The sequence below is a fragment of the Mesorhizobium dulcispinae genome (assembly GCF_033977345.1).
Classification (GTDB): domain Bacteria; phylum Pseudomonadota; class Alphaproteobacteria; order Rhizobiales; family Rhizobiaceae; genus Mesorhizobium; species Mesorhizobium dulcispinae.
On the sequence record NZ_JAVIIY010000006.1, the window covers coordinates 55,941 to 169,929 of the forward strand.

A 113,989-nucleotide genomic window follows, 5' to 3' on the forward strand; every position below is an offset into this window, starting at 1 on the left:
GAACCGTGGATGCGGTAGCCGGTGTCCTTGCCGTTCTGGTAGATGTAGAGCGCGCGCGCTCCCAGCGGGTTGGTGAGGCCGCCGGGTTGGCCGCCCTGCCATTTCACCAGCTCCGGCTTGCGCTGGATCATCTCAGGCGGCGGCGTCCAGACCGGCCACTCGCGGCCATACTGGATGTTGGCGCGGCCCGACCAGCGGAAGCCGTCCTTGCCGATGCCGACGCCGTAGCGGATGGCGTCGCCGCCGGGCTGAACCAGATAGAGCATGCGTTCCTGCAGATGGACGACGATGGTGCCGGGCGCCTCGCCGGTCTTGTCGACGACGATCTGGCGGCGGAATTGCGACTTGACCTTCTGCCAGGGCACGGCTGGCACCTGGAATCCGCCGTCGGTCAGCGAAGCATACATCACGTCCGGACCGGTGATGTTCTTGTCGACGCTGATCGCCGGGCGGATCGGATGCACTGAGCCGGTCGTGGTATCGTCGAGCTGCAATTGCGGCAGATCGAGCGTCTCGGTGGTGCTGCAGCCGGCCATGCCGAGCAGCGCCATGGCGCCCATGCCGGAAAGCATGGCGCGGCGGGAGAGCGGAATTTCGGTTTCGACAGTTTCGCCGTTCGAAGGCGGCGGCAGACTTTGCGGCAACTCGCGCATACACCAAACCCTACACTGTCGGCGGGAAGCACGGTCCGGCCGAATGGCAGGCATTTTCGGCAGTCATGGTTGAAAAAGCGTGAAAGCCGCCGGGCGGGGCTTAACCCTAACGGCCCGTTACCCCCGCTGACGGACGCTGCGAGATTTTCTGCACGCCCTCTTTACAATCGCGACGACCCCAGGATTTATCCTGTTCTTTGCGCTCAAGGAGTAAGGAAATGTCCTTCGAAAACTGGGCTGCCTTCGCCGCCGCCTCCACCATCCTTCTCGTCATCCCGGGCCCGACAATCCTGCTGGTCGTCTCCTATGCGCTGGGCCAGGGCTGGCGCACCGCGCTGCCGATGGCGGTCGGCGTCGCGCTCGGCGACTTCACCGCCATGACGCTGTCGATGCTGGGCATCGGCGCGCTGCTTGCGGCTTCGGCCACCGTGTTCACCGTGCTCAAGGTGATCGGCGCCGGCTATCTGATCTATCTCGGCATAAAGCTGTTCCGCGCCGGCGGCGCGCTGAAGGCCGAGCCGCGCACCGACGCGGTGTCGGCGGCGAGGATGATGGCGCATGCCTGGCTGGTGACGGCGCTCAACCCGAAGAGCATCACCTTCTTCGTCGCCTTCCTGCCGCAGTTCCTCGACCGGCACGCCGATTTCTGGACGCAGATGCTGATCTTCGAAACGACCTTCCTGGCGCTCGCCTTCAGCAATGCCTTCGGCTATGCGCTGGTGGCATCTAGGGCCCGCGCCATCGTGCGCAACCCGAGGGCGATCCGCATCTTCAACCGCACCGGCGGGACATTGCTGGTCGGCGCCGGCATCGCAACGGTGGCGATGCGCTCGGGGAATTGAAGCGGCGCATAGCGCGGTGGGCCGAAGCACTGTCGGCCACGGGTTGGCGGCTTGGATGGCGATGCTCTAGGATCGGGCTCCGAACAGCCGATTACTGGCATCGAAGGACACTCAATGGCGCTGAAGGACGTATTCGGCCTGGCTTACTCAGGCGCGACCGAAGCCGGGCTTTCGTCCTACGCCAGAGCCGTCCGTGAGCTGCAGTGCTTCATCGGCGACCCGGTCGCCGCAATCGACCGCGCCATCGCCGACGACCCCGGCTTCGTGATGGCGCATGTGTTCAAGGGCTATCTGTTCGGACTGGCCACCGAGCGGGAGGCCATGGCGGCCGCGCGATCCTGCCATGAAGCAGCGCTGCCGCTTGCCGGCACCACGCGTGAACAGGCGCATGTCGCGGCGCTTGGCCATCTCGCCAATGGACGCTGGCATGAGGCCGCCCGCGTCCTCGAGGACATCGCGATCGACAATCCGCTCGACGCGGTGGCGCTGCAGGTCGGACACCAGATGGACTTCTTCACCGGCAATGCCCGCATGCTGCGCGACCGCATCGGCCGAGCGCTGCCGGCCTGGCAGAAGGGCATGCCGGGCTATCACGCCGTTCTCGGCATGCAGGCCTTCGGGCTGGAGGAAATGGGCGACTATGCGCGCGCCGAAAGCTTCGGCCGGCAGGCGATCGCGATCGAGCCGCGCGACGGCTGGGCGCAGCACGCGGTCGCGCATGTCATGGAAATGCAGGGCCGGCAAAGAGACGGCATCGCCTGGATGCGCGCCAACCCGGATGCTTGGACGAAGGACAGCTTCCTCAAGATCCACAATTGGTGGCATCTGGCGCTGTTCCACTACGACCTCGGCGAGACCGACGAGGTGCTCAAGCTCTATGACGGACCGATCTACGGCGACCGCTCGACGCTGGCGCTCAACATGGTCGATGCCTCTGCCATCCTGTGGCGTCTCAATCTCGGCGGCGTCGATGTCGGCGACCGCTGGGCAGCACTCGCCGCGAACTGGATGCCGAAGGCTGCCGCCGGCAACTATGCCTTCAATGACGCGCATGCGATGATGGCCTTTGTCGGAGCCGGGCTGGAGGGGCCGGCTAAAACGCTGATCGAGGCGCAGCGTGAGGCGATGCGCGGCCATGACGACAACGCCGCCTTCACACGCGATGTCGGTCAGCCGCTGACGCTTGCCATCAAGGCATTCGGCGCGGGCAACTATAAGGAAGCCGTGCGCCTGATCAGACCGATCCGGTCGATCGCGCACCGCTTCGGCGGCAGCCATGCGCAGCGCGATGTGATCGACCTGACGCTGATCGAGGCCGCGCTCCGCGCCGGCGACGGCGCGCTGGCGCGGGCGTTGACCGCCGAGCGCCGGCTGGCGCGGCCGGACAGCCCGCTGTTGGCGCTGTTCTCGCGACGCGCTGCCGATTTGTCAGAGAATTGACCCGAGGCGGATCTTGGCATAAGAACTGGCCAAGCCAGATTTTTTCGAGATCCGAAAAAATTAATGGCAGTGGGAGGAAATCATGTATCTCGGCCTCGACCTGGGCACCTCGGGCGTCAAGGCGCTGCTGATCGATGATCGTCAGAACGTCGTCGGCTCCGGCCATGGCTCGCTCGACGTGTCGCGCCCGCATCCCGGCTGGTCCGAGCAAGATCCGGCGCATTGGATCGAGGCCAGCGATGCGGCGATTGCCGAGCTCAAGGCTTCCCATCCGAAGGAGCTCGCGGCTGTCAAAGGCATCGGCCTTTCCGGCCAGATGCATGGCGCCACCTTGCTCGACGCCTCGGACAAGGTGCTGCGCCCCTGCATCCTGTGGAACGACACGCGCAGCCATGTCGAGGCGGCGGTGCTCGACGCCGACCCGCGTTTCCGCAAGATCACCGGCAACATCGTCTTCCCGGGCTTCACCGCGCCGAAGCTCGCCTGGGTGAAGAACAACGAGCCGGCAATCTTCGCCAGGGTCGCCACGGTGCTGCTGCCCAAGGACTATCTGCGGCTCTGGCTGACCGGCGAGCACATTTCGGAAATGTCGGATTCGGCCGGCACGTCCTGGCTCGATGTCGGCGAGCGCCGCTGGTCGGGCGAATTGCTCGCCGCGACATCGCTCGACGAAAAGCACATGCCGTCGCTGGTCGAAGGCACGGCGAAGGCCGGCGCCTTGCGCGCCGAGCTCGCCTCGAAATGGGGCGTTGCGGCCGGCATCCCGGTTGCCGGCGGCGCCGGCGACAATGCGGCGTCGGCCTGCGGCATGGGCACCGTCGGCGCCGGGCACGCTTTCGTGTCGCTCGGCACGTCGGGCGTGCTCTTCGCGGCCAATGCGACCTACCTGCCCAATCCGGAAAGCGCGGTGCACACCTTCTGCCATGCGCTACCCAACACCTGGCACCAGATGGGCGTCATCCTGTCGGCCACCGATTCGCTGAACTGGCTCTCAGAAATCACCGGCAAAGGCGCCGGCGAGCTGACCGGCGAGCTCGGTGAAACACTCAAGGCGCCGACGGGCGTCTCTTTCCTGCCCTATCTCTCCGGCGAGCGCACGCCGCACAATGATTCCGCCATCCGCGGCTCCTTCACGGGGCTTGCGCATCAATCGAGCCGCGCCGTGCTGACGCAGGCCGTGCTGGAAGGCGTCGCCTTTGCCTTCCGCGACAGTCTCGAAGCGCTGAAGACGGCCGGCACGACGCTGACCCGGGTGACCGCGATCGGCGGCGGCTCGCGTTCGCGCTACTGGCTGAAGGCGATCGCTACTGCGCTTCAGGTGCCGGTCGACATCCCGGCCGACGGCGATTTCGGCGCCGCCTTCGGCGCGGCGCGGCTCGGCCTGATCGCCGCGACCGGGGCAGATCCGCTTGCCGTCTGCAGCGCGCCGGCGACCGATGCCACGATCGAGCCGGAAGCCGGGCTTGGTGGGGCCTATGCTGATGCCTACCAGCGCTATCGGGCGCTCTATCCGGCGATCCGGGCCGTAACCGCGTGAGTATGCGCGAGGCACCCCCCTCTGCCCTGCCGGGCATCTCCCCCGCAAGGGGGGAGATTGGCAGCTTCGGCGCCGCCAAAACCTCACTGCGCCGGCACCTTGTCGAGGAAGCCGGTGACGCTCTTCAGGCGGCCGTTCTCGATGACGCCGATATCAGTGCCTTCGATGACGGACTCCGCGCCTTCGGGTCCGAGATTCCACGAAAAGCGGATGCGGTCGGCGAAACCATCGGGCTCGCCCTTCAGCGAGAAACGGAAGCCGGCAAAGCGCTGCTGCAAGCCGTCGATAAGCGCTGCGATGCCTTCATGGCCATCGCCCTGCATGACCGGGTCGCGGTAGCTGACGTCGCTGGTGAAGGCTGCCTCGAGCAAAGCCTTACGGCGCACCGAGTCGCTCTCGTTCCAGGCGGTGATGTAGTTGCGGGCGATCTTGTTGAGGTCGGTCATGGTCTTCATCCTTGGTTGGATCGTTTCGACATGACCCTTTTCGCCCGGCGAAAGAGCGAAACCAATTACGCCTGAGGTAATCGGGTGAAGCATTCGGAGAGGAAGGAAACCATGAGCAGCGGATTTTTCGGCGACATCAAGAAGATTAAATATGAGGGGCCGGATTCGACCAATCCGCTGGCCTACCGGTACTACAATCCCGACGAGGTCGTCGCCGGCAAGCGCCTGGAAGACCACCTGCGCTTCGCCGTCGCCTATTGGCATTCCTTTGCCTGGCAAGGTGGCGATCCGTTCGGCGGGCAGACCTTCGACCGCCCCTGGTTCGCCAAGGCCGGCGGCATCGACACGATGGAGCTGGCCAGGCTCAAGGCCGACGTCGCCTTCGAAATGTTCTCGCTGCTCGGCGTTCCCTATTTCTGCTTCCACGACGCCGACGTGCGCCCGGAAGGCAAGGATTTCTCCGACAGTGCCGCGCGTCTCGACGAGATCGCGGATTACTTTGCCGACAAGATGAAAAAGACCGGCGTCAAGCTGCTGTGGGGCACGGCGAACCTCTTCTCGCATCGACGCTTCATGTCGGGCGCCGCCACCAATCCTGATCCGGACGTGTTCGCCTATGCGGCGGCGACCGTGAAGAAGTGCATCGACGTCACCAAGAAGCTGAAGGGCGAGAACTACGTGCTGTGGGGCGGGCGCGAAGGCTATGAGACGCTGCTCAACACCGACCTGGCCCGCGAGCAGGAACAGGCCGGCCGCTTCCTCAACCTGGTCGTCGACTACAAGCACAAAATAGGCTTCAAGGGCACGATCCTGATCGAGCCGAAGCCGCAGGAGCCGACCAAGCACCAGTACGATTACGATGTCGCTACCGTTTACGGCTTCCTGAAGCGCTTCGGGCTGGAGAAGGAGGTCAAGCTCAACATCGAGCAGGGCCACGCGATCCTTGCCGGCCATTCCTTCGAGCACGAGCTGGCTTTGGCCAATGCTTTGGGCATCTTCGGCTCGATCGACATGAACCGCAACGACTACCAGTCGGGCTGGGACACCGACCAGTTCCCCAACAACGTGCCAGAAATGGCTTTGGCCTATTACCAGATCCTGCAGGGCGGCGGCTTCAAGACCGGCGGCACCAATTTCGACGCCAAGCTCAGGCGCCAGTCGCTCGACCCGGAGGATCTCGTGATCGGCCATATCGGCGGCATGGATTCTTGCGCGCGCGGCCTCAAGGCGGCGGCGAAAATGATCGAGGACAAGGCGCTGTCCGCTCCGCTCGCCGAACGCTATGCCGGCTGGAATACCGCCGAGGGCAAGGCGATGCTTGCCGGCAAGCGCACGCTGGAAGAGATCGCCGAGCGCGTGGTGAAGAAGAAGATCGAGCCGCAGCCGCGTTCCGGCCGCCAGGAGCTGCTCGAAAACATCGTCAATCGTTATGTGTGAGGCGTCCAGCGTACCCGAACCGGGCGCCGCTGACCTGAAATCGCTTTCCGCGCGGGGTGAAACTGCACGACAAGGTTTTGCCCCGCCCTGCCCCTCAATCGCCTCGCTCTTGCCTTCAAACAGCCGTCACGGATCTCCTATATTGTGGACATGCGGCGGGAAGGAAAGAAGGAGGCGAAACGTATGCAGCACGAACGCGAAATCGACGCCCTGCTCTCGCCCGGCGAGGCTGGTTCGATCATCGATCGGCTGATGGCGCTGCCGCATTCGAAAGACGGCGCCCGCAAGACAAATGAGTGGGATCGCGCGGTCGCCGCGCGGCTCGAAACGGCGCTTGCCAGGAGCATGCGCTCGCGCATCGTCGGCGAAGGCCGCGACGCTGCCTGATTCTTCGGTCACTGATTCTTCCGTGACCTGATTCTCCCTTGGTTTGACGAACGGAGACTGTTTCTCCATCCTGCATCGATGATACGCGCGGTGCTGCTCGATCTTCTGGGTGTCGTCTATGATGGCGACACCCCGATAGCGGGCGCCGTCGCGGCCATCGAGCGCCTGCGCGACGCAGACTTGCCGCTCCGTTTCGTCAGCAACACGACACGCTCGCCCCGCAGCGCAATCATCGCGCAGCTTGCGTCCATGGGTATCGAGGTTGCCGAGGAAGAATTGCTGACGCCGGCGCGTGCCGCGGTCGAATGGCTGCGCAGGCATGGCCGCCAGCCGCATCTGCTCGTCCATCCCGACCTCGAGGTCGAGTTTTCCGGGCTGGAAGGCGGGAGCGGGCGCGCCGTCGTCGTCGGCGATGCCGGCGAGGCGTTCGATCATGCCAGCCTCAACCGCGCATTCCGCGAACTGATTGCGGGCGCCGATTTCGTGGCTTTAGCAATCAACCGTACCTTCAAAGACACCGACGGCCAGCTCAGCCTCGACGCGGGAGCCTTTGTCGCGGCCCTCGAATTCGCCAGCGGGCGAAGCCCCGTCGTGCTCGGCAAGCCGTCACGGGATTTCTTCCTGACGGCGCTTGCCGGTTTGAACTGCGCGGCAGCCGACGCGGTCATGGTCGGCGACGACGCGGAAAGCGATGTCGCCGGCGCCCTCAGGGCTGGGCTTGGCGCTGCGCTGCTTGTGCGGTCGGGGAAGTACCGTCCGAATGACGAGGCTCGTTTCGATCCGCCTCCAACGACGCTGGTCGACGATCTCAGCGCGGCGGTGGACTGGATACTTAAGGCGCGCCGCGCTGAAACGGACATAGGCGACGCGCTTTAAGTCTTTGCTTGATGCATGTCGTGATCCCAAAACCGCTGCCCCCAGGACGGGGCCCGAGGGCATGCTCCTGGGCGACATGCATCAGCCGCGCCGCAGCCTGACCGGCGCCTCGCCGAAAGCCCGGGAAAAAGCTCGGGAAAACGCGGCTGCGGAGGAAAAGCCGGTGCGCCCGGCAATGTCGGTCATGGCGATGCGCGTGTCGACCACAAGGCGCCGGGCGGCGCTGAGGCGCAGCCTCAGATAGTAGGCTCCAGGCGTCTCGCCGATCGACTTGCGAAAAATGCTTTCCAGCGTTCGCGCCGTCACGCCGGCGCGCTTCGCCACCGCGTCGATGGTGAGCGGCTGGTCGACATGCGCCTCCATCAGCCGGATCGCCTGGGCGAGCCTCGGGTCATAGCCGTCGAGCCGACCGAGCGAGACCAGCGGCTGCGCGTCGGTCGCGGCGCGCGCCTGGTCGTAGATGAAGACGCTCGCCACATCGAGCGCGGCGGCCATGCCGAGCCGGGTGCGGACCAGATGCAGCATCAGGTCGAAAGTCGGCGAGGCGCCGCCCGAGGTGAAGACCGGCCCGTCGATGACGTAGCGGTCCGGCCGCACGTCGACGCCCGGAAAAGCGGCGGAGAAATCCTCCATGTCTTCCCAGTGGGTGGTGGCGCTGCGGCCTTCGAGCAGGCCGGCGCGCGCCACCAGCCATGTGCCGGCCTCGACGCCGCCGCAGGCGCGGGCCGCACGCGCCGCCCTCCGCAGGCCCGCAAGCAACGCCGATGTGGCATAGTTCTGCGTGCCGAAGCCGGCGACGACGACCAGCATATCGGTCGGCTCGGCGGCATCGAAGCGGCCGCTGACCGCGACCGGCAGGCCGCAAGTGGTCACCGGCGACTCGCCGGTGACCGAGACCAGCTTGAAATCGAACAAAGTCTCGCCGGAAATGCGGTTGGCGGCGCGCAGCGGGTCGACCGCCGAGGCCACGCACATGATCGACGATCCCGAGAACACCAGGAACGTCACCTTGAGCGTTTCGCGCTCGGCACGAAAGATGCTCGGCTTTTCGCTTTTGATCATGAGAACTTCGTAAAACGCAAAACAGTTTCCGGCAAGTCGGTCATTCTTGGCCAGCTTCGGCGTGTCGTCATACCAAAGCCGGTTTCCGACTTTTTGCTCGACATGGATGGCCGATCGAATCTGGGAGGAAAGACGATGCCACTCGCGATGAACCGTGAGGTCTTCATTACCTGTGCCGTGACCGGTTCCGGCGGCACGCAGGACCGCAGCCCGAATGTGCCGCGCTCGCCCAAGCAGATCGCCGATTCGGCGATCGAGGCCGCAAAGGCCGGCGCCGCCATCGTCCATTGCCATGTGCGCGACCCCGAGACCGGCAAGCCAAGGCGCGACGTGCATCTCTACCGCGAAGTGACCGAGCGCATCCGCGAGGCAAATGTCGACGTGGTGCTCAACCTCACCGCCGGCATGGGCGGCGACATGGTGTTCGGCTCGCCGGAGGCGCCGCTGCCGCTCAACGAGAAGGGCACCGACATGGGCGGCGCCACCAACCGCATGGAACATGTGCGCCAGTGCCTGCCGGAAATCTGCACGCTCGACTGCGGCACGATGAATTTCAACGAGGCCGATTATGTCATGACCAACACGCCCGGCATGCTGCGCGCCATGGGCGGCATGATGACGGCGCTGGGCGTGAAGCCGGAGATCGAGGCCTTCGATACCGGACACCTTTGGTTCGCCAAGCAGCTGGTCGAGGAAAAGGTGCTGAACCCCGACGCGCTGGTGCAGCTCTGCATGGGTGTGCCGTGGGGCGCGCCGGATGACCTCAACACCTTCATGGCGATGGTCAACAACGTGCCTTCGACCTGGAACTGGTCGGCCTTCTCGATCGGCCGCAACCAGATGGCCTATGTCGCGGCGGCCGTGCTTGCCGGCGGCAATGTCCGCGTCGGACTGGAAGACAATCTCTGGCTCGACAAGGGCGTTCTCGCCACCAATGCGCAGCTCGTCGAGCGCGCGGCCAGCATCGTTTCCCATCTCGGCGCGAGGGTGCTCGGGCCGGAGGAAGTGCGCAAGAAGCTCAACCTCACCAAGCGGGCGCCGATCGCGGCATAAGGCGGGAGCTGACCATGGCTACCGTCAAATTCACCGCGATGAAGGACGGCGACAAGGAAGACTATGAATTCCTGACCGCCCATGAGATCGATTATGCCGCCAGGACCGGCGATAGGCTGCTCGACGCGCTCGTGCAGCTCGACGAGGGTCTGTCCGGCTACAAGATCACCCGGCTCGGCCACTCGCTGCAGGCTGCAACCAGAGCCTGGCGCGACGGCGCCGACACCGACTGGCTGGTCTCGGCGCTGCTGCACGACATCGGCGACATCTACGCGCCCTACAATCACGACGAATATGCCGCGACGATCCTGAAACCCTTCGTGCGCGAGCAATGCACCTGGGTGGTGGAAAAGCACGGCGACTTCCAGCGCCTCTATTACGCGCATCACCTGGGCGGCAACCGGCATGCCCGCGACCGCTTCGCCGGTCACCTTTATTTCGACGATTGCGACCAGTTCTGCGAGCGCTGGGACCAGTCGAGCTTCGATCCCGACTACGACACCTTGCCGATCGAGTTCTTCCGGCCCTTCGTGCTCGAAGTCTTCGCGCGCAAGGCCTACGACCCGGCGGTGATCCGCGCCGGCGAGCGCGTGCCGCTTACCGATCCCGAAACAGCCAAGACAAGAACCGGAGCCTGACCATGAGCATCATCAACAAGGCGGCCGCCATCGGCGGCGGCGTCATCGGCGCCGGCTGGGTGGCGCGGCTGCTCCTGAACGGCATCGACGTGTCGATCTTCGATCCCGATCCAGAGGCTTCGCGCAAGGTCAGCGAGGTGATGAAGGGCGCGCGCCGCGCCTATAAGCAGATGCTGCCCGGCGGCCTGCCCAAGGAAGGCAAGCTCACCTTCGTCAAGACGATCGCCGAGGCGGTTGCCGATGCCGACTTCATCCAGGAGAGCGTGCCGGAGCGGCTCGACCTCAAGCACAAGGTGCTGGCCGAGATCGACCTGCATGCGCCGGCCAACGCCATCGTCGGCTCCTCGACCTCGGGCATCAAGCCGACCGACATGCAGGTGGCGATGAAGAAGCATCCGGAGCGGCTGGTCGTCGGCCATCCGTTCAACCCGGTTTATCTCCTGCCGCTGGTCGAAATCGTCGGCGGCCAGCAGACCTTCCCGGAGGCGATCGAGGTTGCCAAGGAACTTTACGCCTCGATCGGCATGAAGCCGGTGGTGGTGCGCAAGGAGATCGAAGCGTTCGTCGGCGACCGCCTCCTGGAAGCGGCCTGGCGCGAGGCGCTGTGGCTGGTCAAGGACGGCATCTGCACCGTCGAGGAACTCGACGACATCATGCGCTATTCCTTCGGCCTGCGCTGGGCGCAGATGGGCATGTTCCAGGTCTATCGCGTTGCCGGCGGAGAGGCCGGCATGCGCCACTTCATGGCGCAGTTCGGGCCGTGCCTGAAATGGCCGTGGACCAAGCTGATGGACGTGCCGGAATTCAACGACGAGCTGGTCGACCTGATCGCCACGCAGTCGGACGAGCAGGCCAATGGCCTGTCGATCCGGGAGCTGGAAAAGATCCGCGACGACAATCTGGTCGCGATCATGGAGGCCCTGTCGAAGCAGAACAAGGGCAAGGGCTGGGGCGCCGGCGCGCTGCACAAGGACTATACCAGGCAGCTCGCCAAGCTGGCGGCGAAGAAGCCTACCCCCGCCAAGACAGCCGACAAGGCAAAAGCCGCCAAGCCGGCGAAGAAGGCAGCGAAGCCGGCAAAGGCGGAGAAGCCCGCAAAGGCTGACAAGTCGAAAAAGAACAAGAAGAAGGGCTGAGGCGATGCAGTTCGGTCTTTCGGAAGAACAAAAGCTCATCGTCGAGACGACGCGCGCTTTCGTCGAGAACGAGCTTTACCCGCATGAGCGCGAGGTGGAGCGCACCGGCGAACTGCGCCGCGAGCTGATCGACGAACTGAAGGCCAAGGCGATCGCGGCCGGGCTCTACGCCGCCAACATGCCGGCCGATGTCGGCGGCGCAGGCCTCGATACGGTGAGCTGGCTGCTTTACGAGAAGGAGCTCGGCCGCGCCAATTACGCGCTGCACTGGACCTGCGTGGCGCGTCCATCCAACATCCTGCTCGCCGGCACCCCGGAGCAGCGCGAAAAGTATCTCTTCCCCTGCATCCGCGGCGAGAAGTGGGACTGCCTGGCGATGACCGAGCCCGGCGCCGGCTCCGACCTGCGCGGCATGAAGGCGACCGCCGTGCAGGACGGCTCGGACTGGGTGCTCAACGGCACCAAGCACTTCATCAGCCATGCCGACATTGCAGATTTTGCCATCGTTTTCATGGCTTCGGGCGAAGAGGATTCGCCGCGCGGCAAGCGCAAGAAGATCACCGCCTTCTTCGTCGACAAGGGCACCAAAGGCTTCACGGTGCGCGATGGCTATCGCAACGTCTCGCATCGCGGCTACACCAATTCGATCCTCGAATTCGATGACTGCCGCCTGCCGGCCTCCCAGGTGCTCGGCGAAGTGCACAAGGGCTTCGAGGTGGCGAACTCGTGGCTCGGCGCCACGCGGCTCCAGGTCGGCGCCACCTGCCTCGGCCGCGCCGAGCGCGCGCTCTCGCATGCCATCGAATATGCCGCGCAGCGCCAGCAGTTCGGCCAGCAAATCGGCAAGTTCCAGGGCGTGTCGTTCAAGCTTGCCGACATGGCGACGGAGCTGAAGGCCGCCGATCTGATGGTGTTCGAAGCCGGCTGGAAGTACGATCAGGGCACCGTCACCGATCAGGACATGGCGATGGCCAAGCTGAAGGCCACCGAGATGCTCGCCTTCGTTGCCGACGAGGCGATCCAGATCCATGGCGGCATGGGGCTGATGGACGACCTGCCGCTGGAACGCATCTGGCGCGACGCGCGCGTCGAGCGCATCTGGGAAGGCACTTCGGAGATTCAGCGACATATTATTTCGCGGGCGTTGCTGCGCCCGTTCGGTGGTTAGAGCATAACCCTCCAAAGCCGGGACCCGGTTTTGGAAAAAGTTCATGCTCAAACGAAAAGATGACCATGCATAAACTCGAACGTCTCCTGCGCCCGAAATCGATCGCCGTGTTCGGCGGGGCGCAGGCCGCCGCCGTCGTGGCGCAATCGATCAAGATGGGCTTTGCCGGCGAGATCTGGCCGGTGCACCCGACAAAGGACGAAGTCGCCGGCCGCAAGGCCTATCGCTCCGTCGCCGACCTGCCCGGCGCGCCGGACGCCGCCTTTGTCGGCGTCAACCGGCATCTCACCATCGAGGTCGTCAAGGCGCTGGCCGAGCGCGGCGCCGGCGGCGCCGTCTGCTTTGCCGCCGGCTTTCTCGAGACCGAGGCCTATGACGAGGACGGCGAGCGGCTGCAGGCCGAGCTCGTCGCCGCCGCGGGCCAGATGCCGATCATCGGCCCGAACTGCTATGGCCTGATCAACTATGCCGACGGCGCGCTTTTGTGGCCCGACCAGCATGGCGGCATCAGGCTGCCGGAAGGCGGCAAGGGCGTCGCCATCATCACGCAATCTTCCAACATCGCCATCAACATGACGATGCAGAAGCGCGGCCTGCCGATCGCCTTCCTGATGACGGCCGGCAACCAGGCGCAGACCGGCCTCTCGGAAATGGCGCTCGGGCTGATCGAGGACGAGCGCGTCACTTCCCTTGGCCTGCATATCGAGGCTTTCGACTCGGTCGCCGGCTTCGAGCGGTTGGCAGCGCGGGCGCGCGAGCTGAAGAAGCCGATCATCGCCATGAAGGTCGGCCGCTCCGAACAGGCCAGGCAGGCGACCGTGTCGCACACCGCCTCGTTGGCCGGCTCCGACGCCGCCTCGGGCGCCTTCTTGAAGCGTCTGGGCATCGCGCGCGTCGATTCCATTCCGGCCTTCATCGAAGCGCTGAAGCTCTTGCACATCACCGGGCCGCTGCCGGGCCATAAGCTTTCATCGATGAGCTGCTCCGGCGGCGAGGCTTCCGTGATGGCCGACAGCGCCGAAGGCCGCTGGGTGCATTTCCCGACGCTGTCGGCCGAGCATCGTGCCCATGTCAAATCGACGCTCGGGCCGCTGGTCGCGGTCGCCAATCCGCTCGACTACCACACCTTCATCTGGAACAACGAGCCGGCGATGACCGCCACCTTCACCGCCATGGTGTCGGGCGGCTTCGACCTCAACATGCTGGTGCTCGACTTCCCGCGCCCCGACCGCTGCTCCGACACCGACTGGTGGGCGACGCTGCGCGCCTTCGAGGCGGCGCTGAAGACCAACAGGGCGCAAGGCGCGATCGTCTCCTCACTGCCGGAGAACCTGCCGGAGGAGTACACCGCCGGGCTGATGGCGCGCGGCATGGTGCCCTTGTTCGGCATCTCGGAAGCGATGGACGCCGCCCAGGCCGCCGCCTTCATCGGCTGGGCCTGGCGCGAGCCAGAGGCGCAGCCGGTCGACACTACCGCTGCCGGCGTGACCGATGGCAGCCATGTCACGCCCGACGAAGCCGAGGCCAAGGCGCGTCTGATCGAGGCCGGCCTGCCGGTGCCGAAGGGCGAGCGCGCTTCCAACGCGGTCGAGGCGGTGATCTCGTCCATGGCGCTCGGCTTCCCGGTGGCGCTGAAGACGCTGGGCGTGACCCACAAATCGGAAGTCGGCGCTGTGCGGCTGAACCTCAAGGACGCCGAATCCGTCAGCAACGCGGCGCATGATCTCCTGCCGCTCGGAACCGGACTTTATGCCGAGCGGATGGTGCGCGACGGCATCGCCGAGTTGATCGTCGGCTTCACCCGCGACCCGATGTTCGGCGCCGTGATGACGCTCGGCACCGGCGGCGTGCTGGTCGAGCTGTTGCGCGACAGCGTGACGTTGATGCTGCCGGCGACGCGCGACGACATCGAGGCGGCGCTGCGTGGACTGAAGCTCTATCCGCTGCTCGAAGGCTATCGCGGCCGGCCGAAGGCCGACGTCCAGGCCGCCATCGACGCGATCGCTGGCATTGCCGACTTCGTGCAGAAGAATGAAGGCGAGATCGAGGAACTCGACATCAACCCGCTGATCGTCTGTGCCGAAGGCAAGGGCGCCTGGATCGCCGACACCCTGCTGGTGCTTGGAGAAAAGAAGGATGGCTGACGTTATCACCACACGCCGCGAAGGCACGATCCTCGAGGTCACGCTCGACCGGCCGAAGGCCAATGCCATCGACCTCAAGACGTCGCGACTGATGGGCGAGACTTTCAAGGCGTTCCGCGACGATCCGGGCTTGCGCGTCGCCATCGTCAAGACCGCCGGCGACAAGTTCTTCAGCGCCGGCTGGGACCTGAAGGCGGCGGCCGCCGGCGATGCGGTCGACGGCGACTACGGCGTCGGCGGCTTTGCCGGGCTGCAGGAATTGCGCGACCTCAACAAGCCGGTGATCGCCTGCGTCAACGGCATGGCGGTGGGCGGCGGCTTCGAGCTGGCGCTCTCCTGCGACCTGATATACGCCTCGGACCACTCCTCCTTCGCGCTGCCCGAGATCCGCGCCGGCACGCTGGCCGACGCCGCCACGATCAAGCTGCCGAAGCGCATTCCCTACCATATCGCCATGGACCTTTTGTTCACCGGCCGCTGGATGGATGTGGCCGAGGCGCATCGTTGGGGCCTGGTCAACGAGGTGCTGCCCAAGGAAAAGCTCGAGGACCGCGTCTGGGAGATCGCCAGGCTTTTAGCCAGCGGCCCACCGCTGGTCTTCGCGTCGATCAAGGAGACGGCGCGCGTAGCCGAGGCGCTGACCTTCCAGGACGCGATGAACAAGGTGACGCGTCGCCAGCTGCCGACGGTCGATATCCTCTACGGCTCGGAGGACAATATGGAAGGTTTTCGCGCGTTTGCGGAAAAGCGCGATCCGGTTTGGAAGGGACGATAACGTCGGAGATGATGGCGCGTCCCACCCCCCTCTGGCCTGCCGGCCATCTCCCCCGCAAGGGGGGAGATTGGCGGTTGCCCCGCCGGCGCCTCCTTAGCAACGTCGAAAATTGGCGAAAGCCGAAAAGACATCCAATCTCCCCCCTTGTGGGGGAGATGGCCGGCAGGGCAGAGGGGGGTGCCCGGGCGCCATCATCGAAAGTTGGTCGTCTCTCATGACCAACTACAAAACCCTGATCGACGCCGAAACCTGGGCCTTCATCGAGAAGACCAATTCCTACTATCCGCCTGATACGATCGACTACACGATTGGCGAGCAGCGGGCGATCTACGACCGGATGTGCCGCGAGTTCTTTGCCGGCTACCCGCAAGGCGTGACGGCGGAAACGACCGCAATCGCCACGCCGACAAACAGCATCCCGATACGCATCTATCGCAATGCAGAGCCGGACAAGGCCGCCATGGTGCTCTATGTCCATGGCGGCGGCTTCATCCTCGGCGGGCTGGATAGCCATGACGATGTCTGCGCCGAGCTTTGCGCCCGCACAGGCTACGAGGTGGTCTCCGTCGACTACCGGCTGGCGCCGGAGCATCTGCATCCCGCCGCCTTTGACGATGTGCTGAGCGCCTTCGAGTGGGCGACCTCCACCTATGATTGCCCGGTCCTGCTCTGCGGCGACAGCGCCGGCGGCAATCTCTGCGCGGCGATCGCCCATGCGACGCGCGGCCATGTGAAGAAGCCGGTCGGCCAGGTGCTGATCTATCCCAGCCTTGGCGGCGACCGCTCGCGCGGCTCCTATGTCACGCATGCCGAGGCGCCGATGCTGACCGTGCGCGACATCGAATTCTATTCGAACATCCGCACCGGCGGTGTCGACCGGACCGGCGATATCACCTTGTCGCCGCTCGCCGATGCCAACTTCGCCTATCTGCCGCCGACCGTGCTGATCACCGCGCAATGCGATCCGTTGTCCTCGGACGGCGAAGCCTATCGCGACCGAGTCGTCGCGGCCGGCGGCAGTGCCTACTGGTTCGAGGAGCCTGGGCTGGTGCACGGCTATTTGAGAGCCCGGCACACGGTCGGCCGAGCACGGTCGAGCTTCACCTGCATCGTCGAGGCGGTGTCCACGCTCGGCAAGGGCGACCGGACCTGGTGATCCTCCCAAGCGGGAAAGATAGCTCTTCCGCCGCAACGTATCCATCGCATTGAACCTTTCCGCCTCGGCCAGCGACTGACGACCAGGCGCCGCAATCGCGGGGGCCCGGAAAGGAACGCCCAAATGACCAGAAACCCAGAGGCCCGGCGGTCTCCGGGAACAACAGGAGCCCAGCGCGACCATCGTTTTCGGAAGCGGGTCGATGCGCCGGGCTTTCGGCTGATTCCGTTGACCCTTCCAGGCAGCCGTCGTATCGTGACCAGGCGGAAAAAAGACAATTCGATCAGGGACGAACGAGCCGGAACGCCGCGCCTTGCCCTGATTTGCGCGGCGAAAACGGATGGTTCTTCCGAAGACTTCGGGGGGAGTTCAATGTTTTGCGACCGCGGCTCGTTCGTGGCTTCTCGCGCCTGCAGTGTGCGCCGCGCGATAACGGCAGCCGGCGGAATTCTCGCCCTGGCGCTTTCCACCGGTCTCTTGCTAGGCGGCACGGCAAGGGCACAGGAAACGCAGATCATCTATCCCGGCTCGATGGCGGTGACCGGCTTTCCCGGCACCGTCATCCCCGACTTTGAGCCTCCCGATTCTGAAAAGGGGGGCCTGCCGCCCGGCGTCGACCCGGCCGACGAAACCTTCATCGACACCTCGCAGGCCTCATTGCGCATTTTCGACGTCTCGCGGCTCGGCGGCCCGGCCTCGGGGCAGCTCGTCTACACGCCGCCGCCTTTCGAGGTGACGGCCGGCCAGATCGGCGAGGTGTTCGGCCTCACCTATGACGACGGCATCCGCGACGGCGTGCCGTCGGGCATTCCGAACCTCTATGCGGCGGCGACCTCGCTGCACGGCATCGAGATCGTCACGCCGGATGCCGACGATGACGGCCGCCCCGAGCGGCAGCGCCGCGGCACCGCGGGCGCGACCTTCATGGACGGCCAGTTCGGCACCGAAAACGGCGGCGGCCCGGGCACGATCTGGAAGATCGACGGCATCACCGGCGCCATGTCGAAATTTGCCGACATCGACACCAACAGCGGTCCCGGCATCGGCAACCTCGCCTTCGATCCGACCCATCGCGAGTTCTTCGCTTCGGATCTCGACACCGGCGTGATCCACCGCATCGATATCGAGGGTAATTTGATCGATACGTTCGACCATGGCATTGCCGGACGCCCGGCGCATGGGCTCGCCCCGGTCGCCGACGACGGCGCCGTCATGGACATCCAGGCCGCCGCCTTCGATAGCGAAGACCCCGAGACCTGGGGCTATACGCAGGATGAGCGCCGCATCTGGGCGGTCGCCTATCACGGCGGCCGTCTCTACTATTCCGTCGGCGAGAAGGCCGAAATCTGGTCGGTCGGCATTGCGAGCGACGGAAGCTTTGGCGGCGATCCCCGCTGGGAACTGACGGTCAAGGCGGATCAGGACTACGCCGTCACCGACATCTCCTTCGACAATAAGGGCTTCATGTATCTCGCCCAGCGCGGCCCGGTCGAGAACCGCTACGACTACAGCCGCTTCGCCGATTCCGGCAAAGGCGAGATCATCCGCTACCAGCGCGAGGATCCCGCCGATCCGGCAACGGAATCGGTCTGGGTCGAGGTGCCGCAGGAATATGCGATCGGCTTCCCGGAGGGCAATCGCCAGTCGGCCGGCGGCGTCGACCTGCAGTATCGCTACGATGCCGAGGGCAATCTCGACAGCTCGGTGTGCACCGATACGGTCGTCAACACCGGCGACAAATTGCGCGACAATCCCGAGCTTGCCGAGCGGCTCGCCGCCGGCGGGCCTTTTGCCGTGCACGGCGTTCAGCTGACGCCGAGCGCGCTGGTCAAGCCGGCGAACGTGCCGCCCTTCGGCTCATGGTTCGTCGACTTCGACGGCTATTTCGAAGACCCGGACGTCCAGGGCCATGTCGGCGACGTCAGGGTGTGGCGCCCCTGCGAGGGCCGCGCCGGCTATTATGAGGAAATCCCCGGCGGCTTCCTGCCTCCCTTCTATCCGCCGGACTTCCCACCGCCCGGCAATTTGCCTCCCTGTCTCGATGTCGAGGACGTGCAGTATTTCTGCACGCCCCACGGGCTTCAGGCCGACCTTTACCTCAATGACCATGCCGGCTTCGGCGGCGATTCGGTCAAGGTGAAGTCCAAGACGCCAGGGGTCGCGATGACCTCACCCATGTCGCACGCGCCGGGCAAGCCCTACACGATCGACATCACCGGCCATACTCCGGGCGACACCGTCAATGTCGGGCTCTGCTTCTACAGGAAGTCCGATCAGGACAAGGGTGGCTACTACCCTTGCTGCAAGATGACGCTGCCGCTCAGAACGCCGGCCGTCAGTTGCGAAGGGAGGGACAGATGAACAATCCCGCCCCTTCCCGCCTTGCTTCGCGCAAAACCCTCATGGAGACGATCATGAAACCCCTGTCATACGCCAGGCGCGGCGCGCGCTGGCTGATGGCGGCCGGTGTCGCGGTCGCCATGATGCCGGCATTGCCGGCGCTTGCCCAAGACAAGGCTCCGGCCGGCCAGGCCGCCAACCCAGAATCCACCCTAGCACAGCGCGGCATCAATCCGGAGCTTGGGCGGATCATACCCTTTTTCTCCAAGAAGGGCGGCCAGAGAGGCTGCGATTCCGTCGAATATGTCCTGAGCTTCGGCATCCATGGCGACCCGCAGGACTTCGACCGGCCAAGCGTGGCGGCGCTGCTGAAGGCGACAAGGCTCGACTTCAAGGACCAGCTTCCGCACGGCCTGCAGATCGTCAGCGTCGATGTCGTCGGCGACGGCACCAGCGCCTCCGGCGGGCCGCTGCCCGCCGCCTCGATCAGCACATCGGCTGGCCCGAACGATACGACCAGCGTCTCCAACTTCCGCATCAGCGCTTCCAACCTCGACGGCGTCGGCGCGGCGGACGAACGCGTCATCACCTTCCGGATCACGGCCAAGATAGACCATGCGGCCTTTCCGGCACCGGCGACGGTCGACAATCAGGGTCTGATGGAAGTGGCCTTCAGGGGCGGTCCGGCAACCACGATCCCCTCGCAGGATCCGGATAAGCCGGACGACGGCGATTTCCTCACCGGCGTGAAGACGTCGATCAAGATCGACCTGACCAAGTGCAACCCGCCGCCTCCGCCGCCCGGCAAGGAGTGCTTCAAGGTCGAACGCGGCACCGTCGACTGCGTGCCTGGCGGTGGCGCCTTCATCTATCACATGCCGGTCGGCCCGGAGATGGGCGGCAAATGGGTGCAGGTGTCGACGACGACGCCGGGCATCACCATCGTTCCCGACACGCAGCAGGTGCCCGCCGGCGGCGGCGTGCTGAACTGGAAGATCATCGGCGCCTCGCCGGGCGAGACCATCCATCTCGTCGTCGTCACCGGCATCGAGACCTATGCAGGGCCGAAGGAAGGCTGGAGCCTTTGCTGCACGCAGACGATCGACATCGTCATCCCGCGCGACTTGAGGTGTCCGCCCGAAAAGCAGCCCGACCTCAAGGTGGAGAAGTGGGCAGAGGTGCCGCGCTGTACGATGGCCGGCGGCTGCGATTTCACCATCACGGTCACCAATGTCGGCGATGCGCCCTACAACGGCAAGATCGTGCTCGACGAGGTGACGTTGCCGGCAGGCTCGGTGCTTTCATCGGGACCGAACCCGCCCTGGGTCTGCGCGCCCGGGACGACGCCGATGACCTGCACCCATCCGGCGACGACGCTCAATCCGGGCGCCTCCGTCGTCCTCAAGCTCGGCTTCAAGCCGGCCGGCGGATGGCAGGGCAGCGTGCTGCGCAACTGCGCCGCCTATGACTACCGGGCCAGCGGCAAGCCGCTGTTCGGCAGCCAGCAGAACGACCGCGGCTGCGCCTCGATCCCGATCTGCCGCCGCGGCGACCGTGATCCGCAGTGCCGGCCTCCGGTCGAGAAGAAGGTCGACCTGATCCTGAAGAAGCGCGCCCGGATCCCGGTCTGCACGCCGGACGGCGCCTGCACCTTCGTGATCGACATCATCAACAACGGCACCAGCACCTATAACGGGCCGCTGACGGTGATCGACACCTATCCCGGCGGCGCGCCGACCTCGTCCACCTTCGGGCCGAGCCCGCCCTGGACCTGCGGACCGAACGGCCCCGGCCAGTTCCGCTGCGACAATGCCGGCATCGCGCTGCCTCCGGGCGCCTCGACGCCGATCGTCGTCAAGGCGGTGATGCCGGCAAACTACCGGCCGGATCGTGTCGAGAACTGCGCCGAGGTGAAGGCTGTTCCCGGCGAAGCCGACCTCGCCAACAACAAGGCCTGCGCGAGCGAACGCATCCGCCACCCGAATGGCGGCCAGCCCGGCCTGCGCATCACCAAGGTCTGCGAGGGCTCGCTTGCCGGCGCGGCTTCGGTTTCCTGCCGCATCACGGTCAGCAACGCCGGCACCGCCGCCCCAACCGGTCCGGTGCGGGTCAACGATGCCGCGACGCTGGTGTCGGGCGGCGCGCCGGTCGCTATCCAGAGCGTGACCCCGGACGGCGCCGACTGGAGCTGCGGGCCGGTGCCCGCCAACACGCTGTCGTGCCAGATTCCCGGCGCCGCGATGACGCCCGGAACCAGCCGGCACCTGGACGTGACGGTTAGTTCCAACGGCGCGTTCGAGAACTGCGCGCGCGGCTCCTATGGGCCGGCGCCGGGAGACGACATCGTCTATCCGATCGGCCAGGCTTGCGCCAAGGGCGGTGGCGGCCCGACCGTCCGTGTCGAGAAGACCGGCGATGCCGAATGCCAACCCGGAGAACCCTGCTCGTTCGAGATCACCATCACCAATGACGGGCCGAACGCCTTCGCCGGTCCGGTCCGCATCGGTGATGCGGTCGGCATCGACGGCATTGGCCGCCTGGAAGGCGTTCGGATCACCGCGATCGACCCGCCCTTCGGCTGCTCGCCGGAGCCGACGACACTGCCAGCATCCTGCATCGCCAACCTGACGCTAGGCGCCGGCGAAAGCCACAGGCACCATGTCACCGTGGTCCTGCCCGACGATGGGCGGCTTGCCAGTCTGCAAGGCACGGTCAGCGGACAAAACTGTGTCGGCGTGCTTTCGCCGAACACACCGGTGCAGGGCGGCGGCGACGTGCTGTCGCGCGCCCCGACCAACGCTGAGGGCGATCGCGGCAAGGCCTATGCCTGCCACCCCTTCACCATCAAACGTGAGGTGAAGAACCAGTGCTCCAACGGCATGGTGCTCAACTCGGCCGGCCGCTGCGCCTGCCCGGACGGCACCACCTTCCGCAACGGCCAGTGCAGTTCCGGCGGCGGCAAGCTGCAGCCTCTGCCTGTGCCGCCGCGCTGTGTCCTGCTCCAAGGCCAGATCCGGACCGCCGATGGACGTTGCGTCTGTCCGCGCGGCACAGAGCTGGAGAACGGCAGGTGCGTCAAGAGCGAGCAGCCCGAACCGCAATGCACGCTGCGTCCCGGCCAGTACCGCGACCAAGACGGCAATTGCGTGTGCCGGCGCGGCGAGCTGGTGAACGGCGTCTGCCAGGTCATCCCGCCGAAATGCACGATCCGCGGCGCCGTGCCGACACAGGCCGGCTGCGTCTGCCCCCAGGGCACGCATCTAGACCGGGTAGCCAAGGCCTGCGTGCCCGACAGGCAGCCGCCGAGCCAGTGCCGCATTCGCGGCCAGGTGCGCAATGCCGATGGCGATTGCGTCTGTCCGAAGGGGACGGAGGTGAGAGGCAAGGTCTGCGCGCCGATCAAGAGGCCGCAAGCATGCTCCATCCGCGGCCAGGTCCTCAACAAACGCGGCGCCTGTGTGTGTCCGCGCGGGACGGAAGTGATCGACGGCGCGTGCCGCAGGGTTGACGCCGAATGCGCCCCGGGCTCGCAGATGATCGACGGCATTTGCCAGCCGATCATCAGGCGGCGCTGCCCGGTCGGGACGACCGGACGGTATCCGGATTGCTTCCCGATCCGCCGGCAGCCAGGTTTGGAGATCAATCCGAACCTGCTGCTCAATCCGAACATCCTGCAGCAGTTGGTCCCGCAGCGCCAGCCGAAGCGGATGCTGCAGGACCCGGCAGGCGCAAACATCCAGAACTTCAAGCCGTAAACTTCCGACGGCTCAGGACGAAGGCCCGCCGGAACAATCCGGCGGGTTTTTCTTGTCCGCTGCTTCCCCTTTCCGGCATCTTCCTCTAGTCAGTCCTGACATTTGCGTCTGGAACAAAAGAGCAAGGCCGTGAGCAAAAAGACCCTGATCGCGCCGTCGGTGCTGGCGTCGGATTTCTCCAAGCTCGGTGACGAGGTCGAAGCGGTCGCGGCCGCCGGCGCCGACTGGATCCATCTCGACGTGATGGACGGTCATTTCGTGCCCAACATCACTTTCGGCCCGCCGGTGATCAAGGCGATCCGCAACCGGACAAAAATCTTCTTCGACTGTCATCTGATGATCGCGCCGGCCGATCCCTACCTGGCGGCCTTTGCCGAGGCCGGTTGCGACGGCATGACCGTGCATGCCGAGGCCGGGCCGCATCTCGACCGCTCGCTGCAGACGATCAAGGGCCTCGGCAAAAAGGCAGGTGTCTCGCTCAACCCGGCGACACCGGAAACGGCGATCGAATATGTGCTCGACCGGCTCGACCTCATCCTGATCATGACCGTCAATCCCGGCTTCGGCGGCCAGGCGTTCATCCCGGCGGTCGTCGACAAGGTGCGAAGGGTGAAGGCGTTGATCGGCAACCGCCCGATCCGCATCGAGATCGACGGCGGCGTCTCGCCGGAAACCGCGCCGCTGGTGACGGCCGCCGGCGCCGACGTGCTGGTGGCTGGCGCGGCCATCTTCAAGGGCGGCACGGTCGAAGCCTATCGGGCAAATATCGAGGCGATCCGCTCGGCGGCCGACGAGGCCGCCAACTAAACACATACATGACGCGTTTGTGGCAAAATCCACCTCGCTATTGAACAACTGTTCAATATACCCGTTTATATCAAGTTGCCCGCCAACATCAGCTTTTTTCAAAGCGGATTTTACTATAATCGATAATAGGCCTCGCCTTGTCTTAAAGTCGAATATCGCCATCTTCCGCTTTGAGGCAGCGGTGCCCGGCTGTATAATACATGTACGGGAATTGCTTCGCCGAGGGGCCCTGCAAACGGGGGCAAGCAATGGGAGTGCGATTGACATACGGGAACGTCGATACGGGCGAAGGCAAGGGTGCCAAGAGCACGCTGGCCAGTTCGGTCTACCAGCAGCTCCGCGACGACCTGCTGCGCGGAGCTTTGGAAGCCGAGGGCAAGCTGCGCGTCGAATGGGTCGTTTCCCGCTATGGCGCCGGGGCCTCACCGGTGCGCGAGGCGCTCAACCGTCTTGCCGCCGAGGGCCTGCTCGGTCGCCATGACCAGCGCGGCTTCTTCCTGATGCCGGTGAGCGCGGCCGAATTGGAGGAGCTCACCCGCACGCGCTGCTGGCTGGAGGAACGCGCATTGCGCGAATCCATGGCGCACCGCACAGCGGAATGGGAAGAGCAGCTGGTGCTCGCCCTTCACCGCCTGGCGCGCGCCGAGCGGCGCCAGCCCAACGACCCGGCAACCAACAATCCGGAATGGGAGACGCTGCACCGCGCCTTCCATCGCGCGCTGATCTCGGCCTGCCGTTCGCATTGGCTGATCGGCTTTTGCGACCAGCTTTCCGACCAGGCCTCCCGCTACCGGCTGATCTCGCAGCGCGGCCCGGGCTCCGAACGCGACGATCTCGGCGAGCACCGGACGATTGCCGAGCGGACACTGGACGGCGACGCCGACGGCGCCGTCGAAGCCTTGCTCAGTCACTACCGGCTGACAGCGGAGAGGTGCATGGCGCGGCTCAACCAGGACTACGATCCGACGGCTCGCGCAGGCAAGGCCGCGCGCGGCCGCAAATAGCTCCCCCTATCTCTTTGTTTTTACGCAATTCCGGACGGAAAACCGCCAGGCACTTTTCCTGGAATTGCTCTGGCTGGCAAATCTGATATTCGCTCTGGCCGAACCGACGAAATGCCGTCAGCGATGAGGCCATAGGACGATCATGACCAACCACCTGTTCGGCGCCTTTCGGGCCGGCATGCCGGCGCCCGGTCGGCTGCTGATGGAAACGGATGACGGGCGTTCGATCTCCTATGGCGACATGCTGGAACGGTCCGGGCAATTTGCGCACGCGCTGACGCAAGCGGGCGTCCGGCCCGGCGATCGCATCGCCGTGCAGGTGGAGAAGACCCCGGAAGCTTTGCTCCTCTATCTCGCGTCCTTACGCGCCGGCGCCATCTTCCTGCCGCTCAACACCGCCTACACGCTGCCGGAGCTCGACTATTTCTTCCGCGACGCCGAACCGCGGCTGGTCGTCTGCGATCCGGAAAAGGCAATGGACATCCAATCGCTTGCCGCATCGGTGGGGGCCGCGACGCTGACGCTTGGCCGCGACGGACGGGGCGCGCTTGCGGATCGCGCGGCGCTGCAGCCGGGGGATTTCGCGGACGTAGCGCGCGGTCCGGACGATCTCGCCGCCATCCTCTACACCTCAGGCACGACCGGCCGTTCCAAGGGCGCCATGCTTAGCCACGAGAACCTGGCCTCCAACGCGCGCGTGCTGGTCGAGCACTGGCGTTTTGGCGCCGACGACGTGCTGATCCACGCGCTGCCGATCTTCCACACGCACGGCCTGTTCGTCGCGACCAACGTCATCCTGATGGCCGGCGCCAGGATGTTCTTCGAGCAAAAATTCGATCCCGCCCGTGTCATCTCGCTTCTGCCGCGCGCGACCGCGCTGATGGGCGTGCCGACCTTCTATGTGCGGCTCCTACAGCAGGACGGCCTGACGAAGGAAGCGGCCAAGACCATGCGGCTGTTCATCTCCGGCTCGGCGCCGCTGCTTGCCGAGACGCACAATGCCTGGCGCGAGCGCACCGGCCACGCCATCCTCGAACGCTACGGCATGACCGAAACCAACATGAACACGTCCAACCCCTATGACGGCGAGCGGCGCGCCGGCACAGTCGGCTTTCCACTGCCGGGCGTCTCGCTGCGCATCGCCGACCCCGAGGACGGCAAACCGCTTGCCCAGGGCGAGATCGGCATGATCGAGGTCAAGGGGCCGAACGTCTTTGCCGGCTATTGGCGGATGCCGGAGAAGACCAAGGCCGAGTTCCGCGACGACGGTTTCTTCATCACCGGCGATCTCGGCCTGATCGACGCCGACGGCTATGTCCATATCGTCGGCCGAGGCAAGGACCTGATCATCTCGGGCGGCTACAACGTCTATCCGAAGGAGATCGAAAGCGAGATCGATGCGCTGGCCGGCGTCAGCGAAAGCGCCGTGATCGGCGTCGCGCATCCCGACTTCGGCGAAGGCGTCACGGCGGTGGTGGTGCGGAAGCCCGGCTCGACGATCAGCGCCGCCGACGTCGCCGCCGCCATCGCCGGGCGGCTGGCGAAATACAAGCATCCGAAGCAGGTTATCTTCGTCGACGAATTGCCGCGCAACACGATGGGCAAGGTGCAGAAGAACGTTCTGCGCGAAGCGTATAAGGATATCTACGCCACGGGCAAAGCCGGCTAGTTGCCGGTTGAGGCGGCAAACACCTTCTCGCCGCCGATCCAGACATTTTTGATATCCAGATCCGCCGACAAGCCAACAATGTCGGCGACGGTGCCGTTGGCGAAGCGGCCGAGGCGGTGCGCCTGGCCGATCGCCTCGGCAGGGTAGAGCGAGGCCATGCGCAGCGCCTCGCCGAGCTCCAGCCCAACCACGCGGTGCATGAAGCGAACGGCCGAGATCATGTCCAGGTCGGCGCCGGCAAGGGTGCCGTCGGCGAGCCTGAGGCTGCCGTCCTTGCGGTAGATGGTGCGGCCGTTGAGCGTGAAAGACGTCATGTCAGTGCCGATCGTCGCCATGGCGTCGGTGACCAAGAGGATCTTGCCCGGGCCTTTTTTGGCGTTGAGCGCAAGCGTCATGGTGCCGGGATGGACATGGATGCCGTCGGCGATGATGCCGGCGTAGAACTTGCCGGTGTCGATGGTCGCGCCGGCCAGTCCCGGCTCGCGATTGCCGATCTGGCTCATGGCGTTGAAGAGGTGCGTGACGACCGTCGCGCCTGCCTCGGCGAAGGCCGTTGCCGTGGCGTAGTCGGTGTCGGAATGGCCGAGGCTGACGACGATGCCGGCCTTGGCCAATGCCGCGACACGGGCCGGCTCGACCGATTCCGGCGCGATCGTGGTGAGCAGCACCGGGAGACCCCGGCGGGCGGCGATCAGTGCCGCCTGGTCGGCCTCGGTCATCGGCCGGATGAGTGCCGGGTCATGCGCGCCCTTGCGGGCGATCGACAGATGCGGACCTTCGAGATGCAGGCCGAGAAAGCCCGGCACTTTCTTTCGTGCGGCCTCGGCGCCGGCGGCGACGGCTGCGGCAGTGATCGCCGGCGTGTCGGTGATCAGCGTCGGCAGGAGCGCGGTGGTGCCGAAGGGCGCGTGCGCCCGGCAGATGGTCTCGATCGAGGCGACATCGGGATGGTCGTTGAGCATGACGCCGCCGCCGCCATTGACCTGGATGTCGACGAAGCCGGGAACGAGCAGGCCGCCGCCCGTTTCGACCCGGGAGACGCCGGGCGGAATGGCGCCAGCGGGCGGAATGGCCTCGACCATGCCGTCCTTGACGACGAGAGCCGCATCGTCATGCCAGTCGGCGCCGTCGAAGATGCGGGCGCCGGTGAGGGCGAAACGGTCGCTCATATGGTTTCCGTCACCTTGCGCAGATTGCGCGGCGCATCCGGATCGAGGCCTCGATGGCGGGCGAAGGCCTCGACGAAGCCGTAGAAGGACACGATCAGCGGCAGCGGGTCGGTCAGCGGATGGCCGGTCGCGACATGCGGCAGCAGCCTGGCGCTCTTTGCCTTGTCGGAAGTGGCGAAAGCGGCCGCGCCCTTGGCCGCCAGACTGTCGGCGGCCTCGGCCACCGAAGGTTCCGACGCATCGCGGGCGGCGAGCGCCAGGACCGGGAAACCCGGCCCGACCAGCGCCAGCGGCCCGTGCATGACTTCCGCTGCGCTATAGGCCTCGGCATGCATGGCGCAGGTCTCCTTGAACTTCAGCGCCGCCTCGCTGGCGATCGCGAAGGAAGGGCCGCGGCCGAGGATGAACAGCGACCGCGGCGTCTCGAGCACTGCTGCCAGCGCCATCCAGTCGCAGGCGATGGCCTTCTCGAAATGCTCGGGCAGGCGGGCAAGCGCGGCAAGCAGCGCCTCATCGCCGGTGCTGTGCGCCATCAGCGCCAGGGCGGCGACGGCCGAATTGACGAAGGTCTTGGTGGCCGCGACGCTGCGCTCGGGGCCGGCTAGAATGTCGATGGCGTAATCCGAGGCGCGCGCCAGGGGAGAGTCGGCCGTGTTGGTGATGGCAACTGTCAGCGCCCCGCCGGCCCGCGCCGTTTCGGCCATGGCGACGATGTCGGGGCTCTTGCCCGATTGCGAGATGGCGAGACAAGCCGAGCCGCGCAGCCTCAGCTTCGCGCCGTAGATGGAGGCGATCGACGGGCCGACGGAAGCGACCGCGAGGCCGGCGGTCAATTCCACGGCATATTTCATGAAGGTGGCAGCGTGGTCGGACGAGCCGCGCGCCACGGTGACGACGAAATTCGGATCGCGCTCGCGAAGGCCGCGGCCGGCTTCGGCCAGCACCGTGGCGGAGCCTTTGAGCAGGCGGGCGGTGGCCTCAGGGATCTCCTCGATCTCGCGCCGCATATGGGTGGTGGTTGCGCTCATGGCCGGATCTCCTCTCCCGGCCCGGTCAGCCGGAGTTCCGCGACGAAGTCATAGGCGTCGCCCCTGTAGATCGAACGGGTGAATTCGATGACCTTGCCGCTCGCCAGATAGGAAATACGTTCGATGTGCAGGCCGGCAACCCCCGGCGGCACTTCCAGGAGCCGCGCGTCGGCTTCGCCGAGATTGGCGGCCGAGATGCGCTGCACCGCCCGCACCGGGCGGTTGCCGGTTAGTTCGAGCGCGGCGTAGAGCGAGGAGCCGATCGCCTCGGGGTCGGGCAGCACGCTCGCAGAAATCGCGGCGCGCTCGATCGCCAGCGGCGTGTCGTTGGCGATGCGCAGGCGCGCCACACGCGCCACCAGCTCGCTCGACGACAGGCCGAGCACCATCATCTCGTCCGGCGAGGGCGCATAGAGGCCGCGATCGAGCCAGGACGAGCGCACGGCCATGCCGCGGCGCGCCATATCCTCGGTGAAGGAAGTGAGCCTCGACAGCGACTGCTCGACGCGCTCCATGCGCGGGGCGACGAAGGTGCCGGAGCCATGGCGCTGGACGAGGATGCCGCCCTTGACCAGGTCCTGCACGGCCTTGCGCACGGTGACGCGCGAGATGTCGGCCTTGCTCGCGATATCGCGCTCCGACGGCAGCGCGTCGCCCGGCCCGATCAGGCCGCGACTGACCGCTTCCTCGATGCTTTTCCTGAGCTGCAGGTAAAGCGGCGCGCCGCTTTGCGAGGATTCTTTCAGCATGGCGAAGATCTGGTCGGCGGCGCTCATTGCGACGCCTCCGGCAGCATGGCGAAGATCTGGTCGGCGGCGCTCATCGGCCAGTCCCCGATTTGCCGGCGAAGATGCGCGCGGCCATCTGCACCGCGCCGCCGAGCGCGTCGTCGAGCGGGGCTTTCAGCAGCGCCTGGTAGCGCGCCGACAGACGCGGCGCATAAAGTGGCGCAAGGCCGCCGAGCAGGCACAGCGGAGCGTCGTCGGCGAGATCGAGCGCGCCGAGCGAGGCTTCGACATCGGCAACCGCCTTGTCGAGGATCCAGTTGGCGACGAGATCGCCCTTGGCGGCATGCTCGAAGACTTTCGGCGCGAAACCGCCGAAATCGCCCGGCTTGGCATTGGTGGTGAACTCGACCACGTCTTCGGGATTGTTGCGGAACACGCCGAGCATCGCCTCCGTCAGCGGCGAGCCCGGACGGATGCCATCATAGGCAAGCAGCGTCTGCTCCAGCAGATCGCGGCCGATGCGGGCGCCGCTGCCCTGGTCGCCGACCTGGAAGCCCCAGCCGCCGATGGCGCGTGACTTGCCATTCTTGCGCGCCATATAGGCGGTGCCGGTGCCGAGAATGGCCATGGCGCCGTCGCCGGAGCCGACCGCGCCCTCGAGCGCGATCTCGGCATCGGTTTCGACGCGGCTCTTGCTGAAAGGCAGGATCGCCTCGAGCTGCTGCCTGTAGGTGCCGACATTGGCGCCGGCGAGACCGAGGACGGCGGGCGTCGCAGGGATCAGCTCCGGATCCTGGCCGGCGGCCAGAAAAGCCTGCCTCGCCGCCTCGACGATGTTGGCGCGCGCGCCGGTAAGATCGGTACGGATGTTGGCCGCGCCGCTTTTGGCGCGGCCGACGACGTTGCCGTCGACGGTCGCAAGGGCCGCTCTGCAGCTGGTGCCGCCGCCATCGATGCCAAGCACGAATTTCACGCGATTTCTCCTCGGGCACGATAATACCAATAAAATACCAATAGCCAAGCGTTAATTTCGGTTCAAAAAAGATTAAGGCGCATTTTATTGAAAAATCACAGAAATTTGCCGGCAAGCCAATTTCGAGCGACGAAATCCGTTAATGGATGTGGACAAGTGGTATTTTTTTGGTATTGTTCGCTCAGTTGGAGGAAAGCGGATGGCCGAGACGCGCACGGAAGCGCTTCATCAGAACGCCGAGGGGCTGGATGTCCAGACCCCGGATGCCATCCTTTCGTTCCTCGCCAACGCCCAGATCGAGGCCGCCAAGGCCGTGCATGGCGCCATTCCGGCAATCGCCGAGGCAGCCGAACTCATCGCAAGACAATTGAAGGCGGGCGGCCGGCTCGCCTACGCGGCAGCCGGCAGCTCCGGCCTGATGGCTGTTGCCGACGCGCTGGAGCTTCCAGGCACATTCGGCATCGCGCGTGACCGCATCGCCATCCTGATCGCCGGCGGCGACGAGGCCTTCCGCACGCTCGCAGGCGGACCGGAAGACGACACCGAGGAAGCAGCCGCGGCCGTCGCGAAGGCCAATATCGGCAAGGGCGACTGCCTGATCGCCATCTCTGCCAGCGGCTCGACGCCCTATGCCGTCCAGGCGATCGACGATGCGCGGCGCCGGGGTGCCGCAACCATCGCCATCGCCAACAACAGGGGCGCGCCGGTGTTCGGCGAGGCCGATGTCGCCATCCTGCTCGAGACGCCGCCGGAGCTGATCGCCGGCTCGACCCGCATGGGTGCCGGCACCGCGCAGAAGATCGCGCTCAACATGCTGTCGACGCTCGCGGCCATCCATCTCGGCCATGTGTACGACGGCTACATGGTCAACCTCACCGCTGACAACGTCAAGCTGCGCGACCGCGCGGTCCGCATGGTCGCCGCCATCACCGGGCGCAGCCGCGACGACGCGGCGCGGCTGCTCGAAGAGAGCGGCGGTGTCGTCAAGACTGCCATTCTGCTCGCCGCAGGCGCTGCCAACACCGACGCGGCCGAGAAGATACTGGAAGGAGCCGGCCAGAAACTCAGACCGGCGCTTTCCGCGATCGAGGGGAGCAAGGGGCGCTAGCCCCTGTTCTCATCAGAACCGAACCTGAAAAAGGTCAACAGGGAGACTGAACATGACGACCAAACTACTGACGGCCCTTCTGCTCGGCACAAGCATCCTCGGCACGACCGGGATGGCTCTCGCCGAGGACGTGACGCTCAACATCGAAAGCTGGCGCGGCGACGACCTGACCATCTGGAAGGACAAGCTGATCCCGGCTTTCGAGGCCAAGAACCCCGGTATCAAGGTGGTGTTCGCGCCCTCGGCGCCGACCGAGTACAACGCCGCGCTCGGCGCCAAGCTCGCCGCCGGCTCGGCGGGCGACCTGATCACCTGCCGCCCCTTCGACAACTCGCTGGAGCTGTTCAAGAAGGGCAACCTCGCCGACCTCAGCTCGCTGCCCGGCATGGAGAACTTCTCGCCGGTCGCCAAGTCTGCCTGGCAGACCGACGACGGCAAGTCGAGCTTCTGCGTGCCGATGGCCTCGGTCATCCACGGCTTCATCTACAACAAGGACGCCTTCGACAAGCTCGGCCTCAAGGTGCCGACCACGATGGACGAGTTCTACGCCGTGCTCGACAAGATCAAGGCCGACGGCACCTATATCCCGATGGCGATGGGCACCAAGGACCTCTGGGAAGCCGCGACCATGGGCTACCAGAACATCGGCCCGAACTACTGGAAGGGCGAGGAAGGCCGCCTGGCGCTGATCAAGGGCGAGCAGAAGCTGACCGATCCGCAATGGGTTGCGCCCTACAAGGAACTGGCCAAGTGGAAGCCCTATCTCGGCGACGGCTTCGAGGCGCAGACCTATCCGGACAGCCAGAACCTGTTCACGCTCGGCCGCGCCGCTATCTATCCGGCAGGCTCGTGGGAAATCGGCCTGTTCAACACGCAGGCGCAGTTCAAGATGGGCGCCTTCCCGCCGCCGGTGCAGAAGGCCGGCGACACCTGCTACATTTCCGACCATACCGACATCGGCATGGGCCTGAATGCGGCATCGAAGCATCCGGAAGAGGCGAAGAAGTTCCTGGCCTGGGTCGCCTCGCCGGACTTCGCCACCATCTACGCCAACGCGCTGCCGGGCTTCTTCAGCCTGAACAGCACCCCGGTGAAGATGGAAGACCCGCTGGCGCAGGAATTCGTCTCCTGGCGCGGCAAGTGCAAGTCGACGATCCGGTCAACCTACCAGATCCTGTCGCGCGGCACGCCGAACCTCGAGAACGAGACCTGGGTGGAATCGGCCAACGTGATCAACGGCACCGACACGCCGGAAGCCGCGGCCAAGAAGCTTCAGGACGGTCTCGACAGCTGGTACAAGCCGGCGAAGTAAGCTGAAAGCCAATCGAGCCGGCCGGGCGCCCAGCCCGGCCGGTTCCCCGGAATACGCTCATTTGAGATAGCGATTGTCGGCGCCGCCTCTCGGTCCTACCCTCATCTTGCGGGGAAGACGAAGCCGCACCGTCGCTGGCCTTGTCCACCCGCGAATGGGACAATCAGGCCGTGCATCGAGGCATCCGCTAAGCATTCATCGACCTTGAACCGAGAGACGGCGGGGACCGAACTCATGGCCGCACAAACACGACCCAAGAAACCGATCCGTTGGCATATCGCCGTCTTCCTGGCACCGGCGGTGCTCGTCTACACGGCGATCATGATCCTGCCGCTGTTCGGCACGCTGCAGCTTTCCTTGTTCCGCAACATCGAGCAGTCCCAGGTCTTCGTCGGGCTGGGCAATTTCCGCACGCTGTTCGGCGACCCCAACTGGTCGGTGAATTTCTGGAATGCGCTCAGGAACAACGTCTGGTTCTTCATCATCCACATGCTGGTGCAGAACCCGATCGGCATCCTGCTGGCGGCGCTTCTGTCGAGCCCCCGGCTGCGCTTCGCCGCCTTCTACCGCACGGCGATCTTCGTGCCGACGATCCTGTCCTTCGTCATCGTCGGCTTCGCCTGGAAGCTGATCCTGTCGCCGATCTGGGGCGTGGCGCCGCATCTGCTCGACTTCGTCGGGCTGAAGAGCCTGTTCACCCCGTGGCTCGGCAAGGAGCAGTATGCGCTGACCGCGCTTAGCCTGGTCTCGGTCTGGCAGTTCGTCGGCATCCCGATGATGCTGATCTATGCAGCGCTTCTGTCGATCCCCGATGAGGTTATCGAGGCGGCCGAATGCGACGGCGTCACCGGGATGGCGCAGTTCTGGAAGATCAAGCTGCCGCTGATCCTGCCGTCTATCGGCATCATCTCGATCCTGACCTTCGTCGGCAATTTCAACGCCTTCGACCTGATCTACACGGCGCAAGGGGCGCTCGCCGGTCCGAACTATTCGACCGACATCCTCGGCACCTTCCTCTACCGTGCCTTCTTCGGCTTCCAACTGCAGGTCGGCGACCCGAACATGGGTGCAACGATCGCCACGATGATGTTCCTGATCATCCTTGCCGGCGTCTGCGTCTACCTGTTCCTCGTCCAGACGCGTTTGCGTCGCTACCAGTTCTGAGGGCGCTATGAGCACCGCAACCCACTCTCTTCCCCGCACCATCGGCGCCCACGCGGTCCTTTTGACCTATACGGCGATCGCGCTATTCCCGGTGATCCTGGTCATTGTGAACTCGTTCAAGTCGCGCGCCGGCATCTTTGGCGCGCCGCTGACGCCGCCGACGCCGAGCACCTTCGACCTGGTCGGCTACACCACCGTCTTCGGACAGGGCGACTTCCTGCACTATTTCCAGAACAGCCTCATCGTCACCGTCGCCTCGCTGTTCTTCGTGCTTCTGTTCGGCGCGATGGCCGCCTTCGCGCTGTCGGAATACCGCTTCCGCGGTAACGCGCTGATGGGGCTCTATCTCGCGCTCGGCATCATGATCCCGATCCGCCTCGGCACCGTCGCCATCCTGCAGCTGATGGTGGCGACCGGGCTGGTCAACACGCTGACGGCGCTGATCCTGGTTTACACCGCGCAAGGCCTGCCGCTCGCCATCTTCATCCTGTCGGAGTTCATGAAACAGGTGTCCGACGACCTGAAGAACGCCGGCCGCATCGACGGGCTGTCGGAATATACGATCTTCTTCCGGCTAGTGCTGCCGCTGGTGCGCCCGTCGATGGCGACGGTCGCCGTCTTCACCATGATCCCGATCTGGAACGACCTGTGGTTCCCGCTGATCCTGGCGCCGTCGGAAGAGACCAAGACCGTGACGCTCGGCGCGCAGCTCTTCCTCGGCCAGTTCGTCACCAACTGGAACGCGATCCTGGCGGCGCTCTCGCTGGCGATCCTGCCGGTGCTGATCCTCTACGTCATCTTCTCGCGGCAGCTGATCCGCGGCATCACGTCGGGAGCCGTCAAGTGAGTTCAGAAAAACCCCTACGCGTCGTCATCGCCGGCCTCGGCAATATGGGCCGCAGCCACGCGCTCGCCTACCACACCAATCCGGGCTTCGAGATCGCGGCGCTCGTCAACCGGTCTGACGTGCCGCTGCCGGACGGGCTCGCGGGCTATGGCATCAGGCGCTCATTCGAGGACGCGCTGCGCGACGAGAAACCCGACGTCGCCGCGATCGCCACCTATTCGGACAGCCATGCCGACTATGCGGTGCGCGCATTCGAGGCGGGCTGCCATGTCTTCGTCGAGAAGCCGCTGGCAACGACAGTGGCGGATGCCAGGCGCGTCGTCGATGCCGCCAAGGCCAACGGCAAGAAGCTGGTGATCGGCTATATCCTGCGACATCATCCGTCCTGGATGAGGCTGATCGCCGAAGCGCGCAAGCTCGGCGGTCCGTATGTCTTTCGCATGAACCTCAACCAGCAGTCCTCAGGCCACACCTGGGGGACGCACAAGCAGTTGATGCAGACGACATCGCCGATCGTCGACTGCGGCGTGCACTATCTCGACGTGATGCTGCAGATCACCGACGCGAGACCGGTCGAGGTGCGCGGCATGGGCGTGCGGCTCAGCGATGAAGTGGCGCCTTCGATGTACAATTACGGCCACCTCCAGGTGCTGTTCGAGGACGGCTCGGTCGGCTGGTACGAAGCCGGCTGGGGTCCGATGATTTCGGAGACCGCCTTCTTCGTGAAGGACGTGATGTCGCCCAAAGGCTGCGTGTCGATCGTGATGAAGGAGGGCGTGAAGTCCGACGACATCGACACCCACACAAAAACCTCGACCATCCGCCTGCATAGCGCCGCGACCGGGCCGGACGGCAGGTTCGCCAAGGAGGACGAGCTGCTGTCGATGGAGGGCGAGCCGGGACACCAGGAGCTCTGCGACCTCGAACAGGCCTTCCTGCTGAAGGCCATCCGCGAGGACATCGACCTCACCCGCCACATGGACGACGCCGTGAAATCTCTCGCCGTCTGCCTTGCCGCCGACGAGAGCGTGCGCAGCGGCGCCCCGATCAAACTCTAGAACAAGGACGAAGCCGTGGGCTCGCTGAACATCGAGAATGTGAAGAAGGCATTCGGGCCGGTCGAGGTGCTGAAGGGCATCGACCTCGAGGTCAATGACGGCGAGTTCGTCGTCTTCGTCGGCCCGTCCGGCTGCGGGAAGTCGACGCTGCTGCGCGTCATCGCCGGGCTGGAGGATTCGACCTCGGGACGGGTGCTGATCGACGGCGACGACGTCTCGGTCACGCCGCCGGCAAAACGCGGCATCGCCATGGTGTTCCAGACCTATGCGCTTTACCCGCATCTGACGGTGAAGAACAATATGGGCCTCGGCCTGAAGCAGGCCGGCACGCCGACGGCCGAGATCGACCGCCGCATCAAGATCGCTTCCACCATGTTGTCGCTGGAGCCCTATCTCGAGCGGCGCCCGGCGGAGCTTTCTGGCGGCCAGCGCCAGCGCGTCGCCATCGGCCGCGCCGTGGTGCGCGAACCAAAACTCTTCCTGTTCGACGAGCCGCTGTCGAACCTCGATGCCGCCTTGCGTGTCAACACAAGGCTGGAAATCGCGCAGCTGCACCGGCGGCTGAAGGCGACGATGATCTATGTCACCCACGACCAGGTCGAGGCGATGACGCTGGCCGACAAGATCGTGGTGCTCAACGCCGGGCGGATCGAACAGATCGGCAGCCCGATGGAGCTCTATAATTCGCCGGCCAACGATTTCGTCGCCGGCTTCATCGGCTCGCCGAAGATGAATTTCATCGACGGCGCCAAACTGGGCGAGACGGCGAAGACCGTCGGCGTGCGGCCGGAACATCTGACCGTCGATCCGAGCTCCGGCGCCTGGAAGGGCACGGTGGTGCATGCCGAGCATCTCGGCGCCGACACCAATCTCTATCTCGACTGCGAGAAGGCCGGGCTGCTGACGGTGCGCATCTTCGGCGTCTACAACGCCGAGCCGGGTTCGACGCTGTATGCCACGCCGGATCCTGCGAAAACGTACCGATTTGGGGCGGATGGAAGAGTGTTGAAATAAGCGCCAGCCTCCCCTTCTCCCCTTGTGGGGTGAGCAGCCGGTTCGCGAAGCGAATTCATCGTGCCAGTGGCACGATGAAAGGCCGGCGAACGCCGGGACGCTGCGAAGCAGCGGGGACCCGGCCGGGGGGTGGATCGGCCACCACCCGGCCCTTCGCAGGCTCAGGGCGTTCGAAGCTCGAAAAGCCAGGCAATTGGCTTTTCGCCCGCTAAAGCGGACCGCACCTCACCCCACAAGGGGAGAAGGGGAAGTCCGCTCTTACTCGTCCGCCCTGAACGTCTGCATCTGCTGGCCCATGCCTTCGATGCCGAGCTCGACGACGTCGCCGGGCTTCAGGAACACCGGCGGCTTCATGCCCAGCCCGACGCCGGGCGGCGTGCCGGTGGAGATGATGTCGCCGGCATGCAGCGACATGAACTGGCTGAGATAGGCGACCAGATATTTGACGCCGTAGATCATGGTCCTGGTCGAGCCGTTCTGCATCGTCTTGCCGTTGACGGTCAGCCACATCTTCAAATTCTGCGGGTCGGCGATCTCGTCCTTGGTCACCAGCCACGGGCCGATCGGACCGAAGGTGTCGCAGGACTTGCCCTTGGTCCACTGGCCCTGGCGCTCGGCCTGGAAGGCGCGCTCGGAAACGTCGTGCGCGACGCAATAGCCGGCAACATAGTCGAGCGCGTCGTCCTCGCTGACATACTTCGCCGTCTTGCCGATGACGACGCCGAGCTCGACCTCCCAGTCGGTCTTGACCGAACCGCGCGGGATAAGCACGTCGTCGTCCGGCCCGACGATGGCCGAGCTCGCCTTCATGAAAATGATCGGCTCCGGCGGCACGGTGGCGCCGGTTTCGGCGGCATGGTCGGAATAGTTGAGGCCGATGCAGATGAATTTTCCCGTGCCGGCAACGCAGGCGCCGATGCGTGGGCTACCGGAAACCGCCGGCAGCGATTTCGGATCGAGCTTCGAGAGCATCTCCAGCGAAGCCGGATGGAGCGCGGTGCCGGCGATGTCGGCGACATGGGCCGAAAGGTCGCGGATCGTGCCATCCTGATCGAGCAGGCCGGGACGCTCGCTCCCCACCTCGCCATAGCGCAGCAACTTCATCTTTGTTCTCCTACTTGCGGCCGAAGGCCGTTTTGCAAAATTCTTCGCCCGGGCGACGGCTTTGATTGCGAAGGCCGGCGGACCGTATCCATCAAGCCAATCTCCGACAAGCGCGCAGCGCGCCTGGGGCGGTCGCGGACAGGATTTTCAGACTTTCCGATCCTCTGCAGATAAACGCGGCGTTGGGCGCGATCTTCCTGTTCGCCAATGATCTTTTCCCGGCGGCAATCAGATCGACCAGCCACCGTCGATATTGTAGGCCTGCCCGCTCGTATAGGTCGCTCCCGCCAGATAGACGGCGAGATCGGCGATCTCCTCGGGCGTGCCCAGCCTTCCCATGGGCTGGCGAGCGATGAAGGCGGCGCGCGCCGCTTCATAATCGCCCTGCGCATGCATGCGGTCCTGCAGCGACGGGCTCTCGACCGTACCGGGGCAAATGGCGTTGCAGCGGATGCCCTTGGCCACATAATCAGCGGCGACCGCTTTGGTGAGGCCGACGACCGCCGCCTTGGTCAAGCCATAAACGAAGCGGTTCGGCACGCCCTTCTGCGAGCTCGCCAGCGAGGCCATGTTGATGATCGAGCCATCGCCGCGCTCCAGCATGCCGGGCAGCACCGCGCGGATGGTACGGATCATCGAGCGGACATTGAGGTTGAGCGCGAATTCGAGGTCGGCATCGGTCATTTCGAGGATGGAGCCGGAATGGACGAAGCCGGCGCAGTTGAACAGCACATCGACCCGGCCGATCTCGGCGAAGGCTGTAGCGACGGCCGCGTCGTCGAGCACATCGAGCTTGCGGGTCTTGATGCCGGATGTCTTGGCGAGCTCGGCCAAAAGCTGCTCGTTGATGTCGGTGGCATGAACCGTGGCACCTGCCTTGGCGAAGGCCAGCGCGCTCGCCCGCCCGATGCCTTGCGCCGCCGCGGTGACGACGACCACCTTGCCTGCCAGATCCGCCATTCTTCCCTCCAGGTCTCGCGAGCTTTTCTTACCGGCGGCCAGACGGGACGCAATGTGCCAGGCGAGCCTGCCGCCTGACCGGCTGCTTGCCGCAGGCCAATTGTTTTTTCTGGTTAAAGAACATGTGACGATGCGTCAAGCCGGCAAGACTGCGGCAAACGCGCCTCAATCTCCAAGGCCCGCTGCCGTTCGATCGGGGCGCTTAGAGTGGTTTACCATTTCACGGAAATGGTGAACCACTCTATCTCTTTGTTTTTACGCAATTCCGGACGGAAAACCGTTGCCACTTTTCCTGGAATTGCTCTAATCGCCGTAAGGCACCCAGACGTTCTTGACCTCGATGGCGCGGCGCAGGAAGGCCTCGCCGGCGGCTTCGCTCGAAGCCCAGTCGAGACTGCGGCCATTGCCGGTCCAGACGCGCTTGAGATTGCCGATGGAGTCGGCCTCCGCCTCGGCGCAGGTGTCGGCATCGGCGAACACCCAGAGCCCGTCGACATCGTCATGCTTGGCCAGCACGCCGGCCAGTTCGGCGCTGCGGCCGGTGACGATGTTGATGGCGCCGGCCGGAACGTCGGAATATTCGATCACCTGGTAGAGGTCGGTGGCTAAAAGCGGGTGACGCTCGGAGGGGACGGCCACCACGGTGTTGCCCATGGCGAGCGCCGGCGCCACCAGCGAGATGAAATTGAGCAGCGGCTGGTTGTCCGGCGCGACGATGCCGACGACGCCGACCGGCTCATGCAGCGCAAGCGTCACGACGCGGGCCGGCGGCTGGTGGACGCGGCCCTCGAACTTGTCGGCGAGGCCAGCATAAAGGAACAGCCGCTCGATCGACTGCTCGACCTCTTCCCGCGCCGCCTTGGGAGTGACACCCGTGAGCTGTACGAGGCGCGCCGCAAATTCGTCCGCGCGGCCGGAGAGGTTCTCGGCGAAATAGTAGAGCACCTGGCTGCGGTTGAAGGTCGTCGCTTCCGGCCAGGCCTTGCACGCGCGGGCAGCGGCGACCGCGTCGCGGATATCCTTGCGGTTGCCGAGGCCAACCTCGCCGGCAAGCTTGCCCTTCGCGGTCGCGACAGCCAGAGAGTAATTCCCGTCCGGCCGCACCTGCTTGCCGCCGATGAACAGCTTTGCCGTGCGGTCGATGGCCGTGCCGTCGGCCTGCTCGACGGGCTGGGCAGAGCCAGCGGCGACCGGCTTGATGGCTGGGCCGACAGGCAACTTGGCGGCGAGATATTCGAACATGCCCTCGCGCCCGCCTTCGCGACCGAAGCCGCTTTCGCGGTAGCCACCGAAGCCGCAGGAGGCGTCGAACATGTTGGTGCCATTGACCCAGACCACGCCGGCCTTCAACTGCGGCGCGACATGCAAAGCGAGATTGATATTCTCGCTCCACACCGAAGCGGCAAGGCCGTAGCGCGTGTTGTTGGCAAGCTCGATCGCTTCCTCGGTGTTGCGGAAGCTCATCGTCGCCAGCACCGGCCCGAAGACCTCCTCCTGTGCCAGGATGTTAGCCGGCGAAACAGATGTCGCGAGCGTCGGCAGATGATAGTAGCCTGTCGCCGGCAAGGCAGCGTCCGGCTGCCAGCAGACGGCGCCCTGCCTGGCGCCCTCGGCGATCAGGCCCTTGACGCGGTCGAGCTGCGTGCGGTCGACCAGCGGGCCGACATCGGTGTTCTTGTCGAGCGGGCTGCCTACGCGCAGCCGACTCATCCTGACCTTGACCTTGGCGATGAAGGCTTCCGCGATGCCCTCCTGCACGAGCAGGCGCGAGCCGGCGCAGCAGACCTGGCCCTGGTTGAACCAGATACCATCGACCAGACCCTCGACGGCGCTGTCGAGATCGGCATCCTCGAAGACAATGAAGGCCGACTTGCCGCCAAGCTCCAGTGAGAGCTTCTTGCCCGATCCCGCCGTCGCCTTGCGGATGATCTTGCCGACTTCCGAAGAGCCGGTGAAGGCGATCTTCTGGATGCCGGGATGATTGACGATCGCCGCACCCGCCTCGGGCCCGCCCTGGACGATGTTGACGACGCCCTTCGGCACGCCTGCCCGCTCGCAGATCTCGGCGAACAGGATCGCGGTGAGCGGCGTAAACTCGGCGGGCTTCAGCACCACCGTGCAGCCGGCGGCAAGTGCGGGCGCAATCTTCCAGGCCAACATCAGCAGCGGAAAATTCCACGGGATGACCTGGCCGACGACGCCGACTGGCTTGTGATCGGGGAAATCCTTTTCCAGCGTCTGCGCCCAGCCGGCATGATGGATGAAATGGCGGATCGCCAGCGGTACGTCGATGTCGCGGCTCTCGCGGATCGGCTTGCCGTTGTCGATCGATTCCAGCACCGCGAACAGGCGCTGGTGGCGCTGCATGGCGCGGCCGATGGCATAGAGCACCTTGGCCCTGGCGTAGCCTGAGCTGGCGCTCCATTTCGGCAGCGCCTTGGCAGCCGCCGCTACCGCGGCGTCGATGTCGGCGGTGCCCGCATCGGAAACCTTGGCGAGCAGCTTGCCGGAGGACGGCTCGCTGGTGTCGAAGGTGTTGCCGTTCGCCGCCGCTTTCCAGGCACCGTCGATGAACAACGCCTTGGAAAAATCGCGCGAGGCCAGCCAGGCATCGGCCTCGTTGCGGGCTTCCGGCGCCGGGCCGTATTCCATGGCGTGATAGCGTTCGAGGATGTTCATGGGGCGCCTCCTTTACCCTCCCCCTTGTGGGGAGGGTCGATCGGCATCGCCGATCGGGGTGGGGGTAAATGGCTGATGGTTTGATGCATTTGACAGGCTGATCTGATTCTTCGACCCCCACCCCGCCGCTGCGCGGCGACCCTCCCCACAAGGGGGAGGGTGGATGCTACGCCATCGCGTGGCGATGGTTGGCCGAATAATGGCCGGTCAAATGGTGCTCGAGCTGGCGTTCGATGTCGGTGAGCAGGCTGGAGGCGCCGAAGCGGAACAGGTCCGGTTCCAGCCACGGCCGGCCAAGCTCTTCCTTCATCAGCACCAGCCAGTCGAGCGAGACTTTTGCAGTGGAAATGCCGCCTGCCGGCTTGAAGCCGATCAGATAGCCGGTCTCCTCGAAATAGGCGCGGATGGCGCGCACCATGGCGAGGCCGACGGGAAGTGTGGCGTTGACGCTTTCCTTGCCGGTCGAGGTTTTTATGAAATCGGCGCCCGCCATCATCGCCACCATCGAAGCGAGCATGACATTGCGCAGCGTGGCGAGATCGCCGGTGCCGAGGATGACCTTGAGATGCGCCTCACCGCAGGCGGCGCGCATGGCAACGATCTCGTTGAACAGCTCGCGCCATTTGGCGCCGTACACCAGGCCGCGCGGGATGACGACGTCGATCTCGTCGGCCCCGTCACGCACCGAAGCCTCGATCTCCTGCAGGCGGGTCGAGAGCGGTGCAAGGCCATGCGGGAAAGCTGTCGAGACGGCGGCAACATGGATGCCGGTGCCGCGCAGTGCATCAACCGCGGTGGCGACGAAGGGATGGTAGACACAGACCGCCGCCGGACGGATAGTCTCGCCGGCGATGCCGAGACCATCGACGATATCCCGGCGTAGCGGGTTGACCGCCTTGGCGCAGAGCCGGCGCACGCGCTCGTCGGTGTCGTTGGAGTTCAGCGTCGTCAGGTCCATGCAGGCAATCACCCGCAGCAGCCAGGCCGCCTGGTTGTCGGCCTTGATCGAGCGCCGCTTGGTGAGCGTGGCGACGCGGCGCTCCAGCGCCGAGCGGTTGACGCTGCGCACCGATTCCAGGAAGCCGAGATCGAGCTTCATGCCGGGGTTCCGGGCAATGCCATGCTCCAGCGGCATCGGCGTGTTGGCCGCGGCGCGCGCCTGCAGCGACATCACCTTGGACGCGCCTGCGCCTGCGCCCGCTTCGCGGATCGTGCTGCTCATCTCCTGCCCTTTCCCAGCGACCACGCGCTTTTTGGTCTTGGTGCGTGTCGTATTCCCAAAACCGCTCAACACTTTTGGGCGACACGCACGAAGATAGCCCGTGAAGCGATGCTTCACGAGTCCTTCAGTGGCTCATAGCGGAAAAAGGCGGCAAAAGCAGCTGATTTTTGACCGTATGGTCAAAACGCTGGAAGAGCCTCAGCCGACGAAGGCGCGCTCGACCACGAAGCTGGCCGGATGGCTGAGCGAGCCCTCCTGGAAGCCGAGGCTCTCGGCGAGTTCCTTGACGTCCTTCAGCATGTGCATCGAGCCGCAGATCATGATGCGATCGGTCTCGGGATTGAGCTTGTCGATGCCGAGGTCGGAATAGAACTTGCCGGAGCCGATCAACGCCGTGATGCGGCCCATGCGCGCCGACTCCTCGCGGGTCGTCGAATTGTAGAGCGTGACGCGACCGCCGGTCAGTTCGCCGATCAGCGGATCGCTCTCGAGCGCGGCCACCAGCTCCTGGCCGTAGGTGAGCTCGGCATTGTCGCGGCAGGTGTGGGTGAGGATGACCTGGTCGAATTTTTCGTAGGTGTCGGGATCGCGCAGCAGGCTGGCGAAGGGCGCGATGCCGGTGCCGGTCGAGATCATGAACACGCGCTTGGCAGGCGTCAGCGCGTCGAGCACCAGCGTGCCGGTCGACTTCTGGCGCATGATGACGGTATCGCCGACCTGGATCTTCTGCAGCTCGGAAGTCAGCGGACCATCCGGCACCTTGATCGAGAAGAATTCCAACTCGTCGTCCCAGGCGGGGCTGGCGACGGAATAGGCGCGGAAGATCGGCTTCTCGGCATTGGGCAGACCGATCATGACGAACTCGCCGGAACGGAAGCGCAGCGACTGCGGCCGGGTGATGCGGAACGAGAACAGCCGGTCGGTGTAATGCTTCACCGATACCACAGTCTCGGCATAGACATTGGCCGGGATCGGGAACTGCAGCGGCTTTGCGCCGGCGACGTTCAACGCGGATGTCGTGTTCATTCCAACCCAACTTTCCGGCGCGGACGCGAGGCGCTGGCGCCAAACTTTCTCCTGCGCGTCCGAACGGTCAGGTTCCGACGTGCTCCTCACACACTGCCAAGCGGTAAGCTCTTGTGTCCCGAATTTATTAGTATACAAATGATCTTCAGGTCAAGATGGCAGCGTAAAACGCCTTTCCAAACCGAGGCATATCCGTAGTCCTGGCATTTCGGGTTTCGGCAATGAATGAGAAATTTTCGGCGTCGGCGGGAAGCGTGGTTGCCGGCATCGATGTCGGCGGAACCTTCACCGACCTGCTTCTGATCGACGGCAAGTCAGGCGGCAAGGTGCATATCGCCAAGACCCCGACGACGGTGGAGAATCAAGCCTTTGGCGTGGTCGCCGCGCTTGGCGCCACTGGCTTTCCGGTCGACGGCATCGACCTCATCGTGCACGGCACGACGACCACGACAAACGCCGTGCTGGAGCGCCGGCTGGCGAAAACCGGCATGATCACCACGCACGGCTTCCGCGACGTGATCGAGCTCGGACGGCGCACAAGACCGCAAGCCTATGGCATGACGGGCACTTTCGTGCCGGTCATTTCGCGAGACCTCCGGCTCGAAGTGTCGGAGCGTGTCGAGGCTTCCGGCGCCGTCCGCGTCCGGCTCGACGAGGCCGAAATGCGCGACGCGGTGACGCGGCTGCTCGACGCGGGCTGCGAGTCGCTCGTCATCCATTTCCTGCACTCCTACGCCAACCCGGCGCATGAACGCCGCGCCGCCGAGATCGCGGCGGAGCTCTGGCCGAACGGCCACATCACCACCGGCCACGCGCTGCTTTCGGAAGCGCGCGAGTTCGAGCGCGGCGTGACGGCCGCGGTCAACGCTTCGGTGCAGCCGATTCTCGAGCGCTATGTCGAGCGGCTGCGCAAGGAGCTCGCCGCAAAAGGCTATGCGCGCGACTTCCTGATCATGAACGGCAATGGCGGCATGATCTCGGCCCGTTTCGTCACGCTGGAATCGGCAAAGACGGTGATGTCCGGCCCGGCCTCCGGCGTGATTGCCGCCGCCTATACCGGAAAACGTGCCGGCTTCGGCAATCTCGTTACCTACGACATGGGCGGCACCTCAACCGACGTGGCGCTGATCCGCAATGCCGAACCCGCCGTCTCCAACGAGATCGAGATCGAATATGCGATGCCGATCCATGTGCCGATGGTGGCGGTGCACACGGTGGGCGCCGGCGGCGGCTCGATCGCCCGCGTCGATGCGGCCGGACTGATCCAGATCGGCCCGGAAAGCGCCGGCGCCAATCCAGGCCCGATCTGCTATGGGCGCGGCGGCACGGAACCCACCATCACCGACGCCAATTTGGTGCTCGGCCGGCTGGCGCCGAAGAAGCTGCTGGCCGTCGACAATCCGGTCACCGTCGAGCGCGTGACGGCAATCTTCGAGGACAGGATCGGCAAGCACACCGGCCTTTCCGGCGTCGAAGCGGCGGGTGCAATCCTGAGGCTTGGCAACATGAAGATGGCGGGCGCCATCCGCATGGTTTCCGTCTCGCGCGGCCACGATCCGCGCGATTTTGCGCTGTTCGCCTTCGGCGGCGCCGGGCCGCTGCATGCGACCGCTCTCGCCCGCGAACTCGGCCTGCCGAGAGTGTTGGTGCCGGCGCGCCCCGGCATCACCAACGCGCTCGGCTGCGTCGTCGCGGATATGCGGCATGACTTCGTCAACACAATCAACATGCCCGTAGCGAGCCTCGACGAAGCGAAGCTTCGCGAGGTGCTGGAACGGCACCGGGACGAAGGCGAGGGGCTGATCGCCAAGGAAGCGGTGAAGCCCGATGCGATCCGCGTTACCCATTCGGCCGACATGCAGTTCGTCGGCCAGACGCACATCATCAATGTGCCGCTGCCGTCATCCTCGGTTTCACGAGAAACGCTGCAGCAATTGTTCGAGAAGGCCTATTTCGCCCGCTTCAAGGTCGAGTTGCCGGAAATCCGCGCCAATCTCGTCAACCTCAACACCTCGGTCACCGGCGTGCGCCCGCAGATCGACCTGTCGCGGCTGATCGACCCGGCGGGCCGCGCGGCGACGCTCGAGGAGGCGCGGCGCGAGATCCGGCCGGTCTGGTACCACGGCACCTGGCACGACACGCCGGTCTACGCCCGCGAAAAGCTGCCGCTCGACGCCGTGATCCAGGGGCCGGCGATCCTGGAGCAGATGGACGCCACCACCGTGCTGGAACCCGGCGACCATGCGCGCTCGGACGCCGACGGCAACATCATCATCGACATCGGCGAGGCCTGACTATGTCCGCGTTCGAAGGGGCAAAGCTCGACACGATCACGCTTTCGGTGCTGCAGGCAGCCTTGCAGCAGGTCTGCGACGAGATGGACCTGACGTTCTCCCGTGCGGCCTTCTCGCCGGTCATCGCCGAGGCCAACGACCGTTCGGACGGCATCTATTCGGCGGTCGACGGCTCGCTGATCGCGCAGGGCAGCCAGGGCCTGCCGGTGTTCGTCGGCGTCATGCAATATTCGACCAGGACGGTGATCGAGATGATCGCCGACGGCCGTTGCCTGGCCCCCGAACCCGGCGACATCTATATCGTCAACGATCCCTATCTCGGCGGCACGCATCTGATGGATGTGCGCTTCGTCATGCCGGTCTACCGGGGCGGCAAGATCTTCTGCTGGCTTTCCAACACCGGCCATTGGCCGGATATCGGTGGCTCGGTGCCGGGCGGCTTCTCGGCGTCGGCCACCGCCGTCGAGCAGGAAGGCTTGCGGCTACCACCGGTAAAACTGTTCAAGAAAGGCGTGCTCGATCCGGAGATCTACGCCATCATCTGCTCGAACATCCGCGTTGCCGACCAGCGCATCGGCGACATCCGCGCGCAGGCGGCGGCCTTGCTGATCGGCCAGGACAGGCTCAATGAAATCCTCGATCGTTACGGAGACGAAACCGTCGTCGAAGCGATCGCGGAGTTGCGCCGCCGCGCCGCCGAGCAGATGCGCGCCTCGATCGCGGTGATACCGGACGGCGTCTATCGCTCGCAGGCCTTCGTCGATTCCGACGGCGTGGTGAACGAACCGCTGACCATCAATCTCGCCGTCGAGAAGAGGGGCGATACGCTCACCTTCGATTTCGCCGGCTCGTCAAAGCCCTGCGCCGGGCCGATGAACAGCGTGCTGGCGACGACCTTGTCGTCGGTCTATCTCGCCATGCGGCATATCTTTCCGGAGGTGCCGATCAGCGCCGGCGCCTTCGAACCGCTGAACGTCAAGCGGCCGGAGGGCACCTTTCTCGACGCCAAATATCCGCGCCCCGTGTCGGGCTGCGCGGCGGAAGTCTCGCAGCGCATCGCCGAGGCGGTGTTCGCCGCCATGGTGCAGGCGTTGCCGGAGAAGGTGACGGCGGCGCCCGCCGGCTCCAGCGGCAATTTCGCGCTCGGCGGCAACGATCCGGCGCGCGGACGCGACTACGTCATGTACCAGATCTCGGGCGGCGGCTATGGCGGCAATGCCGGCCATGACGGGTTGAGCAACGGTTGCTCGACCATCGGCATTTCGAAATCGCCGCCGGTCGAGATCATGGAGCAGGCCTTTCCGGTGCTCTACCGGCACTACGCGCTGCGCGAAGGCTCGGGCGGCGCCGGCAAGCATCGCGGCGGCTTCGGCCTTGCCTATGAGGTCGAGATATTGCGAGGTGAAGCCCGCGCCTCCTTCGTGATGGACCACGGCCGTTTCGGCCCGCAAGGCGCGCTCGGCGGCAAGGACGGGGCGCCGAACAGCGTGACCGTCTTCCGGGGCGGCGAAGCGCATGTGCCGCCGCATCTTTCCAAGGAGCAGGACATCGCGCTCAAGGCCGGTGACCGCGTGCGGGTCGGCACGCCGGGCGGAGGCGGCTATGGCGATCCGCGCGAGCGCGACCCGAAGCAGGTCGCCGAGGATGTTCGGCTCGGCTACTATACGGCGGAGCAGGCGAGGGAGATGTTTGGCGTGGGCCTGTAGGCGGACGGGCGTGGTGGATAGGCCGCGACCCAATCCAAACGCCTAGGTCGAGTTCCCGCCAACCCCCCTCTGGCCTGCCGGCCATCTCCCCCTCAAGGGGGAGATTGGCAGCTCGGTCGCTGGTGCTCTTCCTGCAGCGTTGGCGATTGGCGAAAGCGAAGGTGACGGCTGATCTCCCCCCTGAGGGGGAGATGGCCGGCAGGCCAGAGGGGGGTGCTGTCCCTCCGGCGCCTAAGGGTGTTACACTGTCGAAATCAACGTTTCAGGCCAGCTTCGCCAGCAGCCGCAGGAACGTCGCGGCCTCCTTGGCCGTCAGCGGCGCCAGCGTCTCCTCGGTGATGGTTCGGGCAAGCGGGATCAGCCGCTCGATCGCCTCGCGGCCTTCCGGCGTCAGGTTGACCAGCAGCCGCCTTTTGTCGACCTCGTGCTTGGAAAGCTCGACCAGGCCGCGCGCCTTCAGCCGGTCGATCACGCCTTTCACCGTGGCGGCATCCATGGCGATCAGCGTGCCGAGCTGGTTCTGCGAGGTCTCGCCGATATCGTAGAGCTTGGCTAAAGCGGCGAATTGCGGCGGCGTCAGATCGGCGATGTGGGAGGCAAAAATCGCGACATGGCGCTGATGCGCCTTGCGCAGGATGAAGCCGACCTGGTTCTGCAGGTGATAGTTGTTTTCGTCCGGCTCGTCGGCCTCGACCAGCCGCAGCAGATTGTCCTCGCCGCTCATCGCAAGCCGTCCCATGCCTTGATATCCTCGGCCGCCAGCCCGCCCATGCGATTGTGGACACGCGGGCCGCAGGTCATGGCGAGGCAGAACAGGATCTCGTCGGGGCGCGGGCCATCGCTGACACCGACTTCCATGGCATCGAAATGGCTGCGCACATAGGCAGCGTTGATGTGGCCGAGCGGCACGTCGAGCCGCGCCCCGAAGGCGCCGACCTTCTTGGCCGACGGCACGATCGCCTTGGCATCGCCGAGCCGCTCGCGCATGGCATAGCCGCCCGGCACGTGCCACAACGCGCCGTGCTCCAGCTCACCCGCCGCGCCGACGATGGCGCCCTTGCCGTAGCCGTCGATCTTCTTCACGTCGCCGCCAAGCGCTGCGATCAGTCTGTCGGACAGCAAAAGCCCGAGCGGCTTCAGGTCCTCCATCGCGCCCTGCAGGTCCTCGACATAGCGGCCGGCGAACGGATTCTTGACCACGGCGAGAGCGGCCGCGCGGCGGCGCGGCTCCTTCGCCACGGGGCCGCCATCGTGAAAAATCTCTTCGGTCAGAACCGCGACTTTGCGGATCGGGAATTCAGGCATGGGCAGTTTCCTTCGCTTTACGCTTGTTGGGCGAGGCGAGCGCCACGGAACCACTGATGCGGGATTGGCCCGCCAGGAACAACGCCGAGGCGGCGATCAGGCCGCGCCGACGAAAATCTTCGGCGACGGCAAGGCCGTTGTCCAGCGCCCGCGCCACCTCGCCCGGCGAGAGCGCGCCGACGCCCTGCGTCACCGGCCGGTCGCCGAGATCGCTGTCGGGCGCCAGATCGCGCGCGGGCACGCGATGGATCGCGGGATGTCCAGGCAGATCGACGGCATTGGCGATGAGCGTTGCCGCGGCATCCGCCTCGGCGCCGGTCCGCGCCAGCACCGTGACCGCGTCGGCGATGCCCAGCGAAAAGGATCGGCCGCGCCAGCCGCTGGTGGCAACGCCACGCACGCCATCTTCGGCCCGGATGGTGATACGGTCGGCGAGGCCGTGCCCGGTGCCGGCGATCGCCAGCGTCATCGACTGGCCCTTGCCGAGATGGATGGCGCTGTCGCCGCCATTGTTGACATAGGCGCGATCGAGCCGGCGCCCGGCCAGCGCTGCGGCCAGAATTTCGTCGGCTACCGAACCGGCAACCGCAGCCATGGGCGTGATGAAGCTTTCCGCCAGCGGCACGACGGCAGCCTCCATGCGGCGCGCCGTCGCGCCGTCAAAAGCGCGCGGCTTCAAGGATGCCGGGCGACGCAGTTCGGGAAGCTCATCGACCAGCTCGTTCAAAATCGTCTGGAAGCGCGCGACGGCCTGCGCATAGGCGGCACGGCATTCAGCCACCTCGCCAAAGACCTCGACGATGAGGTCGATCGGCCCATGGTTGAGATGAAGCCGCCTGCCGTCGGCGAGCCAATGCGCCTGCGGGCCGTTCATCATTCGGCTCCGTTGGCCCGTGCTCGACGCAATTGCGCCAGCGGCGGCCAGGGGTTGTTGACCGGCGCGCCGGAGCCACGGCGCGGATTGAGGTACTCGCCGCCCTTGGCAAGGATGTCCTCGACGCTGCGGATCTCGCTCGCGTAGCCGCCGAGCCGGACATAGTCGTCGCGGCGCATGGTGAACTCGATCGGCGCGACCAGGGCCGGCGTCGGCACATAGCCGAAGGCGCCTTCCGGCACGCGGGTGACGTCGACCATAAGCGTGATGCCGCCGCCCGGCCAGACATAGACCGGCGCGCCGCCGACGGTGACGTAGGTCTTCAGGCCCTGCACCGAACGCGTGAGATTGACAGGGTTTTCGGTGACGCCGGCGCGCAGCGAGCCGCCGGCGCCGCCGATGAACAGCACGGTGCACAGCGCCGGCTCGCAATTGTCCTCGATCAGGCCGACGGATTTCTGCAGCCGTTGCGGGAACGGCTTTTCAACCGGCTTCAATTGATCGTCGAGCTCGTAATAGGCGAACTGCTCGCCGGTGGTTGAAACCATCAGCATCGACAGGCCGGGACGCGCGCCCTTCTTGGCGTTCCAATCGCCAAGGATCGACAGCGGATCGGAGATCGTGGTGCCGCCCCAGCCGAGGCCGGGCTCCGACACCTTGAAATAGCGGCCCGGCGTCGATCGGCGGCCGATGATCTTTATCCCGGTCTCCTCCCAGCCCAGCACCTTGCCGGCCTGATGCTCGGAGACGACACCGGTGATGTGATCGTCGACCACCACCACCTCGTCCACCAGGCCGCGCCATTGCGTGGCGAACATGCCAATGGTGGCCGAGCCGCAGCCGACGCGCATGCGGTGCTCGACCTTGCCGTCGATGACCGGCGCCTTTCCGGCCTCGACGATGATCGTCGCGCCGCCATCGATGGTGAGCTCGACGGGCTTCCTATTGCAGAGATTGAGCAGCGCGTCGCAGGTCGCCCGTCCCTCCGCCTTCGAGCCGCCGGTCAGGTGATGGACGCCACCAAGCGACAGCATCTGCGAGCCGTATTCGCCTGTGGTGACGTGGCCGATCGCCTCGCCTTCGGAGCGCACGGTCGCCGTTTCGTCGCCGATGTGGCGGTCGGTGTCGATCTTCACCTTGACGCCGCAATAGGAGAAGATGCCTTCGGTGACGACGGTGACGAGATCGACGCCCTCGACCTCCTGGCTGACGATGAAGGGCGCCGGCTTATAATCCGGATAGGTGGTGCCGGCGCCTATTGCCGTGACAAAGCGGCGGCCGGTGTTGACCAGCTCGCCGTTCCAGGCCTCGCCCTCGGCGACGAAAGGCACGACCGCGCCACCGGTTTCGGCCGCGTGGTCGAGGATGGTCAGCGGGTCCATGCGCACGATGCGGCCGCCGACATTGCCGTAGCGATCGCAGGCGCCGGTGCGGCCGTCCGCGATGTAGCACATGACCGGACAGGCATCGCAGCGGATCTTCTCCGCCACCTGCTTCTCGCCGGGATCGTGGGTTTCGAAACGTTCGGCAAGCTCGCTCATTGGCGCGCCTCCTTCTCGCGGATCGCCGCCAGGATGCGGCTCGGCGTCGCCGGCACCTTTGTGACCAGTACGCCGGTGGCATGGCGGATGGCGTTGAGGATCGCCGGCGCGGTGGGGATCAGCACATGCTCGCCCAGGCCCTTGGCGCCGAACGGTCCTTCCGGATCCGGAACCTCTACCAATATGTGCTCGATCGGCGGCACGTCGCCGATAGTCGGGATGAGATAGTCGTGCAGGTTCTCGGTGCGGCCGGGGATGTATTCTTCCATCAGCGCCATGCCGATGCCCTGGGCGATGCCGCCCTCGATCTGGCCCTCGACCAGCACCGGGTTGATCGCCTTGCCGACGTCATGCGCGGCGGTGATCTTGACCAGCTTCACGGTGCCCAGCGTGAGATCGACCTCGAGCTCGGCGACCTGCGCGCCATAGCCATAGACGGCATACGGCTTGCCCTGGCCCTTGGCGTCGAGCGGCAGCGTCGGCGGGTCGTAGGTTTCTTCCGCGACGAACACTAGGCCGTCGGCGTCGACCTTCAGGGTCGCGAGGTCGACACGCCGCGCCGCGTCGCCCTCCTGGATGGAGATGCTCGCGCCGTCGAGCGCGATCGTCGCGTGACCCGAGACGTTGGCAAAGCGCAGGATCTTGTCACGCAGGGCGCGTCCGGCCTTCTCAGCGGCCTTGCCGGTGACAAACGTCTGGCGCGAAGCGGATGTCTTGCCGGCGTCGGGCGTGATGGCGGTGTCGGCGCTCCTCAACCGGAATTTGTCCAACGGCAGGCCGAGCGCGTCGGCGCAGATCTGGGTGATAACCGTGTTCGAGCCCTGGCCGATGTCGACGGCGCCCTGATGCAGGACGACGTCGCCCGAGGCCGAGATGCCGACCTTGATGGTCGAGGGATTGGGCAGCGAGGTGTTGCCGCAACCATACCAGCAGGAGGCGACGCCGACGCCGCGTTTGCTTGCCGTATGGGTCGCGTTGAAGGCTTCGGCCTCGGCAAGCGCGCGCGACCAGTGCTGGCGAAGCGCTTCCAGGCAGTCGCCGATGCCGACGCCGGTTTCGAGGCGCTGACCGGTGACCGTTTCGGAGCCGTTCCGAAGGCAGTTCTTCAAGCGAAAATCGAGGCTGTCCATGCCGAGCTTGCCGGCGAGCTCGTCATAGAGCGTCTCCTGCATGACGGTGGCCTGCGGCACGCCGAAGCCGCGAAAGGCGCCTGAGATCGGGCCGTTGGTGTGGATGGCGTAGCCGGTCGCGCGGTAGTTCGGCGTAACATAAGGGCCGGAGGCATGCACCGGCACGCGGTTGGCCACCGTCGGACCCCAGCTGGCATAGGCGCCGGTGTTGAAATCGCCGGAAAAAACCATGCCGGTGATGCGGCCCTCGGCATTGGCGCCGATGGTCGCCTGCATTTCGGCGGGATGGCGCTTGGTGGTCGAGATCATCGATTCATGGCGCGTGTAGGCAAGCGCCGCCGGCCGACCCGTCTTCATCGCCACCAGGCCGATCAGCGGCTGCAGCGAAACATCGAGTTTCGAGCCGAAGCCGCCACCAGTAGCGGTCGGCACGATGCGCACCTTGTCGACGGAAAGACCAAGCACCTTCGCCGTGTCGTCGCGGTCCATATAGGGCGCCTGGGTGCAGGCAACGATCACCAGCGTGTCGCCATCCATGCAGGCGTAGCCGGCTTCCGGTTCGATATAAGCGTGCTCGACATACGAGGTCTCGATGGCGCCGGACACGGTGACGGCGGCGCCGACGAGAGCGGCGTCGGGATCGCCGCGTTCGACGAAGCCGGAGGTGAGCAGGTTCGCCGGCCGGTGCTGATGGATCAGCGAGGCGCCGTTAGCTTTCGCCTCGGCGGGCTGCAGCACATGCGGCAGCTCCGTCCAGGTAATCGGAAAATCCGTCAGGTCGAGTTCGAGGACTGCTTCGCGCTCGCCCGCCACCAGCGCCACCGCCTCGCCGCGGAAGCGGACAAAACCTTCGGCCAGCACTGGCTGGTCGGCAAAGGGACCGATGACGCCAAAGCAGTTCTTGCCCGGAACATCGGCGGCGGTGAAGACGCCGGCGACGCCGGGATGCGCGTCCGCCCATGCCTGCAGGTCACCGAAGCTGAAGCGGGCATGATAGTGCGGTGAGCGAACCACGAGCACGGCAAGCGCATCGGCCGGGAAGCTGTCGCCGCCGAACTTCTCGTCGCCGGTGACCTTAGGCAGCCCGTCGAGGCGGATCGGCGAAGCGCCGACGGCATGGCCAACCTCCGGCATGCGATGGTCGAGCCCCTCGCCACGACGCGAGGCGTCCATCACTGCGGCGATGATCTTCCTGTATCCCGTGCAACGGCAGAGCACGCCGCCGAGCGCATCCTGCGTTTCGGCCTCGCTCGGCTGCGGGTTGCGTTCGAGAAGCGCTGTCGCCGCCACCAGCAGGCCCGGCGTGCAGATGCCGCACTGCGCGGCGCCGTGCTCGAGGAACGAAGCCTGCAAGGCGGAGAGCCTGCCATTGGCGAGACCCTCGACCGTGGTAATGGACGCGCCGGACGCGGAGGCTGCCGGCATCAGGCAGGCGCAGACAGGATTGCCGTCGACCAGCACGGTGCAAGCGCCGCAGTCGCCGGCATCGCAGCCGACCTTGGTGCCGGTGAGTCGAAGCTCGTCGCGCAAAACCTGTGATAGCCGTCGCACTGGCGGCACCGAGACGCTGACGGCGGCGCCATTGACCTCGAAGGCGATGTCGGTGCGTTGCATAGTGGGTTTGGCCATGCCGGGCTGAGCCATGTTCATGCCGCCACCTTGCCTTCGCCCAGGCCGACAGCGGCGCACACCGCGCGGGCGACGATCTCGCGTGCGGCATCCTGCCTGTATTTGGCGCTGCCGCGCACATCGGCGATCGGCGACAGTTCATCGATCGGCGCGGACAACACTGCGTCGACGAGCGCGGCCGTGACTGGCTGGCCGCGTAATGCCGCCTCGACGCCGACAAGACGGCGGGCGACAGCGGAGCAGGCGCCGACGGCAACAGCGGCATCTGCAACCACGCCGTCCTCGACCACCAGGTGAGCCGCCGCCATGGCTATCGAAATGACCAGATAGCGCCGGGCGCCGAGCTTGACGAAGGCCGACGTGCCGACCGCCGAGCGCTTCGGAACCCTGATCGCAGTAAGCATCTCGTCCGGCTGCAGCGCCGTGCGGCGGTTGCCGAGGATGAACTCGCCGAGCGGCAGATGGCGCGTGGCTTTCGCCGACCGCAATTCGACATCGGCGTCGAGCACCAGCAGAGCCGGCACGCCGTCGGCCGCCGGCGAGGCGTTGCAGAGATTGCCCGCGACGGAGGCGACGTTTTGGATCTGGACCGAACCGACCTCGCGCGCGGCCGCCTTCAACGCGTCGAACGCCACGGGGAGCGGGTGGCGGAGGATGTCGGTCCAGGTGGTGCGGGCGCCGATCCGCCAATGCTCGTCCGTCTCGTCAATGCCGCACAGCGCTGCGAGACCGTTGATGTCCAGGATATGGTCGCGGAAAGGCTTTGCGCCCTGCGCCGGATAGAAATCCGTGCCGCCGGCAAGAATGCGCCAGCGATCCTCGCCGAGCAGAGCGAGAGCCTCGTCGACCGTGGTGGGTTTCGCGTAACGGATCACGCTTTGCCTTCCCAGAAAGGGGCCTTTCCGAGGGAATCTGCCGGCGTCCCAGTCAGGCAAATTCATTCGTATGCAAATGATATCAGCTTCGCCGCGATTGTCAAAGCGAAGTGGTCGGTCACGCCTGTCACAAACAGGCCGCCACGGCTTTGTTATGCCTCTGGAGGTTGACGCCGCCGGCCATCTGGTCAAGGTTCCGTGTCCGGTCGCGTCAACTGGAGCCCAAGCTGAGACAGAAGGGAGGCCGCATGGCCGACGAAGCGCTCATCGTCATCGATCTGCAGAACGATTTTTGCCCGGGCGGCGCGCTGGCCGTTGCCGGCGGCGACGAGATCGTGCCGCTGGTCAACGACCTGATCCGGCGGACCGATCACGTGATCCTGACGCAGGACTGGCATCCCGCCGGCCATTCGAGCTTCGCTTCCAGCCACCCCGGCAAACAGCCCTTCGAGACCATCGAGATGCCCTACGGGCCGCAGACGCTTTGGCCGGACCACTGCATCCAGGGCAGCCTCGGTTCCGATTTCCATTCGGGGCTCGCCTGGACCAAGGCCGAGCTGGTGATCCGCAAGGGTTTTCGGACCGCGATCGACAGCTATTCTGCCTTCTTCGAGAACGATCATGCGACGCCGACCGGCCTCGCCGGCTATCTGAAGGAACGAGGCATCGACACCGTCACCCTGGCCGGGCTCGCCACCGATTATTGCGTCGCCTATTCGGCGCTCGACGCGGTCAAGCAGGGCTTCAAGGCGACCGTGCGGCTCGACGCCTGCCGCGGCATCGACCTCAACAACTCGCTTGACACGATGATTGCGCTCATGCGCGAGGCCGGCGTGACGCTCGAAGACCATTCGGCGGACTGACCGAGCCGTGGGGAAGGGCCCCCTCACCCGGATTGCCAGCCGAATTGCGAAGGGCAATTCGGGGCAATCCGACCTCTCCCCGAGGGGAGAGGAGGTAGCCGACGCCAACGCTAGCCTCTTCTCCCCGCCGGGGAGAAGGTGGCCGCGAAGCGGCCGGATGAGGGGGCTTTTCCCATTTGCCGCGCTTGCCATGTCGGTGCTGCTTCCTGCACAGGCGCTAGCCACCGAAATCCACGAGTTGCCCGGCACGGCAATGTCGCTCTGGTGGGCGCTGCCCTTTGCCGGGCTGCTGCTCTCCATCGCAACCGGCCCGCTGCTGTTCCATCATGTCTGGGAGCATCACTACGGTAAGATCGCCGCCGCCTGGGCGGCGCTGGTGGTGGTGCCGCTGGCGATCGCCTTCGGCGTGCCCATGGCGGGCGAAGCGGTGCTGCACACGCTGCTCACCGAATATCTCTCCTTCATCATCCTGCTGTTCGCGCTTTACACGATTTCGGGCGGCATCCTGGTTGCCGGCAACATCCACGGCACGCCGCTGGTCAATGCCGGCCTGCTGCTGGTCGGCGGGATCCTGGCCTCGGTCATCGGCACCACCGGCGCCTCGATGATCCTGATCCGGCCGATGCTGCGCGCTAACGACAACCGGCCGTTCAACGCCCATGTGGTGATCTTCTTCATCTTCCTGGTCTCCAACATCGGCGGCTCGCTGACGCCGCTCGGCGACCCGCCGCTGTTTGTCGGCTTCCTGCGCGGCGTCGACTTCTTCTGGACGACAGCCAACCTTTGGCGCGAGACGCTGTTCACCGGCGGGCTGGTGCTCATCGTCTTCCTGGTGCTCGACATCGTCCTGCACCGGCGCGAAGGCGGCGCGCCCAAGATCAAGGATCCGACGCCGGATACGAAGGTGCGCCTGCGGGGCCTCGCCAACTTGCCGCTGCTGGCCGGGGTGATCGGAGCGATCCTGCTTTCCGCGAGCTGGAAGCCGGGCATCAGCGTCCCGATCCTCGGCATCGGCCTCGAACTGCAGAACCTTGTGCGCGACGCCATCATCCTGGCGCTGGTCTGGCTGTCGCTTCGCGTGTCCTACAAGAGCCACCGCGAGGCCAACGGCTTCAGCTGGGGGCCGATCGCCGAAGTGGCGAAATTGTTTGCCGGCATTTTCATCTGCATCGTGCCGGTCATCGCGATCCTGAGAGCCGGCCACGACGGCGCGCTGGCGCCGCTGGTGTCGCTCGTCACCTCCGCAGACGGCCAGCCGAACAATCTGGCCTATTTCTGGCTGACGGGCGCGCTGTCATCCTTCCTCGACAACGCGCCGACCTATCTGGTGTTCTTCGAGCTTGCCGGCGGCGATGCCCATCACCTGATGACCGAGGCCGCCTCGACGCTCGCCGCGATCTCGGCGGGCGCCGTGTTCATGGGCGCCAACACCTATATCGGCAACGCGCCGAACTTCATGGTCTTCGCGATCGCCCGGCATCGCGGCTTCAAGATGCCCGGTTTCTTCGGCTACATGGCGTGGTCGGGAGTGGTGCTGATCCCGAGTTTTCTGATCGCCGGGTTTTTGTTCTTCCATTGAGCAAAACACGATCGGCGTTGGCATTGCCCTTGTGTCTTCGAAGGAGAAGCCGGGGAGATGACCCGGTCACGACCTCCATGCCGGCGACTGCCGGCATGGAGAGCCGGATGGCGATAGCGCATTCGTATGCGAAGCCTGCAATTTCCGCTATTGTCGAGGAGGTGCGAGGTTAGGCGGGAGGACAATGACCATCGAGAAGCTGCCCTATCTGTCAGCCGGGTTCCTGGATAGCCTGGCGATTTCGGCATCCGATTTGGTCGACGAGATCGAGCGACAGATCTTCGGTCAGAGGCGCGGCGAAGTGTGGTGTGCGCCGAAGGCGGTGGTGCTGCCGGGCGACGACCGCTACATCATGGCCACTCTCGGCGTCGCGACCGATCCCCGGGTGCTGGCGACCAAATCGCTGGTGGTCAACCCGCGTAACCCCGAGCGCGGACTTGCCACCCTGAACTCGCTGGTCACCCTTCTCGATGCTGAGACGGGACTGCCGCTTGCCGTCGTCGACGGCAATTGGGTGACTGCGAAGCGCACGGCAGGCCTGAGCGCCGTGGCGGCCAGGCGTCTGGCTCGGGCCGACTCGGCGTGCGTCGCGTTCATCGGATGCGGGGTTCAGGCGCGCGGTCACCTCGACGTTCTGGCCGATCTTTTTCCGCTGCGGGAGATTCGGGCCTTTGGTCGGGGCACAGGCAATCGTGACGCGCTCTGTCGGATGGCCGAGACGCGTGGTCTGACCGCAGTGGCGAGCGATACCGCCAAAGCGGCGGTCGAGTCGGCCGACATAGTGGTGACGACAGTCACTTTGATACCCGAGCCCGCTCCATTTTTGGATGCGCGATGGCTGAAGACCGGAGCCTTCGCGACCATGACCGATCTGGCCCTGCCTTGGCTGCCTGAAACCATGACTGTCTTCGATCGCGTCGTCATAGACGACTTGGCGCAAGAGGCGACAATGAGCAAGCCGATGGTGAGGCCCGAACTCGTCGCCGGCGACCTGACAGGTTTGGTCGGCGGAGACGTGCCGGGTCGTCAGAGCGCAAATGAGCGAGCCGCATTCGCATTCCGTGGCATGGCGGTTGGCGATCTCGCCATAGCCGGCCTGGCATTTGTGCGTGCGAAAGCGATCGGCGCGCTGGACACTTAAAGCGCGTCGCGCTGAAACGGATTCAGGCGACGCGCTTTAAGCCTTTTTTGATGCATGTCGTTGTCCCAGAACCGCGCACACTTCTGGGCGACATGCATTAGAGTTCGGAGCGAAGGTCCAAGGCCTGCTTCAGCCCACGCCCACATAGCGCCGCACCGCCGACGGGTCCGCGCGCAATTCCTCGACCTCGACCGTCTCGCGGTTGCGGCCGTTCTCGATGAATGAGACGCGGTCGGCGACCGAGAGCACGGCATCGACGCGCTGCTCGACCAGGATGGTCGAAACGCCGAGGTCGCGCAGCTTCGCCACCGTCTCGCGGATTTTCGCGATCATCGATGGCATCAAGCCTTCGGTTGGCTCGTCGAGCAGGAGCACCTGCGGCTCGAGGCAGAGCGCGCGCGCCATGGCCAGCATCTGCTGCTCGCCGCCGGACAGCGTGCCGGAGCGCTGTTTCAGCCGCTCTCGCAGCAACGGGAAAAGGTCGAGGACGTTCTCGCGCGTCTGCTTGCCCTTGCCGCGCGCCATCAGGCCGATCTCGATGTTTTCCGCCACGCTCATGTCGGCAAACAATCGCCTGCCCTGCGGCACATAGGCGACACCGGCCTTCGGCACGTCGTGCGCGGCGAGCCCGGTCAATTCCGTGCCGTCCAGCCTGATCGAGCCGGCCGCCGCCGGCACCAGCCCCATGATCGCCTTCAGCGTCGTCGTCTTGCCGGCGCCGTTGCGGCCGAACAGGCAAAGCACCTCGCCCTTGTTGAGGACGAGGTCGAGGCCATGGAGCACCTGGACCTCGCCGTAGAAGCAGTCTAGGCCGGAAATGGTGAGCGCCCTCGGTGCCTCAGCCATGGGTCGCTCCGAGATAGGCGTCCTGGACTTCGGCGTTGGCGCGAATCTGCTCCGGCGTGCCCTCGGCAAGGATCTTTCCCGAATTGAAGACGGTGATGCGGTCGGCAAGCTGCATGACGACCGGCATGTTGTGCTCGATGAGCAGCACGGTGGCGCTTTTGGCGATCTCACGCACCAGGGTGATGAAATTGTCGATCTCGCTGTCGGCCAGACCTTGCGTCGGCTCGTCGAGGATGAGCAGGCGCGGCTTCAGCGCCAGGCCCATTGCCACTTCGAGCAGGCGCTGATGGCCGTAGGAAAGGTGCGCGGCCAGCGTGCCCGCCCGATCGGCGAGACCCGTCCGCTCCAGCGCCGCCATGACGCCGGTCCTCACCTGCCCCTTCGAGCGGCCGTCGGTCAGCGTGCGCTGCACCGGCAGCGCGACATTGTCGAATGCCGTGAGATTGGCGAAGACGCTGGTGATCTGGAAGGTGTAGGCGACGCCGAGGCGAACCCTTTTGTAAGCCGGCATGGTCGTGATGTCGGCGCCGTCGAAGACGATCATGCCGGAGGACGGGCGGATGCGGCCCGAGAGCAGGCTGACGAAGGTAGTCTTGCCGGCGCCGTTGGGGCCGATGATGGCGCGGATCTCGCCCGGGATCAGCGCGAAATCGACGCCGTCGACGGCACGCAGGCCACCGAAATGGCGGGACAGCCCCTTGGTGGTGAGCAGCGGCATCATGGCAGCCACTCCAGCCAGCGCTGGCGGATGGAGCCCAGAATACCCTTCGGGGCAAACAACACCAGCAAGATCAGCGCGATACCCACGATCAGCAGATAGGCGGAGGTGAAGCCGCTGGTGATGTCGGTGACATAGTACATGAACAGCGTGCCGACGAGCGGCCCGAGCGCTGTTGCGGCGCCGCCGAGCAGCACCCAGAGCAACGGCAGGATCGAATACTGGATCGAGGCGAAGCTGGAACCGATATAGCCGAACAGCAACGCATAGGCAGCACCGGACGCAGCGCAGATGGCGCCCGAGACAACCACGGCGGCGAGCTTGTTGGCGACCGTGTCGTAGCCCAACATCTTCGTGCGTTCCTCATTCTCGCGGATGGCGACAAGAACGCGACCGAAGCGGGAGCGGACAACGGCAAGCTTGGCGATCAGCACGACCGCGAACAGCGCCAGCGCGCTCATATAGCGCACGGTCGGATTGGTCAGGTCGAGCGAAGCGCCGCCAATCGTGATCACCCGCGACGCCTGCTGGATGACCAGGCCCTGGTCGCCGCCGGTCCAGGCGGCGAAATAGAGGATCAGCAGATAAAAGACCTGCGCAAACATCATGGTGACGATCATGAACGCCACACCTGATGTGCGCAGCGCCAGAAGGCCGATGACCAAGGCAAGCAGCGCGCCACAGAAGGTTCCGGCTACGAATGCTTCCGGCACGCCCCAGCCCAGATGATAGACCGCGAGCCCGGCGCCATAGAGGCCGGCCGAGAAGAACATGGCATGGCCGAGGCTGAGCAGCCCGACATAGCCGAAGAGCAGATTGTAGCCCATGGCGAAGACGGCCAGCGCCATGATGCGGGCGAACAGACCCTGATGGTAGTCGGGCAGGACGAAGTTCAGCGCGAACAGAAGCGCGATGACGCCGATATGCAGGGCGTAGATTTTTGCCGGCGAAGCATTCCTCATCGCTGGGTGGTCCCGAACAACCCTTGCGGCCTGAACACCAGCACCATGGCGACCACCAGTGTGGCGATGATCTTGGCCAGCGTCGGCGAGAAGAACACCGAGATAATGCCGTCGGAGAGACCGATCAGGATGGCGGCGACCACCGTGCCGCGCAGCGATCCCAGCCCGCCGATGATGACGACGATGAAGGAGAGCAGGAGCGGGTCCTGCCCCATCAGGTAATGCGCCTGGCTGATCGGCACGATCAGCACCGCGGCGATCGCCGCCAGCATGGCACCGATGGCGAAGACGCCGGCATAGACGCGCTCGACCGGAATGCCGAAGGCCAGCGCCGTCTCGCGGTCATACTGGGTGGCGCGCATGATCAGGCCGATCCTGGTGCGCGTCAGAACGAGCCAGGTCAGGACAAGCAGCAGCGCCGAGGCCGCAACCACCGACAGCTTGTAGCCGGAATAGCCGAACCACGGCAGAAGGATGCGGTAGCTGAAGGGCGACTCGACCGGGCGCGCTTCCGGGCCGTAGAAGGTGAGCGCCAGCTGCTGGATGATGTAGAGCATGCCGATGGTGGCGACGATGGTGCTTTCGGGATTGTAGTTCAGCCGGCGCAGCACCAGCCATTCGGCAAGAAACGCGACCAGCCCGACCAGCAAGGGCGCGACCACGAGCGCTGCGACGAAACCGATCGCCGGATGGCCCGCGATCGCGGTCGAGACCGCCCAGGCGAGCACCGCGCCCAGCATGAAGAACTCGCCATGCGCGACATTGACGATGCGCATGACGCCGAAGACCAGCGACAGGCCAAGCGCCGTCAGCGCCAGCACGGCGGAGGTGACGAGGCCTTCCAGGGCAGCGAGGAGGAGGTGCGGTCCGAAGTGCATGGATTACACGCAGGCAGGTGCCAAGCGCACCCCCCTCTGTCCTGCCGGGCATCTCCCCCTCAAGGGGGGAGATTGGCAGTTTTTGCGAAGGCGATCACCCATCAGCCGTGGCGACTGGCGAAAGCGATTGTGACAGCCGATCTCCCCCCTTGAGGGGGAGATGTCCGGTAGGACAGAGGGGGGTGGCTTGGCGCCCACGCTTACAGGCGAAGCCAAACCTACAACGCCTGCGTCGTGTAGTCCCCTTCCGGCTCGTAAAGGCCGTCCTCGATCTTGGTCTTGTGGACGACCTTGAGCTTGCCGCCTTCGACCTTGGAGATGTTCTGGATGCCGAAACACTGGTGGATCTTGCCGTTGAACGTCTTGGGACCTTGCGGATGCTCCGGCCCCTCGGCGAATTCCTTCAGCGCTTCCGTCGCCTCGACCAGCTTGGCACGGTCCTCCGGCCCCTTGTAGCCGGCATCCTCCATCGCCTTCTTGACGACGTAGAGCGTTTCCCAGCAGCCGAACATGTGCGAGGCGGTGGAGACGTCCTTGGGGTCGCCGACCGCCGCGCCATTGTCGTCGATGCCGACGGCGGCGCGGTAAGCTTTTTGCGCGGCGGAATCGTCCGGCTGTGCGTAGCGCGGCGAGCCTTCCCAGAAATGGCTGCCGTCGAGGAATTCGAGACCGGGGCTGTTGATATCGGTGGCCTCGAGCGAATCCATGAAGCCGAACAGCTGCGGCCTTTGCGAGCCGTAGAACTCGCCGAGCTCCTTGACGAAGGTGAGCACGGCCGGGCCGACCATGACGTGGTAGATGACCTCGGTCTCTGCGGGAATCTGCGGGAAGTATTTGGTGAAGGAGGATTCCGTCGGCGGGATGGCGATCTGCGCAATGACGTCGGCGCCTTGCGCCTTCAGCGCCGGCGGCAGGTAGTCGCGATGGTCGTAGCCGAAGGCGAAGTCGGGGAAGATCTGCGTCACCTTCTTGCCGGCGTTCGCCGCGATCCACGGCGCCATCGACTGGATCTGGCTCTTCACGTCGGTGATGCCCGGCTGGAAGACGTAGCGGTTGAGTTTGGTCGAGGCGACGTGATGGCCTTCGCTGACCACGAAATAGGGGATCTTGTTCTCGCCGGCGGAAGGCGCCGAGCCGATCACGACATGCGAGAACAGCGTGCCGAAGACTATGTCGGTCTTGTGCTGGGTAGCGAACTTGCCGACCACCTCGGCGCCGCGGGCGGGATCGGTGCCATCGTCCTCGATGACAAGCTCGACCTTGCGGCCGCTGATGCCGCCGGCGTCGTTGATCGCCTTGACCGCGGCGGCGCTTGTCTTCTCGTACCAGCGGCCATAGGCGGCGCCGATGCCGGTGCGGTGCGACTGGAAGCCGATCTTGATCGGCGCCGAGCTTTGCGCCTGGCTGTAGCGGACGAAGCCGGGCGCCAGCGCAAGGCCGGCACCGGCGGCTATGCCTTTCAGCGCGGTGCGGCGCGAAAGGGTGGTCTTGGAGAGGTCGAAAAATCCGTTCTTGTCAGCCATGTCCGTTCCCCTGTTTTTTCAGTCTGACCAGCGATAAGGCGGCTCGATCCTCCGTGCTCGGAGGACGCGAAAATTGCATGTGTACAAACTAAATCACCAAAGCCATGACGTGGCAAGCGAGCTTCCCTGGCGTCATTCGGAGCAATTCCCGGAAAAGTGTGTATCGGTTTTCCGTCCGGAATTGCCGAACAAGAGGGCGCCCCTGTCTCATCCAGCCGTCGGCGTGGCAAGCAGCCATAGGCCGAATACCGTGTAGGCGATCATCAACAGGGTGAGCGGCAGCTGGCTGAGCGCCGCGCGCGAAGGCTGCGGGTGGAGACGCCAAGCGAGGCCATGCGCGATCAGGACCGCCAGCACATGGCCGGCGATGATAACGCCGGCCTGCAGGTTCCACAGCCACCAGGCCGATTGGGCGCCGGCCACGACGCCGGCCTCGACCATCCTGTCGGCGGTGCCGAACAGGTTCCAGCCGCGCGCGAAGGGATCGGACACGGCGACCAGAGCGTATTGGCCGTCGACGAGTAGCGCCGTGAGGTAGTGCGCGATGTGGTAGGCGAGCGCGATCGGCACGATCGACCAAATCAGCAGGCCGGCTGCCCCGCCGAACGAATGTCCTTTGCCGGCAAGGCCCTGGCCGAGGAACACCGCAAGCGCGAACACGGCCGTCAGCAGGACGAACGTCAGCACGAGGCCGAAGCTGCCGATGCCGATCAGCGCGGTTCGGCCGGGAAATTCCAGCGGATTGATGTCGAACAGGCCGAGCCAGAAGAAGGTTTTGGACACGCCGTCGAAGGAGACCGACGACAGCGCCAACAGAAGGAACGCCATGCCGCTTGGCGGCAGGGGCTCGACGACGAGCAGCTTGGCGCCCGGCCAGCCGAGGCCAAGCCGACCTTCCTCGCGCTGGAAGGGCGCGAAGCGGGCGACCATGGAGAAGAAGATCGTCAGGAACTCGCCGCGCTTGCTCCAGTCTTCGTAACCGAAGGCCAGCATGGCGACGAAGCTGAACAGCCAATAGACACCGGCGGCGAGGGCCAGCCGCGATGGATCGTCGGGCGCCGGGTCGATCAGCTCGAACCAGGCGAAGGCGAAGAACAGGACGAAGGCCGGCCAGAGGCCGAGCTGTCGCGGCAGGCGCGATGACTGCGTTTCGCCTTCGCTTTTGCCGGCAAGCCAGCTTACAACGCGCCAAGGTCCGTACCATGGGTTGAGCCATGGCCAGAGGTCGCCGAACACGCCCTGCAGCAGGGTGAAGCCGGCCCAGAGCAGCGTCCAGATCACCAGCGGCAGCGGGTTGGAAAGCGGGTCGCGGCTGCCGAAGAGGCCGGCGGCGACAAGCAGAGCGAAGCCGGCAAAGGAAAGCAAGCTGACGATGGTGCGCGGGCCGTCGCCGAAGGCGAATAGAGGCAGACGCCGTCGCCAGAAGCGGTCGAGAGCGGCGGGCGGCAGCAGCGCCAGGACGAGGAAGCTGACGGCCACGGCAAAAGCGCCGCCGGCGATGTAATAGCCGGTGGGCAAAAGCAGGACATGGCCGCGGTCGGACGCGTGAGCGAAGGCGGAGGTGGGGAGAACGGCTGCTAAGGCAGATGCAAGAAAGGCCAACCTCCAAGGTCGGCGCTCTACGGCGCCCCCCTCTGTCCTGCCGGACATCTCCCCCACTTGGGGGGAGATTGGCGGTTCCGCCGCCGGCGATCTTCTTTCAACGTTGGAGATTGGCGAAGGCGGAGATGAGGGAGCAATCTCCCCCCTTGTGGGGGAGATGTCCGGCAGGACAGAGGGGGGCGCGAAGGAACTCAGCCTATCCAGGAATTCCATTCGTCGTGGCCTTAAGCCCTCACACCTTGACCAGCTGCCTCACGCGATCCTTCTCGCCGAAAATCTTCAAGTACCGCTTGATCTCCTTCTCGTCCCCCGTCGCCTTGGCGGGATTGTCGGAGAGCTTCACCGCCGGCCTTCCATTGGCTTCGCTGACCTTGCAAACCAGGGAGATGGCATCGAGGCTCTTGGTCTCGGTCGGCGCGCAACCTTCGAAATCATTGGTGAGGTTGGTGCCCCAGCCGAAGGACATGCGCACCTTGCCCTTGAAGTGGCGATAGGCCTCCTCGATGGTCTCGACCTCGAGGCCGTCGGAGAAGATGAGCAGCTTCTGTCTCGGGTCCTTGCCCTTCTCGCGCCACCAGGAGAGGATCTTCTCGCCGCCTTCGATCGGCGGCGCGCTGTCGGGGCGGAAGCCGGTCCAGTCGGCGATCCAGTCCGGCGCATCGCGCAGGAACGCGGCGGTGCCGAAAGTATCGGGCAGCACGATCAAGAGATTGCCGCCATAGTAGCGCTGCCAGTCCTGCAGCACCTTGTAGGGCGCTTCGCGCAACTCCTCTTCGGAATTGGCAAGCGCTGCAAACACCATCGGCAATTCATGCGCGTTGGTGCCGAGCGCCTCGAGGTCGTTGTCCATGGCCAGAAGCACGTTGGAAGTGCCGGTGAAGGCGTCGCCGATGCCTTCTTTCAGCGCTTCGACGCACCAGCGCTGCCACAGGAAAGAGTGGCGGCGGCGCGTGCCGAAATCGGAGATGCGGATGCCGGGCAACGCCTTCAGCCGCTCGGTCTTGTCCCACATCTTGGCCTTGGCCCGGGCGTAAAGCACATCGAGCGCGAACGGGCCGAAGGAGCGCAAGGCCGCGCGGGAGCGGAGCTCGTTTATTATGGCAAGCGCCGGGATCTCCCAGAGCGTCGTGTACATCCAGGGGCCGTGGAAGGACAGTTCGAACTGGCCGTCGCGCTTGGCGAGCTCATAGTTGGGCAGCTGGAAATCCTCGAGCCAAGCGAGGAATTCCGGCTCGAATATCTGCTTGCGCCCATAGAAGGTGTTGCCGCCCAGCCAGATCATTTCTTTCTTCGAGAAACGCAAGGTGCGGGCGTGGTCGAGCTGCTCGCGCAACTCGCCTTCGTCGATCTCGTCGGCGAGCCGCACCGAGGTGGTGCGGTTGATCAGCGTGAAGGTGGCGTCGACCTTGGGGTACATGCCCCAGATCATCTGCAGCATCAGAAGCTTGTAGAAGTCGGTGTCGAGCAAGCTGCGGACGATCGGGTCCAGCTTCCAGGTGTGGTTGTAGACGCGCCGCGCTATATCGGTTCGTGCCATATCTGCTCACCCAAAAAGCGTGTCGCGCCTGCACGATTTCAGGCGCCACGCCTCATGTCCTTGTTTCCAGGCAATTCCGGACGGAAACCCGCCGCGCAGCTTCCTGAAACTGCTTTCGCCAACTGCCTCTTAGCATTGTATTTTTGAAAGCGCTTCCTGCTTTGCAAGCTGGCCCGACAAAAAGCAGCTATGCAAGTCCAGCGGGTCAGGACGCCGCGCCGGGGCATTTCACCGTTTCACGGAAACGGCGAAATGCTCTGGCTTTTTTGTTTTGACGCAATTCCAGTCGGAAAACCGCTCACACTTTTCCTGGAATTGCTCTTGCGCCGATCACCTTGAGCGCGGGGCGTTTCCTGCGGCTCGGCACACGGCCCGCCACGGGCGCATCGGCCCGGCCCTCGTCCTGTTCCTTCTCGGCGAACAGCCAGTCGATGAAGAGCTGGACGATCGGCGCCGAACGCATCTCGTTGCGGCAGACGACATAGAAATCGTCGACAGCCGGGACCGACAACGTGAAGGGCGCGACGAGCAAGCCCCTGGCGAGCAAGGCGCGCGCCGTCACGGAATCGCCTAGCGCCACGCCATGGCCGTGGACTGCCGCCTCGGTCGCCATGCGCGCATCGCCCAGATGATGGCGGCGGCCGCGCTCCAGGTCGAGCGCGTCGGCGGCGGCGAGCCAGGTGTGCCATTCGCGGCCGTCGTCGCCATGCAGGAAGACGTGGTCGGCGAGGTCGCGGACGCTGCGGATCGGCCGGTTGTTGATCAGGGTCGGGCTGACCACCGGAAAGAGTTCGAGGCCCGACCATTTGCGGATCCAGCAGTCGCTCCAGCTGCCGTCGCCATAGTGCACGCAGACGTCGATGTTCGGCGCGCGGATGTCCTTGGGATCGTTGGAGGGGATCAGCGTGAGCTGGATGTCGGGATATTGCGCGGTGAAGGAGCCGAGCCGCGGCGTCATCCACAACAAGAGCAGCGCGGGCACGCAGGAGACCGACAGCACGCCGGCGCTTGCCGGCCTTGTCATGCGCTGGGTGGCGGCGGCGATGCCTTCAAAGGCCGCCGAAACCGCCGGCAGGAACTCCGCACCATGCGGCGTCAGCTTCACGCGCTGACCGGTGCGCTCGAAGAGTTTTACGCCGAGCGATTGCTCGAGCGCCTTGATCTGATGGCTGACCGCGCCGTGGGTGACGTTCAACTCGCCCGCCGCCTTGGTCAGCGAGGCATGCCGCGCCGTCGCCTCGAAGGCGCGCAGCGGGTTCAACGGCGGCAGGCGCTTGGCCACGGACAGCTCCCAACTTTGTGAGATTTTCTCACAACCAAGACCGTAACAATATCAATTGATTTTTCAATGCCGCTGCCCGACACTTTTGCCGGAACAGCTTCAAGAGACGTGAAATCCGCAGGCGCAGCGGGGCAACGATCCAGCCGGATGACGGCTGGCTTGGCAATCGTCCGTGCAGACCGCTGCGCTGCAAGCAGTCACAGAGGAGGACCGGAGATGGGTTACGATCGCGGCAAGCTCGAAGCGTTGCGCCGCAAATATGGCGAGAGCCATGGCGGCGAGATGTTCGATCCGAAATTCCGCAAGGTCGCCGACAAGATCTTTTCCAAGAGCGGCACGCGGCTCGCCCCCTATTCCGGCATCCCGACCTTCCTTGCCGCGCCCTACCGCCAGGTGGCCGCCGACAATCCGGATTTCGGCGATCTGCAGGTGGCGATGATCGGCGTGCCAATGGACCTCGGCGTCACCAATCGTCCCGGCTCGCGCTTCGGGCCGCGAGCGTTGCGCGCCATCGAGCGCATCGGTCCCTACAATCATGTGCTGGAATGCGCGCCGACGCATGAGCTTCGCGTCGCCGATATCGGCGACACGCCGTTCCGCAGCCGCTACCGGCTGGAGATCAGCCACGAGGACATCGAAAAGCGCACCAACCAGATCGTCGATGCGGGCGTGCTGCCGCTGTCGGTCGGCGGCGACCACTCGATCAGCCATCCGATCCTGAAAGCGGTCGGCAGACAAGCGCCGGTCGGCTTGATCCATATCGACGCCCATTGCGACACCAGCGGGCTGTTCGACATGACCAAGTTCCACCATGGCGGACCGTTCCGCAACGCGGTGCTGGACGGCGTGCTCGATCCCACCCGCACGATCCAGATCGGCATTCGCGGCTCGGCCGAATATCTGTGGGAGTTCACCTACGAGTCCGGCATGACGGTGGTGCATGCCGAGGAGGTGACCGGCCTCGGCATCCCCGCGATCATCGAGAAGGCGCGCAAGATTGTCGGCGACGGCCCGACCTACATTTCCTTCGACGTCGACAGCATCGATCCGGCCTTCGCGCCAGGCACCGGCACGCCCGAGGTCGGCGGGCTGACGACGCGCGAGGTGCTCGAGCTGCTGCGCGGTCTCAAGGGCCTCAACATCGTCGGCGGCGACGTCGTCGAGGTGGCGCCGCAATATGACGCGACGACCAATACCGCCCATGTCGGCGCCCAGGTGCTGTTCGAGATTCTAAGCCTGATGGTGTTCAGCCCAGCGATCAAGAGGGGCTGACGCGAACCAACACGGCCGTCGCGCTGGAGCCGGCGGCCGGTTTCAACAAACAAGCTTCCAGCAGGGGAATGACAATGACACTTCGCAATGCACTGAAATCCGCACTCGCGGCAGCTATGATGCTCGGCGCCGCCGGCCTTGCCACGCAGGCCAAGGCCGACGCCGTCGACGACATCACCAAGGCCGGCGCCATCAATGTCGGCATCTTCTCGGACTTCCCGCCCTTCTCCTCGGCCAGCGCCGATATGAGCATCAAGGGCTATGACATTGACGTCGCGCAGGCGATCGCCGATGGCTTGAAGGTGAAGCTCAACCTGGTCAGCGTCACCGGCCAGAACCGCATCCCGTATCTCACCGACAAGCGCGTCGATATCCTGATGAGCGTCGGCTACTCGAAGGAGCGTGAGCAGGTTATCGATTTCGCCGCCGCCTACGCACCCTACTATATCGCCGTCATCGGCCCGGCCGAGCTTGCCGTCAAAGGCAAGGAGGACCTCGCCGAGAAGTCGATCGCCGTCAATCGCGGCACGCTTGAGGACACCTCGCTGACCGAGGCGGCGCCCGCTTCGGCCGACATCCGCCGCTTCGACAATTACAATTCCGTCATCCAGGCCTTCATCTCCGGCCAGACGCAGCTGATGGTGGTCGGCAACGATGTCGGCGCGCAGGTGCTGGCACGCCAGGAGGCGCTAAAGCCCGAGCAGAAATTCCAGCTGCTCACCTCGCCCTCGCATATCGGCCTCAACAAGAATGAGGATCGGCTGAAGAAGGCGGTGAACGACGCGGTTGCCAAGATGCTGGCCGACGGCAAGCTGGACGAGAGCTCGAAGGCCTGGCTGAAGACGCCGCTCAATCCCGACAACCTCAAGGATTGATCTCCCGAGCGGTTCAGCTCGCCATGAAGCGCTGAACCGCTTCCGCACATTGTTTTCACGCAATTCCGGACGGAAAACCGCTTCACACTTTTCCTGGAATTGCTCGATGCGCTAAGCGCTTTTCCAACAGGGCCAATCGCGATGGGCTACAGCCTCGACTTCGGCTGGCTTGCGGGTGCAGCGGGCGCGATCGCGCGCGGCGCGGCGACGACGGTCCTTCTGATCGCCGTCACCACGCTGGCGGGAACCTTTCTCAGCATCCTCGGCGCCGCCGGCAAAAGAAATGGTCCCAAGCCGCTCCGGACGGCGATCGCCGCTTATGTCGAGGTGATGCGCAACACGCCGTTCCTGGTGCAGCTCTTCTTCATCTTCTTCGGGTTGCCAAGTCTCGGCGTCAGGCTGGACCCGATCCTGGCCGCCATGCTGGCGATGACGCTCAACATGGCGGCCTATACGATCGAGATCGTCGGTGCCGGTCTCGACGCCGTGCCGCGCGGGCAGACTGAAGCCGCACTTTCGCTCGGTCTCCGGCCGCGCCAGGTGTTCGTCAAGATCGTGCTGCCGCAGGCGCTGAAGGTGATCTATCCGGCGCTGACCAGCCAGATCGTCATCATGATGCTGGAATCTGCCGTCGTGTCGCAGATCGCGGTGCGCGAGCTGACCTACGAGGCCGACATGCTGCAGGCACGCACCTTCCGTGCCTTCGAGACCTATCTGGTGGTGACCCTGGTCTATCTCGGCCTGTCGATGGGACTGCGCCGGCTGCTGGTCAGCGGCGGGCGTCGCGCGCTGGGAGCCGGCGTGTCATGATCGAGTTCACCCTCTGGGACATATTGCGCAACCTCCTGCTCGCCACGCGCTGGACGGTGCTTTTGTCGCTCGCCGCCTTCATCGGCGGCGCGCTGGTCGGTCTTGCCGTGCTGTTCCTGCGCATATCCAAGAACAAATGGATCCGGCGTTTTGCCTCTGGCTACATCGCGCTGTTCCAGGGCACGCCGCTCTTGATGCAGCTCTTCCTGATGTTCTTCGGGCTGCCAATGCTCGGGCTGCGCATCGAGCCGTGGACGGCGGCGATGCTCGGGCTGACCTTCTTCGCCAGCGCCTATCTCGCCGAGATCTGGCGCAGCGGCGTCGACGCGCTGCCGCGCGGCCAGTGGGACGCCGGCGCCAGCCTCGGGCTGCACTACCTGCAGGAACTCAGGCTGATCATCCTGCCTCAGGCGTTCTCTATCACCCGCGCGCCGACCGTCGGCTTCCTGGTGCAACTGATCAAATCGACGGCGCTGACCTCGATCATCGGCTTCGAGGAATTGGTGAGGACGTCCAACGCGATCAACAACGCGACTTTCGAACCGTTCACCGTCTATGGCCTGGTGGCGCTGATCTTTTTCGTCATGTGCTTCCCGCTGACGCAATATGCGCGCCAGCTCGAGCGCGCGGCAGCGCATTGAACCGCCGGTCGACCAGCGGTCCTTCTCAGTGACTGAACGACAGCGCCGGCGCGATGCGGTCGCGCCTGAGCCACCGCGCCAGCAGCAGCACCGCCACCACGGCCAGCCCCGACGCCAGGCCGATCCAGATGCCGACGCCGTGGAGGCTGAAATGGAAAGCGAGCAGCACGCCGAGCGGCAGGCCGATACCCCAATAGCCGATCGCGGCATAGATCATCGGCAGCTTGGTGTCGTGCAGGCCGCGCAACATGCCGGCGGCCACCGCCTGCGCGCCGTCGAAGATCTGGAACAGCGCCGCAAACACCAGGAACGACACGGCGAGCGTGATCACCCTGGCATTGGCCGGATCGGCGAGATCGATGAAGGCGCTTATCAGAAGATGCGGCCAGAGGATCATCACCAGCCCCATCAGCGCCATGAAGGAAACGCCGATGACAAAGGCCGTCCAGCCGGCGCGCGACACGCCTTCCGGATTGCCGGCGCCATGGGCCAGGCCGACGCGCACGGTGACCGCCTGGTTGAGCCCGAGCGGCACCATGAAGGAAATCGAGGCGATCTGGATGGCGATGGCGTGGGCGGCCAGCGAATCCGCGTCGATCAGGCCCATCAGCAGCGCGGCCGCATTGAAGATCGTCACCTCGAAGGCGAGGATGCCGGCGATAGGCAAACCGAGCCTCAGCAGGCCGCCAAAGCGCGGCCAGTCGGAGCGCCAGAAGCGCCCGAACAGGCGGTAGCGGCGGAACTTCTTCTCCAGCACCACCACGGCCGCCAAGCCGGCAAACATCAGCGTGCTGGACAGCGAGGTGGCAAGGCCCGAGCCGGCAATGCCCATCGAGCGGACGCCGAGATTGCCGAACATGAAGACCCAGTTGAAGAAGGCGTTGCAGGCAACGGCCACGAAGACGATGATCAGCGCCCAGCCCGGCCGCTCCAGCGCCGAGATGAAGGAGCGCAGCACGATATAGCCGTAGAAGGGCAGCACCGCCCATTGCAGCCAGTGCAGGTAGATGCCCGCCTGATGAGCGAGTTCCGGCTTCTGACCCATGGCCAACAGCACCTCTTCGCCGTGCCAGAGGAAGAGCCAGATCGGGATCGATACAAGGACCGCCAGCCACAGGCCCTGGCGCACGGTGCGGCGCAGGTCGCGCACCGAATGGCGGCGGCGGCCGAGCTCGGTCGCCATCATCGGCGAGGTCGCCAGCATCAGGCCGAGCCCGAAGATCAGCGGCATGAAATAGAGGTTGGAGCCGAGTGCGCCGGCGGCGAGCGTGTCGGGTCCCAGCCGGCCCATCATCATCACGTCGGTCGCGGTCATGGCGGTCTGGCCGAGATTGGTGAGCACCATCGGCCAGGCGAGCGCCAGCGTCGCCCTGATTTCCTGACGCCAAAGATTTTCCGGCGCGCGAGCGCCGGCTTCGATCGCAGACATTTTCCGCTCTTTCAGATCGCGGCGCGTCGGGACGAAGCCCGGAAGCCGCACTTAAACGGCGCAAGATGGCGCCGTTTGCGCCGTCTATTGAACGAAATGCGACATATTGGCAAGGGAGGAGGAGCGGCCAGTCATTGATCCAGAAGGAACCTCGAACTCTTCGATGCCTCTTTCATATGCCGGCCGTGGGCTGCTACGGATGCCAAGCATGTGCAGCCGGCGGACCATGCCGGGAGGAAATGAATGCCGTTCAGGCGCAGAAAGAACACGGCCGCGATCCCGCGAACGGTGCCCGCCTTCGAGCACATCGTGACGGAAGCGAGCGACAGTTTTCTCTGGCGGCTGGACGACTATCCGTGGGAGCGCAATGTCTGGAACTTCCATCCCGAGTACGAAATCCATCTCTTACGCAAATCCTCCGGCGTGGTGCTGGTCGGCGACCACATCGGCGAGTTCGGGCCGGGCTATCTGACCATCGTCGGCGGCGGCCTGCCGCATGACTGGGTGACGGCCGTGCAGCCTGGGGAGCTGATCGAGGGCCGGGACATCGTGCTGCAATTCGACCCCGAGCGACTGCGCGGATCGGCGGGGCTGCTGCCGGAGCTGCGCGAGCTGGAGCCGTTTCTGGAGCGGTCGCTGCGCGGCATGGTCTTCCACGGCCAGACGGCGCTCGATGGCGCCGAGCTGATGGAAAGAATGGGAGAGGTGCATGGGCTGGCCAGGTTCCGCCTGTTCCTCGAATTGCTGGATCTTTTGGCTGCTACCGACCAGTACGAGTTGCTGTCGTCGCCCGACTTCTCGCCACTTCTCGACGCTGAATCGCTGGACATCATCCAGCGTTCATTGACCTATCTGTTCCAGCATTTCGCCGAGGACCTAAAGCTGCCGGACGTGGCAGCACTTGCCGGCATGAACGAAAGCACGTTCTCGCGCTTCTTCCAGAAGAACACCGGCAACTCCTTCAGCGATCATGTCGCCAAGCTGAGACTCTGGCAGGCCTGCAAGCTGCTCGCCGACACCGATATCCCGATTACCGACATCTGCTTCCAGGTCGGCTACATGAACATCTCCAACTTCAACCGGGCCTTCCTGCGCAAGCACAAGATGACGCCGTCCTCCTACCGCAAGCTGTCGCGGCAGAGGTTGACGCTGCGAGCCTGACGGGGTCCAGAGCCGTCCCCTTCCAATGAGTGATACTCGTGTGACGAGCAGACTTTGCTCTTGCCATTTTTTGCATCGCACAATGCATAAAAGTACAGGTCGGCTGCAACGGGGCTTCTAGTCTCGCCCCTTCCAACTGCTCATTTTGGCGACGGGTGGAAGGTCACCCGGGCGACGGTGAGGTCGCTTAGCCCGAGGGACCTCCGCTTTCCGCGAGTGTTCCTGGAGGAGAAAAATCAATGAAATCAAATCGGCTCGCTGCCAGCCTCGGCGCAGCGTTCGTGCTTACCGCTTCCGTATCAACCGCAGCGCTTGCGCAGGCGCCGGTCTGCTCCGCGCCCATCAAGGTGCTGGCGCAGCCGCGCGACGGGCTGACGCTTCTGGAGGACTCCAAGGACGAGTTCAAGAAGCTCTCCGGCGCTTCCTTCCAGATCGACTACCTCAACGAGAACGACCGCCGCGCGAAGTCGCGCGCAGACGCCTCCACGGTCGGCAACTACAACGTCTACTATGTCGACGAGGCCAATGTGGCGCTGTTCGCCTCGTCCGGCTGGATCGCGCCGCTGACCGACTATTATCCGGCTGAATACGACTTCGCCGATTTCGATCCGGGCCGCCAGAAGGTGGCGACCTATGACGGCAAGGTCTGGTTCGCGCCGCTCACCGGCGGCGGCGACCTGATGGTCTACCGCAAGGACCTGCTGGAGGCCGCCGGCATCCAGCCGCCGAAGACGCTCGATGACCTCATCGCCGACGTGGCGAAGCTGAACGATCCCGACAAGGGCATGTACGGCATTGCGCTGCGCGGCGCGCGCGGCTCGGGCGCCAATGTCTGGCGCTGGATGCCGTTCTTCAAAGCCTATGGCGGCAAGTGGTTCGACGGCGACAAGCCGGCTTTCAATTCGGACGCGGCCGTGAAGGCGACGGAGACCTACCTCAAGCTGTTCAAGGACTCGGCCCCCGGCACGCAGACCGGCAGCTGGGACGAATCGACCGGCGCCTTCCTCTCCGGCCAGGTCGCCATCCTGGTCGAATCGACGCCGCTGTCGGGCATGGCGGTCGATCCCAAGACCTCACAGGTGGTCGGCAAGGTCGGCTTCCTGCCGCCGCCCTCGCCGCTGCCTGGCGGCGGCTACGGCCATGGACTCGCCATCGGCACCAAGGCCAATGCGGACGAGGCCTCGAAGAAGTGCGCCGGCCTGTTCATCGCCTGGGCGACGTCGAAGGAGAACGAGAAGCGCCGGCTCGACGCGCATCAGTTCGGCGAGCTCAACCGCACCAGCATCCTCTCCAGCAAGGAGTTCGCCGACATCTACGGCACCGATCTCGGCCAGGCGCTGGCCGATACCGGCAAGGTCACGGCGGTGAACTTCTGGCAGGATCCGCGCTGGCCCGACCTCGGCGACCGCTGGGGCATCATCCTGGAAGAGCTGGTCACCGGCACCCGCACCGACATCAAGGGCGGCCTCAACGAGCTCGAAGCCTATGCCGACGAGCTGGTGAAGAAGAAGTAATCCTCCCGCCCGTGGCGCGCGGTCGCCGGCATTCGCCGGAATGCCGGGACCCGTGCGCCGCGGGTTCATCCCGCGATCCAAGGCACCCGCGACAAACCCGAGGATAGGCCATGCGCCGACGTTCTTCCCTGCCGGTCACATTTCTCGCTCCCACCCTCGCCATCCTTTTGGTGTTGTCGATGGTGCCGACGCTCTACGCCATCGTGATCGCCCTGCAGAACCGCGAGCTCAGCGCGCCGGCCTATTCCTGGGTCTGGTTCTCGAACTTCGCCGACCTCTTCCTCGACCGCCGCTTCCTCAACGCCGTCTGGGTTTCGGTGAAATGGGAGATCGTCACCGTGGTGGCGACGATGGCGCTGGCGATCGGGCTCGGCGTGCTGATGTTCGAGGTCGCCGCGCCGCGCCTGCGCAATGTCTATTGCCTGCTGTTCATCATCCCGGTGCTGTTGCCGCGCGTCTCGGCGGCTTTCGTGTGGAAGTTCGCCTATCACCCGCTCTATGGCATCGCCACCTATCCTTACAGGCTGATCACCGGCGGGCTGATCTTCGACCCGCTGTCCAAGGCCTCGACGGCGCTGTTCGCCGTCGCATCGGTCGACGTCTGGCAATGGGGGCTGTTCTTCGCCGTCATCGTGCTGAAGCTGCTCGAGACCTTGCCGCCGCAGCCGATCGAAGCGGCGCGGCTCGATCATGCCAAGCGCTGGCAGATCCATGCCTATGTGACCTTGCCGATGCTCAAGGCGCCGCTGATCAGCCTGATGTTCGTCAAGATGATCGAGTCGCTGCGCTCCTTCGATCTCATCTATGTGATGACGCGCGGCGGCCCGGGCGTCGCGACCGAGACGCTTGACATGTATGCCTTCTCGCAAGGCTTCATCGAATCCGGCAAGGTCTCCTACGCCTCGGCTATGGCGGTGCTGATGATGATCGCGACCGTCATCACCTTCACGCTGCTGTGGAAGCGGGTGCAGGCATGAGACCCGGCCGCCTGATCGGCAAGGCCGTCCTGGCGCTGGCCGGATTCCTGGCCGTGTTCCCGCTGTTGTGGACGGCGCTCAATGCGCTGAAGAACAATGTCGACATCATCACGCGGGTGCCGCGGCTGGCGTTCACGCCGACCCTTGCCAACATCTCCTACATCCTCGGTCGCGACAGCGTGCTGACCGGGCTTTACAACTCGGTCGTCGCCTGCGGCTCCGCCGTGCTGATCGGCGTCGCGCTCGGCCTGCCGGCGGCTTACGCGGTGGCGCGCTATCCGAACCGCTTCGCCGGCGACATTCAGTTCTTCGTGCTCTCGCTGCGCTTCCTGCCGCCGGTGGCGGTGGCCATCCCGCTGATGGTGATCTGGCTTCAGGTCGGTCTTTACGACACTTTGCCGGCGCTCATCGTCACCTATTCGCTGCTCACTATCTCGGTGATCATGTGGCTGGCGATCCCTGCCTTCCAGGGCGTGCCAAAGGAGATCGAGGAAGCCGCCTTCGTCGACGGCTATGGCGCCTACTCGGTGTTCTGGCGGATCGCGCTCCCCGTCGCGGCGCGCTCGCTCGCCGGCGCCATCGCCTTCAGCTTCGTGCTGGTCTGGAACGAGTTCCTGATTGCGCTGATGCTGTCGAGCTCCAACGCCAAGACGCTGCCGATCGTCGCCTCGGAGCTGTCGCAGCAAGGCATGAACGTGCCGTGGGGCATCCTCAACGCCTCGGTGGTGCTTCTGTCGCTGCCGCCGCTGCTGTTCCTCGGCGTGCTGAGCGGCTTCCTGAATTCCGTTTTCCGGCAAAAGAAAAGTTGATGCGAGGACACCCGATGCGGGCACTGGTACTTGAGAAAAAAGGCGAACTGTCGCTGCGCGAGATCGCGCTGCCGCTCGAGGTCGGACCCGACGACGTCAAGATCGCCATCCATACCGTCGGCGTCTGTGGCAGCGACGTGCACTACTACACGCACGGCGCCATCGGCAGCTATATCGTGCGCCAGCCGATGGTGCTCGGCCATGAGGCGTCGGGAACGATCGTCGAGGTTGGCGCCAATGTCACGTCACTGAAGATCGGCGACCGTGTCTGCATGGAGCCGGGCGTGCCGAACCTTTCGTCGCGCGCGACGAAGCTCGGTATCTACAATGTCGATCCGGACGTCCGCTTCTGGGCCACGCCGCCGGTGCATGGCGTGCTTGCACCCTATGCGGTGCATCCGGCGGGCTTCACCTACAAGCTACCGGACAATGTCTCCTTCGCCGAGGGCGCGATGGTCGAGCCCTTCGCCATCGGCATGCAGGCGGCGGCGCGCGCCCGGATCGTGCCCGGCGACGTCGCAGTCGTCGTCGGCTGTGGCCCGATCGGCATCATGATCGCGCTCGCGGCTTTGGCGGGGGGCTGCTCCAAAGTGCTGATTTCTGATTTTTCCGCGCCCAAATTGAAGATCGCCGCCCAGTATCCGGGCATCGTGCCGGTCAATATCGGCGAGGAATCGCTGGCTGATGCCGTTGCGACGGCGACCGACAATTGGGGGGCCGACATCGTGTTCGAGGCGAGCGGCAGCCCGAAGGCCTTCGCCGATCTGTTCGATGTCGTGCGGCCGGGCGGCGCGGTGGTGCTGGTCGGACTGCCGGTCGAGCCGGTCGGCCTCAATGTGCCGGCGGCGATCTCCAAGGAAGTGCGCATCGAGACGGTGTTCCGCTACGCCAACATCTTCGACCGCGCCCTGCAGCTGATCGCCTCCGGCAAGGTCGACCTCAAGCCGCTGATCACCGGCACCTATGATTTCTCCGAAAGCATCAAGGCGTTCGAGCGAGCGGCCCAAGGCAGCCCGCAGGACGTCAAGCTGCAAATCCTGATCACCGGCGAGAAGGGGTGACCCATGTCCGCGATCGTTTGCTCCCATGTCGACAAGGCCTATGGCGCCACGACCGTCATCCGCGACCTCAACCTGTCGATCGAAGAGCATGAGTTCGTCGTCTTCCTCGGCCCGTCCGGCTGCGGCAAGTCTACTCTGCTCAGGATGCTGGCCGGGCTGGAAGACATCAGCGGCGGCGAGGTGTCGATCGGCGGCAAGGTGGTGAATGATCTCGAGCCCGGCGACCGTGGCATCGCCATGGTGTTCCAGAACTATGCGCTCTATCCGCATATGACGATCTTCGACAACATCGCCTTTGGACTGAGACGGCAGAAGGTGCCGGCGGCCGAGATCAGGAAGCGGGTCGAGGCGGTTTCGAAGACGCTTGGGCTGGAGCCCTATCTCGGCCGCAAGCCGACCGAACTCTCCGGCGGCCAGCAGCAGCGCGTGGCGATCGCGCGCGCCATGATCAAGACGCCGAAAGTGTTCCTGTTCGACGAGCCGCTGTCCAATCTCGACGCCAAGCTGCGCAATCATATGCGCGTCGAGATCGCCAGGCTGCACCAGTCGCTGAAGACCACGACCGTCTATGTCACGCATGACCAGCTCGAAGCGATGACGCTCGCCGACCGGATCGTGCTCCTGAAAGATGGCGTGATCGAGCAGACCGGCTCGCCGGCGGAAATCTATCGCCGGCCCGGTAACATGTTCGTGGCTGGATTCATTGGAACGCCGAATATGAATTTCATCGAGGTGACGGTCGGCCGGGCAGGCAACGGCTGGACGCTGACCGGCGCGGGAACGGTTCTTTCGATCGCGGGGCAAGCATACCATCTGCAGAACGGCGATCGCGCCGTGCTTGGCATCCGACCTCCGGACCTGAAGACGGCGGGCGCCGATCGTGGTTGCAACCTGCTGCAAGGCACCGCCGATCTCATCGAATTCCACGGCAATGACGCGCTGGTGACGTTCGGCTCCGGCGGCAAGGAGATCAGCGCGCTGGTGCCGGCTCGCGAATGTCCGGACCTGCGCGCGCCTGTGCGCTACAGCTTCGACGAGGACAGCATCCATCTGTTCGACGCGACGACGGGCGTGTCGCTGCGCAAGCAATAGGCCGAAGCAGGCCTCCGCTTTACCCTATCGCGTCGAGCGCGCGCCTCTGCCGGTGCATCTCGAGGAAAATCCGGTAGTCGCGGTCGAAGCGGGCGCCGGCAGCCGGGTTGGAGGGGCGCGTCCTGCCGCCCTGCTGCATGGCGACACAGGCGGCGTTGAGGTCGGGGTAAAGCCCGGCGGCCGTCGCGGCCACCATGCCGGTGCCGAGCAGCACCGCCTCATCGGCCAGCGGCTCGATGACGGTGCAGCCGGTGGCGTCGGCATAGAGCTCCATCAAAAGCGGGTTCTTGGTGTGGCCGCCGGTGACGTGCAGCGTGTCGATCAGGTAGCCGTTCTCGTTCAGCGCTTCCAGCACATGGCGCACGCCAAGCGCGATACCGACGGCGGTGCGCCAGTAGAGCTTGCACAGGCTGTCGAAGGAGGAATCGAGCGTCAGCCCGCTGACCACGCCGACCGCATGCGGGTCGGCGAGCGGCGAGCGGTTGCCGTGGAAATCCGGCAGCACATGCAGCCTTGATGCCAGCGCATCGCCCTCCGCGGCGCGCAGCTCGGCGACGCGCCTGGCGATCTTCGCATGCATCGCGGCATCCGGCTCGCCGCCGGCGCCATGCCAGCGGATGATGTGGTCGAGCAGCGCGCCGGTGGCCGACTGGCCACCTTCCGACAGCCAGAGTTTTGGCAAGGCAGCACCATAGTAAGGGCCCCAGACGCCGGCGAAAGGCTGCGGATCCTGCGACATCGCCATGACGCAGGACGAGGTGCCGGCTATCAGCGCCAGATGCCGGCTGATATCTTTCTCGTCGCCGGCAAAGCCGCCGAGCACGCCAAGCGCGCCGGCATAGGCGTCGATGACACCCGCGCCGACGCGGCATTTTTCGGTGAGGCCCAGATCGGCGGCCGCTTGCGCCGTCAGCGGGCCGATATCGGCGCCGACCGGGCTCGCCTTCTCCGGAAGGTTGCCGTGCTCGAAAAGGTCGCCAAGCCCGACGAGATCGAAGAAGTCGCGGCGCCAGCTCGTCTCCTCATGCGCGAGATAGGTCCATTTGGCCGTCAGGGTGCATTGTGAGCGGGCGAGCGAGCCGGTCGCCTTCCAGGTCAGGAAATCGGCGAGATCGAACAGATAGCCGGCTTCGTTCCATGTCCCCGGCAGGTAACGCTTCAGCCACATCAGCTTCGGCGTTTCCATTTCCGGCGACATCACGCCGCCGATATAGTCGAGCACGGCATGGCCGCTTTGCGTGCATTCGTCGGCTTCGGCGATGGCACGGTGATCGAGCCAGACGATGGTGTCCCAGCGCCGCTCACCGGTGACGGAGACGCTTAGCTGGCCACCCTGCCTGTTGCGCACCACAAGCGAGCAGGTGGCGTCGAAGGAAATGCCGACGATATCCGCTGCGGCGACGTTCGCCTTCTCGCGCGCGGCGCGCACGGCGGCGCACACGGCCGACCAGATATTTTCCGAGTCATGCTCGGCATGATCGGGCCGGGGCTGGTGCATGGCGATCAGCCGCTCGGCGCGGCCGCGCAGATTGCCATGCGCGTCGAGGATGCCCGCGCGAGCGCTCCCGGTGCCGACATCGACCGCGCAAACGAAACTCGTCGTCAAGATGCTTTTACTCTCGCTCCCAGGCCTGCAATCAGATCGGGCAATTGCAGCATGTCAGCGAATATAAAGTCCGGTTCGGTCGACGCAAGCCGCGCCTTCAAAGCAGGGTTGTCGGCATGCGATCCGCCGGTGAAGGCAAAGACGCGCATGCCCGCCGCCCGCGCCGCAGCGACGCCGGCCGGGCTGTCCTCGATGACCAGGCATTTGCGCGGTTTGGCGCGCATGGTGGCAGCCGCATGGAGGAACAGATCCGGCGCCGGCTTGCCGCGCTTGACCATGGCGGCGCTGAAGAGATGCGGCTCCAGCAGGCCCAGCAGGCCGGTGACGTCAAGGGCGTAGCGGATGCGCTCCAACGTGCCAGAAGAGGCGACGCAACAGGGCAGGCCTAGCCTCGGCAAGATCTCCTTGATGCCGGGGATCGGCTTCAGCTCCTCGCGGAACTTGCGCATCAGGTCGACACGCATGGCGGTGAGGTGCTGGTCGCTGATCTCAAGCCCGAAATCGCGGCCGAGGATCTCGCGCACGCTTTTCATGCTCTTGCCGAGGAAGTGCTCGTAGGCGGCATCCTCGCTGACCGTGCCGCCGGCGAGCTCGATCATGCCGAGCAGCGCCGAGACCGAAAGCGCCTCGCTGTCGACCAGCACGCCGTCACAGTCGAAAATGACCAGTTCGGGCGTCATTCAACCGGCTTCCAGTGCCTTCAGAGCTTGCCGGCGAGATAGCGCGTCAAGGTTTCGCGCGCGCCGTTCGCCCACAGCACGTCGAGCGCATGGGCAAAGGCTTGCATGAAGATGGGCGAGCGGCCGACATCGCCATAGATGTCGTCCATGGCAAGCCAGGCGCCGGGCGCGTCCTTCGCTGCCTTCGCAGTCGCCTGCATCCGGTCCCAGTTCGGGTCGTTCGGCTCGATGACGGCGCCGCTGTCTGTGGTGCCGAAGCAGTAGCGGCACCAGAGCGCGGACTCCAGCGCAAGACCCGCCACGCCCTCGCCCGCTTTCAGCCGATCCGCAATGGTCGGGATGATGAATTTCGGCTGCCGGTTGGAGCCGTCGAGACAAAGCCTGCGGATGGTGTCGCCGATCTTAGGATTGGAGAAGCGGCGCTCGATCAGCTGGTAGTAATCCTCCAGCACCGTGTCCGGCACCGGCGGCACGGTGGGGATGATCTCGTCGCGCTCCAGCTTGGCGAGGAAACCGCGCACCAGCGGCTCCTGCATCGCCTCGTGGACGAAATGGATGTCCATCAGCCCGGCCGGATAGGCGATTGTCGCATGGCCGCCGTTGAGGATGCGTATCTTCATCAGCTCGTAAGGCGAGACGTCCTTGACGAACTGCACGCCGGCCTTTTCCAGCGGCGGCCTGCCGGCGGTGAAATGGTCTTCCAGCACCCATTGCTTGAACGGCTCGCAAAAGACCGGCCAATTGTCCTCCAGCCCGAAATCGTTAGCCAGGATGCCGCGTTCGCGGTCGGTGGTGGCCGGCGTGATGCGGTCGACCATGCCGTTCGGGAACGCGACGTTATCCCTCACCCAGTTCGCCAGGTCTTCGTCGATGAGACGGGCAAGACCGATGACGCCGTCGGAGGTGACGTGGCCGTTGTGAGGGATGTTGTCGCAGGACATGACGGTGAACGGCACGATGCCGTCGGAACGGCGGCGCACCAGTCCGGCAAGGATGATGCCGAAGACGGTCGTCGGCGTCGCACCCGGCTGAGCATCGGCGACGATATCGGGATGGGCCGGGTTGAACTTGCCCGAGGCCGGGTCGATGAAATAGCCGCCTTCGGTGATGGTCAGCGAGACGATCTTGATCGCCGGGTCGGCGAGCTGCTCGACGGTCGCGGCGGCATCGCCGGGCATCAGGAAATCGATCATGGCGCCGGTGACGCGGGCGCTCATATGGCCCTGGTCTTGCTCGACCACGGTGGTCAGCCAGTCCTGTTCTTCGAGCCTGGCGCGGCCGGCCTTCTCGCCCTCGAACACGCCGGCGCCGATCAGCGCCCAGTCGTGGCCCAACCCCGAATTGAAGAGGTCGTCGAGGTAGACGGCCTGGTGCGAGCGGTGGAAGTTGCCGACGCCGAAATGCACGATGCCGGCCTTCAGCGCGGCGCGATCGTATTTCGGACCGGAAACCTTCGAAGGAAGCTTTGCGAGGTTCGAGGAACAGAGTTTCACGGTCATCTTGCTTACCCTTCGGCCGATATGCAGCCCAACAATCCACCCCCATTCACCCGCCTGGGGCGAGCGGTGAGGGGCGGCATCCGGTTTGCCGGTAGGCTACCCCTCACCTGCCCCGCGACGCGTCCTCCCGGAGGAAGGGAGACGCGCCTTCCCCCTCAACTCATCCATTGACCGCCGTCGACATTGTAGGTCTGGGCGACAATGTATTCGGCCTCGTCGCTGGCGAGGAAAACCGCCATGCCGGTCAGATCTTCCGCCCTGCCCATGCGGCCATAGGGAACGCTTTCGCCGACCAGCTTCTTCTTCTCGCCCTTCGGCCGGTTCTCGTATTTTGCGAACAGCGAATCGACATGGTCCCAATGCTCGCCGTCGACGACGCCAGGCGCGATGGCGTTGACGTTGATGCGGTGCTTGATCAGGTCGAGCCCGGCCGACTGGGTGAGCGAGATGACGGCGGCCTTGGTGGCGCAATAGACCGCGACCAGCGCCTCGCCGCGCCGTCCGGCCTGGCTCGCCATGTTGATGATCCTGCCGCCCCGACCGCGCGCGATCATCGAGCGAGCCGCCGCCTGCAGCATGAACAGCGTGCCGGCGACGTTGACCGAGAACAGCTTGTCGTAGCTCGCCCGGCTGATCTCGACGATCGGCGCCAGGTCGAAGAGCGCGGCATTGTTGATCAGGATGTCGAGGCCTCCGGCCTTTGCCTCAACCGATTTCACCGCGACCTCGATCGAGGCCTGGTCGGTGACGTCGAGCCGGACGGCGTAAGCGGCCGAGCCGATATCCTTCGCCGTGGCTTCCGCCGCTTCGAGGTTGATGTCGGCGATCGCCACGGTCGCGCCCTCGCGCACATAGGCCTCGGCGAAGGCCCTGCCGATGCCGCGGGCCGATCCGGTGATCAGCGCCGATTTGCCCTTCAGCCTCACTGTGCCAGCGCCTTGCCGTCGGCGCCGAAACGATGGAGCTTGGACTTGTCGGGCGTCAGATAGACCGTGTCGCCATGCTTGACGGCGACCTCGCCGTCGGCGCGCACATTGATCGTGCCGATGCCGTCCGTCTGGACATGCAGGAAGGTGTCGGAGCCGAGATGCTCGGCAACGCCCACCGTCGCCCTCCAGTCGCCGGCCGTGGTCGAGATGTTGATGTGCTCGGGCCGGATGCCGATGGTCTTGGCGCCATATTTGGCGGCCGGCGCGCCTTCGATGAGGTTCATCTTGGGCGAGCCGATGAAGCCGGCGACGAAAAGGTTGCGCGGTGTGCGGTAGAGCTCCATCGGCGAGCCGACCTGCTCGATGTTGCCGGCGTTGAGCACGACGATCTTGTCGGCCATGGTCATGGCCTCGACCTGGTCGTGGGTGACATAGATCATCGTCGTCTGCAGCTGATGGTGCAGCTCGCTGATCTCCAGCCGCATGGTGCCGCGGAGCGCTGCGTCGAGGTTCGACAACGGCTCGTCGAACAGGAAGGCCGAAGGCTGGCGCACGATGGCGCGACCGATGGCGACACGCTGGCGCTGACCGCCAGAGAGCTGGCCGGGTCGGCGCTCGAGATAGTTGGTGAGGTTCAAGACACGCGCGGCGTCCTTGACCTTCTTGTCGATGGTCGCCCTGTCCTCGCCCGCCATCTTCAGCGGGAAGGCGATGTTCTTGGCGACCGTCATATGCGGGTAGAGCGCGTAGGACTGGAAGACCATGGCAAGCTTGCGCTTGGCCGGCGCCTCCCCGGTGACGTCGCGGCCGTCGATGCTGATGGTGCCGCCGCTGGTGTCCTCCAGACCGGCGATCAGCCTGAGCAGCGTGGACTTGCCGCAACCCGACGGGCCGACGAACACGACGAACTCGCCGTCCTCGATATTGAGGTCGATGTTCGGAATGATCGTCGTCGCCCCGAAGGACTTGGAGACGTTCTTGAGCGTGATGTTTCCCATGGTTTCCTCCCGAATTTCGTCCGCCGCTTGCGGCGCGGCTACTTCACGGCGCCAAAGGTCAGGCCGCGCACCAGCTGCTTCTGGCTGAACCAGCCCATGATCAGGATCGGCGCGATCGCCAGCGTCGAGGCCGCCGAGAGCTTGGCCCAGAACAGGCCTTGCGGGCTGGAGAAGGAGCTGATGAAGGCCGTCAGCGGCGCGGCGTCGGTGGTGGTCAGACGGATCGTCCAGAACGCCTCGTTCCAGGCCAGGATGATGTTCAAGAGCATGGTCGAGGCAATGCCGGGAACCGCCATCGGCGTCAGTACATAGATGATCTCGTTCCACAGCGAGGCGCCGTCCATGCGCGCCGCTTCGAGGATCTCGCCAGGGATCTCGCGGAAATAGGTGTAGAGCATCCAGACCACGATCGGCAGGTTGATCAGCATCAGCATGACGGTGAGGCCGATGCGGCTGTCGAGCAGGCCGGAGTCGCGGAAAATCAGATAGATCGGAAACAGCACGGCGACTGCCGGCATCATCTTGGTGGAAAGCATCCACATCAGGATGTCCTTGGTCCGCTTGGTCGGCGAGAAGGCCATCGACCATGCCGCCGGGATGGCGATCAGGAGCGCGAGAATGGTGGAGCCGACCGACAGGATCACCGAATTCAGGAAGAACTTGAAGTAGCCGCTCTGCGCCTGCACTTCCGAGTAGCTCTCCGTGGTGCCCGAGGGGATCAGGGCAAAGCCCTGGATCGCCTCCTGCTCCGACTTGAAGGAGGTGATGATCGTGTAAAGGATCGGAAAGAAGATCAGCAGGGCGACGATCCAGGCCGCGGCCGTGGCGATCGTCTTGTGCTGGGTGGTGACTGCGCGTGCCATTCTATCCTCCCTTACTTGTCCAGGTTCTTGCCGACGGCGCGCATGACGAAGAAGGCGACGATGTTGGCGAGAATGACAGCGATGATGCCGCCGGCGGACGCCTGGCCGATTTTGAATTCCAAAAGCGCCTTCTGGTAGACGAGGAAGGGCAAGTTGGTGGAGGCGTAGCCCGGACCGCCATTGGTGGTGACCAGGATCTCGGCATAGATCGAGAGCAGGAAGATCGTCTGGATCAGAATGACGACGGTAATGGCGCGCGACATGTGCGGCAGCGTCAGGTACCAGAAGCGGCTGAGAAAGCCGGCGCCGTCCATTTCGGCCGCCTCCTTCTGCTCAGTGTCAAGCGATTGCAGTGACGTGAGCAGGATCAGCGTGGCGAAGGGCAGCCATTGCCAGGCGACGATGAGGATGACCGCCGTCAGCGGGTGCTGCCCGAACCAGTCGATGGGGTTGGCGCCGAAGAAGCGGGCAATATCGGCGAAGACGCCGTATTGCGGGTGCATGATCATGTTCTTCCAGACAAGTGCCGCAACCGGCGGCATGACGAAGAAGGGCGAGATGACGAGGATGCGCACGATCCCCTGACCCCAGATCGGCTGGTCGAGCAGCATGGCCAAGAGGATGCCGCCGATCACTGTGATGACCAGCACGCTGACGACGATGGCGAGCGTGTTGAGGATCGACTGCAGGAAGGCCGGGTTGGAGTAGAACAGCGCGTAGTTGGAGAAGCCGACGAAACCGTCGCGGATCGGGTTCAGCGGATTGTACTGCTGGAACGAGAACCACAGGGTGAAGGCCAGCGGCACGATCATCCAGATGAACAGCAGGATCACCGATGGCGCCATCATGAAACGGGCAAGCGAACGAGTTTGCTGAGTAGCCATGACGGTCACCCTCCAAATGTCAGCCGGAGTCTAGAGTCGTGCCACAATTTTCCTGATTGTGAAGGTGGCCGCCCGAACTGGGTTTCGGGCGGCCAATGCCGGTCATGATGCGCTACCGGCGGTCGGCACCGGGAGGAGCCTTACTTGATGTAGCCGCCTTCCGTCATCGCCGCGGTGGCGGCGTCCTGGGCCTGCTTCAGCGCGTCGTCGACGCTCGACTGGCCGGCAAGAGCGGCGGAGAAGAGCTGGCCGACGGTGGTGCCGAGGCCCTGGAATTCAGGAATGGCCACGAACTGCACGCCGACATAGGGCACCGGCTTGACGGTCGGATGCGTCGGGTCGGCGGCGTTGATGGAGTCCAGCGTCATCTTCGCGAAAGGCGCCGCCTTCTGGTACTCCGGGTTGGCGTAGAGCGAGGAACGCGTGCCCGGAGGAACATTGGCCCAGCCCTCCTTCGATGCGACCAGCTCGGCATAGTGCTTGCTGGTTGCCCATGACACGAACTTCTCGGCGGCGTCCGCCTTCTTGGTGCCGGCGGGGACGGCGAGCGACCAGGCCCACAGCCAATTGCCGCGCTTGCCGAGGCCGGTGTCCGGCGCCAGCGCATAACCTACCTTGTCGGCGACCTTCGAGGCCTTCGGATCGGAGACGAAGGAAGCGGCGACGGTGGCGTCGATCCACATGCCGCACTTGCCCTGCTGGAACAGCGCCAGGTTCTCGTTGAAGCCGTTGGACGAAGCGCCCTCGGGGCCGTCGGCCTTCATCAGGTCGACATAGAACTGCAGCGTGTTCTTCCATTCCGGCTGGTCGAACTGCGGCTTCCAGTTTTCGTCGAACCAGCGGGCGCCGAAGGAGTTCGACATGGCGGTGAGGAAGGCCATGTTCTCGCCCCAGCCGGCCTTGCCGCGCAGGCACACGCCGTTCACGCCATTGGCGCGGTCGGTCATCTTGTCGGCGGCCTGCTTGATGAAGTCCCAGGTCGGCGCGTCGGGCATCTTGAGGCCGGCCTTCTCCATCAGATCCTTGCGGTACATGACGAAGGAGCTTTCGCCGTAGAAGGGCGCGGCATAGAGCTTGCCGTCGACCGAGAGGCCGCCGGCGATGGCCGGGATGATGTCCTTGACATCGTATTCGTCGCCGAGCTTGTCGAGCGGCAGGAGCCAGCTCTGCTTGGCCCAGATCGGAACCTCGTAGGTGCCGATGGTCATGACGTCGTACTGGCCGCCCTTGGTGGCGATGTCGGTGGTGACGCGCTCGCGCAGCACGTTCTCTTCAAGCGTGACCCAGTTGAGCTGGATGTCGGGGTTAGCCTTGGTGAAGTCGTCCGTCAGCTTCTGCATGCGGACCATGTCGCCATTGTTGACGGTGGCGATGGTGATGGATTCGGCATGCGCGGCGAACGCAAGGGCGCTGGCCGACAACAAGCCCAGGGTGAGCGTGCGAAGTTTCATCAATTCCTCCCTAAAACCAAGATGAGCATTTGCCTTGGCTATGGGCAATTACTCACCAAGTGTGAATTATGTCAAGCGGAATCGATGCTGCAGCGCAGCGCAAATCGACGCCGCGCCCGGTGGGGCAACGCGGCGAATGTCAGGCTCGGAGGTTGGTTGTCGCGCCCGGTTACTGGCAGGCGATCTCGGCGAGGATCCAGTCGCGAAAGGCACGGATCTTCGGCACGTTGCGCCGGGCGGTGGGATAGACCAGCCAATAGGCATGGCCGTCATCGCCGACCAGATCGAAGGGCTGGATCAGCCTGCCGTCGGCGAGCTCGTTCTTGAACAGCGCCCTGGTCAAGATCGCCACGCCGTGGCCGGCCATCGCGGCATTCGCCTCATAGGCCTGCGCGCCCATGCTGGTGCCGGGGCGGTTGGCGAGGTCGTGCCCGGCGACGCCGGCGGCCTCGAACCATTGCGTCCACCAGACATCGCCGGGATCGAGGATCGGCAAGCGCAAAAGGTCCGCCGGCTCCTTGACGCCGCCGATGCTCGCCGCAAGCTTGGGGCTCAGCATCGGCGTAAAATCGGCGTCGAGCAGTTTGTGTGCCTCCAGGCCCGGCCATTTGCCGCCGCCCGAGCGGATGGCGAGATCGACATCCTCGCGCGCGAAATCGGTCAGGCGGCTCGACGTATCGAGCCGCACGGCAAGTGCGGGATGGGCAAGCTGGAACGAACCCAGATGCTGCGCCAGCCAATTCGAGGCAAAGGTCAGCACGGTGGTGACGCAAAGCAGGCCGTCGGCGCCGCCACGCGCCGCGGCATAGGCCTGACCCAGGATGGCAAAAGCCTCGCTGACGGCGGGCGCCAGGCGCCGGCCGGGCTCGGTCAGTTCGATCTGCTTGGGACGGCGCAGGAACAGCGGCGCGCCGATGCGCTCCTCGAGCAGCTTGATCTGGTAGCTCGCGGCGGCCTGGGTCATGCCGAGTTCCTGTGCTGCCCTGGTGAAGGAGAGATGCCGGGCCACGGCCTCGAACACCCGTATCGCCTGCAGCGGCGGCAGCGGCGCGAGCTGCGGGGGGCTCAGATCGGGCATAAAACCTCCTTATGGGTCATGATCGAGGTTTAATTGGAAGGGCGAAGCCGCCAACCCGATATTTGGGGTCGACGATCAATCCAGTTCAAGCATGGCGAAGGCTGACGATCATGACCACGATGCAGGAAAAAGTCGTTTCGACCCCGGCACGCAGTTGGATTTCGCTGCTGGCGCGGGAATTTTCATGGTTCGCCAGCCGCAAGCGCGGTTATGTCGATATCCGGGAATTGTCGCCGCATCTACAGCGGGACATGGGTTTCCTCGACGGCAACGATCCGCGCGAGCGCTACGAATAGCCGGCTCTCTTTTTATCAGCGAGCGCTGATCATGGCGGATGGGCCTTCCGGGCCTGCCTCCGGTCACGCGCCGCCGAGCAGTGCCGCGGCCGTCCACTCATCGGTGATGAGGCCGTTGACCAGCCGCCGGTTCACGGCGGCGAGGATGCCGGGCAGCTTGCGCTCGCCCATGGCTAAAGCGATGACCAGCGATTTCTCGCGCGACGGCAAGGCGGCCGACGACACGCGGTCGTTGGTGATGCCTTCGATCATGCGGCCCTCGCGGTCGAACACCCAGCCGACGATCTCGGCGATGCCGCCGGCCTTCTGCAGCGCCTTGAGCTCTCCTTCCGAAATGAAGCCGTCCTCGTAGAGCGGCGCCTTGGGGCCAAGATCGCCGATGCCGACGAAGGTGACGTCGGCTTCCGCGGCAAGCGCCAGCGTCGGCTGGATCATCGGCTGGCTGAGCAGCATGTCGCGCTCTTCCGGCGAGGAGGCGATGACCGGCAGCGGCATCGGGAAGGAGCGCGCCTTGACCCGGTCGGCCATGGTGAAGATGACGTTGTAGAAGGCGGCCGAACCGTCGGGCGAGATGTTGCCGGTCAGCGACACGACCTTGTGCTGCGGGCACTCCATCGGCGGCAGTTGTTCGATCGCCGCCTTCAGCGTGCGCCCGGTGCCGATCGCCATGACGATGGGGGTCGCCGAACGCAGCCGCCGCTCGATCTCGGCCGCGGCGGCCTCGGCGATGCCGATCGTCGTCGAGGACGAGGTCGGGTCGCTCGGCACCACTTCGACCAGATCGAGCGCGAAGCGCGACTTCAGCCGCGCGGCAAGGTCGAGGCAATTGGCGATCGGATGATCGACGCGGACCTTGATGAGGCCCTCCGACATCGCCAGCGACACGAGCCGCTGCGCCGTCTGCCTGGAAATGCCGAGCTTGGCGGCGATCTGGTCCTGCGTGTTGCCGGCAACGTAATAGAGCCAGCCGGCGCGCGCGGCGTCGTCCAATCTGGTGTTGCCGGTTTCCTGTCGCGAGTTCACATCCTGCCTCCCCAGCCCGCACATTGGCGGGCGCTCTAGATTACAGCGAAAGCGGCTATGCGCAATTGTCAATTGAAAGAGCAATTGCTTACTGCGAGCAACGGTCACGGGCGAACCAATCGGCCCTTGCTTCAGCCATTTGCCGGCGGGACGGTTTATCTCGGAAGGGAAAGGCATTATGGGATCGGCGAAAGGAGCCTTGCATGACGCCGAAAGCGGTTTTCTGGGACATGGACGGAACGCTGGTCGACAGCGAGCCGCTGCACGAGGCCGCACTTGTGGCCGCTTTGCGCAGCGTCGGCATCGCGCCGCCTACCGATCTGCACGAACGGGTGCTCGGCGTCGCGGCATGGCCGGTCTATGAGATGCTGCGCGACCAGTTCGGCCTCGACCTGCCCTTCGACGACTGGATCGTGCGCAAATACGACCACTATTTGCCGATGGCCGAGACGCTGAGGCCGCGCCCCGGCGCGATCGAGGTGTTCAACGAATTGCGCGCGCTGGGGGTCGAGCAGGCGGTGGTCTCCAATTCCGACCGGCTGATCGTCGATGCCAATCTCGGCGCGGTCGGTCTCGTCTATCCCGGCATGCACACGGTGAGCCGCAACGACGTGCGCCAGGGCAAGCCGCATGCGGAGCCATTCCTGCGCGCCGCCTATCTCGCCGGCGTCGATCCGGCCGATGCGGTGGCGGTCGACGACAGCCACACCGGCGCCATGGCCGGGCTGGCTGCGGGCATGAAGACGATTTTCTGGCCGGAGGCGCCGATGGAGGGACCGCCCGGCGCGATCGTGATCAACAGCGCCGCGGAATTGCGGAAAGAGTTGGGGCTTTAGTTATCAGTTCCTATAAACCGGCTCTTCCTCGTCGAGGATCGCCTTCAGCTCGGCAAGATGGCGCTCGGCCTGGCCGGGATAGTCGTCCATCTCGCGCGCCGTCTTTTCCGCTATTTCGTCGGAGAGCGTGCGCAGCGGGCGGCCGGTCCACAGCGCCTTGATGTAGGTCTCGGCGGCACGCTCGAAATAGAACATGCGGTTGAAGGCGTCGGCGACATTGTCGCCGATGACCATCACGCCGTGATTGCCCATGACCATCACCTTGACCTTGGGATCGACGAGCAGCTTGGAGCAGCGCTCGCCCTCTTCCTCGAAGGCCAGCCCGCCATAGTGCGCGTCGACGACGTGGCGGTTGAAGAACATGGCCGAGTTCTGGTCGATCGGCGGCAACGTCGAGTCCGCCAGCGAGGCAAGAACCGTCGCGTGGATCGAATGCACATGCATGGCGCAGCGCGCATGCGGCACGTTGCGGTGGATGGCGCCGTGCAGGCCCCAGGCCGTCGGATCGGGCGCGTTGGGGCCGGAGAGCGTGTCGGGATCGTTGGCGTCGATCAGAAGCAGGTCGCTCGCCTTGATGCGCGAGAAATGCACCTGGTTGGGGTTCATCAGAAATTTCGTGCCGTCCTCGTTGACTGACAGCGAGAAATGGTTGGCGACCGCCTCATGCATGTTGAGCCGCGCTGTCCAGCGGAAGGCGGCGGCGAGATCGACCCGCTCCTCGTAATGGGGCAGGTTGCTCAGCGGTTCCTTGTGCAGACGGGCAAGGCTCATCGAAAATCCTCCGGTTTCTAGCGGTCCAGCTTCTGCGCAATTCCGGACGGAAAACCGCTACGCACTTTTCCTGGAATTGCTCCAGAGCATGCCGCGCATGGCGGCGACCAGCAACCGTAAACTGATGGGTCAGCCGACCGGCGGATCAGGCAGCGGGCCGTGCCGATTGCAGCCCGCCCTGCTCGACGATGAAGTCGATCACCTCCCGCAGGCCCTTGCCGCGCGACAGATCGGTGAAGCCGAAGGGCCGCTTGCCGCGCATGCGGGCGGCATCCGCTTCCATGACGTCGAGATTGACGTTCACATAGGGCGCGAGATCGCTCTTGTTGATGATCAGGAAATCGGAGCGGGTGATGGCAGGGCCGCCTTTCCTCGGGATCTCCTCCCCCTGGCAGACCGAGATGACATAGAGCGTGAGATCGGCGAGATCGGGCGAGAAGGTGGCGGCAAGATTGTCGCCGCCGGATTCGATGAAGATCAAGTCGAGGTCGGGGAATTTCTTGTTCAACTCGGCGATCGCCCGCAGATTGATCGAGGCGTCCTCGCGGATCGCCGTGTGCGGGCAGCCGCCGGTCTCGACGCCGACGATGCGCTCCTCCGGCAGCGCCTGCAGGCGGGCCAGCATCATGGCGTCTTCCTTGGTGTAGATGTCGTTGGTGACGACGGCGATCGAGAAGTCGTCGCGCAACGCCTTGCAGAGCTTTTCGGTGAGTGTCGTCTTGCCGGAACCGACGGGACCGCCGATGCCGATGCGAAGAGGGCCGTTAGGCTGGGTCATGTCGAGAACTCCGAGATTGCAAGGACTGCAAAGCCCAGCCCGATCAACAGGCAGAGCGGCGAATAGAGGCGCTGGTCGAGCCGCGCGAAAGGCTGCTCCGGGGTCAGCCGGCGCCACCAGGGCGTGAAGCCGGCTATGCCACGGCCGAGGAAGACGAGGCCGATCAGCAACGCGGTGGCGGCGAGCCCTTCTTTCGGGAAAGGCGAAGCAAAGACGCCTTCGAGCGCCAGCGGCCACAGCGTGGCGAGCGCCAGGCACGCAGCGACGGCAAAGCTCGCAAAAGCCGAGGGCATTTCATCGACGCCGCGAAAACCGACGACAGCGCGGGCGCAGGATTTTGCATCGGTTCCGGGCCAGACGCCGCCTATGCCCCAATAGACGTGCAGCGTGGTGATCAGGAGCAGGACGAAGGAGAGGAGGAAGGCAAGGATGATCATGATCGGAACAGACGCGAATATTGGGTTTCGTGCTTCATCGCGACGATGTCGGAAATGAAGCTCGCGCCGCCGAGATCGTCGAGCGAGGAGTTCGCGGCGCGAGCGGCCGTCGCCAATGCTAAAGATTCGAAGCCGGCTAACAAAGCCGTGGCGTCGACCTGCCCCACCACACCGAGCCGGATCGCGGCCTGCACGAGGTTGGAGAAGAAGGCCTGCATGAAGGCGGACAGCGCCTCCGCCAGGCCGATGCCGTGGCTGCCGGCAATCGCGCCGACGGCGACGCAATAGGGGCAATCGGCAGGCAAGCGCTCCAGCGCGGGACACGGCCAGGCGGACGCCGCCTTGAGGAAAGCCGCGCCCTGCAGCATGGTTTCCATATGCCGCTCCCGCGCGCCAGCGAGAGCCTCGGCAAGCTCCGCAACCTCGCTAAGATCGCCGCCGTCACGCGCGCGACGCCAGCTCTCGGCGAACAGCACCGCATCGTTCCAGCCAGAGCCCATCTCGACCAGGGTCTCCAGCCAGTCGGCGAGATCCTGGCGATCGGCGATCAGCCCGTCCTGCACGGCGCGTTCGAGGCCATGGCTGTAGGAGAAGCCACCGACCGGAAAGGACGGCGACAGCCAGGCCATCAGGCGCAGCAGCGCTATGCCGGGCTCAGTCATGGTGATGGTGATGACCGTGATGGTGGTCATGATGTTCATGCGAGTGATCATGATCGTGATGGCCGTGATGATCATGTGCGTGGCTGTGGTCGTGCCCATGGCCGGAATAGGCGCCGCGCACCGGACTGAACGGCTCCAGCACCTCGCTGACCGTGGCGCCCAGCCCTTCCAGCATCGCCTTGATGACATGGTCGCGCAGGATGAGGATGCGGTCTGACTCGATCGCCGCCGCGAGGTGGCGGTTGCCGATATGCCAGGCAAGCTCGGTGAGATGCACGGCATCGCGGGCGCGGATGTCATAGACCTCTTCCGGTGCCGCGACGATTTCGAGCTGCCGGCCATCTTCCAGCACCAGCCGGTCGCCATTATTCAACGCAACCGGCTCGGGCAGGTCGACCAGAACCTTGCCGCCAGCCGCCGTCTCGATGGCACGGCGGCGCAGGTGCCGCTCGTCATGGGCCAGCACCGCCCTGGCGTAGGGCGCGGTCGCTCCGGCCTCGCCGGCTTGGAGCACCGAGACGGCGCGCGGGAATTTGGTGAAATCGGTGTTGATGTTGAGCTTCATTTCATGGCTCCGCCATTGGCTTGGGCCCGCGCGCGGGCGGGTCGCGACAGCACGCGATCGAAATAGGCGTTGACCCGCGCGGAGTCGATCGGGAAGCGGCCGGCACGCGCCCAGCCGCCTATGTCGCCGAGCAGGACATCGATAGCCGAGAACCGTTCCCCCAGCGCAAACGCCCTGTCGCCCAGCCGGCGGTCCAGCGCCTTCACCTCCGAAGCGAAATCATGGGCCGTGGCCGGCCCGACATCGACCCGCACCTCCTTCGGCAGCAGGAAGCGGTGGCGCAGCTTGTTCCATAGTGGCGCTTCGAGCTCGCTCTGGGCGAAATGCATCCAGGAATCCATCTCGGCGCGGCCGGCGAGGCCGGGATTGGCGCCCATGCCCTTATCGGCGTGCTTGTCCGCCAGATAGACGCAGATCGCTGCCGAATCCGTGATTTTCAGCTCGCCGTCGATCAGGATCGGCACCTTGCCCGAAGGGTTGAGCGCATAGGCTTCCGGCGAGCGCAGCTTGACCTCGACGAACTCATAGGGCTGCCCGAGCTCCTCGAGCATCCAGAGCACACGGCTGACCCGGGAGCCTCGCGATCCGACGGCCTTGTACATGGTTGAACCCTGCCTTTTGCTGGACCCTAGACCATCCAAGCGATCAGCCCAATGGTGGTCAAACGATGGTGTCGAAGAGCCGCAGGATAAATGATATCTGGTAGATCAGCGCGGCCGCGACGAAGGCGATGTGGAAGCGCCGGTCGCGCACCAGGATCGCCGCCAGGCAAAGCGCCACGAACACCGGCGTGCGGATCAGATATTCGTTGCCGAAGCGTGCGAAATGCTCCGGGCCCTTGAGCAGCGTGTCGATGACGTCGAGCAGGTAGGTGGCGCCAAGCAGGCCGAAGAACCAGGCGCGCCGCGAATAAAAATAGTCCTCGTAGCTGGTGTAATCGAGCATCGAATCCGGAAACAGCAGCGCGCAGAGCAGGAAGAGCGTGATGGCGTAGAAGATGATGAAAAGATACTTGCCGAAGGTCCAGTTCTCGATGGCGTAGAGCCCGAACTCCCACCACCAGAAATGCACCAGCATCAGAAGCACCGAGCCGACCCAGGCGAGATGCACGGGGTAGAGCTTGTACTGGCCGGGATGCTGGACGATGCGGGCGGTTCCCGAAAGCAGCCGGGTGACGCCGAGGCCGATCACCATGCCCATGACGATGCGGATATGCGGAAAAATGTCGTGGGGAGAGGCGATTTCGGTGGCCATGCCTGTTCACAATGCCGCTTGTCATGAGCCGCATATTGCGGTGTCCCATTAAGAGCCGCAACGGACTTTGTTACTAGCAGCAGCCCGAGTCAGAAAAGGTCAGGTCAGCGATCTTGCCCTTTTCATCCACGCAATAGTTGGCAGCCATGATGTAAATGCAACCCTCGGCGCGTCGAAGCCACATGGTGCGCGCCTCGCATTGACCTCCAGCTTTGGATGGACGCAGAACTGGTGGATTGCTCGCCAACCTATAAGCCGATTTGCCGGCAAACCATGCTTCAAAAGCTGCCGCGCTTGAACCTGTCGGAAACTTGCGCTCTGCTTCCAATTTCAAAGTTGCATATTCGGCACGGAAGACCACCGGCTCTTTCAGATATCCGCAACCGCCCAGACAGCCAAGGACAACCAGGGCTACCATAAAGGATTTGCGGGTTTGGCGATTGCCAAGAAACGCTGATCTTTTCAAAATAGAAAATACCTCTGCGCCATCGGCAGCACGGTCGCCGGTTCGCAGGTCAAAAGCTCGCCGTCGGCGCGGACCTCGTAGGTCTCGGGATCGACCTCGACATGCGGCGTGGCGTCGTTCAGCACCATCGAATGCTTGCCGATGCCGCCGCGGGTGTTTTCGACCGCGACCATCGCCTTGTCGACGCCGAGCCTGCCCTGCAGGCCGGCGTCGAAGGCTGCCTTCGAGACGAAGGTCACCGAAGAGTTGGTCAGCGCCTTACCATAGGCGCCGAACATCGGCCGGTAGTGCATCGGCTGCGGCGTCGGGATCGAGGCGTTGGGATCGCCCATGGGTGCTGCGGCAATCGTGCCGCCGACCAGCACCATCTCCGGCTTGACGCCGAAGAAGGCCGGGTTCCACAGCACGAGATCGGCGCGCTTTCCCACCGTCACCGAGCCGATCTCCTTCGACAGGCCATGCGCGATCGCCGGATTGATCGTGTATTTGGCGATGTAGCGGCGGACGCGGAAATTATCGTTGTCGCCGGTTTCCTGCGGCAACGCACCGCGCTGGCGCTTCATCTTGTCGGCGGTCTGCCAGCAGCGGATCGCCACCTCGCCGACCCGGCCCATGGCCTGACTGTCGGAGGAGATGATCGAGAAGGCGCCGATGTCGTGCAGGATGTCCTCGGCCGCGATCGTCTCCTTGCGGATGCGGCTCTCGGCAAAGGCGATGTCCTCGGGGATCGACGGCGACAGGTGATGGCAGACCATCAGCATGTCGAGATGCTCGGCCAAGGTGTTGACCGTATAAGGCCGGGTCGGGTTGGTCGAGGACGGGATGACGTTGGGCAGGCCGCAGACCTTGATAATATCGGGCGCATGGCCGCCGCCGGCGCCCTCGGTGTGGAAGGCGTGCATCGTGCGACCCTTGATCGCCGCGACCGTGTTCTCGACGAAGCCTGACTCGTTCAGCGTGTCGGTGTGGATCATCACCTGTACGTCGTAATCGTCGGCGACCGACAGGCAGCAATCGATCGCGGCCGGCGTCGTGCCCCAGTCCTCATGCAGCTTCAGCGAGCAGGCGCCGGCGAGCACCATCTCCTCCAGCGCCGCCGGCCGCGAGGCATTGCCCTTGCCCGACAGGCCGATATTCATCGGGAAGGCGTCGAAAGACTGGATCATGCGCGCCATGTGCCAGGGGCCGGGCGTGCAGGTGGTGGCCAAAGTGCCATGCGCCGGGCCGGTGCCGCCGCCGAGCATGGTGGTGACGCCGCTCATCAGCGCTTCCTCGATCTGCTGCGGGCAGATGAAATGGATATGCGCGTCGAAACCGCCTGCGGTCAGGATCTTGCCTTCGCCGGCAATGATTTCCGTCCCTGGACCGATGATGATGGTGACGCCACCTTGCGTGTCCGGATTGCCGGCTTTGCCTATTGCCGCGATGCGGCCGTCCTTCAGGCCGATATCGGCCTTGACGATCCCGGCAATCGCATCGACCACCAGCGCGTTGGTGATCACAGTATCGACCGCGCCCTGCGCCCTCGCGACCTGGCTCTGGCCCATGCCATCGCGAATGACCTTGCCGCCGCCGAACTTCACTTCCTCGCCATGGACGGTGAAATCCTTCTCGACCTCGATGAAGAGCTCGGTGTCGGCCAGCCGCACCTTGTCGCCGACCGTCGGGCCATACATCTGGGCATAGGCGGCACGGGTGATTCTGGCCATCAGCGATTGCTCCCGCAAATGAGATTGTTTGTGTGGGGGGCGCACATTGTCGCCATCCAATGGTCACGCAATGACCCGCTCGGCGACACCTTCCGATCCCATTTGGCGGGTGAGGTGGCCGAGTCAGCCCAAAACGAACGTTTGCCAAACCGATGGAAGGAATATCCATGCGCAAAGCGATATTTTTCGCCGCGACCGCCGCCTTGATGATGGCGGGCGCTGCGAGCGCCCAGCAGCAGCCCGCGCCTCAGCCAAGCCCGGCGCCGGCCGCGCCTGCTCCCGCTACCCCCAAGCCGCCGACGATCGAGAGCGTCAACATCGTCGACATCACCGAACTGCCGAAGGACACGCAAACGCAGGTCAACCAGATCGTGGCGCAACGCGGCGACGCCGGCCTGCAGACATTGCGCAAATCGATCGACGCGACGCCGAAGGTGAAATCCGCTCTCGAAGCCAAGGGCATAACCTCGGCGCAGGTGATCGCGGCCAGCCTGCAGCCCAATGGCGCGCTGACGCTGATCACCAAGAAGGCCAGCTGACCCCGAGCAATTCCACCGGGGATTGCGTAAAAACAGGGTCCTCGAAAAGCCTCGCAACAAGCGCTGGCGGGCCGGGTGCAGGCCCGTCGGCAGTATCGCCAAGGGAACCTCCCGCCGACGAGACTCGTTTCGCCTTTTTCGCCCCGCCACAAGTTCAATCAGGAGCGAGCGATGGCGAGCGCCCCGTGCCTCGGAACAGGATTTCCCACCCTTGTGGCGGCCATGCTTCTCATGGCCGTCGCCCCGGCGCTGCCTGCGCAGCCGCTGAACAGCACCAAGCCGGGCGCGGCGATCGTCGATTCCGACATCCGGCAGGAGGAGGCGCTGTCGAAGACGGAAGCCGGCAAAGTCATCACCGCAATAGACCGCACGCGCGAAAATATCGGCACGGTGCGCAAGACGACCAGGCTCGACACCGTCGACATCGTGTTCCTGACGGATGCCGCGCGCAGCGAGGGCGGCCCGCCGCCTGCGATCGAGAACAAGGTGAAGCAGCATCAGGACGACGTCGCCGAACTGCGCCAGGAGATCGAGGCTAACGCGCTGCTCTTCAATGCCATCGATTCGCGACGCGTGCTCGCCGAGGACGTGCTCGCCGTCGAGTTCGACAATCCGGGCAAGATCGTCATCTACGCGGCCGCCAAGCCCCCGAAGTGATTTGAGCGCCCAAGACCTCACAGCTTGCCGGACCTCACAGCTTGCCCATCACCTTCTGCTGAAATCCATAGACCTCGCGCTTGCCGCCGAGCGGCACCAGCGTGACATCGCGCTCCTGGCCCGGCTCGAAGCGCATGGCCGTGCCGGCGGCGATGTCGAGCCGCATCCCGCGGGCGCGTTCGCGGTCGAATTTCAGTCCTTCGTTGGTCTCGAAGAAATGATAGTGGCTGCCGACCTGGATCGGGCGGTCGCCGCTGTTGGCGACCTTGAGCGTCACCGTCGGCAGACCCTTGTTCAGCTCGATGTCGCCCTTTGCCGTGATGACTTCGCCCGGGATCATCGCCGCCTCACAGCATGCCGAAGACAAGGCCGGCACCGACCGCCGCGCAGGCGGCGCCGGCAACACGCGCCAGGGCGCGGAAGCGGAGCCCGAGGCCGAGCGCGGCCGCGATGCCGACGGCATGAAGAAGCACCGTCGCGACAGCGAAACCCGCCATATAGTCGAAGCCGCCGGCATTTTCCGGCACTTCGGTGCCGTGCGCGTGGCCGTGAAACAGGGCGAACAGGCCGATGATGGCCACTCCCGCCGAGACCGGCAGGTCGACCGCCAGCGCCACCAGCAAGCCGAGCGCCACGACCGAAGCGAGGATACCCGGCTCGACGAAGGGCACCGGCACATGCAGCATACCGAGCACGCCGCCGACCAGCATCACGCCGACAAAGGCGAGCGGCCATGCCCACACCGCCCGGCCACCCTTCATCGCCGCCCACAGACCGACCGCGATCATCACCGCCATATGGTCGAGGCCGGACAGCGGATGCGCGAAACCGGCGGCGAAGGAAGAAGTCGTGCCGATGCCGACATGGGCGTAGGCCGGCATGGCGGCTACAAAGAGCAGAATGGCGGCAAGCGCGGTGCGTTTCGTCGAAGCGGAAATCATGGGCGGGTCTTTCCTTCTGAAAATTGCCGTCAGGCGGCCTTGCGGGGACCGCAGCCCTCGGCCTTGAGCACACGTTTGGTCGACGCCGGATATTTCTTCAGCATTGCCGCGGGCCGGATCGGCCGCGGCGCGAAATTGCCGCCGCAGTTCGGGCAGACACCGCCAAGCACGCCCTCCGCGCAGTCGACGCAAAAAGTGCATTCGAAGGTGCAAATCATCGCATTTGTCGCCTCAGGCGGCAGGTCCTTGTCGCAGCATTCGCAATTGGGCCTGAGTTCCAGCATCGGTCTCTTCTCACCGGATCGGTTCGTGCACGGTCACCAGCTTGGTGCCGTCGGGAAACGTCGCCTCGACCTGGACGTCGTGGATCATCTCGGCAATGCCGTCCATGACCTGGGCGCGGGTGACGACATGGGCGCCGGCCTCCATCAGCTCGGCCACCGAACGGCCGTCGCGCGCGCCCTCGACGACGAAGTCGGTAATCAGCGCGATCGCCTCGGGGTGGTTGAGCTTGACGCCGCGTTCCAGCCGTTTGCGCGCCACGATCGCCGCCATGGCGATGAGCAGCTTGTCCTTTTCACGCGGCGTCAGATTCATGCGTCTTCCCGGTATTCAAGATCAACGTATTCGATGGTCAGAGTGACCATAATTTGGGCAGGCCCGCCTGCCCGTTGAGCAATTCGACGAGCGGGACCAGCCGCTTGCGGAGCTGGTAGCCGTCGCCGGCGGTGAGCCTCGCAAGAAGCTTGCCAGATTGGCCGACGCTCCAGAAACTGGCGCCGCCCCAGCCACCGATGATGGAGTCCTCGATGATCGCACGCGCCGGCTCCAGCAGGGTTTCCGCACGCGGGGAGACGAGAAGCATCGTTGCGATTGCGCTTGAGCCGCCGGCCACGGCCCGGCGCTGGAGGCCGGTGGCGATATCCGGCCCGATGCGAAAATCCTCGGCATGGATGAGCTTGCCGTCCTGCCAGACCCGCCAGCGGTCATGGAAATTGCCCAGCACCGCCTGTTCGCCCATCGCCAGCCGGCCGAACAACGTCGCCTCCAACAGCAGCGCTTCGGCGCTGCCCGCAAGCGTCACATCGAGCGTCCTTGCAAAGGCCGCCCGGTCGAAAACGATCGTTTCCTGCGGCAGCCAGGCAATCCGGCCGCCGGCGCCGACATTCAGGCTGACGGTCGTCTCGGCGCGATCGGAGGCGGCACGATAGATTTTTTCGCAGGCCTGGGTGGTGATGGAGGCAGAGGCGCCCTCGCCGACCTCGATCGACCAGCCAAGCCGGTCGCCACCGGTCAATCCGCCGGCCGTGTTGATAAGCACCGCCTCGAGCGGATCGCCTTGCACCGCCGGCATGCGAATCTTGGCCGATCCGTCCTGGTAGAGACGTTGAAGGCGGGTCCGGCCGCCGCTTTTGCCGCAGAAAAGCCTGCCTCGCCCGGCAACACGTTGCGCGGCAGGCGGAATATCGTCGATCATGTCCACGGCGCCAACGTTAAGCACTCCGGCGGCTTTGTCGATATATAGCTTGTTGCTTGACATCGTTTCGGTTTCTATAGAGGGAGCCACCTTGGAGCGGTCACGCGATGCCTGGCGAGGTAGGGGCGACGACGTCAGTGACTCCAGGGACGAAGGGGCTGGCGTCGGAAAACGACAGGGGAAGGAACTGAATGGCTGACCAGCTGACGACCGAAATCATCGAAAAGATCAAAGCCCATGCCGAGCCCGGCGGCGAGGAAATCACCGCCAGCACCGATCTCAACACGCTGGGGATCCATTCGCTGGAACTGACCGAGATCATCTTCGATCTCGAGGAGAAGTATGGCATCGAGATCGAGATGAACACGGTCGACGCCTGGAGCAACCTCAAGAACGTCGGCGACATGGTCGAGGCGGTTCGCGAACTGATCGCGAAAAAAGCCTGACTGCATGCTCAAGCGCGTCGTCATCACCGGCATTGGCGGAATATGCGGGCTCGGCAACGATGTGCCGGCGATGTGGGACGCCATGCGCTCAGGCCGCTCGGCGATCGGCCCGATCGACAATCCTTCGCTGCATGACCTGAAGGTCAAGGTCGGCAGCGAAATCAAAGAGTTGCCCGATCACGGCATCGACCGCAAGCAAGTGGTGTCGATGGACCGTTTCAGCCTGCTGGCGGTGATCGCGGCGCGGGAGGCGATGCGGCAGTCCGGGCTCACCGCACATGCCGACAACACCTACCGGATGGGCGCCGTCGTCGGCATCGGCGTCGCCGGTTTCGAAACGATCGAGGAAAATTACCGCGCGATCCTGATCGAGGGCCGCAACCGCGCCGCGATCTTCACGGTGCCGAAAGTGATGCCGGGTGCGGCCGCCGGCCAGGTCAGCATGAATCTCGGCCTGCGCGGCCCGGTGTTCGGCGTCACCTCGGCCTGCTCGTCGGCCAACCACGCCATCGCCTCGGCCGTCGACCAGATCCGGCTCGGCCGTGCCGATGTCATGGTCGCCGGCGGCACCGAAGCGCCGCTGGTTTGGGGGGTGCTCAAGGGCTGGGAGGCGCTGAGGGTGCTTTCGCCCGACACCTGCAGGCCGTTCTCGGCCGACCGCCAGGGCCTGTCGCTGGGTGAAGGCGCCGGCATGGCGGTGCTGGAAAGCTATGACCACGCCGTGGCGCGCGGCGCCACCATCCTGGCCGAGATCGCCGGCGCGGGGCTGTCGGCCGACGCCTCCGACATCGTCGCGCCGACAGTCGAGGGACCGGAAGCGGCGATGCGCTTCTGCCTGGTGGATGCCGGGCTCAATCCCGAGGATGTCGACTACCTCAACGCGCACGGCACCGGCACCAAAGCCAACGACCAGATCGAGACCGCGGCGATCAAGCGCGTCTTCGGCGGGCATGCCGGCGCGTTGTCGGTTTCCTCGACCAAGTCGATGCATGCGCATTGCCTCGGCGCATCGGGCGGGCTGGAGATGATCGCCTGCGTCATGGCGATCCGCGACGGCATCGTGCCGCCGACCGCCAATTTCCGCGAGCCGGACCCCGAATGCGATCTCGACGTGACGCCGAACGTGGCGCGCGAGCGTAAGGTGCGTGTGGCGCTCAGCAACAGCTTTGCCTTCGGCGGCACCAATGCGGTGCTGGCTTTCAAGGCGATCTGATACGGGCAATCCGACACCGGCGCTCGCCATTCGCCGAGCGCGCTTGCGGATTGCTTTTGGTTGACTGTCCGTGCACGGCAGGCCGATTGCCGGCATATTGATCCCGAAGGGCCGGGCTCCTAATTCTTGCCCACCCGCCACGCGCGCCGCTCGGCGCCAATCCGCATCCGGAGCCCCGATGACCGACCTGTCCGCCTTTCCGATCGCCAAGCGCTGGCCGGCCAAGCACCCGGACCGGCTGCAGCTCTATTCATGGCCGACGCCCAACGGCGTGAAAATCTCGATCGCGCTGGAGGAGATCGGCCTGCCTTACGAGCCGCATCCGGTCGACATCGGCAAGAACGAGAGCTGGACGCCGGAATTCCTCTCGCTCAACCCGAACGGCAAGATACCTGCGATCATCGACCCGAACGGGCCCGACGGAAAACCGATCGGGCTGTTCGAGTCCGGCGCCATCCTGCTCTATCTGAGCGACAAGACCGGCAAGCTGATCCCGGCCGATCCGATCCGGCGCTATGAAACCATCCAATGGGTGTTCTTCCAGATGGCCGCGATCGGCCCGATCTTCGGCCAGGTCGGCTTCTTCAACAAATTCGCCGGGCGCGAGATCGCCGACAAGCGGCCGCTGGAACGCTATCGCGACGAGTCGCGGCGCCTCATCGGTGTTTTGGAAACGCGGCTCAAGGGCCGGCGATGGATCATGGACGACGAGTTCACCATCGCCGATGTCGCGACGCTGGGCTGGGTGCGCAACCTGATCGGCTTCTACGAGGCGCGCGACCTCGTCGGCTTCGACGATTTCCCTGATGTCGGGGCATGGCTGGAGCGGGGCCTTGCACGGCCGGCCGTGCAAAGGGGCCTGACCATTCCGGCAAGAAGCTAAACCTATTTCGCCTTGGCGCCGCCGCGGCCGAGCACGGAAGCGGCAAGCCGCGCGGTGGCCACCACCGCGCCGGTCGCCACACTTGCTACGGTGCGGATCGGACCTGACTTCGCCGCCGGCTTATGTGGCTTCGCGGCCTTTGCAGCGACTTTGTGCGATGCGCCGGGCACGACTTTCTTGGGCGCCGCCTTGCCGAAGGTCGGCTTGGCGTCCTTGGAGCGGTCGGCGGTCGTCGATTGCGTCGTTCTGGATTGACTGGCCCTGCTTTTAGCGGGCGCGGGTTTTCTGGTCTTTGTTGCCATGGGACGGTTCCCTGTTATTCGCACAATTCCGGACGGAAAACCGCTTCACACTTTTCCTGGAATTGCTTCGGCGCCGGACAATTAGGGGTACCGGCATAACGACTCGTAAGTCTTAAGGTTCCCGCCCAAAAATATTGAAAATTGAGCAGGTTAACCAATCACCAGATCGGCCTCGCGGCGGCGCGCCAGCACGCGCTCGATGTTGGGCATGTCGTTGGAGGCGATCCAGGCGCGGGCGTCCTCGTCGGACTTGCCATGGCTGCGCCAGCGCTCCATCAGGCGGCGCTCAAGCTCGTTGCGCGGCACGTCGACGAAGATGGTGAAATCGAACAGCGGCGCCAGCCGCGACCAGGGCTCCTCGTCGAGGAGCAGATAGTTGCCTTCGACCAGGATGAACTTGATGTCGGCGGGAATGATCTCGGCGGCGGCGCGCGACAGTTCGATGCTGCGGTCGAAGACCGGAATGGCGATATCGGGCTCGCCGGAGCGGATGCGCTTCAAAAGCGTCTCGAAGCCGGCGAAGTCGAAGGTTTCGGGCGCGCCTTTGCGCGCGCGCAGGCCGCGCCGGTTGAGCACGATGTCGTCAAAGTGGAAGCCGTCCATCGGCACCACTTCCGACGTGCCTTCGGGCAGCAATTCATGCAGCCTGCCCGATATGGTCGACTTGCCGGCTCCCGGCGGGCCGGCAATGGCAACGACGAAACGCTTGGCCTTGCCGGCGCGCTTGAAGATGGCGGCAGTGATATGGGCCAGGTCAGACATCAGCGCCTCTTCGCTAGCGACTCCGGGCCGCATCTTGGCGGCTGTCGGCGGAAATTTCAAACATAGACGGCGAGCTAGCAGTCGCATGCCGCCGCTGCGGTGCAGAAATCCGAAATGCTGGCGGGACAGCACCCCCTTCTGTCCTGCCGGACATCTCCCCCGCAAGGGGGGAGATCGGGCGTCACTGCCGCTTTCGTAAAACGCCTACGTTGGTGGAAGAGCGCCGCCGACGAAGCTGCCAATCTCCACCCTTGCGGGGGAGATGTCCGGCAGGACAGAGGGGGGTGTGAAGGAACGCGGCGTCACAGTAACTTTCTTAGTCGCCCCTTCATCCCTGGAGCTTCGCTCCCGCTTCGCCCTGGAATGACGAAATCGCGGGCCTCACGCGAGGACAGGCCGATCGATCCGCAGGAAGTCGCCGTCGAACGGTACCTCCCGCGCCGCCCCGCCGGCGCCAAGGACACGCAATCGGTCAGGCGCTGATTCTAGGCCGCTTGGCGGCTCGGCGTCGGCGAACGGAACCGCGCCGATGACATGGCGGAAGGAGACGCTGCGCCCTTCGGCGAGCGCGAAGGCCGTCGCCACGCCTTCATGCTTCAACCAGTTGTCGCCGAGCGAGGCAGCGTGGCCGACCGCGGCGCGGCCGTCCTCGATGCCGAGCACGCCGATGTGACGGCCGCTCCAGGGCGCGTAATCGCGCCCGCCATTGCTGAACCACAGCATGGTGACCGGCAATTCGGCCGGGTTCTTGAGCACCAGCACCAGATCCCGCTCGGCGCGCCGCGCAAGCGCCGTCCAGCCCGGACCGTCATGATCGGCCTCGACCAGCGTGATGAAATCCTCGCGCCGGTCTTCCATGCGGTAGTCGGTGAGATCGGTGGTGCCGCCGGCCGCGACCGGGAAATGGGTCGGATCGTTGGCGCGGGCGGGATAGGCCAGGCGAAACCGGCCGCGCGCCGGATCGGGCTCCAACGGGGCCGCCGGTGTGACCGCCAGGCGCTTCGGCGAGAAGGCAAGCCTGCCGCCGTCCCGCATCGCCGTCATCGGATGATGGGCGACGGAGATGGCGCCGGAGCCGCCGGAAAAAATGTGCTCCTGGTAGAGGAAGGGATGGCCGTCGCGGAGGGTAAAAATCTTGTCGACGGAAGCGCCCATGACCTTGCGGCGCAGCCGGAAGACGGCGCGCCAGCCGCCGGCAATGGCGGCGTTTTCGACGACATCCCATTCGCTGTTGGCCGTCCAGCCATGCAGGGGTGCTGCCTCGACATCGCTGGCGGAGAAGGGCGCGCAGAGGAAATCGCCGGATAGGCGCACCGTGCCCTCGGGCAGGTTTTCCGGCAGCGTCTCCCGCGGCGAGCCGACCCAGGGCGCGCGGTGCAGCGGCTTCAGGACGCGGCCGTCGGCCTCGACCTCCATGGCGGCGATGTGGCCGACGGCGAGATCGAGCGAAACGGAAATGCCTTTTGCCTTGATGGTGGCTGTGTCCATGGCTTCACCTCGTCCGAATCTTCTTGAGCGCGCCAGCAAAGCCTGACCGGTGCCGTTCGCGCAAGCGGAGCCCTAGGCAATTTGCATCAGCTCCCCACCCTCCCCCTTGTGGGGAGGGTCGGCGAGCGATCGGAGCAAAGCGGAGATCGCTCGCCGGGGTGGGGGTCCAACCAAAAAAGAGTCCTTTCGACCCCCACTCCGATCCGCTACGCGGATCGACCCTCCCCACAAGGGGGAGGGTGGGAGGAGCCCTACTGCCTCTTATACTCCCTGACCGGCGACTTCGTGCCGTCGGTATAAGTCACCTGTACCGCCATCGATTTCACGTCGTCCTTGACCTTGAAATAGGGTTGGTAGTCGGCGGGGATGGCGTAGGGATCCTTGGCGTCGCAGGGCGGCATCTTGATCTCCTTGTCGAGCGCGGTGCCGTTGAGGCTGTAATGCACCGCCTTGATGGCGCAGCGGAAGGAGAGCATCTGGGTGAAATAGACCAGGCCGTGATTGCCGCTGGCGTCGAAGGCGATCCATGACGTCCAGAACTGGTCGAGGATCTGCTTGTTGCCTTGCTGAAGCGCTGAATCCGGGTCGAAGCGGATGTCGAACGGGCCCGTCTCGCGGCCCCGGATGTCGAGATATTTTATGGCGATGTTGGTGGCTGCGGTGCTGTCCGGCAGCTCGAAGCTCGGGTTGGGCATCGGCTTGCCGGTGCGCTGGTCGTTCATCGCCATCAGGCCGGTGTCGGTGAAGGGGCCAGAGTCGCCAAGCCGCCAGGAGATCGCCGTCGCCGGCTCGGGCAGCGAGATCGTCATCGACCAGCCGGCATTGGAGCGCGTCGGCGTCAGCGTCGGCACGAAGCGGGACGGGTCGAGCACGTCGCCGAGCGCTGCCAGCCTGGTGCGGCTGCGATCGAGCCAGTCGGCCAACTGGGTCTGGTCGACGAAATATTTGAGCAGCCCGCCGTCCGTTTCGTAGGAAACGAATTTGGTCAGCGCCTGGGCTTCGCTGCGCTTGTCGGCGAGCGTCTGGCTGCCCAGCCGATCCTCGGAAAATTCCTGCGCCTCGAGGAAGTAAGCCGGCGCGTAATCGGGATTGGCTGATATGAAGGCGTTGAGCTTGTCGAGCCGCTGGGCGTCGTCGAACTGCAAGAGATGGACGAGCTTGATCGCCGGCGCCTTGGCCTTTTCGGCGAGCGTGCCGAACACTTCGCGGGCGCCGGCCTTGCCGTCCTGGACCCTGAGCAGCGTGGCAAAGCGCGTGTAGGGATCGATGGCGTCGACATCGAAGCCGGCAAAGGCGAGATAGGCGCGCCGGGCGTTGAGCATATCCCCCGCCAGCTCATAGACGCGGGCGTTGTGGTAGAACTCGTCGGGGCGCTTGGGATTGGCGATCGCGCCGCCCTGCGCCGCCAGCTGGGCAAAGCCCTTGGCGATTGTGTCGATCGAGGCGGCGATCTGCTCGGTTGTCGCCTGCAGCTTTTCGGCCTGGGCCTGCCGCTGCTTTTGGCCGGCGGCCAAACTGTCGGTGGTCTGCTTCACCGCCTCGACCGTCTTCTGCGTCTCGGCGCCCTGCGCCGTCTGCTGCTGCTGGGCGGAGGCGATCTGATCGGTCTTCTGCGCCACCGTATCCGTGCTCTGCTTCACCGCTTCCACGGTCTTTTGCGTCTCAGCGCCCTGTGCGGTCTGCTGCTTCTGCGTCTCAGCGATCTGGTCGGTCTTCTGCGCCACCGTGTCGGTGGATTTCTTGACCGCTTCGACGGTCTTTTGCGTCTCGGTGACGGTCTTCTCGATCTTCGCCACCTTTTCCGAAACGATGCCGAGCGACTGCTGCAGCTCGGCCACCGCCGGCACCAGGGCGGCGATGACGCCGTTCTGCGAATTGGTTTCCTGCTGGATGCCGTAGACGCCGCCGGCGATCGCCGCGGCGCTGGTGGCGAAGATCAGCGCCGGCATGGCCTTCGCCGCCAGCACCAGGCGCAGCACCATAGCGACGGCGATGATCGCGGCGGCGACCGCCGCGATGAGCGCGATATAGGCGGCAAAGGGCCCGAGCGGATTGAGCACGTCCGACACCGCGCCACTGAGGAAAGCGACGCTGCCCGCCCATTTGCCTGTGCGGCTGAGCGAAGCCCTGAGCAGCGAGGTCGTACCCGTGGCGATTTCCGACATGCCGATCCCCCCGATTCCAAGCCGCAAGCATCATAGCGGCAAGGGGGTGTGGATGGCAAAGCGGGTGAAATCGCTCCGAGCACCAAGGTTTCGCGTCGACCTTGCAACGCCGGCGATTAGCGAAAGCCTAGGCAGCATCCGATCTCCCCCCCTTGCGGGGGAGATGTCCGGCAGGACAGAGGGGGGTGTGAAGGATCACGGCCTTTCGACATGAGCCATGTTAAATCCGTCTGAGGACATAGCTTCGCTTGGCGGCAGGTCGGCGGGACAGCACCCCCCTCTGCCCTACCGGGCATCTCCCCCGCAAGGGGGGAGATTGGCAGCTTCGCCGATGGCGCCCAGTCCGGGATGCATTTGCGTGTTAAAATCGCCGTTAACCAGTTGGACGCGGCGGGCGCGGTAGGCTAGCTTCGCCGCATCTCAGCAACAGCTTAAGAACAGTCTTGTCCTATCTGCGTCCCTTGCCCTTCATCCAGAAACTGATCGCCGCGCTTGCCTTTCTGGTGCTGGTCGCCGGCTGCACGACTGCCGCGCCGCCGGAAAGCGTGCTCACCGTCCCGGCGCAGCCGCAGAAATACGCGGCGATCGTGGTCGATGCCTCGACCGGCAAGACGCTGTTCGAGGTCAACTCGACGGCGCAGCGCTATCCCGCCTCGCTGACCAAGATGATGACGCTCTACATGCTGTTCGAGGCGCTGGAGAGCGGCCGGGTGACCAAGGAAACGCAGATCCCGGTTTCCGATCACGCCGCCTCGCAGCCGCCGACGAAACTGCGCTTCCGGCACGGCGAGACGATCGACGTCGATTCCGCCATCCGCGCCATGGTGGTGAAGTCGGCAAACGACGTGGCGGTGGCGGTTGGCGAATATCTGGGCGGCGGCAGCGAGGACCAGTTCGCCGCCATGATGACGGCCAAGGCGCACCAGCTCGGCATGACCAGCACCAACTTCCGCAATGCCTGCGGCCTGCCCGACGACGGCCAGGTGACGAGCGCGCGCGACATGGCGGTGCTGGGGATGGCGCTCGAGCACCGCTTCCCGCAGCATTTCCACTATTTTTCGGAAAGCGACTTCATGTTCCGCGGCCGGCTGGTGCGCGGCCACAACGACATGCTGGGCCGGGTGCGCGGCGTCGACGGCATCAAGACCGGCTATATCCGCGCCTCCGGCTACAACATCGTCACCTCCTATAATGCCGACGGCAGGCATCTGATCGCGGTGGTGATGGGCGCCCAAAGCGCGCGCCAGCGCAACGACCATGTCGAGGCGCTGATCCAGCGGAGTCTCACGACGACGACGGCGGATGCGAAGCCGCAGCTGATGTATGCCGGGCAGCAGCCGGCCGGTTCGCCGCTGCCCGGCGTGCCAATTCCCGGTGTGCCGGCGCCTGGTTTGCCGGCGCAGTAGCACGTGCAGAAACTTTGAAATGCCGGCGGGACAGCACCCCCCTCTGTCCTGCCGGACATCTCCCCCGCAAGGGGGGAGATCAGATATCACGCCGGCCTTCGCCAATCACCAAAGTGCGAATTGAGTGCGCCGGCCTCGGGGCTGTCAATCTCCCCCCTTGCGGGGGAAATGTCCGGCAGGACAGAGGGGGGTGTGAAGGAATGCTACCGATCTCGCCTTGTGCCGACCGGAAGCGCAGGAAGCCGCCGTTTGCAGGCCGGCCTCACCTGAATATCAACGTGCCCTACCGCACCACCAGCACCGGGATCTCCGTCAGCGACACCACTTCCGCGGTCTGGCTGCCGAGCACCAGCCGGCCGATGCCGCGGCGGCCGTGCGAGGCCATGACGATCAGGTCGCAGGCCTGCGTGCGGGCCGTGTCGAGGATCGCCTCGGCGGGCGTCTTGTTCTCGACATGCAGGACCTTCGCGCCCACGCCGAGCTTATCGGCCTCGGCCTTGCACTTCTCCAGCACCTCCCGGGCATATTTGCGCGCGCTTTCCTCGTAATTGGTGAGCTCGTCGGCGGCGACATAGCCGGCCATGGCGCCGCCCCAGGCCAGCGCCGGGAACGGCTCGGAGACGGTGACGAAGGTGACGGCGGCGCCGAGGCCCTTGGCCAGTTCCAGGCCGTGGGCAACGCCCTTGCCGGCCAATTCCGAGCCGTCCGTGGCGATCAGGATGTGTTTGTACATGGTGGCGATCCCTCTTTTGCGGGGCGATGCGCGCCCCTGGTGGCGGGAGCCTGCGATCAGGCCTGAACCGGATATAATTTCCCTATCAGGCCAACCACAGGGGGCGGCATGACCTGGATCAAGGCCAGGCGGCGCAGATGATTGCACCAGCCGAAGAACGGACAATCGCCGACGGCGCTCCCCCGCTCCGTCTCGGCTTCGCCGAGCCACCTCTCCCCCGCTTCCGCGGGGGCGAGGAACCCAAGTTTGCGGAGGGTCGCGCCCTCAGCGATTGGCGTTTCCTCGCCCCCATGAAATGGGGGAGAGGTGGATCGGCGCGCAGCGCCGAGACGGAGCGGGGGCAGCGCCGCATATGCGATTGCACGCAGAGGCCGGCGAAGAGGCGCACCCCATCACAAGAACTTGTTCGGTCACACGACCTTCACACTCACCATGGATATGCCGCGCCGGCTTGGCGTATCGTATCGGAAGCCGAGAACAGGAGTACTGACCATGGCCGGCGACCCGAAGACATCCGCACAAAAGCAAATTGACGACGAGACCGAGAGCGGCGGCGAGTATCTCGAGGCGGCCACCGTGCCGGAGGACCAGCACGAGGCGGCGGACGAGATCCTCGAAGCGCCGGAGGTGCCGGATTCGGAGCCGACCCCTCCCGGCGCGGCACGGGTGAAGCCGAAGAAAAAGCCGTCGGCGATCAGCGGCAGAAAGTTCCGCAAGCGCGACCTGGTGCGCATCGACGATCTGAGGCCGAGCCTCTCCGACCGCATCCGCTCCGACCATCCCGACCTGCCGCGCGGCGCCCGCATCAGCCGCCAGGAGCTCTCGCGCTACCGCATGCGCTACATGGAGGAGTTGCTGCAGCAGGAGCACGGCGAATTCTCCGAGCTCGACCGCCAGGTGGTGGAATCGATCGCGAGGCAGGACACGATCTCGGAAAACTCGGAAGAGGAGTTCGAGGAGCACCGCTCCTTCGCCGACCGCGTCTCCGACACTATGGCCGAGTTCGGCGGCAGCTGGTGGTTCCTGATCTCTTTCGCGGCGGTGCTGCTGATCTGGATCGGCATCAACCTTTTCGAGGGCGCGGTCGGCGCCTTCGACCCCTACCCGTTCATCCTGCTCAACCTGATGCTCTCCTGCATCGCCGCCATCCAGGCGCCGGTGATCATGATGAGCCAGAAGCGGCAGGAAGCCAAAGACCGACTGCGCTCCTTCAACGACTACCGGGTGAACCTCAAGGCAGAGCTGGAAGTGCGGCACCTGCACGAAAAGCTCGACTACCTGATCTCGCGCCAATGGCAGCGCCTGGCCGAGATGCAGCAGATGCAGCTCGATGCGATGCACGAGCTGACCGCGAAGAAGCCGAAGCGGGCGACGAGAGGGGTGCGGCGGAGGACGGCGAAGGTCGAGGCGGAGGGGTGAGGGCGGGCTTGCGCCTAACGACGCTGAGAAGGTGCGACGGATTGCCGAAGCAGGGGCGCCGCCTCTAATCGCACGATCAGCGAGACCGTTCGGCCTCAACGCCGGTGTAGCCGCCGGAGGCATGCGAAATCCTGCCCCAGGATCGCGAATATCCCGCCATGCCAATTGCCCGTTGAAGCTGGGGGCGGCTTCCGCTAAGAAGCCGTGGCTGGCCGGCTCACCGGCTGGTTCGTTTTCCGGTTTCCCGGGAAGCACCCGTAGCTCAGCTGGATAGAGCGCTGCCCTCCGAAGGCAGAGGTCACAAGTTCGAATCTTGTCGGGTGCGCCAATTTTCACCACTCCAGAACAAAACCGGGGACCGGGCGCCCAGATGGACATCTCCGGATGGTGCCAATACCATATGTGCGAGTGAATCTTCTGAGGCGCCCACCTCAATGGCCGAAGAACGCGTCCAGCGCCGTCTTGCCGCCATTCTGGTCGCGGACGTGGTCGGTTACAGCCGTCTCATGGAAGCGGACGAGCAAGGAACCCTCAAGATCCTGAAGGCGCGACGGCGCGATATTCTGGCTCCCCTGATCACGCGATATCGAGGCCGCCTGGTCAAGATCATGGGTGACGGTGTTTTGGTCGAGTTCGCCAGCGCGGTCGATGCCGTCCAATGCGCCGTCGATCTCCAGTACGGCACGGCCGAGGCCAATGAAAGTTTGCCGGACTCCAGGCGGGTAATCCTGCGAATCGGCATCAATCTCGGTGATATCATCGTGGACGGTAGCGATCTTTACGGCGACGGCGTGAACGTTGCCGCTCGGCTGGAGGCATTGGGCGAGCCTGGGGACATCTGCGTTTCGGGCAACGTTTACGATCAGGTCAAGCGGAAGGTGGAGACCGGTTTCGACGATCTCGGGCAGAAGTCATTGAAGAACATTGCTGAGCCCGTGCGTGTCTACAGGGTGCGGCATGCGGCAATTGCAGAGCGCAAAGGCGAGCCCGGACCGCTGCCTCTGCCGTCAGAACCGTCGATCGCCGTACTGCCTTTCACCAACATGAGCGGCGACGCCGAACAGGACGTGTTCACAGACGGGTTGACTGAAGACCTCATCACCGATCTGTCGCGGAACGCCAGCCTGTTC

At 64.9% G+C, this 113,989-nt stretch carries 105 protein-coding genes and 1 tRNA gene (2 of these 106 only partly in view); 50 read left to right on the forward strand and 56 right to left on the reverse strand.

The window, feature by feature from the left end; translation table 11 throughout:
- A protein-coding gene (locus RFN30_RS15015; RefSeq protein ID WP_320263136.1) for a L,D-transpeptidase crosses the window boundary here: on the reverse strand, positions 1-572 show its 5' portion. 118 nt of this gene lie to the left of the window's left edge; the window shows 572 of its 690 coding nt (coding positions 1-572); the start codon lies at positions 570-572; the stop codon falls past the left edge of the window.
- Between the two features lie 299 nt (positions 573-871).
- Here RFN30_RS15015 and RFN30_RS15020 point away from each other — a divergent pair, with 299 nt between their 5' ends.
- From RFN30_RS15020 to xylB, 3 genes are all read left to right on the forward strand, one after another.
- Entirely contained in the window at positions 872-1,495 is a 624-nt protein-coding gene (locus tag RFN30_RS15020) for a LysE family translocator (RefSeq protein ID WP_320262871.1), read from the forward strand.
- 114 nt (positions 1,496-1,609) lie between these two features.
- Positions 1,610-2,935: a tetratricopeptide repeat protein gene (locus tag RFN30_RS15025; RefSeq protein ID WP_320262872.1), complete on the forward strand. Its 1,326-nt coding sequence runs from the start codon at positions 1,610-1,612 to the stop codon at positions 2,933-2,935.
- Positions 2,936-3,017: 82 nt separating this feature from the next.
- Entirely contained in the window at positions 3,018-4,472 is a 1,455-nt protein-coding gene (gene xylB / locus RFN30_RS15030) for a xylulokinase (protein WP_320262873.1), read from the forward strand.
- Positions 4,473-4,555: 83 nt separating this feature from the next.
- Here the strand turns inward: xylB and RFN30_RS15035 are convergent, their stop codons facing one another.
- Positions 4,556-4,918: a nuclear transport factor 2 family protein gene (locus RFN30_RS15035; protein WP_320262874.1), complete on the reverse strand. Its 363-nt coding sequence runs from the start codon at positions 4,916-4,918 to the stop codon at positions 4,556-4,558.
- Between the two features lie 111 nt (positions 4,919-5,029).
- Between RFN30_RS15035 and xylA the strand changes: the two genes are divergently transcribed.
- The 3 genes from xylA (at position 5,030) to RFN30_RS15050 (ending at position 7,618) form a co-directional block, all read left to right on the forward strand.
- Positions 5,030-6,355 (forward strand): xylose isomerase, encoded by a 1,326-nt coding sequence (gene xylA / locus RFN30_RS15040; protein ID WP_320262875.1) that lies wholly within the window; start codon positions 5,030-5,032, stop codon positions 6,353-6,355.
- Positions 6,356-6,538: 183 nt separating this feature from the next.
- On the forward strand, positions 6,539-6,742 hold the full coding sequence (locus RFN30_RS15045; RefSeq protein ID WP_127424722.1) for a hypothetical protein: 204 nt from the start codon (positions 6,539-6,541) through the stop codon (positions 6,740-6,742).
- 90 nt (positions 6,743-6,832) lie between these two features.
- Positions 6,833-7,618: a TIGR01458 family HAD-type hydrolase gene (locus RFN30_RS15050; protein ID WP_320262876.1), complete on the forward strand. Its 786-nt coding sequence runs from the start codon at positions 6,833-6,835 to the stop codon at positions 7,616-7,618.
- Positions 7,619-7,699: 81 nt separating this feature from the next.
- On the opposite strand, the gene RFN30_RS15055 is transcribed toward RFN30_RS15050, so the two are convergent.
- Positions 7,700-8,680 (reverse strand): GlxA family transcriptional regulator, encoded by a 981-nt coding sequence (locus tag RFN30_RS15055; RefSeq protein WP_320262877.1) that lies wholly within the window; start codon positions 8,678-8,680, stop codon positions 7,700-7,702.
- Positions 8,681-8,815: 135 nt separating this feature from the next.
- On the opposite strand from RFN30_RS15055, the gene bcoG reads away from it, so the two are divergent.
- From bcoG to RFN30_RS15115, 12 genes are all read left to right on the forward strand, one after another.
- The gene (bcoG, locus tag RFN30_RS15060; protein WP_320262878.1) at positions 8,816-9,733 is read left to right on the forward strand and encodes a 3-dehydrocarnitine:acetyl-CoA trimethylamine transferase BcoG; all 918 of its coding nucleotides are present in this window, start codon (positions 8,816-8,818) and stop codon (positions 9,731-9,733) included.
- 14 nt (positions 9,734-9,747) lie between these two features.
- Entirely contained in the window at positions 9,748-10,371 is a 624-nt protein-coding gene (locus tag RFN30_RS15065) for an HD domain-containing protein (protein WP_320262879.1), read from the forward strand.
- Positions 10,372-10,373: 2 nt separating this feature from the next.
- Positions 10,374-11,507: a carnitine 3-dehydrogenase gene (locus RFN30_RS15070; RefSeq protein ID WP_320262880.1), complete on the forward strand. Its 1,134-nt coding sequence runs from the start codon at positions 10,374-10,376 to the stop codon at positions 11,505-11,507.
- A gap of 4 nt (positions 11,508-11,511) precedes the next feature.
- Complete coding sequence (locus RFN30_RS15075; RefSeq protein WP_320262881.1) at positions 11,512-12,675, forward strand: acyl-CoA dehydrogenase family protein; 1,164 nt, start codon at positions 11,512-11,514, stop codon at positions 12,673-12,675.
- A gap of 65 nt (positions 12,676-12,740) precedes the next feature.
- Positions 12,741-14,819, forward strand: coding sequence for an acetate--CoA ligase family protein (locus RFN30_RS15080; protein WP_320262882.1), 2,079 nt, complete (start codon positions 12,741-12,743; stop codon positions 14,817-14,819).
- Positions 14,812-15,594, forward strand: coding sequence for a carnitinyl-CoA dehydratase (locus RFN30_RS15085; protein WP_320262883.1), 783 nt, complete (start codon positions 14,812-14,814; stop codon positions 15,592-15,594). The genes RFN30_RS15080 and RFN30_RS15085 overlap by 8 nt, the downstream gene beginning before the upstream one ends.
- 214 nt (positions 15,595-15,808) lie before the next feature.
- On the forward strand, positions 15,809-16,750 hold the full coding sequence (locus RFN30_RS15090) for an alpha/beta hydrolase (protein ID WP_320262884.1): 942 nt from the start codon (positions 15,809-15,811) through the stop codon (positions 16,748-16,750).
- Between the two features lie 372 nt (positions 16,751-17,122).
- The gene (locus RFN30_RS15095) at positions 17,123-19,111 is read left to right on the forward strand and encodes an NHL repeat-containing protein (protein ID WP_320262885.1); all 1,989 of its coding nucleotides are present in this window, start codon (positions 17,123-17,125) and stop codon (positions 19,109-19,111) included.
- A complete protein-coding gene (locus tag RFN30_RS15100; protein ID WP_320262886.1) occupies positions 19,108-22,845 on the forward strand; it encodes a DUF7929 domain-containing protein in 3,738 nt (1,245 codons plus the stop codon). The genes RFN30_RS15095 and RFN30_RS15100 overlap by 4 nt, the downstream gene beginning before the upstream one ends.
- Positions 22,846-22,974: 129 nt before the next feature.
- Positions 22,975-23,652, forward strand: a complete 678-nt coding sequence (gene rpe / locus RFN30_RS15105) for a ribulose-phosphate 3-epimerase (protein ID WP_320262887.1) — start codon at positions 22,975-22,977, stop codon at positions 23,650-23,652.
- A gap of 260 nt (positions 23,653-23,912) precedes the next feature.
- The gene (locus RFN30_RS15110; protein ID WP_320262888.1) at positions 23,913-24,656 is read left to right on the forward strand and encodes a GntR family transcriptional regulator; all 744 of its coding nucleotides are present in this window, start codon (positions 23,913-23,915) and stop codon (positions 24,654-24,656) included.
- Between the two features lie 142 nt (positions 24,657-24,798).
- On the forward strand, positions 24,799-26,325 hold the full coding sequence (locus tag RFN30_RS15115; protein ID WP_320262889.1) for a malonate--CoA ligase: 1,527 nt from the start codon (positions 24,799-24,801) through the stop codon (positions 26,323-26,325).
- On the opposite strand, the gene nagA is transcribed toward RFN30_RS15115, so the two are convergent.
- From nagA to RFN30_RS15135, 4 genes are read right to left on the reverse strand one after another with little or no spacing between them, the layout of a single operon-like run.
- Positions 26,322-27,494 (reverse strand): N-acetylglucosamine-6-phosphate deacetylase, encoded by a 1,173-nt coding sequence (gene nagA / locus RFN30_RS15120; protein WP_320262890.1) that lies wholly within the window; start codon positions 27,492-27,494, stop codon positions 26,322-26,324. The genes RFN30_RS15115 and nagA overlap by 4 nt on opposite strands.
- Positions 27,491-28,522, reverse strand: a complete 1,032-nt coding sequence (locus RFN30_RS15125; protein WP_320262891.1) for an SIS domain-containing protein — start codon at positions 28,520-28,522, stop codon at positions 27,491-27,493. Before RFN30_RS15125 ends, nagA begins: the two co-directional genes overlap by 4 nt.
- On the reverse strand, positions 28,519-29,298 hold the full coding sequence (locus RFN30_RS15130; RefSeq protein WP_320262892.1) for a GntR family transcriptional regulator: 780 nt from the start codon (positions 29,296-29,298) through the stop codon (positions 28,519-28,521). Before RFN30_RS15130 ends, RFN30_RS15125 begins: the two co-directional genes overlap by 4 nt.
- A 43-nt stretch (positions 29,299-29,341) precedes the next feature.
- The gene (locus RFN30_RS15135; RefSeq protein WP_320262893.1) at positions 29,342-30,223 is read right to left on the reverse strand and encodes a glucosamine kinase nucleotide-binding domain-containing protein; all 882 of its coding nucleotides are present in this window, start codon (positions 30,221-30,223) and stop codon (positions 29,342-29,344) included.
- Between the two features lie 199 nt (positions 30,224-30,422).
- Here RFN30_RS15135 and RFN30_RS15140 point away from each other — a divergent pair, with 199 nt between their 5' ends.
- The 6 genes from RFN30_RS15140 to RFN30_RS15165 all read left to right on the forward strand — a co-directional run bounded on the left by RFN30_RS15140 (position 30,423) and on the right by RFN30_RS15165 (position 36,726).
- Complete coding sequence (locus tag RFN30_RS15140; protein WP_320262894.1) at positions 30,423-31,331, forward strand: N-acetylmuramic acid 6-phosphate etherase; 909 nt, start codon at positions 30,423-30,425, stop codon at positions 31,329-31,331.
- A 52-nt stretch (positions 31,332-31,383) separates the two neighbouring features.
- The gene (locus tag RFN30_RS15145) at positions 31,384-32,643 is read left to right on the forward strand and encodes an ABC transporter substrate-binding protein (protein ID WP_320262895.1); all 1,260 of its coding nucleotides are present in this window, start codon (positions 31,384-31,386) and stop codon (positions 32,641-32,643) included.
- 234 nt (positions 32,644-32,877) lie between these two features.
- On the forward strand, positions 32,878-33,807 hold the full coding sequence (locus RFN30_RS15150) for a carbohydrate ABC transporter permease (RefSeq protein ID WP_320262896.1): 930 nt from the start codon (positions 32,878-32,880) through the stop codon (positions 33,805-33,807).
- A 7-nt stretch (positions 33,808-33,814) separates the two neighbouring features.
- On the forward strand, positions 33,815-34,654 hold the full coding sequence (locus RFN30_RS15155; protein WP_320262897.1) for a carbohydrate ABC transporter permease: 840 nt from the start codon (positions 33,815-33,817) through the stop codon (positions 34,652-34,654).
- Positions 34,651-35,712 carry a Gfo/Idh/MocA family protein gene (locus tag RFN30_RS15160; RefSeq protein WP_320262898.1) on the forward strand — a complete coding sequence of 354 codons (1,062 nt, stop codon included), beginning with the start codon at positions 34,651-34,653 and terminating at the stop codon, positions 35,710-35,712. Before RFN30_RS15155 ends, RFN30_RS15160 begins: the two co-directional genes overlap by 4 nt.
- A 15-nt stretch (positions 35,713-35,727) precedes the next feature.
- On the forward strand, positions 35,728-36,726 hold the full coding sequence (locus RFN30_RS15165) for an ABC transporter ATP-binding protein (protein ID WP_320262899.1): 999 nt from the start codon (positions 35,728-35,730) through the stop codon (positions 36,724-36,726).
- A 258-nt stretch (positions 36,727-36,984) separates the two neighbouring features.
- Here the strand turns inward: RFN30_RS15165 and RFN30_RS15170 are convergent, their stop codons facing one another.
- The 5 genes from RFN30_RS15170 to RFN30_RS15190 form a co-directional block, all read right to left on the reverse strand.
- On the reverse strand, positions 36,985-37,830 hold the full coding sequence (locus tag RFN30_RS15170; protein WP_320262900.1) for a fumarylacetoacetate hydrolase family protein: 846 nt from the start codon (positions 37,828-37,830) through the stop codon (positions 36,985-36,987).
- A 228-nt stretch (positions 37,831-38,058) separates the two neighbouring features.
- The gene (locus RFN30_RS15175) at positions 38,059-38,790 is read right to left on the reverse strand and encodes an SDR family oxidoreductase (RefSeq protein WP_320262901.1); all 732 of its coding nucleotides are present in this window, start codon (positions 38,788-38,790) and stop codon (positions 38,059-38,061) included.
- A 303-nt stretch (positions 38,791-39,093) separates the two neighbouring features.
- The gene (locus tag RFN30_RS15180; protein WP_320262902.1) at positions 39,094-41,469 is read right to left on the reverse strand and encodes an aldehyde dehydrogenase family protein; all 2,376 of its coding nucleotides are present in this window, start codon (positions 41,467-41,469) and stop codon (positions 39,094-39,096) included.
- Between the two features lie 166 nt (positions 41,470-41,635).
- A complete protein-coding gene (deoC, locus tag RFN30_RS15185) occupies positions 41,636-42,691 on the reverse strand; it encodes a deoxyribose-phosphate aldolase (protein ID WP_320262903.1) in 1,056 nt (351 codons plus the stop codon).
- Between the two features lie 198 nt (positions 42,692-42,889).
- Positions 42,890-43,717 (reverse strand): ferredoxin--NADP reductase, encoded by an 828-nt coding sequence (locus RFN30_RS15190; RefSeq protein ID WP_320262904.1) that lies wholly within the window; start codon positions 43,715-43,717, stop codon positions 42,890-42,892.
- Positions 43,718-43,938: 221 nt separating this feature from the next.
- On the opposite strand from RFN30_RS15190, the gene RFN30_RS15195 reads away from it, so the two are divergent.
- Positions 43,939-46,011, forward strand: a complete 2,073-nt coding sequence (locus tag RFN30_RS15195) for a hydantoinase/oxoprolinase family protein (RefSeq protein ID WP_320262905.1) — start codon at positions 43,939-43,941, stop codon at positions 46,009-46,011.
- A gap of 2 nt (positions 46,012-46,013) precedes the next feature.
- Entirely contained in the window at positions 46,014-47,717 is a 1,704-nt protein-coding gene (locus RFN30_RS15200) for a hydantoinase B/oxoprolinase family protein (protein WP_320262906.1), read from the forward strand.
- Between the two features lie 262 nt (positions 47,718-47,979).
- Here the strand turns inward: RFN30_RS15200 and RFN30_RS15205 are convergent, their stop codons facing one another.
- Genes RFN30_RS15205 through RFN30_RS15230 form a run of 6 tightly spaced genes read right to left on the reverse strand, consistent with a single transcriptional unit; the run spans position 47,980 to position 55,071 of the window.
- Positions 47,980-48,441: a MarR family winged helix-turn-helix transcriptional regulator gene (locus tag RFN30_RS15205; RefSeq protein WP_320263137.1), complete on the reverse strand. Its 462-nt coding sequence runs from the start codon at positions 48,439-48,441 to the stop codon at positions 47,980-47,982.
- On the reverse strand, positions 48,438-49,022 hold the full coding sequence (locus RFN30_RS15210; protein ID WP_320262907.1) for an amino acid synthesis family protein: 585 nt from the start codon (positions 49,020-49,022) through the stop codon (positions 48,438-48,440). The genes RFN30_RS15205 and RFN30_RS15210 overlap by 4 nt, the downstream gene beginning before the upstream one ends.
- Positions 49,015-49,896, reverse strand: coding sequence for a UPF0280 family protein (locus RFN30_RS15215; RefSeq protein ID WP_320262908.1), 882 nt, complete (start codon positions 49,894-49,896; stop codon positions 49,015-49,017). The genes RFN30_RS15210 and RFN30_RS15215 overlap by 8 nt, the downstream gene beginning before the upstream one ends.
- Positions 49,896-51,437 (reverse strand): 6-hydroxynicotinate reductase, encoded by a 1,542-nt coding sequence (locus RFN30_RS15220; protein ID WP_320262909.1) that lies wholly within the window; start codon positions 51,435-51,437, stop codon positions 49,896-49,898. The genes RFN30_RS15215 and RFN30_RS15220 overlap by 1 nt, the downstream gene beginning before the upstream one ends.
- Positions 51,434-54,217 carry a molybdopterin-dependent oxidoreductase gene (locus RFN30_RS15225; RefSeq protein ID WP_320262910.1) on the reverse strand — a complete coding sequence of 928 codons (2,784 nt, stop codon included), beginning with the start codon at positions 54,215-54,217 and terminating at the stop codon, positions 51,434-51,436. Before RFN30_RS15225 ends, RFN30_RS15220 begins: the two co-directional genes overlap by 4 nt.
- A complete protein-coding gene (locus tag RFN30_RS15230) occupies positions 54,214-55,071 on the reverse strand; it encodes an FAD binding domain-containing protein (RefSeq protein ID WP_320262911.1) in 858 nt (285 codons plus the stop codon). The genes RFN30_RS15225 and RFN30_RS15230 overlap by 4 nt, the downstream gene beginning before the upstream one ends.
- A gap of 248 nt (positions 55,072-55,319) precedes the next feature.
- Here RFN30_RS15230 and pncA point away from each other — a divergent pair, with 248 nt between their 5' ends.
- The 3 genes from pncA to RFN30_RS15245 all read left to right on the forward strand — a co-directional run bounded on the left by pncA (position 55,320) and on the right by RFN30_RS15245 (position 58,654).
- Complete coding sequence (gene pncA / locus RFN30_RS15235) at positions 55,320-55,934, forward strand: bifunctional nicotinamidase/pyrazinamidase (protein ID WP_320262912.1); 615 nt, start codon at positions 55,320-55,322, stop codon at positions 55,932-55,934.
- A 157-nt stretch (positions 55,935-56,091) separates the two neighbouring features.
- On the forward strand, positions 56,092-57,513 hold the full coding sequence (locus RFN30_RS15240; RefSeq protein ID WP_320262913.1) for a sodium:proton antiporter: 1,422 nt from the start codon (positions 56,092-56,094) through the stop codon (positions 57,511-57,513).
- A 184-nt stretch (positions 57,514-57,697) separates the two neighbouring features.
- A complete protein-coding gene (locus RFN30_RS15245) occupies positions 57,698-58,654 on the forward strand; it encodes an ornithine cyclodeaminase family protein (RefSeq protein WP_320262914.1) in 957 nt (318 codons plus the stop codon).
- A gap of 129 nt (positions 58,655-58,783) precedes the next feature.
- Here RFN30_RS15245 and RFN30_RS15250 read toward each other — a convergent pair whose 3' ends face one another.
- From RFN30_RS15250 to gcvA, 8 genes are all read right to left on the reverse strand, one after another.
- Positions 58,784-59,500: an ABC transporter ATP-binding protein gene (locus RFN30_RS15250; protein WP_320262915.1), complete on the reverse strand. Its 717-nt coding sequence runs from the start codon at positions 59,498-59,500 to the stop codon at positions 58,784-58,786.
- Positions 59,493-60,221 carry an ABC transporter ATP-binding protein gene (locus tag RFN30_RS15255; protein WP_320262916.1) on the reverse strand — a complete coding sequence of 243 codons (729 nt, stop codon included), beginning with the start codon at positions 60,219-60,221 and terminating at the stop codon, positions 59,493-59,495. Before RFN30_RS15255 ends, RFN30_RS15250 begins: the two co-directional genes overlap by 8 nt.
- Complete coding sequence (locus RFN30_RS15260) at positions 60,218-61,180, reverse strand: branched-chain amino acid ABC transporter permease (protein ID WP_320262917.1); 963 nt, start codon at positions 61,178-61,180, stop codon at positions 60,218-60,220. Before RFN30_RS15260 ends, RFN30_RS15255 begins: the two co-directional genes overlap by 4 nt.
- Positions 61,177-62,058 (reverse strand): branched-chain amino acid ABC transporter permease, encoded by an 882-nt coding sequence (locus RFN30_RS15265; protein WP_320262918.1) that lies wholly within the window; start codon positions 62,056-62,058, stop codon positions 61,177-61,179. The genes RFN30_RS15260 and RFN30_RS15265 overlap by 4 nt, the downstream gene beginning before the upstream one ends.
- A gap of 218 nt (positions 62,059-62,276) precedes the next feature.
- Positions 62,277-63,581, reverse strand: a complete 1,305-nt coding sequence (locus tag RFN30_RS15270; RefSeq protein WP_320262919.1) for an ABC transporter substrate-binding protein — start codon at positions 63,579-63,581, stop codon at positions 62,277-62,279.
- A 207-nt stretch (positions 63,582-63,788) separates the two neighbouring features.
- Positions 63,789-65,231, reverse strand: a complete 1,443-nt coding sequence (locus tag RFN30_RS15275; protein ID WP_320262920.1) for a hypothetical protein — start codon at positions 65,229-65,231, stop codon at positions 63,789-63,791.
- 184 nt (positions 65,232-65,415) lie between these two features.
- The gene (gene pncB, locus RFN30_RS15280; protein ID WP_320262921.1) at positions 65,416-66,720 is read right to left on the reverse strand and encodes a nicotinate phosphoribosyltransferase; all 1,305 of its coding nucleotides are present in this window, start codon (positions 66,718-66,720) and stop codon (positions 65,416-65,418) included.
- Positions 66,721-67,018: 298 nt separating this feature from the next.
- The gene (gene gcvA, locus RFN30_RS15285) at positions 67,019-68,002 is read right to left on the reverse strand and encodes a transcriptional regulator GcvA (RefSeq protein WP_320262922.1); all 984 of its coding nucleotides are present in this window, start codon (positions 68,000-68,002) and stop codon (positions 67,019-67,021) included.
- A 216-nt stretch (positions 68,003-68,218) separates the two neighbouring features.
- On the opposite strand from gcvA, the gene speB reads away from it, so the two are divergent.
- From speB to RFN30_RS15305, 4 genes are all read left to right on the forward strand, one after another.
- Positions 68,219-69,274, forward strand: a complete 1,056-nt coding sequence (gene speB / locus RFN30_RS15290; RefSeq protein WP_320262923.1) for an agmatinase — start codon at positions 68,219-68,221, stop codon at positions 69,272-69,274.
- 74 nt (positions 69,275-69,348) lie between these two features.
- On the forward strand, positions 69,349-70,149 hold the full coding sequence (locus RFN30_RS15295) for a transporter substrate-binding domain-containing protein (protein WP_320262924.1): 801 nt from the start codon (positions 69,349-69,351) through the stop codon (positions 70,147-70,149).
- A gap of 141 nt (positions 70,150-70,290) precedes the next feature.
- Positions 70,291-70,959 (forward strand): amino acid ABC transporter permease, encoded by a 669-nt coding sequence (locus tag RFN30_RS15300; RefSeq protein ID WP_320262925.1) that lies wholly within the window; start codon positions 70,291-70,293, stop codon positions 70,957-70,959.
- Entirely contained in the window at positions 70,956-71,600 is a 645-nt protein-coding gene (locus RFN30_RS15305) for an amino acid ABC transporter permease (RefSeq protein WP_320262926.1), read from the forward strand. Before RFN30_RS15300 ends, RFN30_RS15305 begins: the two co-directional genes overlap by 4 nt.
- A 25-nt stretch (positions 71,601-71,625) precedes the next feature.
- Here RFN30_RS15305 and RFN30_RS15310 read toward each other — a convergent pair whose 3' ends face one another.
- Complete coding sequence (locus RFN30_RS15310; protein WP_320262927.1) at positions 71,626-73,029, reverse strand: MATE family efflux transporter; 1,404 nt, start codon at positions 73,027-73,029, stop codon at positions 71,626-71,628.
- 243 nt (positions 73,030-73,272) lie between these two features.
- Between RFN30_RS15310 and RFN30_RS15315 the strand changes: the two genes are divergently transcribed.
- The 6 genes from RFN30_RS15315 (at position 73,273) to RFN30_RS15340 (ending at position 79,643) form a co-directional block, all read left to right on the forward strand.
- Complete coding sequence (locus RFN30_RS15315) at positions 73,273-74,190, forward strand: AraC family transcriptional regulator (RefSeq protein WP_320262928.1); 918 nt, start codon at positions 73,273-73,275, stop codon at positions 74,188-74,190.
- A gap of 239 nt (positions 74,191-74,429) precedes the next feature.
- Entirely contained in the window at positions 74,430-75,704 is a 1,275-nt protein-coding gene (locus tag RFN30_RS15320) for an ABC transporter substrate-binding protein (protein ID WP_320262929.1), read from the forward strand.
- A gap of 110 nt (positions 75,705-75,814) precedes the next feature.
- Positions 75,815-76,681, forward strand: coding sequence for a carbohydrate ABC transporter permease (locus RFN30_RS15325; protein ID WP_320262930.1), 867 nt, complete (start codon positions 75,815-75,817; stop codon positions 76,679-76,681).
- The gene (locus RFN30_RS15330) at positions 76,678-77,490 is read left to right on the forward strand and encodes a carbohydrate ABC transporter permease (protein ID WP_320262931.1); all 813 of its coding nucleotides are present in this window, start codon (positions 76,678-76,680) and stop codon (positions 77,488-77,490) included. The genes RFN30_RS15325 and RFN30_RS15330 overlap by 4 nt, the downstream gene beginning before the upstream one ends.
- Before the next feature lie 14 nt (positions 77,491-77,504).
- Positions 77,505-78,551: an NAD(P)-dependent alcohol dehydrogenase gene (locus tag RFN30_RS15335; RefSeq protein ID WP_320262932.1), complete on the forward strand. Its 1,047-nt coding sequence runs from the start codon at positions 77,505-77,507 to the stop codon at positions 78,549-78,551.
- A gap of 3 nt (positions 78,552-78,554) precedes the next feature.
- The gene (locus RFN30_RS15340) at positions 78,555-79,643 is read left to right on the forward strand and encodes an ABC transporter ATP-binding protein (protein WP_320262933.1); all 1,089 of its coding nucleotides are present in this window, start codon (positions 78,555-78,557) and stop codon (positions 79,641-79,643) included.
- A 19-nt stretch (positions 79,644-79,662) separates the two neighbouring features.
- Here RFN30_RS15340 and RFN30_RS15345 read toward each other — a convergent pair whose 3' ends face one another.
- The 9 genes from RFN30_RS15345 to RFN30_RS15385 form a co-directional block, all read right to left on the reverse strand.
- Complete coding sequence (locus RFN30_RS15345; protein WP_320262934.1) at positions 79,663-81,249, reverse strand: FGGY-family carbohydrate kinase; 1,587 nt, start codon at positions 81,247-81,249, stop codon at positions 79,663-79,665.
- The gene (locus RFN30_RS15350; protein WP_320262935.1) at positions 81,246-81,929 is read right to left on the reverse strand and encodes an HAD family hydrolase; all 684 of its coding nucleotides are present in this window, start codon (positions 81,927-81,929) and stop codon (positions 81,246-81,248) included. Before RFN30_RS15350 ends, RFN30_RS15345 begins: the two co-directional genes overlap by 4 nt.
- Positions 81,930-81,949: 20 nt before the next feature.
- Positions 81,950-83,428 (reverse strand): mannitol dehydrogenase family protein, encoded by a 1,479-nt coding sequence (locus RFN30_RS15355; protein WP_320262936.1) that lies wholly within the window; start codon positions 83,426-83,428, stop codon positions 81,950-81,952.
- Between the two features lie 155 nt (positions 83,429-83,583).
- Positions 83,584-84,354 carry an L-iditol 2-dehydrogenase gene (locus RFN30_RS15360; RefSeq protein ID WP_320262937.1) on the reverse strand — a complete coding sequence of 257 codons (771 nt, stop codon included), beginning with the start codon at positions 84,352-84,354 and terminating at the stop codon, positions 83,584-83,586.
- Positions 84,351-85,355 (reverse strand): ABC transporter ATP-binding protein, encoded by a 1,005-nt coding sequence (locus RFN30_RS15365; protein WP_320262938.1) that lies wholly within the window; start codon positions 85,353-85,355, stop codon positions 84,351-84,353. The genes RFN30_RS15360 and RFN30_RS15365 overlap by 4 nt, the downstream gene beginning before the upstream one ends.
- 38 nt (positions 85,356-85,393) lie before the next feature.
- Positions 85,394-86,218 carry a carbohydrate ABC transporter permease gene (locus tag RFN30_RS15370; protein ID WP_320262939.1) on the reverse strand — a complete coding sequence of 275 codons (825 nt, stop codon included), beginning with the start codon at positions 86,216-86,218 and terminating at the stop codon, positions 85,394-85,396.
- 11 nt (positions 86,219-86,229) lie between these two features.
- Positions 86,230-87,102, reverse strand: coding sequence for a carbohydrate ABC transporter permease (locus tag RFN30_RS15375; protein ID WP_320262940.1), 873 nt, complete (start codon positions 87,100-87,102; stop codon positions 86,230-86,232).
- 140 nt (positions 87,103-87,242) lie between these two features.
- Entirely contained in the window at positions 87,243-88,553 is a 1,311-nt protein-coding gene (locus RFN30_RS15380; RefSeq protein ID WP_320262941.1) for an ABC transporter substrate-binding protein, read from the reverse strand.
- 169 nt (positions 88,554-88,722) lie between these two features.
- Positions 88,723-89,631, reverse strand: coding sequence for a LysR substrate-binding domain-containing protein (locus RFN30_RS15385; protein WP_320262942.1), 909 nt, complete (start codon positions 89,629-89,631; stop codon positions 88,723-88,725).
- Positions 89,632-89,741: 110 nt separating this feature from the next.
- On the opposite strand from RFN30_RS15385, the gene RFN30_RS15390 reads away from it, so the two are divergent.
- Complete coding sequence (locus tag RFN30_RS15390; RefSeq protein WP_320262943.1) at positions 89,742-89,927, forward strand: hypothetical protein; 186 nt, start codon at positions 89,742-89,744, stop codon at positions 89,925-89,927.
- A gap of 63 nt (positions 89,928-89,990) precedes the next feature.
- Here RFN30_RS15390 and RFN30_RS15395 read toward each other — a convergent pair whose 3' ends face one another.
- Entirely contained in the window at positions 89,991-90,950 is a 960-nt protein-coding gene (locus tag RFN30_RS15395; RefSeq protein WP_320262944.1) for a sugar-binding transcriptional regulator, read from the reverse strand.
- 203 nt (positions 90,951-91,153) lie between these two features.
- Between RFN30_RS15395 and RFN30_RS15400 the strand changes: the two genes are divergently transcribed.
- Positions 91,154-91,786: an HAD family hydrolase gene (locus RFN30_RS15400; protein ID WP_320262945.1), complete on the forward strand. Its 633-nt coding sequence runs from the start codon at positions 91,154-91,156 to the stop codon at positions 91,784-91,786.
- A gap of 3 nt (positions 91,787-91,789) precedes the next feature.
- Here the strand turns inward: RFN30_RS15400 and RFN30_RS15405 are convergent, their stop codons facing one another.
- The 9 genes from RFN30_RS15405 to ureC form a co-directional block, all read right to left on the reverse strand.
- Complete coding sequence (locus RFN30_RS15405; RefSeq protein WP_320262947.1) at positions 91,790-92,557, reverse strand: class II aldolase and adducin N-terminal domain-containing protein; 768 nt, start codon at positions 92,555-92,557, stop codon at positions 91,790-91,792.
- A 145-nt stretch (positions 92,558-92,702) separates the two neighbouring features.
- A complete protein-coding gene (gene ureG / locus RFN30_RS15410) occupies positions 92,703-93,335 on the reverse strand; it encodes an urease accessory protein UreG (protein ID WP_320262948.1) in 633 nt (210 codons plus the stop codon).
- Positions 93,332-93,772, reverse strand: coding sequence for a DUF3995 domain-containing protein (locus tag RFN30_RS15415; RefSeq protein WP_320262949.1), 441 nt, complete (start codon positions 93,770-93,772; stop codon positions 93,332-93,334). The genes ureG and RFN30_RS15415 overlap by 4 nt, the downstream gene beginning before the upstream one ends.
- Positions 93,769-94,473, reverse strand: a complete 705-nt coding sequence (locus tag RFN30_RS15420) for an urease accessory protein UreF (RefSeq protein WP_430699046.1) — start codon at positions 94,471-94,473, stop codon at positions 93,769-93,771. Before RFN30_RS15420 ends, RFN30_RS15415 begins: the two co-directional genes overlap by 4 nt.
- Positions 94,427-94,999 (reverse strand): urease accessory protein UreE, encoded by a 573-nt coding sequence (locus tag RFN30_RS15425; protein ID WP_320262950.1) that lies wholly within the window; start codon positions 94,997-94,999, stop codon positions 94,427-94,429. Before RFN30_RS15425 ends, RFN30_RS15420 begins: the two co-directional genes overlap by 47 nt.
- Complete coding sequence (locus RFN30_RS15430) at positions 94,996-95,601, reverse strand: glutathione S-transferase family protein (RefSeq protein WP_320262951.1); 606 nt, start codon at positions 95,599-95,601, stop codon at positions 94,996-94,998. The genes RFN30_RS15425 and RFN30_RS15430 overlap by 4 nt, the downstream gene beginning before the upstream one ends.
- A gap of 58 nt (positions 95,602-95,659) precedes the next feature.
- Positions 95,660-96,253: a hypothetical protein gene (locus tag RFN30_RS15435; protein ID WP_320262952.1), complete on the reverse strand. Its 594-nt coding sequence runs from the start codon at positions 96,251-96,253 to the stop codon at positions 95,660-95,662.
- A 73-nt stretch (positions 96,254-96,326) separates the two neighbouring features.
- Positions 96,327-96,719, reverse strand: coding sequence for a hypothetical protein (locus RFN30_RS15440; protein WP_320262953.1), 393 nt, complete (start codon positions 96,717-96,719; stop codon positions 96,327-96,329).
- Positions 96,716-98,428 carry an urease subunit alpha gene (gene ureC / locus RFN30_RS15445; protein ID WP_430699047.1) on the reverse strand — a complete coding sequence of 571 codons (1,713 nt, stop codon included), beginning with the start codon at positions 98,426-98,428 and terminating at the stop codon, positions 96,716-96,718. The genes RFN30_RS15440 and ureC overlap by 4 nt, the downstream gene beginning before the upstream one ends.
- A 167-nt stretch (positions 98,429-98,595) precedes the next feature.
- Between ureC and RFN30_RS15450 the strand changes: the two genes are divergently transcribed.
- On the forward strand, positions 98,596-98,967 hold the full coding sequence (locus tag RFN30_RS15450; RefSeq protein WP_320262954.1) for a hypothetical protein: 372 nt from the start codon (positions 98,596-98,598) through the stop codon (positions 98,965-98,967).
- A 171-nt stretch (positions 98,968-99,138) separates the two neighbouring features.
- Positions 99,139-99,624 (forward strand): hypothetical protein, encoded by a 486-nt coding sequence (locus RFN30_RS15455; RefSeq protein ID WP_430694659.1) that lies wholly within the window; start codon positions 99,139-99,141, stop codon positions 99,622-99,624.
- A 34-nt stretch (positions 99,625-99,658) separates the two neighbouring features.
- On the opposite strand, the gene RFN30_RS15460 is transcribed toward RFN30_RS15455, so the two are convergent.
- The 5 genes from RFN30_RS15460 to RFN30_RS15480 are packed head-to-tail and all read right to left on the reverse strand — an operon-like array spanning position 99,659 to position 102,042.
- Entirely contained in the window at positions 99,659-99,964 is a 306-nt protein-coding gene (locus tag RFN30_RS15460) for an urease subunit beta (protein WP_095799089.1), read from the reverse strand.
- Between the two features lie 7 nt (positions 99,965-99,971).
- Positions 99,972-100,565: a HupE/UreJ family protein gene (locus RFN30_RS15465; protein WP_320262955.1), complete on the reverse strand. Its 594-nt coding sequence runs from the start codon at positions 100,563-100,565 to the stop codon at positions 99,972-99,974.
- 29 nt (positions 100,566-100,594) lie between these two features.
- Positions 100,595-100,849: a DUF1272 domain-containing protein gene (locus tag RFN30_RS15470; RefSeq protein WP_320262956.1), complete on the reverse strand. Its 255-nt coding sequence runs from the start codon at positions 100,847-100,849 to the stop codon at positions 100,595-100,597.
- A 10-nt stretch (positions 100,850-100,859) separates the two neighbouring features.
- Positions 100,860-101,162, reverse strand: coding sequence for an urease subunit gamma (locus RFN30_RS15475; protein ID WP_059188709.1), 303 nt, complete (start codon positions 101,160-101,162; stop codon positions 100,860-100,862).
- 37 nt (positions 101,163-101,199) lie between these two features.
- Positions 101,200-102,042, reverse strand: a complete 843-nt coding sequence (locus RFN30_RS15480) for an urease accessory protein UreD (RefSeq protein ID WP_320262957.1) — start codon at positions 102,040-102,042, stop codon at positions 101,200-101,202.
- 191 nt (positions 102,043-102,233) lie between these two features.
- On the opposite strand from RFN30_RS15480, the gene RFN30_RS15485 reads away from it, so the two are divergent.
- The 3 genes from RFN30_RS15485 to RFN30_RS15495 all read left to right on the forward strand — a co-directional run bounded on the left by RFN30_RS15485 (position 102,234) and on the right by RFN30_RS15495 (position 104,584).
- Positions 102,234-102,488, forward strand: coding sequence for an acyl carrier protein (locus RFN30_RS15485; RefSeq protein WP_126086459.1), 255 nt, complete (start codon positions 102,234-102,236; stop codon positions 102,486-102,488).
- A 4-nt stretch (positions 102,489-102,492) separates the two neighbouring features.
- Entirely contained in the window at positions 102,493-103,701 is a 1,209-nt protein-coding gene (locus tag RFN30_RS15490) for a beta-ketoacyl-[acyl-carrier-protein] synthase family protein (protein WP_320262958.1), read from the forward strand.
- 178 nt (positions 103,702-103,879) lie between these two features.
- Positions 103,880-104,584 carry a glutathione S-transferase family protein gene (locus RFN30_RS15495; RefSeq protein WP_320262959.1) on the forward strand — a complete coding sequence of 235 codons (705 nt, stop codon included), beginning with the start codon at positions 103,880-103,882 and terminating at the stop codon, positions 104,582-104,584.
- Positions 104,585-104,586: 2 nt separating this feature from the next.
- Here RFN30_RS15495 and RFN30_RS15500 read toward each other — a convergent pair whose 3' ends face one another.
- From RFN30_RS15500 to RFN30_RS15515, 4 genes are all read right to left on the reverse strand, one after another.
- Positions 104,587-104,886, reverse strand: a complete 300-nt coding sequence (locus RFN30_RS15500) for a hypothetical protein (RefSeq protein WP_320262960.1) — start codon at positions 104,884-104,886, stop codon at positions 104,587-104,589.
- 150 nt (positions 104,887-105,036) lie between these two features.
- On the reverse strand, positions 105,037-105,648 hold the full coding sequence (locus RFN30_RS15505) for a nucleoside triphosphate hydrolase (RefSeq protein WP_320262961.1): 612 nt from the start codon (positions 105,646-105,648) through the stop codon (positions 105,037-105,039).
- A gap of 381 nt (positions 105,649-106,029) precedes the next feature.
- On the reverse strand, positions 106,030-107,136 hold the full coding sequence (locus RFN30_RS15510) for a hypothetical protein (RefSeq protein ID WP_320262962.1): 1,107 nt from the start codon (positions 107,134-107,136) through the stop codon (positions 106,030-106,032).
- Between the two features lie 251 nt (positions 107,137-107,387).
- A complete protein-coding gene (locus RFN30_RS15515; RefSeq protein ID WP_320262963.1) occupies positions 107,388-109,301 on the reverse strand; it encodes a methyl-accepting chemotaxis protein in 1,914 nt (637 codons plus the stop codon).
- A 443-nt stretch (positions 109,302-109,744) separates the two neighbouring features.
- On the opposite strand from RFN30_RS15515, the gene RFN30_RS15520 reads away from it, so the two are divergent.
- Positions 109,745-110,707, forward strand: coding sequence for a D-alanyl-D-alanine carboxypeptidase family protein (locus RFN30_RS15520; RefSeq protein WP_320262964.1), 963 nt, complete (start codon positions 109,745-109,747; stop codon positions 110,705-110,707).
- A gap of 283 nt (positions 110,708-110,990) precedes the next feature.
- Here RFN30_RS15520 and RFN30_RS15525 read toward each other — a convergent pair whose 3' ends face one another.
- Positions 110,991-111,440 carry a universal stress protein gene (locus RFN30_RS15525; protein WP_320262965.1) on the reverse strand — a complete coding sequence of 150 codons (450 nt, stop codon included), beginning with the start codon at positions 111,438-111,440 and terminating at the stop codon, positions 110,991-110,993.
- 492 nt (positions 111,441-111,932) lie between these two features.
- On the opposite strand from RFN30_RS15525, the gene RFN30_RS15530 reads away from it, so the two are divergent.
- From RFN30_RS15530 to RFN30_RS15540, 3 genes are all read left to right on the forward strand, one after another.
- Complete coding sequence (locus RFN30_RS15530) at positions 111,933-112,859, forward strand: DUF1003 domain-containing protein (RefSeq protein ID WP_320262966.1); 927 nt, start codon at positions 111,933-111,935, stop codon at positions 112,857-112,859.
- A gap of 251 nt (positions 112,860-113,110) precedes the next feature.
- Positions 113,111-113,187, forward strand: a tRNA-Arg gene (locus RFN30_RS15535).
- A 106-nt stretch (positions 113,188-113,293) separates the two neighbouring features.
- Positions 113,294-113,989 carry the beginning of an adenylate/guanylate cyclase domain-containing protein gene (locus tag RFN30_RS15540; RefSeq protein WP_320262967.1) on the forward strand. Its footprint extends 1,035 nt past the window's final position, so only the first 696 of its 1,731 coding nucleotides appear in the window; its start codon is at positions 113,294-113,296; its stop codon lies off the right edge, out of view.

Bases quoted from the DNA above. Each gene is read 5' to 3' on its own strand.
- RFN30_RS15065 (WP_320262879.1), top strand. From the start codon at position 9,748: ATGGCTACCGTCAAATTCACCGCGATGAAGGACGGCGACAAGGAAGAC.
- RFN30_RS15425 (WP_320262950.1), bottom strand. From the start codon at position 94,999: ATGAAGCTCAACATCAACACCGATTTCACCAAATTCCCGCGCGCCGTC.
- RFN30_RS15365 (WP_320262938.1), bottom strand. From the start codon at position 85,355: ATGGGAAACATCACGCTCAAGAACGTCTCCAAGTCCTTCGGGGCGACG.
- RFN30_RS15245 (WP_320262914.1), top strand. From the start codon at position 57,698: ATGACCATCGAGAAGCTGCCCTATCTGTCAGCCGGGTTCCTGGATAGC.
- RFN30_RS15470 (WP_320262956.1), bottom strand. From the start codon at position 100,849: ATGCTGGAACTCAGGCCCAATTGCGAATGCTGCGACAAGGACCTGCCG.
- RFN30_RS15035 (WP_320262874.1), bottom strand. From the start codon at position 4,918: ATGACCGACCTCAACAAGATCGCCCGCAACTACATCACCGCCTGGAAC.
- RFN30_RS15145 (WP_320262895.1), top strand. From the start codon at position 31,384: ATGACGACCAAACTACTGACGGCCCTTCTGCTCGGCACAAGCATCCTC.
- RFN30_RS15080 (WP_320262882.1), top strand. From the start codon at position 12,741: ATGCATAAACTCGAACGTCTCCTGCGCCCGAAATCGATCGCCGTGTTC.
- RFN30_RS15340 (WP_320262933.1), top strand. From the start codon at position 78,555: ATGTCCGCGATCGTTTGCTCCCATGTCGACAAGGCCTATGGCGCCACG.
- RFN30_RS15305 (WP_320262926.1), top strand. From the start codon at position 70,956: ATGATCGAGTTCACCCTCTGGGACATATTGCGCAACCTCCTGCTCGCC.
- RFN30_RS15330 (WP_320262931.1), top strand. From the start codon at position 76,678: ATGAGACCCGGCCGCCTGATCGGCAAGGCCGTCCTGGCGCTGGCCGGA.
- RFN30_RS15420 (WP_430699046.1), bottom strand. From the start codon at position 94,473: ATGAACATCATGACCACCATCACGGTCATCACCATCACCATGACTGAG.
- RFN30_RS15075 (WP_320262881.1), top strand. From the start codon at position 11,512: ATGCAGTTCGGTCTTTCGGAAGAACAAAAGCTCATCGTCGAGACGACG.
- RFN30_RS15450 (WP_320262954.1), top strand. From the start codon at position 98,596: ATGCGCAAAGCGATATTTTTCGCCGCGACCGCCGCCTTGATGATGGCG.
- RFN30_RS15490 (WP_320262958.1), top strand. From the start codon at position 102,493: ATGCTCAAGCGCGTCGTCATCACCGGCATTGGCGGAATATGCGGGCTC.
- RFN30_RS15100 (WP_320262886.1), top strand. From the start codon at position 19,108: ATGAACAATCCCGCCCCTTCCCGCCTTGCTTCGCGCAAAACCCTCATG.
- RFN30_RS15515 (WP_320262963.1), bottom strand. From the start codon at position 109,301: ATGTCGGAAATCGCCACGGGTACGACCTCGCTGCTCAGGGCTTCGCTC.
- RFN30_RS15070 (WP_320262880.1), top strand. From the start codon at position 10,374: ATGAGCATCATCAACAAGGCGGCCGCCATCGGCGGCGGCGTCATCGGC.
- RFN30_RS15240 (WP_320262913.1), top strand. From the start codon at position 56,092: ATGAGGGGGCTTTTCCCATTTGCCGCGCTTGCCATGTCGGTGCTGCTT.
- RFN30_RS15525 (WP_320262965.1), bottom strand. From the start codon at position 111,440: ATGTACAAACACATCCTGATCGCCACGGACGGCTCGGAATTGGCCGGC.
- RFN30_RS15355 (WP_320262936.1), bottom strand. From the start codon at position 83,428: ATGACCGTGAAACTCTGTTCCTCGAACCTCGCAAAGCTTCCTTCGAAG.
- RFN30_RS15505 (WP_320262961.1), bottom strand. From the start codon at position 105,648: ATGTCTGACCTGGCCCATATCACTGCCGCCATCTTCAAGCGCGCCGGC.
- RFN30_RS15205 (WP_320263137.1), bottom strand. From the start codon at position 48,441: ATGAGCGGCGAGGACAATCTGCTGCGGCTGGTCGAGGCCGACGAGCCG.
- RFN30_RS15380 (WP_320262941.1), bottom strand. From the start codon at position 88,553: ATGAAACTTCGCACGCTCACCCTGGGCTTGTTGTCGGCCAGCGCCCTT.
- RFN30_RS15335 (WP_320262932.1), top strand. From the start codon at position 77,505: ATGCGGGCACTGGTACTTGAGAAAAAAGGCGAACTGTCGCTGCGCGAG.
- xylA (WP_320262875.1), top strand. From the start codon at position 5,030: ATGAGCAGCGGATTTTTCGGCGACATCAAGAAGATTAAATATGAGGGG.
- RFN30_RS15225 (WP_320262910.1), bottom strand. From the start codon at position 54,217: ATGAACATGGCTCAGCCCGGCATGGCCAAACCCACTATGCAACGCACC.
- RFN30_RS15260 (WP_320262917.1), bottom strand. From the start codon at position 61,180: ATGAGGAATGCTTCGCCGGCAAAAATCTACGCCCTGCATATCGGCGTC.
- RFN30_RS15190 (WP_320262904.1), bottom strand. From the start codon at position 43,717: ATGAACACGACATCCGCGTTGAACGTCGCCGGCGCAAAGCCGCTGCAG.
- RFN30_RS15430 (WP_320262951.1), bottom strand. From the start codon at position 95,601: ATGTACAAGGCCGTCGGATCGCGAGGCTCCCGGGTCAGCCGTGTGCTC.
- RFN30_RS15055 (WP_320262877.1), bottom strand. From the start codon at position 8,680: ATGATCAAAAGCGAAAAGCCGAGCATCTTTCGTGCCGAGCGCGAAACG.
- RFN30_RS15215 (WP_320262908.1), bottom strand. From the start codon at position 49,896: ATGAACGGCCCGCAGGCGCATTGGCTCGCCGACGGCAGGCGGCTTCAT.
- RFN30_RS15250 (WP_320262915.1), bottom strand. From the start codon at position 59,500: ATGGCTGAGGCACCGAGGGCGCTCACCATTTCCGGCCTAGACTGCTTC.
- ureC (WP_430699047.1), bottom strand. From the start codon at position 98,428: ATGGCCAGAATCACCCGTGCCGCCTATGCCCAGATGTATGGCCCGACG.
- RFN30_RS15315 (WP_320262928.1), top strand. From the start codon at position 73,273: ATGCCGTTCAGGCGCAGAAAGAACACGGCCGCGATCCCGCGAACGGTG.
- RFN30_RS15095 (WP_320262885.1), top strand. From the start codon at position 17,123: ATGTTTTGCGACCGCGGCTCGTTCGTGGCTTCTCGCGCCTGCAGTGTG.
- RFN30_RS15045 (WP_127424722.1), top strand. From the start codon at position 6,539: ATGCAGCACGAACGCGAAATCGACGCCCTGCTCTCGCCCGGCGAGGCT.
- RFN30_RS15320 (WP_320262929.1), top strand. From the start codon at position 74,430: ATGAAATCAAATCGGCTCGCTGCCAGCCTCGGCGCAGCGTTCGTGCTT.
- RFN30_RS15090 (WP_320262884.1), top strand. From the start codon at position 15,809: ATGACCAACTACAAAACCCTGATCGACGCCGAAACCTGGGCCTTCATC.
- RFN30_RS15025 (WP_320262872.1), top strand. From the start codon at position 1,610: ATGGCGCTGAAGGACGTATTCGGCCTGGCTTACTCAGGCGCGACCGAA.
- xylB (WP_320262873.1), top strand. From the start codon at position 3,018: ATGTATCTCGGCCTCGACCTGGGCACCTCGGGCGTCAAGGCGCTGCTG.
- RFN30_RS15400 (WP_320262945.1), top strand. From the start codon at position 91,154: ATGACGCCGAAAGCGGTTTTCTGGGACATGGACGGAACGCTGGTCGAC.
- RFN30_RS15210 (WP_320262907.1), bottom strand. From the start codon at position 49,022: ATGCCTGAATTCCCGATCCGCAAAGTCGCGGTTCTGACCGAAGAGATT.
- RFN30_RS15385 (WP_320262942.1), bottom strand. From the start codon at position 89,631: ATGCCCGATCTGAGCCCCCCGCAGCTCGCGCCGCTGCCGCCGCTGCAG.
- nagA (WP_320262890.1), bottom strand. From the start codon at position 27,494: ATGAGCGACCGTTTCGCCCTCACCGGCGCCCGCATCTTCGACGGCGCC.
- RFN30_RS15485 (WP_126086459.1), top strand. From the start codon at position 102,234: ATGGCTGACCAGCTGACGACCGAAATCATCGAAAAGATCAAAGCCCAT.
- RFN30_RS15455 (WP_430694659.1), top strand. From the start codon at position 99,139: ATGGCGAGCGCCCCGTGCCTCGGAACAGGATTTCCCACCCTTGTGGCG.
- pncB (WP_320262921.1), bottom strand. From the start codon at position 66,720: ATGGCACGAACCGATATAGCGCGGCGCGTCTACAACCACACCTGGAAG.
- RFN30_RS15115 (WP_320262889.1), top strand. From the start codon at position 24,799: ATGACCAACCACCTGTTCGGCGCCTTTCGGGCCGGCATGCCGGCGCCC.
- RFN30_RS15130 (WP_320262892.1), bottom strand. From the start codon at position 29,298: ATGAGCGCCGCCGACCAGATCTTCGCCATGCTGAAAGAATCCTCGCAA.
- RFN30_RS15175 (WP_320262901.1), bottom strand. From the start codon at position 38,790: ATGGCGGATCTGGCAGGCAAGGTGGTCGTCGTCACCGCGGCGGCGCAA.
- RFN30_RS15275 (WP_320262920.1), bottom strand. From the start codon at position 65,231: ATGTCCGGCAGGACAGAGGGGGGCGCCGTAGAGCGCCGACCTTGGAGG.
- RFN30_RS15140 (WP_320262894.1), top strand. From the start codon at position 30,423: ATGGCCGAGACGCGCACGGAAGCGCTTCATCAGAACGCCGAGGGGCTG.
- RFN30_RS15415 (WP_320262949.1), bottom strand. From the start codon at position 93,772: ATGATCATCCTTGCCTTCCTCCTCTCCTTCGTCCTGCTCCTGATCACC.
- RFN30_RS15350 (WP_320262935.1), bottom strand. From the start codon at position 81,929: ATGACGCCCGAACTGGTCATTTTCGACTGTGACGGCGTGCTGGTCGAC.
- RFN30_RS15220 (WP_320262909.1), bottom strand. From the start codon at position 51,437: ATGAGCGAGCTTGCCGAACGTTTCGAAACCCACGATCCCGGCGAGAAG.
- RFN30_RS15020 (WP_320262871.1), top strand. From the start codon at position 872: ATGTCCTTCGAAAACTGGGCTGCCTTCGCCGCCGCCTCCACCATCCTT.
- RFN30_RS15300 (WP_320262925.1), top strand. From the start codon at position 70,291: ATGGGCTACAGCCTCGACTTCGGCTGGCTTGCGGGTGCAGCGGGCGCG.
- RFN30_RS15375 (WP_320262940.1), bottom strand. From the start codon at position 87,102: ATGGCTACTCAGCAAACTCGTTCGCTTGCCCGTTTCATGATGGCGCCA.
- RFN30_RS15270 (WP_320262919.1), bottom strand. From the start codon at position 63,581: ATGGCTGACAAGAACGGATTTTTCGACCTCTCCAAGACCACCCTTTCG.
- RFN30_RS15475 (WP_059188709.1), bottom strand. From the start codon at position 101,162: ATGAATCTGACGCCGCGTGAAAAGGACAAGCTGCTCATCGCCATGGCG.
- RFN30_RS15325 (WP_320262930.1), top strand. From the start codon at position 75,815: ATGCGCCGACGTTCTTCCCTGCCGGTCACATTTCTCGCTCCCACCCTC.
- RFN30_RS15460 (WP_095799089.1), bottom strand. From the start codon at position 99,964: ATGATCCCGGGCGAAGTCATCACGGCAAAGGGCGACATCGAGCTGAAC.
- RFN30_RS15085 (WP_320262883.1), top strand. From the start codon at position 14,812: ATGGCTGACGTTATCACCACACGCCGCGAAGGCACGATCCTCGAGGTC.
- ureG (WP_320262948.1), bottom strand. From the start codon at position 93,335: ATGACCCAGCCTAACGGCCCTCTTCGCATCGGCATCGGCGGTCCCGTC.
- RFN30_RS15265 (WP_320262918.1), bottom strand. From the start codon at position 62,058: ATGCACTTCGGACCGCACCTCCTCCTCGCTGCCCTGGAAGGCCTCGTC.
- RFN30_RS15195 (WP_320262905.1), top strand. From the start codon at position 43,939: ATGAATGAGAAATTTTCGGCGTCGGCGGGAAGCGTGGTTGCCGGCATC.
- RFN30_RS15200 (WP_320262906.1), top strand. From the start codon at position 46,014: ATGTCCGCGTTCGAAGGGGCAAAGCTCGACACGATCACGCTTTCGGTG.
- RFN30_RS15530 (WP_320262966.1), top strand. From the start codon at position 111,933: ATGGCCGGCGACCCGAAGACATCCGCACAAAAGCAAATTGACGACGAG.
- RFN30_RS15480 (WP_320262957.1), bottom strand. From the start codon at position 102,042: ATGATCGACGATATTCCGCCTGCCGCGCAACGTGTTGCCGGGCGAGGC.
- RFN30_RS15295 (WP_320262924.1), top strand. From the start codon at position 69,349: ATGACACTTCGCAATGCACTGAAATCCGCACTCGCGGCAGCTATGATG.
- speB (WP_320262923.1), top strand. From the start codon at position 68,219: ATGGGTTACGATCGCGGCAAGCTCGAAGCGTTGCGCCGCAAATATGGC.
- RFN30_RS15125 (WP_320262891.1), bottom strand. From the start codon at position 28,522: ATGAGCGCAACCACCACCCATATGCGGCGCGAGATCGAGGAGATCCCT.
- RFN30_RS15180 (WP_320262902.1), bottom strand. From the start codon at position 41,469: ATGAACATCCTCGAACGCTATCACGCCATGGAATACGGCCCGGCGCCG.
- bcoG (WP_320262878.1), top strand. From the start codon at position 8,816: ATGCCACTCGCGATGAACCGTGAGGTCTTCATTACCTGTGCCGTGACC.
- RFN30_RS15495 (WP_320262959.1), top strand. From the start codon at position 103,880: ATGACCGACCTGTCCGCCTTTCCGATCGCCAAGCGCTGGCCGGCCAAG.
- RFN30_RS15155 (WP_320262897.1), top strand. From the start codon at position 33,815: ATGAGCACCGCAACCCACTCTCTTCCCCGCACCATCGGCGCCCACGCG.
- deoC (WP_320262903.1), bottom strand. From the start codon at position 42,691: ATGAGCAGCACGATCCGCGAAGCGGGCGCAGGCGCAGGCGCGTCCAAG.
- RFN30_RS15465 (WP_320262955.1), bottom strand. From the start codon at position 100,565: ATGATTTCCGCTTCGACGAAACGCACCGCGCTTGCCGCCATTCTGCTC.
- RFN30_RS15405 (WP_320262947.1), bottom strand. From the start codon at position 92,557: ATGAGCCTTGCCCGTCTGCACAAGGAACCGCTGAGCAACCTGCCCCAT.
- RFN30_RS15310 (WP_320262927.1), bottom strand. From the start codon at position 73,029: ATGTCTGCGATCGAAGCCGGCGCTCGCGCGCCGGAAAATCTTTGGCGT.
- RFN30_RS15435 (WP_320262952.1), bottom strand. From the start codon at position 96,253: ATGGCCACCGAAATCGCCTCTCCCCACGACATTTTTCCGCATATCCGC.
- RFN30_RS15370 (WP_320262939.1), bottom strand. From the start codon at position 86,218: ATGGCACGCGCAGTCACCACCCAGCACAAGACGATCGCCACGGCCGCG.
- RFN30_RS15510 (WP_320262962.1), bottom strand. From the start codon at position 107,136: ATGGACACAGCCACCATCAAGGCAAAAGGCATTTCCGTTTCGCTCGAT.
- RFN30_RS15150 (WP_320262896.1), top strand. From the start codon at position 32,878: ATGGCCGCACAAACACGACCCAAGAAACCGATCCGTTGGCATATCGCC.
- RFN30_RS15255 (WP_320262916.1), bottom strand. From the start codon at position 60,221: ATGATGCCGCTGCTCACCACCAAGGGGCTGTCCCGCCATTTCGGTGGC.
- RFN30_RS15390 (WP_320262943.1), top strand. From the start codon at position 89,742: ATGACCACGATGCAGGAAAAAGTCGTTTCGACCCCGGCACGCAGTTGG.
- RFN30_RS15170 (WP_320262900.1), bottom strand. From the start codon at position 37,830: ATGAAGTTGCTGCGCTATGGCGAGGTGGGGAGCGAGCGTCCCGGCCTG.
- RFN30_RS15500 (WP_320262960.1), bottom strand. From the start codon at position 104,886: ATGGCAACAAAGACCAGAAAACCCGCGCCCGCTAAAAGCAGGGCCAGT.
- pncA (WP_320262912.1), top strand. From the start codon at position 55,320: ATGGCCGACGAAGCGCTCATCGTCATCGATCTGCAGAACGATTTTTGC.